The organism is Janthinobacterium sp. B9-8 (assembly GCF_000969645.2).
Classification (GTDB): Bacteria; Pseudomonadota; Gammaproteobacteria; order Burkholderiales; family Chitinibacteraceae; genus Iodobacter.
Map to the genome: position 1 here is coordinate 3,102,542 of NZ_CP014222.1, position 115,343 is coordinate 3,217,884.

General features: G+C 49.1%; 101 protein-coding genes, 2 tRNA genes, 3 rRNA genes and 2 pseudogenes (2 of these 108 running past the window's edge). 47 read left to right on the top strand and 61 right to left on the bottom strand.

Annotated elements, in window-relative coordinates; genetic code table 11:
* The 8 genes and pseudogenes from VN23_RS13915 to VN23_RS13940 form a co-directional block, all read left to right on the top strand.
* Window positions 1–2,071, top strand: the 3' portion of a protein-coding gene (locus VN23_RS13915) for a sensor histidine kinase (RefSeq protein ID WP_046352429.1). 68 nt of this gene lie to the left of the window's left edge; the window shows 2,071 of its 2,139 coding nt (coding positions 69–2,139); its start codon lies off the left edge, out of view; its stop codon occupies window positions 2,069–2,071.
* Window positions 2,013–2,864, top strand: a pseudogene (locus tag VN23_RS22475) (response regulator); the annotation flags it as partial. The gene VN23_RS13915 and the pseudogene VN23_RS22475, both read left to right, overlap by 59 nt.
* Before the next feature lie 27 nt (window positions 2,865–2,891).
* Window positions 2,892–3,107, top strand: a pseudogene (locus VN23_RS22480) (AAA family ATPase); the annotation flags it as partial.
* Window positions 3,108–3,179: 72 nt separating this feature from the next.
* Window positions 3,180–3,365, top strand: coding sequence for a helix-turn-helix domain-containing protein (locus VN23_RS22175; RefSeq protein ID WP_442905457.1), 186 nt, complete (start codon window positions 3,180–3,182; stop codon window positions 3,363–3,365).
* The gene (locus VN23_RS13925) at window positions 3,365–4,345 is read left to right on the top strand and encodes a hypothetical protein (RefSeq protein WP_046352431.1); all 981 of its coding nucleotides are present in this window, start codon (window positions 3,365–3,367) and stop codon (window positions 4,343–4,345) included. The genes VN23_RS22175 and VN23_RS13925 overlap by 1 nt, the downstream gene beginning before the upstream one ends.
* A gap of 203 nt (window positions 4,346–4,548) precedes the next feature.
* Complete coding sequence (trkA, locus tag VN23_RS13930; RefSeq protein WP_231743263.1) at window positions 4,549–5,925, top strand: Trk system potassium transporter TrkA; 1,377 nt, start codon at window positions 4,549–4,551, stop codon at window positions 5,923–5,925.
* Window positions 5,925–7,394, top strand: a complete 1,470-nt coding sequence (locus VN23_RS13935; RefSeq protein WP_046352433.1) for a TrkH family potassium uptake protein — start codon at window positions 5,925–5,927, stop codon at window positions 7,392–7,394. The genes trkA and VN23_RS13935 overlap by 1 nt, the downstream gene beginning before the upstream one ends.
* Window positions 7,395–7,520: 126 nt before the next feature.
* Window positions 7,521–8,150 (top strand): LysE family translocator, encoded by a 630-nt coding sequence (locus tag VN23_RS13940; protein WP_046352434.1) that lies wholly within the window; start codon window positions 7,521–7,523, stop codon window positions 8,148–8,150.
* Window positions 8,151–8,643: 493 nt separating this feature from the next.
* Here the strand turns inward: VN23_RS13940 and VN23_RS13945 are convergent, their stop codons facing one another.
* Complete coding sequence (locus VN23_RS13945) at window positions 8,644–9,426, bottom strand: MetQ/NlpA family ABC transporter substrate-binding protein (protein WP_046352435.1); 783 nt, start codon at window positions 9,424–9,426, stop codon at window positions 8,644–8,646.
* A gap of 243 nt (window positions 9,427–9,669) precedes the next feature.
* On the opposite strand from VN23_RS13945, the gene VN23_RS13950 reads away from it, so the two are divergent.
* Window positions 9,670–10,404, top strand: coding sequence for a YoaK family protein (locus VN23_RS13950; protein WP_046352436.1), 735 nt, complete (start codon window positions 9,670–9,672; stop codon window positions 10,402–10,404).
* On the opposite strand, the gene VN23_RS13955 is transcribed toward VN23_RS13950, so the two are convergent.
* From VN23_RS13955 to VN23_RS13995, 9 genes are all read right to left on the bottom strand, one after another.
* Window positions 10,401–11,510: a quaternary amine ABC transporter ATP-binding protein gene (locus tag VN23_RS13955; RefSeq protein ID WP_046352437.1), complete on the bottom strand. Its 1,110-nt coding sequence runs from the start codon at window positions 11,508–11,510 to the stop codon at window positions 10,401–10,403. The genes VN23_RS13950 and VN23_RS13955 overlap by 4 nt on opposite strands.
* The gene (locus VN23_RS13960; RefSeq protein ID WP_197432924.1) at window positions 11,507–12,340 is read right to left on the bottom strand and encodes an ABC transporter permease; all 834 of its coding nucleotides are present in this window, start codon (window positions 12,338–12,340) and stop codon (window positions 11,507–11,509) included. The genes VN23_RS13955 and VN23_RS13960 overlap by 4 nt, the downstream gene beginning before the upstream one ends.
* 66 nt (window positions 12,341–12,406) lie before the next feature.
* A complete protein-coding gene (locus tag VN23_RS13965) occupies window positions 12,407–13,360 on the bottom strand; it encodes a choline ABC transporter substrate-binding protein (protein ID WP_082752923.1) in 954 nt (317 codons plus the stop codon).
* Window positions 13,360–13,539 (bottom strand): hypothetical protein, encoded by a 180-nt coding sequence (locus VN23_RS13970; protein ID WP_046352439.1) that lies wholly within the window; start codon window positions 13,537–13,539, stop codon window positions 13,360–13,362. Before VN23_RS13970 ends, VN23_RS13965 begins: the two co-directional genes overlap by 1 nt.
* 122 nt (window positions 13,540–13,661) lie before the next feature.
* On the bottom strand, window positions 13,662–14,768 hold the full coding sequence (locus tag VN23_RS13975) for a VanZ family protein (protein WP_046352440.1): 1,107 nt from the start codon (window positions 14,766–14,768) through the stop codon (window positions 13,662–13,664).
* Window positions 14,769–14,811: 43 nt separating this feature from the next.
* Window positions 14,812–15,870, bottom strand: a complete 1,059-nt coding sequence (locus tag VN23_RS13980; protein WP_046352441.1) for an ABC transporter substrate-binding protein — start codon at window positions 15,868–15,870, stop codon at window positions 14,812–14,814.
* A 179-nt stretch (window positions 15,871–16,049) separates the two neighbouring features.
* The gene (locus tag VN23_RS13985) at window positions 16,050–16,823 is read right to left on the bottom strand and encodes an ABC transporter permease (RefSeq protein ID WP_046352442.1); all 774 of its coding nucleotides are present in this window, start codon (window positions 16,821–16,823) and stop codon (window positions 16,050–16,052) included.
* Window positions 16,820–17,746 (bottom strand): ABC transporter permease, encoded by a 927-nt coding sequence (locus tag VN23_RS13990; RefSeq protein WP_046352443.1) that lies wholly within the window; start codon window positions 17,744–17,746, stop codon window positions 16,820–16,822. Before VN23_RS13990 ends, VN23_RS13985 begins: the two co-directional genes overlap by 4 nt.
* Before the next feature lie 9 nt (window positions 17,747–17,755).
* Window positions 17,756–18,844 (bottom strand): ABC transporter ATP-binding protein, encoded by a 1,089-nt coding sequence (locus VN23_RS13995; RefSeq protein ID WP_046352444.1) that lies wholly within the window; start codon window positions 18,842–18,844, stop codon window positions 17,756–17,758.
* Between the two features lie 790 nt (window positions 18,845–19,634).
* On the opposite strand from VN23_RS13995, the gene VN23_RS14000 reads away from it, so the two are divergent.
* The 9 genes from VN23_RS14000 (at window position 19,635) to VN23_RS14040 (ending at window position 30,095) form a co-directional block, all read left to right on the top strand.
* Window positions 19,635–20,975 (top strand): HD-GYP domain-containing protein, encoded by a 1,341-nt coding sequence (locus tag VN23_RS14000; RefSeq protein ID WP_046352445.1) that lies wholly within the window; start codon window positions 19,635–19,637, stop codon window positions 20,973–20,975.
* Window positions 20,972–22,537 (top strand): putative bifunctional diguanylate cyclase/phosphodiesterase, encoded by a 1,566-nt coding sequence (locus VN23_RS14005; protein ID WP_052746645.1) that lies wholly within the window; start codon window positions 20,972–20,974, stop codon window positions 22,535–22,537. The genes VN23_RS14000 and VN23_RS14005 overlap by 4 nt, the downstream gene beginning before the upstream one ends.
* Before the next feature lie 48 nt (window positions 22,538–22,585).
* Entirely contained in the window at window positions 22,586–23,908 is a 1,323-nt protein-coding gene (locus tag VN23_RS14010) for a deoxyguanosinetriphosphate triphosphohydrolase (RefSeq protein WP_046352446.1), read from the top strand.
* A 71-nt stretch (window positions 23,909–23,979) separates the two neighbouring features.
* Window positions 23,980–24,276: a hypothetical protein gene (locus VN23_RS14015; protein WP_046352447.1), complete on the top strand. Its 297-nt coding sequence runs from the start codon at window positions 23,980–23,982 to the stop codon at window positions 24,274–24,276.
* Window positions 24,277–24,320: 44 nt separating this feature from the next.
* Complete coding sequence (locus tag VN23_RS14020) at window positions 24,321–24,845, top strand: GNAT family N-acetyltransferase (RefSeq protein WP_052746646.1); 525 nt, start codon at window positions 24,321–24,323, stop codon at window positions 24,843–24,845.
* 344 nt (window positions 24,846–25,189) lie between these two features.
* On the top strand, window positions 25,190–26,710 hold the full coding sequence (gene adh, locus VN23_RS14025; protein WP_046352448.1) for an aldehyde dehydrogenase: 1,521 nt from the start codon (window positions 25,190–25,192) through the stop codon (window positions 26,708–26,710).
* A gap of 81 nt (window positions 26,711–26,791) precedes the next feature.
* Complete coding sequence (locus VN23_RS14030; protein ID WP_046352449.1) at window positions 26,792–27,133, top strand: DUF779 domain-containing protein; 342 nt, start codon at window positions 26,792–26,794, stop codon at window positions 27,131–27,133.
* Between the two features lie 110 nt (window positions 27,134–27,243).
* Window positions 27,244–28,251 (top strand): DUF475 domain-containing protein, encoded by a 1,008-nt coding sequence (locus tag VN23_RS14035; protein ID WP_046352450.1) that lies wholly within the window; start codon window positions 27,244–27,246, stop codon window positions 28,249–28,251.
* 227 nt (window positions 28,252–28,478) lie between these two features.
* Window positions 28,479–30,095: a methyl-accepting chemotaxis protein gene (locus VN23_RS14040; RefSeq protein WP_046352451.1), complete on the top strand. Its 1,617-nt coding sequence runs from the start codon at window positions 28,479–28,481 to the stop codon at window positions 30,093–30,095.
* Between the two features lie 194 nt (window positions 30,096–30,289).
* Here VN23_RS14040 and VN23_RS14045 read toward each other — a convergent pair whose 3' ends face one another.
* The 17 genes from VN23_RS14045 to VN23_RS14130 all read right to left on the bottom strand — a co-directional run bounded on the left by VN23_RS14045 (window position 30,290) and on the right by VN23_RS14130 (window position 48,606).
* Window positions 30,290–31,498 (bottom strand): TerD family protein, encoded by a 1,209-nt coding sequence (locus VN23_RS14045; protein ID WP_046352452.1) that lies wholly within the window; start codon window positions 31,496–31,498, stop codon window positions 30,290–30,292.
* Between the two features lie 518 nt (window positions 31,499–32,016).
* Window positions 32,017–32,898: an HpcH/HpaI aldolase/citrate lyase family protein gene (locus tag VN23_RS14050; RefSeq protein WP_046352453.1), complete on the bottom strand. Its 882-nt coding sequence runs from the start codon at window positions 32,896–32,898 to the stop codon at window positions 32,017–32,019.
* 80 nt (window positions 32,899–32,978) lie between these two features.
* Window positions 32,979–34,079 carry a cysteine protease StiP family protein gene (locus VN23_RS14055; protein WP_046352454.1) on the bottom strand — a complete coding sequence of 367 codons (1,101 nt, stop codon included), beginning with the start codon at window positions 34,077–34,079 and terminating at the stop codon, window positions 32,979–32,981.
* Entirely contained in the window at window positions 34,076–34,828 is a 753-nt protein-coding gene (locus VN23_RS14060; protein ID WP_046352455.1) for a hypothetical protein, read from the bottom strand. The genes VN23_RS14055 and VN23_RS14060 overlap by 4 nt, the downstream gene beginning before the upstream one ends.
* Window positions 34,806–35,975, bottom strand: coding sequence for a phosphoribosyltransferase domain-containing protein (locus VN23_RS14065; protein WP_046352456.1), 1,170 nt, complete (start codon window positions 35,973–35,975; stop codon window positions 34,806–34,808). Before VN23_RS14065 ends, VN23_RS14060 begins: the two co-directional genes overlap by 23 nt.
* A complete protein-coding gene (locus tag VN23_RS14070) occupies window positions 35,975–37,045 on the bottom strand; it encodes an ATP-grasp domain-containing protein (protein ID WP_046352457.1) in 1,071 nt (356 codons plus the stop codon). Before VN23_RS14070 ends, VN23_RS14065 begins: the two co-directional genes overlap by 1 nt.
* A gap of 161 nt (window positions 37,046–37,206) precedes the next feature.
* Complete coding sequence (locus VN23_RS14075) at window positions 37,207–37,788, bottom strand: TerD family protein (protein WP_046352458.1); 582 nt, start codon at window positions 37,786–37,788, stop codon at window positions 37,207–37,209.
* Window positions 37,789–38,015: 227 nt separating this feature from the next.
* Window positions 38,016–38,726 carry a TIGR00266 family protein gene (locus VN23_RS14080; protein WP_046352459.1) on the bottom strand — a complete coding sequence of 237 codons (711 nt, stop codon included), beginning with the start codon at window positions 38,724–38,726 and terminating at the stop codon, window positions 38,016–38,018.
* Window positions 38,727–38,768: 42 nt separating this feature from the next.
* The gene (locus VN23_RS14085) at window positions 38,769–40,067 is read right to left on the bottom strand and encodes a VWA domain-containing protein (RefSeq protein WP_046352460.1); all 1,299 of its coding nucleotides are present in this window, start codon (window positions 40,065–40,067) and stop codon (window positions 38,769–38,771) included.
* A gap of 13 nt (window positions 40,068–40,080) precedes the next feature.
* Window positions 40,081–40,656 carry a TerD family protein gene (locus VN23_RS14090; protein ID WP_046352461.1) on the bottom strand — a complete coding sequence of 192 codons (576 nt, stop codon included), beginning with the start codon at window positions 40,654–40,656 and terminating at the stop codon, window positions 40,081–40,083.
* Window positions 40,657–41,050: 394 nt separating this feature from the next.
* Window positions 41,051–42,547, bottom strand: a complete 1,497-nt coding sequence (locus tag VN23_RS14100) for a helix-hairpin-helix domain-containing protein (RefSeq protein WP_046352620.1) — start codon at window positions 42,545–42,547, stop codon at window positions 41,051–41,053.
* Window positions 42,548–42,598: 51 nt separating this feature from the next.
* Window positions 42,599–43,879: a PP2C family serine/threonine-protein phosphatase gene (locus VN23_RS14105; protein ID WP_082752789.1), complete on the bottom strand. Its 1,281-nt coding sequence runs from the start codon at window positions 43,877–43,879 to the stop codon at window positions 42,599–42,601.
* Between the two features lie 255 nt (window positions 43,880–44,134).
* A complete protein-coding gene (locus VN23_RS14110) occupies window positions 44,135–45,178 on the bottom strand; it encodes a TerY-C metal binding domain-containing protein (RefSeq protein ID WP_046352463.1) in 1,044 nt (347 codons plus the stop codon).
* Window positions 45,179–45,369: 191 nt separating this feature from the next.
* A complete protein-coding gene (locus tag VN23_RS14115) occupies window positions 45,370–46,008 on the bottom strand; it encodes a vWA domain-containing protein (protein ID WP_046352464.1) in 639 nt (212 codons plus the stop codon).
* A 122-nt stretch (window positions 46,009–46,130) separates the two neighbouring features.
* Entirely contained in the window at window positions 46,131–46,772 is a 642-nt protein-coding gene (locus tag VN23_RS14120) for a TerD family protein (RefSeq protein WP_046352465.1), read from the bottom strand.
* A gap of 119 nt (window positions 46,773–46,891) precedes the next feature.
* Window positions 46,892–47,470 (bottom strand): TerD family protein, encoded by a 579-nt coding sequence (locus VN23_RS14125; protein WP_046352466.1) that lies wholly within the window; start codon window positions 47,468–47,470, stop codon window positions 46,892–46,894.
* Between the two features lie 236 nt (window positions 47,471–47,706).
* Window positions 47,707–48,606 (bottom strand): LysR family transcriptional regulator, encoded by a 900-nt coding sequence (locus VN23_RS14130; RefSeq protein WP_335339384.1) that lies wholly within the window; start codon window positions 48,604–48,606, stop codon window positions 47,707–47,709.
* A gap of 110 nt (window positions 48,607–48,716) precedes the next feature.
* Here VN23_RS14130 and VN23_RS14135 point away from each other — a divergent pair, with 110 nt between their 5' ends.
* The gene (locus tag VN23_RS14135; RefSeq protein ID WP_046352468.1) at window positions 48,717–49,316 is read left to right on the top strand and encodes an FMN-dependent NADH-azoreductase; all 600 of its coding nucleotides are present in this window, start codon (window positions 48,717–48,719) and stop codon (window positions 49,314–49,316) included.
* Between the two features lie 253 nt (window positions 49,317–49,569).
* Window positions 49,570–50,427, top strand: coding sequence for a pirin family protein (locus VN23_RS14140; RefSeq protein ID WP_046352469.1), 858 nt, complete (start codon window positions 49,570–49,572; stop codon window positions 50,425–50,427).
* Window positions 50,428–50,523: 96 nt separating this feature from the next.
* Here the strand turns inward: VN23_RS14140 and VN23_RS14145 are convergent, their stop codons facing one another.
* Window positions 50,524–50,979 (bottom strand): VOC family protein, encoded by a 456-nt coding sequence (locus VN23_RS14145; protein WP_046352470.1) that lies wholly within the window; start codon window positions 50,977–50,979, stop codon window positions 50,524–50,526.
* 85 nt (window positions 50,980–51,064) lie between these two features.
* Between VN23_RS14145 and soxR the strand changes: the two genes are divergently transcribed.
* The 5 genes from soxR (at window position 51,065) to wbaP (ending at window position 56,266) form a co-directional block, all read left to right on the top strand.
* Window positions 51,065–51,520 (top strand): redox-sensitive transcriptional activator SoxR, encoded by a 456-nt coding sequence (gene soxR / locus VN23_RS14150; RefSeq protein ID WP_046352471.1) that lies wholly within the window; start codon window positions 51,065–51,067, stop codon window positions 51,518–51,520.
* 83 nt (window positions 51,521–51,603) lie between these two features.
* Complete coding sequence (locus VN23_RS14155) at window positions 51,604–52,410, top strand: glycosyltransferase (protein ID WP_046352472.1); 807 nt, start codon at window positions 51,604–51,606, stop codon at window positions 52,408–52,410.
* Between the two features lie 205 nt (window positions 52,411–52,615).
* Window positions 52,616–53,422: a glycosyltransferase gene (locus tag VN23_RS14160; protein WP_046352473.1), complete on the top strand. Its 807-nt coding sequence runs from the start codon at window positions 52,616–52,618 to the stop codon at window positions 53,420–53,422.
* Window positions 53,419–54,522, top strand: coding sequence for a glycosyltransferase (locus VN23_RS14165; RefSeq protein WP_052746647.1), 1,104 nt, complete (start codon window positions 53,419–53,421; stop codon window positions 54,520–54,522). The genes VN23_RS14160 and VN23_RS14165 overlap by 4 nt, the downstream gene beginning before the upstream one ends.
* 289 nt (window positions 54,523–54,811) lie before the next feature.
* On the top strand, window positions 54,812–56,266 hold the full coding sequence (gene wbaP / locus VN23_RS14170; protein WP_046352474.1) for an undecaprenyl-phosphate galactose phosphotransferase WbaP: 1,455 nt from the start codon (window positions 54,812–54,814) through the stop codon (window positions 56,264–56,266).
* Between the two features lie 191 nt (window positions 56,267–56,457).
* Here wbaP and VN23_RS14175 read toward each other — a convergent pair whose 3' ends face one another.
* On the bottom strand, window positions 56,458–57,000 hold the full coding sequence (locus VN23_RS14175; protein WP_052746648.1) for an acyloxyacyl hydrolase: 543 nt from the start codon (window positions 56,998–57,000) through the stop codon (window positions 56,458–56,460).
* 111 nt (window positions 57,001–57,111) lie between these two features.
* Between VN23_RS14175 and argA the strand changes: the two genes are divergently transcribed.
* The 3 genes from argA to VN23_RS14190 all read left to right on the top strand — a co-directional run bounded on the left by argA (window position 57,112) and on the right by VN23_RS14190 (window position 62,088).
* Window positions 57,112–58,428 carry an amino-acid N-acetyltransferase gene (argA, locus tag VN23_RS14180; RefSeq protein ID WP_046352475.1) on the top strand — a complete coding sequence of 439 codons (1,317 nt, stop codon included), beginning with the start codon at window positions 57,112–57,114 and terminating at the stop codon, window positions 58,426–58,428.
* Window positions 58,429–58,731: 303 nt separating this feature from the next.
* A complete protein-coding gene (locus VN23_RS14185) occupies window positions 58,732–61,446 on the top strand; it encodes an EAL domain-containing protein (protein ID WP_052746649.1) in 2,715 nt (904 codons plus the stop codon).
* A 27-nt stretch (window positions 61,447–61,473) separates the two neighbouring features.
* Complete coding sequence (locus tag VN23_RS14190) at window positions 61,474–62,088, top strand: LysE family translocator (RefSeq protein ID WP_046352477.1); 615 nt, start codon at window positions 61,474–61,476, stop codon at window positions 62,086–62,088.
* A gap of 65 nt (window positions 62,089–62,153) precedes the next feature.
* Here the strand turns inward: VN23_RS14190 and VN23_RS14195 are convergent, their stop codons facing one another.
* The 4 genes from VN23_RS14195 to argB form a co-directional block, all read right to left on the bottom strand.
* Entirely contained in the window at window positions 62,154–64,001 is a 1,848-nt protein-coding gene (locus tag VN23_RS14195; RefSeq protein WP_046352478.1) for a M3 family metallopeptidase, read from the bottom strand.
* 125 nt (window positions 64,002–64,126) lie between these two features.
* Complete coding sequence (locus VN23_RS14200) at window positions 64,127–64,777, bottom strand: pyrimidine 5'-nucleotidase (RefSeq protein WP_046352624.1); 651 nt, start codon at window positions 64,775–64,777, stop codon at window positions 64,127–64,129.
* Between the two features lie 59 nt (window positions 64,778–64,836).
* Window positions 64,837–65,268, bottom strand: a complete 432-nt coding sequence (locus VN23_RS14205) for a CBS domain-containing protein (protein WP_046352479.1) — start codon at window positions 65,266–65,268, stop codon at window positions 64,837–64,839.
* Window positions 65,269–65,490: 222 nt separating this feature from the next.
* Window positions 65,491–66,423 carry an acetylglutamate kinase gene (gene argB, locus VN23_RS14210; protein WP_442905402.1) on the bottom strand — a complete coding sequence of 311 codons (933 nt, stop codon included), beginning with the start codon at window positions 66,421–66,423 and terminating at the stop codon, window positions 65,491–65,493.
* 57 nt (window positions 66,424–66,480) lie between these two features.
* Between argB and VN23_RS14215 the strand changes: the two genes are divergently transcribed.
* From VN23_RS14215 to VN23_RS14250, 8 genes are all read left to right on the top strand, one after another.
* Window positions 66,481–67,299 carry a TetR/AcrR family transcriptional regulator gene (locus VN23_RS14215; protein ID WP_231743265.1) on the top strand — a complete coding sequence of 273 codons (819 nt, stop codon included), beginning with the start codon at window positions 66,481–66,483 and terminating at the stop codon, window positions 67,297–67,299.
* The gene (locus tag VN23_RS14220; protein WP_046352480.1) at window positions 67,292–68,374 is read left to right on the top strand and encodes an efflux RND transporter periplasmic adaptor subunit; all 1,083 of its coding nucleotides are present in this window, start codon (window positions 67,292–67,294) and stop codon (window positions 68,372–68,374) included. The genes VN23_RS14215 and VN23_RS14220 overlap by 8 nt, the downstream gene beginning before the upstream one ends.
* A 3-nt stretch (window positions 68,375–68,377) precedes the next feature.
* Window positions 68,378–71,458, top strand: a complete 3,081-nt coding sequence (locus VN23_RS14225; RefSeq protein ID WP_062654912.1) for an efflux RND transporter permease subunit — start codon at window positions 68,378–68,380, stop codon at window positions 71,456–71,458.
* Window positions 71,459–71,643: 185 nt separating this feature from the next.
* Window positions 71,644–72,963: a TolC family outer membrane protein gene (locus VN23_RS14230; protein ID WP_046352482.1), complete on the top strand. Its 1,320-nt coding sequence runs from the start codon at window positions 71,644–71,646 to the stop codon at window positions 72,961–72,963.
* 80 nt (window positions 72,964–73,043) lie between these two features.
* The gene (locus VN23_RS14235; RefSeq protein WP_052746650.1) at window positions 73,044–73,373 is read left to right on the top strand and encodes an H-NS histone family protein; all 330 of its coding nucleotides are present in this window, start codon (window positions 73,044–73,046) and stop codon (window positions 73,371–73,373) included.
* A 253-nt stretch (window positions 73,374–73,626) separates the two neighbouring features.
* Entirely contained in the window at window positions 73,627–75,753 is a 2,127-nt protein-coding gene (locus VN23_RS14240; RefSeq protein WP_046352483.1) for a UvrD-helicase domain-containing protein, read from the top strand.
* A 119-nt stretch (window positions 75,754–75,872) separates the two neighbouring features.
* Entirely contained in the window at window positions 75,873–77,558 is a 1,686-nt protein-coding gene (locus VN23_RS14245) for a response regulator (RefSeq protein WP_052746651.1), read from the top strand.
* A gap of 139 nt (window positions 77,559–77,697) precedes the next feature.
* On the top strand, window positions 77,698–77,997 hold the full coding sequence (locus tag VN23_RS14250) for an STAS domain-containing protein (protein WP_046352484.1): 300 nt from the start codon (window positions 77,698–77,700) through the stop codon (window positions 77,995–77,997).
* A 49-nt stretch (window positions 77,998–78,046) separates the two neighbouring features.
* On the opposite strand, the gene VN23_RS14255 is transcribed toward VN23_RS14250, so the two are convergent.
* From VN23_RS14255 to VN23_RS14280, 4 genes are all read right to left on the bottom strand, one after another.
* Window positions 78,047–79,117 (bottom strand): AI-2E family transporter, encoded by a 1,071-nt coding sequence (locus VN23_RS14255; protein ID WP_052746652.1) that lies wholly within the window; start codon window positions 79,115–79,117, stop codon window positions 78,047–78,049.
* Between the two features lie 272 nt (window positions 79,118–79,389).
* The gene (locus tag VN23_RS14265) at window positions 79,390–79,692 is read right to left on the bottom strand and encodes a hypothetical protein (RefSeq protein ID WP_046352486.1); all 303 of its coding nucleotides are present in this window, start codon (window positions 79,690–79,692) and stop codon (window positions 79,390–79,392) included.
* Window positions 79,693–79,981: 289 nt separating this feature from the next.
* Window positions 79,982–81,016: an ACR3 family arsenite efflux transporter gene (gene arsB, locus VN23_RS14275; RefSeq protein ID WP_046352488.1), complete on the bottom strand. Its 1,035-nt coding sequence runs from the start codon at window positions 81,014–81,016 to the stop codon at window positions 79,982–79,984.
* A 67-nt stretch (window positions 81,017–81,083) separates the two neighbouring features.
* Window positions 81,084–81,416 carry an ArsR/SmtB family transcription factor gene (locus VN23_RS14280; RefSeq protein ID WP_046352489.1) on the bottom strand — a complete coding sequence of 111 codons (333 nt, stop codon included), beginning with the start codon at window positions 81,414–81,416 and terminating at the stop codon, window positions 81,084–81,086.
* 272 nt (window positions 81,417–81,688) lie between these two features.
* On the opposite strand from VN23_RS14280, the gene VN23_RS14285 reads away from it, so the two are divergent.
* The 4 genes from VN23_RS14285 (at window position 81,689) to VN23_RS14300 (ending at window position 85,309) form a co-directional block, all read left to right on the top strand.
* Complete coding sequence (locus VN23_RS14285) at window positions 81,689–82,189, top strand: arsenate reductase ArsC (protein ID WP_046352630.1); 501 nt, start codon at window positions 81,689–81,691, stop codon at window positions 82,187–82,189.
* Window positions 82,186–83,196: an ArsJ-associated glyceraldehyde-3-phosphate dehydrogenase gene (locus VN23_RS14290; RefSeq protein ID WP_046352490.1), complete on the top strand. Its 1,011-nt coding sequence runs from the start codon at window positions 82,186–82,188 to the stop codon at window positions 83,194–83,196. Before VN23_RS14285 ends, VN23_RS14290 begins: the two co-directional genes overlap by 4 nt.
* 90 nt (window positions 83,197–83,286) lie before the next feature.
* Window positions 83,287–84,483 (top strand): organoarsenical effux MFS transporter ArsJ, encoded by a 1,197-nt coding sequence (gene arsJ / locus VN23_RS14295; protein WP_046352491.1) that lies wholly within the window; start codon window positions 83,287–83,289, stop codon window positions 84,481–84,483.
* 91 nt (window positions 84,484–84,574) lie between these two features.
* Complete coding sequence (locus tag VN23_RS14300; protein ID WP_046352492.1) at window positions 84,575–85,309, top strand: PepSY domain-containing protein; 735 nt, start codon at window positions 84,575–84,577, stop codon at window positions 85,307–85,309.
* A gap of 211 nt (window positions 85,310–85,520) precedes the next feature.
* Here VN23_RS14300 and chrA read toward each other — a convergent pair whose 3' ends face one another.
* The 11 genes from chrA to VN23_RS14355 all read right to left on the bottom strand — a co-directional run bounded on the left by chrA (window position 85,521) and on the right by VN23_RS14355 (window position 98,807).
* On the bottom strand, window positions 85,521–86,873 hold the full coding sequence (gene chrA / locus VN23_RS14305; RefSeq protein ID WP_046352493.1) for a chromate efflux transporter: 1,353 nt from the start codon (window positions 86,871–86,873) through the stop codon (window positions 85,521–85,523).
* 38 nt (window positions 86,874–86,911) lie between these two features.
* A complete protein-coding gene (locus tag VN23_RS14310; RefSeq protein WP_052746653.1) occupies window positions 86,912–89,083 on the bottom strand; it encodes a TonB-dependent receptor plug domain-containing protein in 2,172 nt (723 codons plus the stop codon).
* Window positions 89,084–89,216: 133 nt separating this feature from the next.
* On the bottom strand, window positions 89,217–89,909 hold the full coding sequence (locus VN23_RS14315; protein WP_052746654.1) for an SIR2 family NAD-dependent protein deacylase: 693 nt from the start codon (window positions 89,907–89,909) through the stop codon (window positions 89,217–89,219).
* A 242-nt stretch (window positions 89,910–90,151) separates the two neighbouring features.
* Window positions 90,152–90,265, bottom strand: a 5S ribosomal RNA gene (gene rrf, locus VN23_RS14320).
* A 131-nt stretch (window positions 90,266–90,396) separates the two neighbouring features.
* Window positions 90,397–93,287, bottom strand: a 23S ribosomal RNA gene (locus VN23_RS14325).
* 315 nt (window positions 93,288–93,602) lie between these two features.
* A tRNA-Ala gene (locus VN23_RS14330) sits at window positions 93,603–93,678 on the bottom strand.
* Window positions 93,679–93,835: 157 nt separating this feature from the next.
* Window positions 93,836–93,912 (bottom strand) — tRNA-Ile (locus VN23_RS14335).
* A gap of 84 nt (window positions 93,913–93,996) precedes the next feature.
* Window positions 93,997–95,530, bottom strand: a 16S ribosomal RNA gene (locus tag VN23_RS14340).
* Together the 16S, 23S and 5S rRNA genes with 2 tRNA genes alongside form the textbook arrangement of a ribosomal RNA operon.
* Before the next feature lie 464 nt (window positions 95,531–95,994).
* Window positions 95,995–97,701, bottom strand: coding sequence for a proline--tRNA ligase (locus VN23_RS14345; RefSeq protein ID WP_046352191.1), 1,707 nt, complete (start codon window positions 97,699–97,701; stop codon window positions 95,995–95,997).
* Between the two features lie 112 nt (window positions 97,702–97,813).
* Window positions 97,814–98,491 carry an N-acetylmuramoyl-L-alanine amidase family protein gene (locus VN23_RS14350; protein ID WP_046352189.1) on the bottom strand — a complete coding sequence of 226 codons (678 nt, stop codon included), beginning with the start codon at window positions 98,489–98,491 and terminating at the stop codon, window positions 97,814–97,816.
* Complete coding sequence (locus tag VN23_RS14355) at window positions 98,466–98,807, bottom strand: hypothetical protein (protein ID WP_046352188.1); 342 nt, start codon at window positions 98,805–98,807, stop codon at window positions 98,466–98,468. Before VN23_RS14355 ends, VN23_RS14350 begins: the two co-directional genes overlap by 26 nt.
* Before the next feature lie 378 nt (window positions 98,808–99,185).
* Here VN23_RS14355 and VN23_RS14360 point away from each other — a divergent pair, with 378 nt between their 5' ends.
* From VN23_RS14360 to VN23_RS14370, 3 genes are all read left to right on the top strand, one after another.
* On the top strand, window positions 99,186–100,505 hold the full coding sequence (locus tag VN23_RS14360; RefSeq protein ID WP_046352187.1) for a sodium-dependent transporter: 1,320 nt from the start codon (window positions 99,186–99,188) through the stop codon (window positions 100,503–100,505).
* A 74-nt stretch (window positions 100,506–100,579) separates the two neighbouring features.
* The gene (gene tsaA, locus VN23_RS14365; protein WP_046352186.1) at window positions 100,580–101,257 is read left to right on the top strand and encodes a tRNA (N6-threonylcarbamoyladenosine(37)-N6)-methyltransferase TrmO; all 678 of its coding nucleotides are present in this window, start codon (window positions 100,580–100,582) and stop codon (window positions 101,255–101,257) included.
* Window positions 101,254–102,129, top strand: coding sequence for a patatin-like phospholipase family protein (locus tag VN23_RS14370; protein ID WP_046352185.1), 876 nt, complete (start codon window positions 101,254–101,256; stop codon window positions 102,127–102,129). The genes tsaA and VN23_RS14370 overlap by 4 nt, the downstream gene beginning before the upstream one ends.
* Before the next feature lie 282 nt (window positions 102,130–102,411).
* Here VN23_RS14370 and dinB read toward each other — a convergent pair whose 3' ends face one another.
* The 10 genes from dinB to rplM form a co-directional block, all read right to left on the bottom strand.
* The gene (dinB, locus tag VN23_RS14375; RefSeq protein WP_046352184.1) at window positions 102,412–103,473 is read right to left on the bottom strand and encodes a DNA polymerase IV; all 1,062 of its coding nucleotides are present in this window, start codon (window positions 103,471–103,473) and stop codon (window positions 102,412–102,414) included.
* 149 nt (window positions 103,474–103,622) lie between these two features.
* Complete coding sequence (locus tag VN23_RS14380) at window positions 103,623–104,702, bottom strand: hypothetical protein (RefSeq protein ID WP_046352183.1); 1,080 nt, start codon at window positions 104,700–104,702, stop codon at window positions 103,623–103,625.
* Between the two features lie 105 nt (window positions 104,703–104,807).
* On the bottom strand, window positions 104,808–105,410 hold the full coding sequence (locus VN23_RS14385; protein ID WP_046352182.1) for a malonic semialdehyde reductase: 603 nt from the start codon (window positions 105,408–105,410) through the stop codon (window positions 104,808–104,810).
* A complete protein-coding gene (gene pap / locus VN23_RS14390) occupies window positions 105,410–106,903 on the bottom strand; it encodes a polyphosphate:AMP phosphotransferase (RefSeq protein WP_046352181.1) in 1,494 nt (497 codons plus the stop codon). Before pap ends, VN23_RS14385 begins: the two co-directional genes overlap by 1 nt.
* Before the next feature lie 214 nt (window positions 106,904–107,117).
* On the bottom strand, window positions 107,118–107,468 hold the full coding sequence (gene erpA / locus VN23_RS14395; protein ID WP_046352180.1) for an iron-sulfur cluster insertion protein ErpA: 351 nt from the start codon (window positions 107,466–107,468) through the stop codon (window positions 107,118–107,120).
* Between the two features lie 152 nt (window positions 107,469–107,620).
* On the bottom strand, window positions 107,621–108,025 hold the full coding sequence (locus VN23_RS14400) for a bactofilin family protein (RefSeq protein ID WP_231743266.1): 405 nt from the start codon (window positions 108,023–108,025) through the stop codon (window positions 107,621–107,623).
* 2 nt (window positions 108,026–108,027) lie between these two features.
* Complete coding sequence (locus tag VN23_RS14405) at window positions 108,028–108,741, bottom strand: DUF6776 family protein (RefSeq protein WP_046352178.1); 714 nt, start codon at window positions 108,739–108,741, stop codon at window positions 108,028–108,030.
* Window positions 108,742–109,770, bottom strand: coding sequence for an N-acetyl-gamma-glutamyl-phosphate reductase (gene argC, locus VN23_RS14410; protein ID WP_046352177.1), 1,029 nt, complete (start codon window positions 109,768–109,770; stop codon window positions 108,742–108,744).
* Between the two features lie 184 nt (window positions 109,771–109,954).
* Window positions 109,955–110,347, bottom strand: a complete 393-nt coding sequence (gene rpsI, locus VN23_RS14415; protein ID WP_046352176.1) for a 30S ribosomal protein S9 — start codon at window positions 110,345–110,347, stop codon at window positions 109,955–109,957.
* Window positions 110,348–110,381: 34 nt separating this feature from the next.
* Window positions 110,382–110,810, bottom strand: coding sequence for a 50S ribosomal protein L13 (gene rplM, locus VN23_RS14420; RefSeq protein ID WP_046352175.1), 429 nt, complete (start codon window positions 110,808–110,810; stop codon window positions 110,382–110,384).
* 328 nt (window positions 110,811–111,138) lie between these two features.
* Here rplM and VN23_RS14425 point away from each other — a divergent pair, with 328 nt between their 5' ends.
* The gene (locus tag VN23_RS14425; RefSeq protein ID WP_046352174.1) at window positions 111,139–111,558 is read left to right on the top strand and encodes an OsmC family protein; all 420 of its coding nucleotides are present in this window, start codon (window positions 111,139–111,141) and stop codon (window positions 111,556–111,558) included.
* Window positions 111,559–111,606: 48 nt separating this feature from the next.
* Here the strand turns inward: VN23_RS14425 and VN23_RS14430 are convergent, their stop codons facing one another.
* Entirely contained in the window at window positions 111,607–112,425 is an 819-nt protein-coding gene (locus VN23_RS14430; protein WP_046352173.1) for a formate/nitrite transporter family protein, read from the bottom strand.
* Between the two features lie 120 nt (window positions 112,426–112,545).
* A complete protein-coding gene (gene coq7 / locus VN23_RS14435; RefSeq protein ID WP_046352172.1) occupies window positions 112,546–113,181 on the bottom strand; it encodes a 2-polyprenyl-3-methyl-6-methoxy-1,4-benzoquinone monooxygenase in 636 nt (211 codons plus the stop codon).
* Window positions 113,182–113,355: 174 nt separating this feature from the next.
* Here coq7 and VN23_RS14440 point away from each other — a divergent pair, with 174 nt between their 5' ends.
* From VN23_RS14440 to VN23_RS14450, 3 genes are all read left to right on the top strand, one after another.
* The gene (locus tag VN23_RS14440) at window positions 113,356–113,925 is read left to right on the top strand and encodes a peptidylprolyl isomerase (RefSeq protein ID WP_046352171.1); all 570 of its coding nucleotides are present in this window, start codon (window positions 113,356–113,358) and stop codon (window positions 113,923–113,925) included.
* 19 nt (window positions 113,926–113,944) lie between these two features.
* Window positions 113,945–114,448 (top strand): peptidylprolyl isomerase, encoded by a 504-nt coding sequence (locus tag VN23_RS14445; RefSeq protein ID WP_046352170.1) that lies wholly within the window; start codon window positions 113,945–113,947, stop codon window positions 114,446–114,448.
* Between the two features lie 66 nt (window positions 114,449–114,514).
* Window positions 114,515–115,252, top strand: a complete 738-nt coding sequence (locus tag VN23_RS14450; RefSeq protein WP_046352169.1) for a UDP-2,3-diacylglucosamine diphosphatase — start codon at window positions 114,515–114,517, stop codon at window positions 115,250–115,252.
* Here VN23_RS14450 and VN23_RS14455 read toward each other — a convergent pair.
* A protein-coding gene (locus tag VN23_RS14455; protein WP_046352168.1) for a substrate-binding periplasmic protein crosses the window boundary here: on the bottom strand, window positions 115,249–115,343 show its 3' portion. 631 nt of this gene lie beyond the right edge of the window; the window shows 95 of its 726 coding nt (coding positions 632–726); its start codon lies off the right edge, out of view; it ends in the stop codon at window positions 115,249–115,251. The genes VN23_RS14450 and VN23_RS14455 overlap by 4 nt on opposite strands.

Below are 115,343 nucleotides of genomic sequence, written 5' to 3' on the forward strand. Positions count from 1 at the left end.
CAGTGGCAACACCTCCGCCTTCGCCGAATATTACGGCTTGCTGCTTGTTCTTAATTTATTACTATTAGGCGGACTGCTGGGGTTAGTGAGCTTTCGGCTAATTAATTTAGTTAAAAAAGTACGAGCCAAGGTATTTGGCTCGCGGCTCACACTGAGAATGGTCTTGATGTTTGCCTTGGTGGCCGTTTTACCCGGCACGCTGGTTTACACCCTATCGGTGCAGTTTTTAAATCGCAGTATTGAAAACTGGTTTGATGTGCGTGTTGATCACGCTCTGGATCGCGGCCTTAATTTAGGGCATAACGCCATTGATTATCAGCTCAATGATCTAGCCAGAAAAGCCGCTATTATTGCGATGGATATCAGCGATGACAACAGCTCAGGCATGCTTTTGCGCCTAGGCAGGCTGCGTGAACAAACCGGCGTGCAAGAATTATCATTATTTAATGATGGCGGCCAGACTCTAGCCCATATTGGCAATGAAAATGCCAGCCTTTTCCCTATTCAGCCCGATCGCCTCCAGCTACGCCAAGCGCTACGCAGCCCTTTTAAAATCATAGAACCCATCAGCGATCAAGGGCTGACCATGCGTGTGCTGGTGGCTGTACGTGCCAGCAATTTTGGCGATAAAACACGGCTGCTACAGCTGGTACAACCCGTGCCCAAGCAACTGGCTGCCGATGCTGAGCTGGTCGAAAAAGTACGCAGTGATTACAAACAGCTTTCGCAATCAAGGCGAGGGCTCAAATTAATCTATAGCCTTACCCTCACGCTGGCGCTCTTGATGGCTTTACTCGGTGCGCTGGCCTTAGCCATTTATTTATCTGATCGGCTAGCTGCACCGCTCTCGGTGCTGGCAGAGGGCACCAGAGCCGTCGCAGCAGGCGATTACTCGCAAATGCAGCCCGTGATCAGCCGCGATGAGCTGGGAATATTAACGCACTCATTTAACCGCATGACACGCCAGCTTTCCGAAGCGCGCAGCACACTAGAAATGCATCAGGCCGAGCAAGCAGCGGGCCGGGCCCACTTAGGCGCTATTTTAGGCTCCTTGTCGGCTGGGGTATTATCGTTTGACAATGCTTGGCAGCTGCGCTCATCCAATCAAAGCGCACTGCGTATCTTAGGAATTGACCCCGAAAGAATAGGCCAGGAACCGCTCACAAACTGGCATTTACTCTATCCGGCACTTACACCCTTTTGTGCTCAGATCGCAGATAGATTACTATCTGAGCAAGACCATTGGCAGCATCAGTTAGAACTGGTGAATACCAAGCGTGTTTTACATGTACGTGGCACACATTTACTCGACCAACAAGACGAAAGCCACACTGGTTTTGTGGTGGTGTTTGATGATATTACTGATCTGCTTTCAGCCCAGCGTGATGCGGCATGGGGTGAGGTAGCAAGACGCTTAGCACATGAAATTAAAAACCCGCTCACGCCCATCCAGCTTGCAGCAGAGCGTATGGAGCATAAGCTGGCCGATAAGCTAGATACCGCCAGCGCGGAATTATTATCAAGAAATACCCAGACCATTGTGCGCCAGGTTGGCGCGCTTAAAGATATGGTGGATGCCTTTCGTGATTACGCAAGGCAGCCAAGTGGCAAGAAAAAGCCACTCGATTTACAGCAATTACTCACTGAAATTTTAGTGCTGTACGAAGCCTCTCCGCTGATTTTAAACAAAATGAGTGAGGAGCCTTTAATCGTGCTTGGCGATGCCACTCAGCTACGCCAAGTGATCCATAACCTCTTGCAAAATGCGCAAGACGCCATTGCAGGGCAAGAAAATTCTGAAAGTCCAAAACGAATTTGCCTTAAGATGGAAAAAAGCGAACGTTTTGCAAGCCTAACCGTTACAGATAGTGGTAGTGGATTTCCCAATGAACTTTTATCTCGCGTTTTTGAGCCCTATATCACCACCAAGATAAAGGGCACGGGCTTAGGTTTAGCGATCGTAAAAAAAATAATCGAAGAACATCAGGGCCGAATACAGGCCGGCAACAGGGATGAAGGCGGCGCTTGGGTACGTATCGAGCTGCCCCTCGCGGAGGAAGCAATTGGCTAGTCAGGATATTTTGATCGTCGACGATGAAGTCGGCATTCGTGAATTATTGTCGGAAATTCTGCAAGATGAAGGCTATGGCATTGTGCTGGCCGAAAATGCAGAGGCTGCCCGTAAAATCAGAAATCAATCTCAGCCTCGTCTGGTGCTGCTCGATATCTGGATGCCAGATACTGACGGTATTACGCTGCTTAAAGAATGGTCGCGAAATGGCCAGCTCACCATGCCTGTGGTGATGATGTCCGGACATGCAACCATTGATACCGCAGTTGAGGCCACCCGAATTGGCGCGCTTGATTTCCTTGAAAAGCCAATTGGTTTGCAAAAACTATTGGCAACGGTGAAACGCGCCCTTTCCTTGCCTAGCGAAACGGCAGTACGCGCCCCGACACTAGAGCGCTTAGGTGCAGGCCTTGCCATTCAAGAGTTGCAATCAACCCTTAGCCCGCTTCGCGGCAGGCCTGGCCCTGTCTTACTACTCGGCCAGCCGGGAGTAGGATTCGAGCACTGTGCACGCTTTTTGAATATGCCTAACGCGCCCTTTGTCTCGCCGCCATCTAATGAAGATTTAGCGCAGGCGCCGCAAGAGCTGCTCAATAAAGCTACGGGCGGCATCTTATTTTTGCGCGATTTAGCTTGGCTCGATCGCCGCGCACAGCAAGGCTTGAAAACCATTCTGCCTAAGCTGGAAAAACAACGCGTGCGTCTGGTTTGTGCCTCAAGCAAACCACTCAGTGTGTTGGCAAGCCAGCTTGAGCCTGAGCTTTTAAATTTTATTTCCCAGCTCAGCATCGCCATTCCGTCTTTGTCAGAGCACCGTGAAGATATTCCTGCATTGGCAGAAAAGCTTCTCTCTGATGCCATTGGCGTACATAAGCTAGGCCCACGCTTTTTTAGCCCGCTGGCTTTGCAGCTTTTAGCACGGCAAGTATGGGCGGGTAATCTGGACGAGCTGGCAAATGTGGTAAAAAGCGTGGCCATTACCAGCCGCGACGGGGAAATTGATAGCGCCCCCCTTGCTCGCTTACTGTCTCAGTTTGCGCCCAATGGCAACGTCAATACCGAAAGCCACAACCAGCATGCCTCGGGCTTGCCCAATATTGATCTGAGCTTGCCACTACGTGAAGCGCGTGATCAATTTGAGAAGCTGTATATCGAAAGGCAAATCGACCTATCCAACGGTAATATGAGCCGGGTAGCAGAGAAAGTTGGCCTAGAGCGAACCCATCTTTACCGTAAATTAAAGCAACTCGGTATCGCCGTGCCAAAGAAACAGCGAAGCACTGAGGAAGAGTGATGTTAGCCAGGCCCACCCCTCTTCCCGCCGATATAGACCGCTTGATTGCCAGTGCAGACGAAATTCTGCACAGGCAGGCGAATGAAGGCCTGCCGCTGGCAAGGCATGCTCTGATGCAAGCCAAAAGCATAGGCTATATCCAAGGGGAAGCACGGGCAGGTCTGCTGCTGGGCAGCGCGCAACTCATCCTTGGCCAGCAGCAAGCTGCGCTGGCCACCTTCCAGCAGGCGCTCACTATTGCGCAAGCCTCCTCCTTAGAAAAATCCAATCTATTAGAGCAAATGGCCCGCAGCCATCATGATTTGGGCGATACCCCACAAGCCGCCAAAATCTGGGGCGAATGCGCTCAGATTGCACTGGAAAACCAACACTTCACCGTGTTTATTCAAGCGCAGATCGGCTTAGGGCAAGTGCATTTTGGTTTTGAAGAGTATGAATTAGCCTTGCAATGCCATTACAAGGCCTTTGATTTTCTTTATACCAGCAAAGACCCAGTGCTTCGTTGCCAGGTGTATATCAATATCGTCATGGATTTGTATAGCTTAGCGCGCTTAAGTGAAGCAGAAACTATGCTGCAAAGAGCGCGGGATATCTCTTTAACGATTCGTCACTTAGATAATGAAAGCGAAATTTATCGTATCAGCGGCTTACTGCTACTGCAGCAAGGCAGTATAGAAAACGCACGGACAAACTTTGCAAGCGCATTAAAAATTTGCCTCCTGCAAGAAAACCCCTGGCATAAAGCAATGAGCCTGCTTGGTTTAGCCCATTGTGATCTGACCGGGCAGCTTTGGCACAATGCACGTGTCCAATTGGATGAGGCGCTCACCTTAGCCACGCAGCTGCAAAACCCACATTTGCTCTGCAAAACCCACCATGGCTTAATGCTAGCCTGTACCGGCCTCAAAGAAAACGCAGCGGCAAAAACCCACGAAATGGCCTTTACTCAATATAAAAAAATGCTTCAACGCCCAAACTAAATAAAAAATGATGAGTCAATCGGGGCTTATCATTTTTAAAGTGGGCATCAATCCACCGTGATCATCAACCAATCATTTTGCCGCACTCTTTACGCAGCACATCAAACACATCGCTAAAATAAGCAAAAGGTACACAACCCTGGGCAAAAAGGGCCTGTGTCCTACCGGCATTGATGCCTCCCCCCGAAAGATGGAAAACTACTGTGTCAAATATACTGATCCTTGGCGCTGGCCGTGTTGGCGCATCCGTTGCAGAGCAGCTGGTTCACGAGCGCTATAACGTCACCATTGTTGATGAAAATCCTGAAAGCTTAAAACCGCTCGCTGACCGGCTTGATCTTCGCACCGTGGTAGGCCATGCAGCCAGCCCTGCCGTACTGGCAGCGGCAGGTGCAGCAGATGCTGATCTTTTGCTCGCCGTTACCCCGCTTGATGAGCTGAATATGGTGGCGTGCAAGATTGCTTACGAGCTATTTAATATCCCAACCCGCTTAGCTCGGATTCGTGATCCGGATTTACTCGCCCGGCCCGAATTATTTAGTGAAAATAACTTTGCAATCGATCATGTCATTACCCCCGCGCAAATCGTCACCGATTATTTAGTAAGTCTGGTTGAAAACCCCGAAGCCCTACAGGTATTAGATTTTGCCGATGGCAAAGCCCAACTGGTGGCCACAAGGGTTGAAGCAGGCGCGCATATGGACGGGCAGGATTTAGCGACCTTAAATCGCCTCCTGCCAAAAATTGATCGACGCGTGGTTTCTATTTACCGTAAAGGCCACCGCATTCATCCCGATGGCGATACCATTTTGCAAGTCGGGGACGAAGTGTTTTTCCTTGCAGCCACCGAGCATATCCGTGATGTCATCAAGGAAATGCGCGGCACAGAAAAGCCGATCAAGCGCATTACCCTCTCTGGCGGCGGCAATGTCGGCTTTAGATTGGCGCAAGCTTTAGAAAACGACTATCAAGTCAAAATAATCGAATCGAACCGTGAACGTGCAAACTGGCTAGCCGAAGCGCTGCCCAAAACATTGGTGCTCAGGGGCGATGCCACCGATGAAGCCCTGCTGGAAAGCGAGCAAGTTGATCGCTGCGATTTATATTTTGCGCTTACCTCGGATGATGAAGACAACATCATGTCCAGCCTTTTAGCCAAACAAATGGGTGCACGTAAAACCATCGCCATTATCAATCGCTCACGCTATGTCGATTTATTGCAGGGCGGCAAAATTGATGTGGCGATCTCACCCGCGATTGCCACCATCGGCTCCTTGCTCACCCATGTCAGAAGCGGTGATGTAGTGGCGGTGCACAGCCTACGCCGGGGTGCCGCCGAAGCAATGGAAATCATTGTGCACGGCACACCGGCCACTTCCCGTGTGATTGGTAAAAAACTGGATGATATCAAGCTTCCTTCCGGCGCTGATTTAGCCGCCATTGTACGGGGAGAAAAAGTGCTGATTGCCCATGGCGACACCATCATCGAAGCCGAGGACCATGTAATTTTATTTGTAGATAACAAAACCCATATCCGCGAAATAGAAAAACTCTTCGCCGTTAAAATGGGGTTTTTCTAATGTCGCTCGCCCAACGTATTTTCCCCACCGTCAATATTCTGGCACGTGTATCAGGCATGTTTTCGCTGTGGATTTTGCTCCCCATTGCTGTGGCATGGTTTGGCAATGATGATGGCTTATTCCCCTTTATTATTTCACTAGCCAGTTTGCTGCTCTGTAGCATGGCTTTAGCCATTCTGACCCACGGCTATAAGCGGGAAATGAAAGCACGGGATGGTTTTGTTTTAGTAGTAGGCCTATGGACGGTGCTACCTGCCGTTTCTGCCCTGCCGCTGCTGCTATTCAATCCCTCACTCTCCTTCACCCACGCCTACTTTGAAACCATGTCGGCTCTCACCACCACAGGGGCCACGGTGCTCACGGGGCTCGATCAGCTGCCCCCTTCGATTAATTTATGGCGACATTTGCTTAACTGGCTGGGCGGGATGGGAATTATCGTGCTGGCCGTTGCCATCTTGCCCATGCTGGGTGTGGGCGGGCTTCAGCTCTTTAAAGCCGAAACCCCCGGCCCCATCAAAGACGCCAAGCTCACCCCACGCATTAGGGAAACAGCACGTAATCTGTGGATGGTCTACGCAGGGCTCACACTGGCTTGCATTCTGCTGCTTAAATTTGTAGGTGGCATGAGTTGGCTGGATGCGGTTTGCCATGCTTTTGCTGCGATGTGTCTGGGCGGGTTTTCTACGCATGATGCCAGTGTGGGCTATTTTAACTCCCCCATTATCGAAGCCATTTTAATTATATTTATGCTGCTCGCCGCCACCAACTTTGCTACACACTATGTAGCGCTGAGTGGCCGCAAACTATCTACCTACTTAAAAGACTCTGAATTTAAAGCCATGCTGTTGCTGATTCTGATCAGCACACTGGGCTGCGCCGCGTATTTGGTTCAGCAAAACACCTATACCGATTACCTGACCTCATTAAGGCATGTGGCATTTAATCTGGTATCGATTGCTACAGACTCTGGTTTTGCCAGCGTAGATTTTGGTATGTGGCCCATTTTTGTGCCGCTCCTGATGTTATTTTTATCCTGCATCACCGCCTGCTCTGGCTCTACAGGTGGCGGGATTAAAATGATTCGCACCCTCATTATGATGCGCGAATCCAACCGACAAATGTCCAGCTTGCTGCACCCCAGCGCCGTGCATCCGCTGCGGGTCAATGGCATGGCGATCCCTAATCAAATTATTTTTGCGGTGATGGGTTTTGTCTTTTTATACGCCATGAGTATCGTAGGGCTCACCTTTTTACTGCTGCTCACGGGGCTTGATTTTCTCTCCAGCTTTACCGCTGTCATTGCCTGCATCAACAATGCGGGCCCCGGCCTTGGCGTGGTTGGCCCAGCCTCTAATTATGGCGTGCTCAGCGATATTCAAATCTGGATTTGCAACTTCGCCATGCTGCTTGGGCGATTAGAAGTGTTTTCCCTGCTGATCTTATTTACCCGTGCCTTCTGGAAATCCTAAGCAAAGGACTGGGGATGTTAAGGTAATACGCCATTTTAAGGCGCTGATGTAAGCTGTTAAACTGCGTTTGTATTGGCTCACCCCGAGCCCATTACCGTACACAACAGCGATCTGCAGAGCCTTAAAATGGATGTCTTTATCACCGGTTTTTTACTGTCTATTTCTCTTTGCCTTGATCTTGGCATTGTCAACGTAGCACTGATCGACACCAGCTTGAAACACGGCCCACGCCCCGCGCTATGGATGGGCCTTGGCTCTTGTTTTGGCGATATGGTATGGGCGATTGTTTCCCTCTTAGGGATGAGCATTTTGCTGCAATTTACGGCAGTTAAATGGATCACTTGGCTAGGCGGTGGCTCGCTCTTACTTTTCCTCGCCGTCAAAATGGCGCGCCAAGCCTGGCAAGATGCCAAACAAATAGAAAGTACCACGCTACCGAAGGCAGGCCGACGAGGCATGTTTGGCCGCGGCATGATGCTGGCGATGGCATCGCCCTCATCCATCCTTTGGTTTGCTGCCGTAGGTGGCAGCCTGATTGCGCAAGCCACCGATGGCAGCATGCTCTCTACCGCACGGTTTCTTTGCGGCTTTTTTGCCGGCGGCATGGCTTGGACTTTACTGATGGTTTACAGCGCCACCCACGGTGCCAAGCTATTTGGTCAGCGCTTTACTCAGGGCTGCCTGCTGCTATCGGCCCTGCTTTACCTGTGGTTTGCGGGCTTGGTATTGGTTAATGGCTATCGTAATTTGCTGTAATAGGCCGACTAAAGCCGCTCTTCGGCTCATTAACCCCCCATACCGAACTCCGCCTCATCTTTATTGCAGTGCACTTTTTTGAATGATAACGATTATTGTAATTTTTACGAATTAAATTACAGACTATCCATTCAAAAATCAAAAAATTAAGTAATTTTTTACAGAATTAACCTAAATAAACTTCTCGCTGGGCATGGCCGATTTAAAAAAGAAAATTGCCGCCATCAAGCTGGCCGAAACTGGTTATTTACTGATTATTGATGCAGGTAAAACCTAGGTAAAGCACTGGTCCACCCCACCATGAGCAATAAAGATTTACTTAAAGATCCTAATACCCAAGTCTTGAAACACGGAGGACACACAGAGTTTCACGGAGAAAAGAAAATTGAGAATGAAAACCTGTGGTTAGCTGATTTATTCGCCTATTTGGAGTGAATAAATCAGCTAACCCAACCTACAAGTACATACCTATAGCGCCCCATACAGCAAGCAATTAAAACGCTGGAACCACCGCGCCTGCGTATTTGCCTTCGATAAAGGTTTTAACTTGCTGGCTAGTTAAAGCTGCGGCCAATTTTTTAATGGCTGCACTGTCTTTATTATCCGGGCGGGCGACGAGGTAATTCACATAGGGCGAGCTGCGATCTTCCAGCGCTAATGAATCTTTAACCGGATTAAGCTTTGCTTCCAATGCGTAATTAGTATTGATCAGCGCTAAATCAACCTGATCTAAAACACGGGCCAACATGGCTGCATCTAATTCACGGAATTTCAGTTTCTTTGGATTATCCACCACGTCTTTAGGTGTAGATAAAGCATTTGTTGGGTCTTTCAGTTTTAATAAACCAGATTTTTGCAGCAGTAATAAAGCACGGCCGCTATTGCTGCCTTCATTAGGGATAGCAACGGTTGCGCCGTTTGGTAAATCTTTTAATGACTTATATTTGCGCGAATAAGCGCCAAATGGCTCTACGTGTACGCCAGCAACAATCACCAGATTAGTGCCCTTGCCTTTATTAAAGTTATCCAGATATGGCTTAGTTTGGAAGTAATTGGCATCAATATTTTTTTGATCAACCTGCAAATTAGGCTGCACATAATCAGTAAATACTTTGATTTGTAAATCAACGCCTTCTTTAGCTAACTGAGGTTTTACTAATTCTAAAATTTCTGCATGAGGTACAGCAGTTGCAGCAATCGTGAGTTTTTCTGCTGCTTGTGCAAAGCCCGTTGCCAATAAAGCCGCCAGAGCGCTAAGAACCAGAGTTTTTTTCATTTTAATTCCTTAGGGAGATATGAGGCTGTGTCTTGATCTGTCTGAAGTCTAACAAGCATTATTCACACCAAGAAGAAATATTAAATAACTTACATATAACAAAACAAGCTATAAACCATACCATGAACATTATTTAAGACCACCAATACGGCGGCTCTACTGATCAGCAAAGGTAATGTTGGCAAAATGGCAAGGGCATGAAGGCGAGTATAATCAAAGCTCAGCAAGCACCCACAGACCGCTATGCCCTTACGCTACTTACGTGAACTCACCGCCCCGGAGCGCAACAAGCGCAATAATTTCCACCTTGGAATAGCCTTATGTTTTGTGGCGGGTGCGACCAATGCTGGTGGATTTTTAGCCGTGGGCCAGTACACCTCGCATATGACGGGAATTTTATCGGGGCTAGCTGATAACTGGGTGCTGGGAAACTCAACGCTGATTCTTGCCGCAATGGCGAGCATATTGATGTTTATGGCGGGGGCAATCACGTCAACCTTGCTCATTAACTGGGCGCGCCGCCGGGGCAGCCGTAGCTTATATGCCGAGCCATTAATGCTGGAAGCGCTGCTATTGCTGTGCTTTGGCCTACTCGGTGGACAGCTTGATTCTCACTCAAGCAAGCTGATATCGCTCACCATGCTGCTACTGTGTTTTATTATGGGCCTGCAAAACGCCATCATCACCAAGATTTCTAAGGCAGTAATCCGCACCACCCACCTTACCGGCTTAATCACCGATATCAGTATTGAGCTTGGGCGATTATTTTATTGGAACCGCAATCCCGATACGCCTGATCACATCAAAGTGCTTTGTGATCGTAAGCACCTCAAGGTGCAAAGCAGCCTAGTAATGGCGTTTTTTTGCGGTGCGGTGCTAGGGGCCTACGGCTTTAGCCATTTAGGATTTAGCTCAACAATTATCTTAGCGCTTATCCTGGCGCTACTTTCTATCGGACCTTTAATCGACCACTTTTAAACGGCTTGCCCCAAAATCGCTCGCGACATTTCCGCCCCCGATAAACGCCCGATCATCTTGCCATTCTGCGCCAGGATTAGCTCGCAGCCCGTTTGGGCATACACCGCAAATGCCTCACGCAGCCGGATATCTGCATCAACTACCGTAGGCTTTGCCCGTAGTAAAGCCAAAGGCTCGGATGCGTGCCAGTATTGCAAGGCAGGCCGGGCCAGCTCTTTAGCTGCCATTCCCTCCAAGCTAGGAAAATGGCCGGGACGCATCAGGCTGGCGGCAGACAGCACATTCAGCGGATTACTATGCTGTACAAACTGGCGGACATAATCATCGGCAGGCTTAAACATAATGTCTTGCGGTGTGCCATTTTGCACAATCTGCCCATCACGTAAGATGGCAATGTGCGAGCCCAGCTTTAAAGCCTCATCCATATCATGGCTCACAAAAACAATGGTTTTACGTAGCATTTTTTGCAGGCTAAGCAATTCATCTTGCAGCTGATTACGGATCAGCGGATCAAGCGCCGAAAAAGGCTCATCCATCAATAAAATGTCGCTATCTACCACCAAGGCGCGTGCCAGCCCCACCCTTTGCTGCATACCACCCGATAGCTCGGCAGGCAGAGCATGCCGCCTGCGCCCCAGCGCTACCTGCTCTAGCACCGCATCCACACGGCGTTTGTTTTCTTTGGCACTCAGTTGCAAAGCATGCAAGCCAAAGGCGACGTTTTCTTCAACATTAAGCCAGGGCATCAACGCAAAGTTTTGAAACACCATGGCAATGCCACGGGTTCTCACCTCCTGCAACTGCTTTGCCGAGCAATGCGCCATATCGACTTCAGCCCCAGCGCAGCGCACCGTAAGCTGACCACGGCTGATTGGATTTAAACCATTAATCGCGCGCAGCAAGCTCGATTTGCCCGAGCCGGATAAGCCCATCAATACACAGATCTCACCCTCTTCTACCCGTAGACAGGCATCCCGCACGGCCACCAGCTGGCCCGTTTGATCAAAAATCTCATCGCGCGAACGTGATTGATCCATCAAAGAAAATGCAGTTTCAGGCTGCTCGCCGAATACTTCATCCACATGGTCAAAACAAATGGCACTCATCGTTTCTCTCTTGATAAAGAATTGGACTGACACAGACGATCGAGCATGATCGCCAATAAAACGATCGCTAAACCCGCCTCAAAACCTAAGGCCATATCCGCGGTATTTAAAGCCCGAACAATAGGCTGGCCTAATCCTTCGGCCCCCACCAAGGCCGCAATCACCACCATAGAGAGCGACAACATAATGCACTGGGTTAAACCAGCGGCAATGCTAGGCATGGCTGCCGGTAATTCCACCCGCCATAGCCGAGCGAAAGGCGAGTAGCCAAAGGCCTTCGCGGCTTCTAAAAGAGGGAGAGGAATATCTCGCAGGCCCAGATAAGTCAGCCGCACAGGGGCAGGCAGGGCAAAGATAATGGTGGAGATCATGGCAGGCACAATGCCCAGACCAAACAACATTAAGGTAGGAATCAGATACACAAACGTCGGAATGGTCTGCATTAAATCCAGCAAGGGATGCAACACCCGATACACCCAGGGCCGGTGCGCCGCCGCGATGCCTAAAGGCACTCCGATTAACATACAGATTGCAGAGGCCAGTGCCACTTGCACCAATGTTTGCAAAGTGGCTTCGCGATAAGCCAGATTATCAATCAGAATCAGCGCCAGCGCAGAAAACAGCGCCAATCCCCAACTTCGTCGCAAACGATAAATCAGTAAGGTCGCTACAAAAAGTAAGAGCAATGGCGGGCAATCAACTAAAACACGCGTGATGAGCTGCACGACCTGCTCTAAACCATCGCTAAAAAACGCCACGCCACCTGCGGCAGGTTCGGTCAGGCGGGCCACGCCAGTCGCTACCCACTGCCCAATCGGCAATTTATCCACGATGCCCCCCATCAGCGGCCTTGCTAAGGTCTGTTGCAGCTTTAAGCCCGCTTGCAAATTCAGTCATTAGCGTGCATCCGATACCACAGCAGATTGGTTCAACCAGGCTTTCAGCACAGGCACGGCTGGCTGGCCGCCATAGCTGCTTACTCCATTTAACCAAACGCCCCAGAGTGTTGGATTCTGGCTTAACCACTGGCGGGCAGCCACTTTAGCGCTTTGCTTCTGGTCCAGAATTTGCCCCATCAGCTTGTTTTCTATTTCAGTGCTAAATGCCAGATTTTTAAGCAAACGCCCCACATTACCGCATTGCTTAGCGTAGGCCGCACGGGTGGTGGTATGCACCGTAGCGCCGCCCAGATTAGGGCCAAAATAAGCATCACCGCCTTCCAGATAACGTAGCTTTAAATTGCGGTTCATGGGGTGCGGCTCCCAGCCCAGAAAAACCACCCACTGCTGTTTTAAAGCCGCCCGTTTGACTTGGGTGAGCATGCCTGCTTCGCTGGATTCCACCAATTTGAAATCCTGCAAACCAAAAGCTTGGTCTTTAATCATGCTGGCAATCAGGCGATTGCCATCATTGCCCGCTTCAATGCCATAAATCCGTTTGCCAAAGCGATCAGCAAATTTGGCCAGATCATCAAAACGATGCACGCCCGCCTGATATACGTACTCAGGCACGGCCAAAGTGTATTTAGCACCCGTTAAATTGGTACGAACCACTTCTACACTGCCGTTTTTCAGATAGGGATCGATATCGTTTTTCATGGTGGGCATCCAATTGCCCAGAAAAACGTCGATATCCTGAGTCTGCATCGCGCGAAAGGTAACAGGCACCGAAAGCATTGTTACTTCGGGCTGATAACCCAACGCAGTGAGCAGCTCGCTGGTTAGCGCGGTGGTGGCGGTTACATCGGTCCAGCCCACATCAGAAAAACGCACGGTTTTACATGCAGCAGGCTCTACGGCGTAGCTGGCAAAACTGGCACAGAGGAAAGATGATAAAAGTAAGCGCTGCATCATAATTGGCGCAAGCCGGCCATGATACGGCCATATAATTTTTGCAATAGCGGCCTGAGCTCAGGTACAGACCCAGCCGAGCCAGCGCTAAAACGCGAAACCAGCATAAAGCGCACTGGCGCCGCTTGGGGAACGTCTTCACGACGTGTAGAGACCATCGAACCGTAGAGCAGACTCATCGCACTCATCCTTCCTAAAGGAAAATCTAGGTATGAATGCTAGAGATCTGCTTATAAAAATGCGGTAAATAAAACACGCCCGCATATAAAGACACTATAAAAACGGCGTAAATAAGGAAGCCTTACCAGGATTCCTCACGTGGGGCACGAGCGGCCAGCCAAAGCAGTAGCGCAATCGCGCCATAGGGCCATAAATCACTAATCACGGCAGACAGGCCATTAAAGTGCAGCAAATGTCCGTAATGCCAACGAAACAGCGGTAAGGTGGCCGATAGCTGCGGAGTCAGCGGCCAGAACCAACCAATTACCAAGGTAGCAATCAACGCCAGCGCCCCCACTAAAGCCCTGAAGCGGCGATTTAAACGCCAGAGCAGTGCTAAAGCCAGCGTGCCCAGTAAGCCACCCACCACAATATTGATATTAATCCAGGCAAAGAACTGCGCAGGTTTGAGCAATAAACCCGCAAAACCCAGCTTAAGCAGCAGAGCGGTGAGCAGAGTAAAACGAATCGCCTTGAGGCTTTGCCAGGTGTGACGCACCAAAACCGAAACAAATAAGGCCACCCCCAAGAAGTGCAGCATCATACCGCCGCCTTCCAGTAGTCTTAAAAAAAGCTTGGCATTTTGCATCGGCGATTCAAAAGGCTGGGGCAGACCAGGGGACTCAACCACCACGCCCAAAAAAGGCTGCGAAGGATCAAGCTGGGTCATAAACCACAGCACCAGCCAGGTGACTCCCCACTCTACCGCCGGTCCAGGCGCACACCATGCATGGCGCGCCGCCAGCCAACGATTCTGCCAATAACGATTACCCAAAATTTGCGCCAGTAAAACGCCCAAAACAGCGCCAAAGGCATTGCTTAAAATATCTAAATTAGACGCCACACGGCCGGGTAAAAACTGCTGGATAAACTCTACCGTGGCCGATAAGCCAAGCCCAATCAAGGCTGCGGAAACACTGCCGTAGCGCAGATGCCGCAAAGAAATCGCCAAGCTAAAGCCCAGAGGCAAATAGGCCAGCACATTGACGGTATTATCAAAAAAAGTGAAATAGTAAGGCAGAGGATAGGCATAAAACGCCCAAATAGGCTCCCCTGTAAAACGCCAGCCACTAAAGGGATAAAGGCTGACCACCAGAATCACCAACAGCGAGCAAAACGCAATATAGCGAGGCACTCGGGTCGGCGTGATTCGCCGGGCAAGATAGCTGATGGTGAGGGATTGTTTCATTCAAGGAAAGGAGCCCCATTACAGAGGGGCCCCTCTATACCCCTTATTTAGAGGTTTTAACTTGTGTCCACAAACGACTTAAATCGCGGCGTTGTTTGGTATCCAGCGGCTTAAGCTGCTCTAACTTTTTAAGCGCAACGGTATCAGGAAACACCGCCGTGTTTTTCTTCATTTCAGCATTCACAAATGGCGCAGCCGCGCTGTTTGGATTGCCTGTTCCCACCATATTGGTCAGCTCGCTGGAGTTTTTTCCTTCCAGCATAAAGTTAACAAACTTATGCGCGAGGTCAGGGCGAGGGGCTGATTTAAGCACCATCATATTATCCACAGATAAGGTGTTACCTTCTTTTTGCAGACCGTAGCTAACGGTAAAGGCACGCTTGGCTGTTTTAGCATCGGTGGCCGCCTGGAACATATCGCTGGAATAACCGTGCGCTACCCAGATATTACCCAGCGTTAATTCCTTGATATAGCTTTGTGAATTAAACGCAGCCCAGAATGGCTTGGCTTTAATAATGGTTTGTTGCGCTTTTTTCCATTCTTCCGGCTTGGTCGAATTTGCAGAAAAGCCGTTATACATCAAGGACGCCGCAAATAATTCATTGGCATCATCTAGTACGGTCACCTTGCCTTTGATTTTGGCAAGAATAGCCGGATCAAAAATGACTGCCCAAGAGTTTGGCTCAATTCCCAGCTCTTTTAGCTTGGTCTGATTAAAACCCAGCAAAGTGGTAGTGAATGAATAAGGCAGTGAGAATTTATTACCCTGATCGAACTGACTATTTAAAAATGCCGGATTCACATTTTTAGCATTAGGCAGCTTGGCTTTATCGAGCGGCTGCACCATGCCTTGCTTAATCAAAGGCGGCATCGCAAAGCCCGTAGGCACAACCACATCGTAACCCTTGGCTCCGGCGCTCAGCTTGGCCAGCATTTCTTCCATTGCGCCGTAATAATCTTGTACCACACGGCATTTGCAATCTGCTTCAAAGCGTTTGACCGTTTCTGGCGCAATATAATTGTTCCAGTTATAAACGTGGAGCACTTCTTCAGCATTCGCCATATTGGCGGCCAGTAAAAGCGTGAGTAATAATTTCTTCATGTCTCAAACACTCCAGAGCAGTTGAATAAAATAGCAGGCAGATTATGCCTTATTTTTTGTGATGCATTTCAGGCAGAGCCGCTGCTGTTGCATGCCATCCATAATTATTTTCTGGCAAGCAACAAGCAGCAATTCAACCTTATTACTCAGGCATAAAAACAAGGTATGCCAAAGCGTAATTACTTCGCTCTTAAAGCCCCTGGCGCTAATTTGCCCGCAATCAAAATCAGGGCCAGAGTCAGCAACATCAGTAGGGTAGAAATCGCATTCACTTCTGGAGTGACGGCAATTCTGATCATGGAGTAAATTTGCAATGGTAAGGTAGAAGCGCCCGCTCCTGCCGTAAAGAAGGTGATCACAAAATCATCAATCGACAAAGTGAACGCCATTAAAGCACCGGCAATAATCCCCGGCATAATTAAAGGCATGGTGATTAAACGAAACGCTTGCAATGGCGTTGCACCCAAATCACGCGCGGCCTCTACCAAAGATTCATCCATACCTTGTAAACGCGAGCGCACCACAATCGCTACAAAACCAATACAAAATGCGATATGCGCCAGCGCCACAGAAACCAAACCCAGCGTCATATTCAACATCACAAAGAACATCAGCAACGATACACCCATCAGGATTTCTGGAATCGCAATCGGCGTAAGCACTAAAACAGGCAAAAGGCGCAGCTTGTATTTATACATTGCCATTCCTGCCAGAGTGCCAAAAATCGTGGCAAAAACGCTGGTAATGACACCAATTAATAATGAATTTCTTGCTGCCAGCAGCATTTGTTCATCATTAAATAAAATCCGATACCACTTAAAAGTAAAACCGACCCACTCGGCATTAAGGCGCGAATCATTAAAGGAATACACCACCACAATCACGAGCGGCAAATATAGAAAAGCGTAGGTCAGCAAAGCAGCAGCCCACAACCATTTATTCTGCTTAGTCATGACTTTCCTTTGCTGCTAATCAGTGTGGCCAATGCTGCCAGAAATAAAACGCTGGCAGTCAGCATAATCGATAGTGTGGCGCCAAATGGCCAATCGCGGCTATCCAAGAATTGCTGTTTAATTAAATTGCCCACCATAATGCCATCGGTGCCGCCCACTAGATCAGGCACGGCAAACATACCTAGTGCAGGGATAAACACCAAAGCAGCCCCAGCCCAAACGCCGGGTAATGAGAGCGGCCAGGTGATGCGCCAGAAACGTTGCCAAGCTGATGCACCCAGGTCTTGTGCTGCATCCAATAGCGCCATATCGTGTTTTTCTAAATTGGCATAGAGCGGCAAAACCATAAACGGCAAATGCACATACACCAGCACCACAATCACCGCAAAATGGGTAAATAGAAACTGCTGAGGGCCGATGCCAAACCACGCTAAAAAGCTATTCACCGTCATGGCAAAATAGCCCTGAGGCCCCAGAATAATCATCCACGCATACACGCGAATCAAAAAATTACTCCAAAATGGCAAAATCACCAGCAAAACGAGCAAATCGCGGTATTTCTTCGGGCTACGCGCAATCAGCCATGCCAGAGGATAGGCCAGCGCAATGCAAATCAGCGTGGTCAGGCCCGCATACCAAAACGACTTAATAAATAATTCAACATAAACCCCGTCTTCAAAAAAACGACTGAAGTTTTCCAGCGTTAAGAAATCCTGCCAGTTTTGCCAATTGATTAAGACTTCACGCGCGCCCGTTTCTGCGTTGGTTTCCAAGAGCGGCATCAGGCCACCGTATTCGCCCGGAAAACGAAACGCTGAGAAAATCATGATCAGCGTAGGTACGGCAAAAAAGATCAATAAATACAAAAGTGGCGGGCCAGAAATCAGCCACTTCGCCAAGCTAGGCGATTTTACTTTGGACATCTCGCCCCCTTAAGACAGCAGGAAGTGACCAGCGTCATAACGCCACGCCAGCTCTACTGCATCGTTGTCATCAAAGAATTTAGCGCGCCCCGCAGCAGAATTAGGCAACATCGCCTCAACCAGCAGGCCGTTATCCAGCTTCACGATATAAATCGTGACATCCCCAAGATACAGGCAATTTTCAACCGTGCCTTTAAAGTGCACTTCATCCGCATCGCCTTCATCCAGCTGGGCAGCCAGCTTGATTTTCTCCGGGCGCAAGCTCAGCGTGCCTTTCTGGCCGACCACGGCCCCAGCCACGATCAGCGTTTCTGCAACACCTACGCCAGCAATTTCTACCTGCATACGGTCCTTTGCAATCGAAGTGATCGTGGCATCCAGCAGATTGCACTGGCCGATAAAATCGGCTACAAAGCGGCTTTTGGGATAGCTATAGATGGTTTCAGGCGCATCAAGCTGCTCTACCTGGCCCTTATTCATCACCGCAATCCGGTGCGATAAGGCCAAGGCTTCGCCCTGATCGTGCGTGACATACACAAAGGTCACGCCCACTTCTTTTTGCAGAGTGATCAGCTCCATTTGCATTTGCTCGCGCAATTTGGCATCCAGCGCCGATAAAGGCTCATCCAGCAGCAAAAGGCGCGGGCGATTGACCAAGGATCGGGCAATGGCTACACGCTGACGCTGGCCGCCGGATAACTCATGCGGAAAACGATGGGCGAATTCCTGCAAGCGCACGTCTTCCAATATTTCTGCCACACGCGCTTTAATATCCGCCGCTGAGGCCTTCGCCATTTTCAAAGGAAAGGCAATATTATCGGCCACGCTCATATGTGGAAACAGTGCATAGCTCTGAAAAACGGTATGCACTGGGCGCTTTTCTGGCGGCACGGTGGACATATCTTTGCCATCGAGCAAAATAGCGCCGGAATCGGGCTGCTCAAAACCGGCCAGCATGCGTAAAAGCGTGGTTTTGCCACAGCCCGAAGGGCCGAGCAGAGTAAAGAATTCACCGGCTTCCACCGACAAGCTCACATGATTAACGGCAGTGAAATCGCCGAAAGTTTTTACGACGTCACGGATCTCCAGCAGGGCCATAGTCTTCTCACAAAAAAACGGTCGCCATTTTAACAAAAACTTACCTTAGGGGGTGTTTTTCTAACGGCAAAGCTAACGCTTAAACTTAAAATCTATTAGCAATATTATGCAGTCTGATTTAAAAGCAAGCACTTAGCCCATAAAAACATTGCCCAATGATGCCTTGGCAATATTGGGGAAAAACATTCACCGAAATTACATAAGTAAATACGATCATTATGCCCATGTATTGCACATTATCAGCCTTATGCTTTACCCTTTAGTGATCTCAAATAAGTAAACCACATGTACTTTTAAAAGTACCATTAAGATGTCTGATGCGGTAGGCACAACAAAAAATGTAGTTAAATAAACTCACTTACAGTTTACATCGTATAAGCATGCTATCTATCCCGAAGTAAATGATGCATGTAGTAATAATAAACACTTAAATTAAAACATTATTATCCTGCTTTTAAAAAATGAATAATAAGCAAGGGATCGGGCTTAGCTAGCCGCATTAACAGCAGCAGATAAAATAAGCGTATACATATTAGATGCAGCTGATCTTGAGTAGAAAAATAGCCTAATATCGATTCATCTGCTCCATTCTGCTATAAATCACTTACAATCATCTCGGTGGCTGCATCTCAAACAAGAGTAAGTATTTGCTTACACGATGTACATCTCACGCATCGCAGACAAATGCCGAGCATCTTTAATTGGCTTATAAAGTAACCCTAGCTTGCGCATTCAAGCGAATGGATAAGTCAGACAGCCCTAAACCCTTAGTAAAATAAGACCTAAACAATTGGAAACACGACTTCCCGTCTCAGCTTTACAAGCTGGTTTATTTATCAGCGAACTAGATCGCCCGTGGCTGGACACGCCCTTTCTAATTGAAGGCTTTCTGTTAGAAACGTCCGAACAACTCGCTCTTCTTCAAGAATACTGCCAGTTTGTAACCATTGATATTGATCGTTCAACAGGAGGCGTAGCCCGGTGGGGCTTTCTGAGTGAGCAAAAGCTAAATACGCAGACATTTACCCCCCATGTTCAGTATCAGACCGTAGAAATCAAAGAACAAATCACCCTGCTTAAAGAATTACGGCAGCGGTTTGCACTTTGGTCACAAAGTAAAAACGGCAGCAAAACAGACACGCCCTATATCGAGCCGCAAATTATTATTTATGCGGATAGCACGCCGATTAAACGGGAAATCCCCCAAGCCGAGGCTGTACATCGGCTGGCCAGCGATGTCATCAAAGCCGCAATGGAGGCGATTAGCAAAGATTTACAGCCGCGTGTTGAAGCGATTAATGATGTTGTGAGCAATATGGTCGACTCCATTATCCGCAACCCCAGCGCCTTACTTTGGCTGGCCCAATTAAAAGCAGCCGATCATTACGCCTACGGTCATGCGCTTGATACCGCTATTTATATGCTGGCATTTGGCAGGCACCTTGGTTATCCGCAAGAAGATTTACATAAACTTGGCTTTGCCGGATTAATGCTTGATATTGGTAAAATGAAATTACCGGAAAATCTGTTGCAGCATAATGGCTCCTATTCGCCCGGTGAGTTTTTAATGATGAAAACCCACGTCTGGCATAGCTTGGATATTCTGAATCAAATTAAAGAAGTGCCGCTTGATGTTTACGATATGGTGGCCCGCCATCACGAGCGCATTGATGGCAGCGGCTACCCCCTGGGCTTAAAAGGCGAAAGTATCGGGCTGTTTTCATGTATGGCAGGCATTGTTGATTGCTTTACCGCCCTGACCAGCGACCGCAATCACGCCGAAACCAAAACCTCACATGTGGCCTTGCAACTTTTATATAAGTGGAGTGATAAATATTTTCACCACGCGCTGGTTGAGCAGTTTGCACAGTGCATAGGTGTTTTTCCTGTGGGTGCCTTGGTCGAGCTCAGTACCGGCGATATTGGCATTGTGGCGGGGCAAAATCGTAGCAGAAGACTAAAACCTAAAATTTTGCTGATCTTAGGCCCGGATAAGCTGCCACACGCTCGCCCCAGCCTGCTGGATTTAATGATTAATCCGGCAATGAACGCCGGACAAGAAATCACCATCCGCAAAGAATGGCCGCAAGGTAGTTTTAATATTAATCCGCAAGAGTATTTTCAAGGATGAAAAACTCGCCTGCCACCAAGCATGACCTCGCTGTATTCGCAAGCTATAAACTAAACCAGATCGATATTCTGAACCAGACGCTCGACGTATTGCTACAAAACCATTGCCATGAAAAATCGAACGACGATGCCCTCTATAGCGATTACTTTCTGGGGCTGATGCAGGGGGAATCATCCAGCCCATGGCCACAACTCACACCCCACGGCTTAAACTTATCCACCTTATTGCTTTTAAGCTGGCGAACGCTGATTTTGCAACACTTGCCCACCAAAGCTGAAGCACTGGTCAACCGATTATGCTTTGCTGAGCTGGAAAAAACCCGGCAACACATTCAAAACCTGAGGCCTCAGCAGGTCAACTCCCCTGCTCAAGGCTTAGAAAACGCTAAATCGCATACTCAAGCCGAGCGTAATATTGCCCTGCTCTATATTGAATTTGGCCATATCGAATCTTTACGCCATACCGCCACCCAGCAGCTGCATGAAATGCTGCGTCCGCAAGATAAGCTCTACCCCTTAGACAGCGGCTTGCTGCTTATTTTGCCCAATCTGGCCGGTGAAGGACATGCGCTTCTGGCTGCGAGCCGCGCACAAACGCTGCTGACAGATTCCTTTACAGAAAGTGCGATCAGCCCGCGTATCGGTATTGCCTTATGGCCGGAGCATGGCAAGCATTACAAACCATTAATGCTTGCCGCGCAAACCGCCGCCAGGCAATGCAGTAATGAAGAACCCGCCATTTATCAGGCAGAGCGTGATATTCAGGGCCGCTTACTCGCTAAACTAGAAAAACCACTACGTGAAGCGCTAGCCCAGAATCGCTTCTACCTCGCTTTTCAGCCTCAAGTTCAGCCCACTTCAGCGCAGCCCATTTATAAGGGAGCAGAAGCTTTGCTGCGCTGGCACGATACAGAGCTTGGCGATATTCGCCCCGATGAAGCCGTACGGGTTGCAGAGCAGCTAGGCCTGATGCCACAGCTTACCCGCTGGGTGATCCATGCGGCGCTGCGGGAGTTTTCCCAGCTAAGCAAGGCAGGGCTGACTGGCAGCCTGAGTATTAACCTCACGCCCTCCAATATCCTGGATTCTCGTTTGGCTCAGGAAGTAGAAAACGCGCTAATTCTTTGGAATATCCCCGGTGAACGGGTTATTTTTGAGATTACCGAGTCAGCAGCCATCGACGAGCTTGAAGCCACCATTAGCAGCTTATATGCACTGAAAGCTTTGGGCTGTAAACTGGCTATGGATGACTTTGGCACGGGTTACGCATCACTCTCCTATTTAAAGCGCCTGCCCATTGATGAGCTAAAAATTGACCAAAGTTTTATCCGCACCATTACTCAATCCGATACCGATGCGCATATTGTTGAAAGCGTCATCAAACTGGCTCAAACACTTAGCCTTAGCGTGTTGGCAGAAGGCGTTGAAGACCATGCAACACTTGAAGCACTTATGGCTTACGGCTGCAATTTAATCCAGGGCTATTATTTCAGCCACCCGCTTGCACCCAACGATTTGCTGCAATTTTATCGGGCATTACAGCCTTTTAAAGCGCAACAATAAGCGTTTGCAACCGCCCCATTTAAAGCAGTATTTCTACGAGATCAATGGATGATGAACTGGCAACAGCTGCTCAGCGCTGAGCGACTCGGCGCGGTACGTAATGATTTATTCCCTCACGAATCAGGGCGCAGCGATTTTCATAAAGACCACGACCGGATTGTTTTTTCCTCGCCATTTCGCCGCCTAGGCCGCAAAACCCAAGTTCACCCGCTCACCGAAAACGATCATGTGCATACTCGGCTCACCCACTCAATTGAGGTCAGCTGTGTAGGGCGCAGCTTGGGAATTTTAGTTGGGCAAAGATTGCAATACACCCTGCCCCAGCACATTACCCCTTATGATCTTGGTGCCATCGTGCAAGCCGCCTGCCTTGCCCACGATATTGGCAACCCGCCATTTGGCCATGCTGGTGAATACGCAATTCGTGATTGGTTTTGCCGCGATCAGCACGCCTATCTGCTACAAAACCTTAGCGCCAATGAGCGTCTGGATTTAATGACCTTCGAGGGCAATGCTCAAGGCTTCAGAGTGGTTACCCAGCTAGAAAACCACCGTTTTGAAGGGGGAATGCGCCTGACCTATGCCACGCTGGGCACGACCCTTAAATACCCATGGACTTCCAGCGATGCCACGCCCGGCGGCAAATTCAGCTGCTACCAGTCAGAACAAAATATCTTAGAAGAAATCGCCACCGAGCTGGGGCTGCCTCAGCTGGGCAACAACCGCTGGGCCCGCCATCCCTTATCCTACCTAATGGAAGCCGCCGACGATATTTGCTACGCCATTTTAGATTTGGAAGACGGCATAGAAATCGGCATGCTGGCTTACGAGCAGGTAGAGCCGCTTTTGATTAAAATTTGCGGTGGCAAGCAAGATCTGCTCGAGCTGGAAATTGCTGCCGCCCCTTCTGCCAGACGCAAAATATCGCTGCTACGGGGTAAAGCCATAGAGCGCTGCGTGCTGGACGCCAGCGAAACCTTTATGCAGCATTACACCGCTATTATGGAAGGCAAATTTCAGGGTGATCTACTTAATGCCACGCCCAGCGGCATGCGGGATGGTATTAACGCCGCCAAACAACTCGCCCGTGATCGTATTTTTAATGAAAGACGCAAAATAGAAATCGAAGTAGGCTCGTTTACCTGTCTGGACATCCTGCTCAACGCCTTTTGCAATGCGGCCTACCAGCAAAAAGTATCACCGCAGATGAGCTTCAGAATGAAGCGGATTCTCGATTTAATGGAATACAATGCCCCAAAAAAAGAATGGCCTCTTTATGAGAGCTATAGCCGCGTGCTCGACTTTATCGGTGGCATGACCGATAACTACGCTACCTATTTAGCACAACAAGTCGGGGGAATGGGGCGATGAAAACACCACACACCCGATTGATCAGCCACAAAACGCCAGCTACTCAGCCCGGCAATTAGAGAAATAAAACCATGAAAACCTTCATCTTTGTAATGGCCTTAACCATCAGCCTGAGCGGCTGCGCCGTTGTTGCCGTGGGTGCTGCCGCAGTCAGCGTAACCAGCACCGCAGTAGGCGTGGCCTGGGATGTGGGTAAAGCAGGTGTATCTGGAGTGACCGCCGTAGGTGGCGCTGCAGTCGATGCTTTAAGCAGCTCGCCCACGCCACCACCGCCGGCCGTAGCGCCCGCGCCCACAAGCTATATCACGCCTGCCCCTGGCGCTCCTGTGCCAAGTGATGCAGAAGTACGGGTATTTAAATCCGAATAAGTAGCGGTCCCAATTATTCATCACACAAACAACACAACCGCATAATGAGCAGCGCAATCAATCCAAAACCATTACAAATCCGTATTGCCCAAGCGAGCGATCACCTGCCACTACAGCGGATGCTTGAACTTTACCAATATGATTTATCCGATATCTGGGATCAGGATCTAAACACAGAGGGTGAATACGGCTATGCACTCGATCGATACTGGAAGCAGCCCGGATGCACCGCCTTTGTGGCCTTGGTAAACGACCATTATGCGGGCTTTGCCCTTGTAGATAATAAGGTGAAAGTAGGCAACCACGGCTACTGGATGGATCAGTTTTTTATCCTGAAAAAATACCGCCGCACAGGCCAAGGAAAATCACTGGCGATACAGGTATTCAATACTTTAAAGGGGCGCTGGGAAGTAGGCCAAATGCCGGATAACCATAAGGCACAATTGTTTTGGCGGCGGCTTATTGCCGAGTTTGCCACTGGCTTTGACGAGCACACTTTAACGGGCGGTAAATGGGAAGGCATTGTGCAGTGTTTTAATAGTGATACCGTATTAACAAGAGCCCGCTAAAAGCAATCGGGTTTCACTAAGCAGCGCCGCCATCTGACACATAGGCATATGCAGCCAAGCACTTGGTTTTCAGGCCATAACCGGCATGGCCTCTCTGTATTTGTCTTCATACATACAGCCAACACTTATTCCCCCAAATAAGCGCCTGCAGCCCTGCTCTAGCACTATAACTCACAATAAAATTACTCAATTTACTTTAAAAAAAATAATTTATGCCTTTTTTGCATATTTATTTAAAATATTACATACACCAACACATGCTTTCACTATTATTTCATATTGTTTTCAATCTATTTCAAACCACTTGCAGAGCACACCATCTACTACAGCATCAGGAGATAAGCATGAGTGCATTGATTCCAGGCCAGTATGGTTTTCCACTGCAATTAAAAATGCGCTACGCCAACTATATCAATGGCGAATGGCATGCTCCGCTGGCTGGGCAATACTTTGAAAATATCAGCCCAGTCACTGGCAAGGTGATTTGCGAAATCCCGCGCTCTGATGCCGCCGATATCGAAATGGCGCTCGACGCCGCCCATGCCGCCAAAAACGCATGGGGCAAAACATCGACCACCGAACGCGCCAATATTCTGAATAAAATTGCCGATCGTATCGAAGCCAACCTAGACATGCTGGCCACGGTAGAAACTTGGGATAACGGCAAGCCAATTCGTGAAACCCGCGCTGCTGATTTACCCTTAGCCATCGATCACTTCCGCTACTTTGCCGGGGCGATTCGGGCGCAGGAAGGCAGCATCGGCCAGATCGATAACGATACTGTGGCCTATCATTTTCATGAGCCGCTAGGCGTGGTTGGGCAGATTATCCCTTGGAATTTTCCGCTGCTGATGGCCACATGGAAGCTGGCTCCGGCGCTGGCTGCGGGTAATTGCGTGGTACTCAAGCCTGCCGAGCAAACGCCACTGAGCATTTTAGTGCTGATGGAAGTGATCGGCGATTTGCTGCCCAAAGGCGTGCTCAATATCGTGAACGGCTTTGGCCTTGAAGCAGGCAAGCCACTGGCATCCAATAAACGTATCGCCAAAATCGCCTTTACTGGTGAGACCACCACTGGCCGTCTGATTATGCAATACGCGGCGCAAAACCTGATTCCGGTGACGCTGGAGCTGGGTGGCAAATCGCCGAATATCTTTATGCCCGATGTGATGAAGCACGACGATGCATTCTTTAATAAGGCCATCGAAGGCTTTGTGATGTTTGCGCTCAACCAAGGCGAAGTCTGCACCTGCCCTAGCCGTGCATTGATTCATGAATCCATTTATGACGCCTTTATGGACCGTGCCCTCAGCCGCGTTGCAGCCATTAAACAAGGCAATCCGCTGGATGCCACCACCATGCTTGGCGCGCAATCCTCTATGGAGCAAATGGAAAAAATCAGCGCTTACTTAGATATCGGCAAGCAAGAAGGCGCAAAAGTATTGGCAGGCGGCGCTCGCGCAACGCTCGCGGGTGAATTGGCAGGTGGCTATTACATCCAGCCGACGGTATTCCAAGGCCATAATAAGATGCGGATTTTCCAGGAAGAAATCTTCGGCCCCGTGGTTTCTGTGACCACCTTTAAAGACGAAAACGAAGCTTTAGAAATCGCTAACGATTCGCTCTATGGCCTAGGTGCTGGCCTGTGGACCCGCGACACCCACGCAGCTTATCGCATGGGCCGCGAAATTCAAGCGGGCCGGGTCTGGACCAACTGCTACCACGCCTACCCCGCCCACGCCGCTTTTGGCGGCTACAAACAATCTGGGATTGGCCGTGAAAACCACAAAATGATGCTCGGTCACTACCAGCAAACCAAAAACCTGCTGGTGAGCTACAGCCCCGATGCGCTAGGGTTTTTCTAAAGCAGTGCGTGGGTAAGAACTACGCCAACAGAACCAAGCCCTTCCTTATCTGAGGGTGGGCTTGGGGAGAGGGCAGCATCCATGAATAATCGAGTCACCGCCACCGCAGCTGCGCTTGCCTTAATTAAAACGTTGGAAACCAAATATGGCCCACTAATGTTTCATCAATCAGGCGGCTGTTGCGATGGCAGCTCGCCCATGTGCTTTCAGGCAGGTGAACTCCTCATTGGGAATAATGACGTACTACTGGGTGAAATAGGCGGCATGCCGTTTTATATGGGCGCGGCCCAATTTGCTTATTGGCAACATACTCAGCTCATTATTGATGTAGTAGCAGGCCGCGGCGGAATGTTTTCTTTAGAAGGCCCAGAAGGATTACGTTTTTTAACACGCTCTAAACTTTGCCCAATTGAATCAAAATAAAACTTACTTACAAAATAATCTTTATTTTGAAAGATTATAAATACCCCAAAGCATAAAGCAATTGCTAGAATCGCGTGATCAATCATCAATATTACTCACCGAGATTATCAATGCTCACCAATCTGCGCTTTTTTAGAAGCTCTTTCATCGTCACTATCCTTGGTTTGGCCGCCGCCTACTGGTTAGGCGGCCCTAAAGCCATGTTTATTGCCGCCATTTTGTCTGTATTAGAAGTGTCACTTTCTTTTGATAATGCAGTGGTCAATGCAACCGTACTTAAAGACATGGATGCTGTTTGGCGCAAACGTTTTATGACTTGGGGTATGCTCATTGCCGTATTTGGTATGCGGGTTATTTTCCCGGTACTGATTGTGGCCGTGATTGCACACCTTACTCCTTGGGCTGCTTTAATGATGGCTGTTAGCCAGCCAGAACAATACGCCGCAGCATTAACCTCATCCCATATTGTGGTTGCAGGCTTTGGTGGCGCATTTTTGATGATGGTATTTTTGAAGTTCTTTTTTGACCAGGATAAAGAGGTTCACTGGCTGCATATTGTTGAATCGCCTTTGGCTAAAATGGGAAAAATGGGTGGAATTGAAATTGGCCTTTGCTTAGTGATTGTTTATTTAATTTCTACTCAACTGGGCGATCATGGCCAACTTAGTTTTATTCTGTCATCCATTGCCGGAATTGTGACTTACATTATTGTTGATGGTTTTGGTGCTTTATTAGGTGGCGAAGAAAACCACGGCCAGGCAACTGTAGTCAGAACAGGCTTCTCTGCATTTATGTATTTAGAAGTACTGGATGCCAGCTTTAGCTTTGATGGTGTAATTGGTGCATTTGCGCTATCCAATAATATTTTCATTATTGCAATTGGCTTGGGTATTGGCGCGATGTTTGTTCGCTCGCTCACCATTATGTTTGTTGAGAAAGAAACGCTTGATCAATTCAGATACCTGGAACATGGCGCATTTTATGCAATTGGTGCGCTTGCCTTTATTATGTTTATCGGCACATTCCATGAGATTCCTGAAGTCATCACCGGCTTAATTGGTGCAGGCTTAATTGGTATTTCTTTACTGGCATCGCTGCATTACAAAAAAAATAACTAATTAAAGTTTCACCCCAAAAAAAGGCGATATTTCTATCGCCTTTTTTTATTTCTTAAATACTGAATCTGCAGCCTGCATCTAAAAATTTCTTACTAAAAACAAATAAAAACTTTCAAAAAACCAAAATAAAACCACTTCCGCTCATCAGCTTACTCGTGCTAGTTGTTTTAAAAAAAGATAAAAAGTCGTACATTTTAATGACCACCCTGACTCATTCAGAGAAAATCATGAAAGTTAAGAATAAGCTAATGCTACTATCAGGTAGCCTTATTGGTATTACTTTAATGCTTACCATGCTTAGCCTTTCTTGCTTGGAAAATGGTTCACAAAACTTCCAGACAACTATCGCAGATCGGGTGATGCCGCTTGTGCAGCTCAAAAGCGTATCCGATATGTATGCGATCAATATTGTCGATACCGTTCACAAGGTTACCAATGGCAGTATTTCTCCCATTGAAGGCTTAAAAAACGTCAGGACTGCTAGAAAAACCATCAAGCAAGAGTGGCAAACCTATAAGGCCACACAGCTCACGACTGAAGAAGATAAGCTGGTGCAAATCGCCGATAAAAGCATGATCCCCGCCACCGCCAGCTTCGATCTACTCGAAAAATCATTAGAAAGCAGCAACTTTGCAGCCATCAATGAATATGCAGCCACCACCTTGTATCAGCGTGTCGATCCGATTACCGACGCGGTAGACAAGCTGATCAAACTGCAGCTTAGCGTGGCCAAAGAAAATCTAGATTTATTCAGACATAGCCATAATCAGGCCATCTGGGGCGGCGCTTTATTTGTCGTCATTGCCACCCTATCGGGCGTTATTCTTACCTTCTGGATTATGCGCTCACTACTCAACGATCTGGGCGGCGAGCCCAGCGATATGCGCTCTGCAGCCACACGTATCTCTGAAGGCGATTTGGCCTCGCCCGTGCATGTGCCCAGTAATATGCGGGATAGCTTGGCAGGCGCAATGGAATCAATGCGTACCCAGCTTGCCGCCTTGGTAGAAAACATTCAAAACTCATCCACCCAGCTCGCCACCGATGCCGCGCAAACGCGCAGCAGCAGCCAGGAAGTCCACGAATCAGCCGGAGAGCAAAGCGATGCCGCCGCCAGAATGGCTGCAGCGGTAGAAGAATTATCCACCGGTATGGCTCATCTTAAAGACTATTCAAGCTACGCCTTTGAAGTGGCCACAACGTCTGGCCATCATGCGGAGCAAGGTGCTCAAGCCTTAGAAGAGCTAACCAAAGAAATGCAAATCGTCTCTGATAGCGCCCATATCGTTACCGATACGGTCAATAATCTGGAAGAACACAGCGCCAGCATTGGCCGAGTTGCCCGTGTGATTCAGGATATTGCCGAGCAAACCAATCTGCTGGCTCTAAATGCAGCCATTGAAGCCGCCCGTGCAGGCGAGCAAGGCCGCGGCTTTGCCGTAGTGGCCGATGAAGTCCGCAAATTGGCCGAGCGCACGACCCAAGCCACCCGGGAAATCCAGGAAACGCTGGGCACAATCACCAGCACCACCCACGATGCAGCCACCAATATGCGCAACAGCCTAAGCCAGACCGAGCTGGCTTTAGAACATGCAAATCGTAGTAGCGAAATGCTGGGGCTTATTAAGAAAAGCGCGGGAGAAACCAAAGATGCCATGGCCAAAATCACTGATGCCTTAGCCGAGCAAAACACCGCAGGCCAGGAAATTGCCGTGAATGTACAATTGATTGCCGTGATGACCGAGCGCTCTTTCTCTGCCTCAAAAGAAATCAATATCGCGGTAGACCACAATGCTGAGCTGGCACAAACACTCAGGCAGGCAGCGGTGCGATTTAGTTGTTGAGGGCATTTATAAATAACAACAGCCGCGAATGATTCGCGGCTGTTGTTATTTGAAGGGGTGTTGGCTCATCACACAGAGGGCGGGTGAAACCCGCGAGTAATGCTGAAAATACGCGGGTTACACCCGCCCTAAGATAATTCAATGATTGTGCGGCAGCATCAGATCGCTCAATCAAAAAGTGATCCCAAAATACCCTAATCCTTAGACCCCCTCTGAAACCGTAAACCAAATCCAAATTTATCATTCAGCTGCTCATGCGCACTTTTGCCATTGGTTTGGGCAAAGTATTCCACCAGCTTGGTCACTTGCAGATTGCCGCCGATATTTTCAATCATAGCAATCGCACACATAGAGGCATCGCTGCCATTATCCAGACGCACTTCTACTGGTGCTCTACCTGGCACTTCGATGGTCACTACGCCGTCAGTTGCTGCCCAGTTAGCAGCACCTTCATAAATAAAAGTAAAAATCACAAGCCGTTTAATATGCTGGAACTGATCGCCATTGATAAAGATATTTTCCCCGCCCGCATTACTGCCTGAGCGATCATCGCCTTCTAGATGAATAAAAGGCGGCTGGGTAAAACTGCCCCAGCTATTACCCAGCGCTTGCACACCACCGGGCGTGCCATCGGCCATTTGAAACATGCAGGCTAAATCAAGATCAATCTGATTGCTCGCTGCTGGTTTATTAATCAGCTTATTAAAAAAACCGCTTTTCGCAGGTTCAGCCAGCTGTGCCGATTGGTTCCAATTTAAATTCACGCGAATACGGCCAAAGCCACCGCTGGCGTTTTTCTCTAAGGAAACCTTATCACCGCGTTTTTCCAGCGTAATCTTTGATAATGAAATAGGTTTTGCTGCGGGTGCGGGTGCGGGTGTGGGTGTGGGTGCGGCAGATGCTTCGGCCTCAGTCCCACCAAAATGCTTAAGCAAGGCCGATAAACCACCATTAAAACCCTGCCCTACTGCGCCAAAGCGCCATAAACCATCCCGCCGATATAGCTCACCGACAATCACCGCTTTTTCATCCTGAAAATCAGCGCCCGAGAATGCAAATACCGCATCGCCCAAGCGCATCGAGCTGGCTCCTAATTGGCGCATCACACCATCACCACTCACCGAAACCGCAAAAACCAGCTTATGAATGGTGTCCGGTAAACGGGCCAGATCGGTCATAAAACTTGCACTGCCCGCGCCCAACTCCAGCACCACGGCGTTATTTGGGCACGATTTCTGGTTAAAAAACACCATATAGCGATCATCAGACAGCTGCTCATTAGCGTCCAGGCCAAAGCAAGCAATATCCACTTCCATAGCCGCCATATTCAGCACCACAGGAAACGCCCCTGAGCAGCCCAGATCAGCCAGCTTAGCCTTCTGTCCACGTGCAAAATTTGTCATGATTCTCGATCTTTCATTAATTTAATAAGTGATGTGAAGTAGTGAAACCCAAATCTTGAAACACGGAGAACACAGAGTTTCACGGAGAAAACTATGAAATAAATAAAGCCCTATTCTTTAAGTTATCAACATTCTCAAACCTGATAATCTGGGTTTTCATCACGGCTCGTAGCATGGGGCTTAAATCCCCCCTGAAGCCGCGACACGAGGAATAAGCGGAGCGGGGTTTCGGAAAAGGGGTAGCGAGCTTGCTCCCGAGCAGCCTCTACGCCGAGCCGATTATCCGCAGTGAGGGGCCTTCGTGCTTTTGAGGTTGCGGCTTTGCTCCCTTTCTTGGCCGTTCAAGAAAGGGAGTCCCGCGCGAGGGACTCCCGCACCAAAATCAACGTGCCGAAGGTACTAATAAAAGCCTTTTTGACTTTGTTCAGCACCTAAGGGCTAAAACTCGCGTATTTCTACATTAAAAAAGCAAATACGCGGGTTTCACCCGCCCTACAAATGCCCAAGGCACAGCCCCCCTACACCATCGAATGAATCCCAAACACCCTTGCCTGCTCCAATACGCCATGCGCCCATGCGCGGTGAGTGGCGACTTCGCACATGGAGTCGTGCATCCTAAAAACCGCTGGGCTGGCTTCGTCGATAATTTTTAACGCTACATCCACATCCCGATGCTGCACCCGATAGTGCTGCTCAATCAGTGCCACTTGGCTAGGATGAATCGCCGTTTTTCCGACCATACCGTGCGCCAAGTCTTCTTCCACTTCCTGAGCCAAGAGCGTTGGATTATCCAAATGCTCGAACACCGGAGCGGTCAGCACAAAGCCATAAGGACGGAAAATCGTCACCAGCTTTGAAATCACCGCGCCCAAGGGGGTTCTATAAATACTGACATGCCGTGGACGGCGAATACCCAGCAGGGCTAAGAGATCATTGCCGCCAATACGCAGCGCCAAAATATGATCCCGCACACCGGGCCGCTCCAGGCAAAGCCGCAGCTGCTTCATTTCTGCATCATCAAATACTTCCACCGTTTCCAGCGTAGGCATCAGCATAAAATGCGTTTTGCGCACCTGCCTAAAATAAGCATCAAAATTATGATGAGTGATTTTGGGCAATACAAAACCAGTCAGCTTTTCTACACCCGGCATAGCCAGCACGCGTTTCATCACCTCGGGGTTTCTCACCCGTACAAAACGCTCGGTTGTTGGCCGCTCAACCATCTGCTGCAAGACCAGCGACAAGCTAAATAAGGCATAACTTAGCTCGCTTTCAGCCACCGCATCTTCGGTACAAAAAATCACCGAGCGCAAATCGCCCAGCAACTCACCATCAGCAATCTGCTGCAAATCTTTATGTGTGGCAGGCACATAAAGTGAAGCTCCCAGGACCTTAGCCATCTATTGCACTCCTCATCAGAGAGATTGCCTGCAAATTTTTATGTATTACGGGTGCGTACAAAGAAGTTCCCAATATTTTTTTAGCCATCTAAAACACTCCCAATCAATGATACTGCTTGATAAGGCAGGCCCGCATCCACAATGAGCGGCACGTTTTTTTCTATTGCCAGCAACTTTAAATGCGCCACATCGGCTACCGCCGGATCTCGCAAAATCAAGAGCCTTGGCACTCTGCGCAGCAACACGCGGGTGGCTTCGCCTATGCCGGGCTTAATCAGATTAAGGTCTTCAACACTGTACCGCTCTTGCGTTGCTTGCAAAAAATCAGTGGAAACCCGGGCCATTTTTACCCGATCAATCGGTAAAGCAGTAGGCACTCCCTGCTGAGCCGCTAAGCGAGTCGCATCGGCCACTAAGCCATCAGAAAATAATTGCGACTGGTCTTGTGACTCAAATTCATCGTAATAAACGCAGCCATGAAAATCGTCCGGTCCGATTGAATCATTGAGCACCGAGCGGCTAACGAGGCCAGAAACGGTGGCGTTCAAGATGCTGGATGGAATCAGATAGTCCTCTGCCGAGGCCGCACACGCCGCCGTGCCCGCCAGATCAGACAACACATAGAGTCCAGTATCGATAGCGACCCGATGCTGCAAATTAAACGCATTCACTGCCTGCTCCAGCACACGTGAAATCACGCCTTTCCCAGTCCATCCATCAATAAACACAATAGATTCCGGGCGATGCCCCTGCTGCAAAATATGCTGCAAGGCTACCGCATCAATGCCTCGATCACGAATGATCGACACCGAGTAATGCGCCACTTCCCGCCCTAATACGCACTGCAAAAGATGCTTCAAAATCACGCCAACGGGCGTTCCCGCACGCACTAAGGAAACAAGCGTAATCGGCCCGCTGCGTCTTGCCGCAATCAGCGCCGCCAGCCTTAAGCAATCTCCTGCCATTTGCTGACGATTGGCCGCGAGTGCATCTTTAAAAACTTGCAAATAGCGCGGAGAAGGCAAGGATTCGGGCGACAGCATTTCGCTGTAATGACGCGCGCCCGATTGAATCAGAAACTCTTTATTTGCTACATCAATAAACGGCTGTTGCGATAAGCGTTTAAGCAAAAAGCGCACATCATCCGGACGATAACTACCGCAAAAACCACGATTATTCATAAAGCGGCAACAGTCAGCTTGGCTAGCTGTGTGCCATTCGGGATCAGGGCGTAATCACAGCTCGCCATAAAGCGCGCATCGGATTGGCTATCGCCCATGCCGATAGTCATGATTTCACCGTGCTCTTTTTGCAGCAGTGAGCGCACGTAGTCCACAGCGCGGGCTTTATTTAGTGTTTTTGGTAGCACGGCCAAATTATTGCCATTGCGGTGAATAAAGAAATCTTTGCCCTCGCCCGCCACCCAAGGCGCAACGGCTTCACGCTCGATTTGCTCCAGATTAGCATCGATCTTATCGGGGTCTTTAATCAGCGCATAAAACGGTGTATTGCAATCCTCAACCAAACGGGCACGGCCCTTTAAACCGACTTTTTCGCAGTAGTCATCAATCACCGCCATCACAGCGTGCAGGCCTGGCAGTGCCTGCTCCATATCCACACGCATCGCTTCAAGCCAGAATTCATCCACATTGCCGCAGGGCTTGAGCACCACACCACCGTAATCGATGATGGAATAACTATTAAATGGTAAATCAACCCGACGCAAGGCATCCAGATTGCGCGCCGTGCTTGGAATCAGCGTCATGGATGCGCTCATCATTTCAAAAAATGCACGCTGACGAGGCGTGGTAAATGAAATAGCCGCGCCGTCTTTCAGATAGCCGACCGGACGTAAATCATCTACCCCAGCGCACTTGCCCAGCGTTTGGAATAAGGTGTCGTCCAGATCAACGAACAGATATTTCTTCAATATGATTCTCAGATAAAAAATGGAATAAACGGCCGCCTACCGCCCGTGCAGTACTATACAGCGCTTCATTAGGCGGGGTTTCATGACAAACTAATACATGATCGTACTGGCCGATTGTGACGTTATAAATATAGTTTTCTACACCTTCGCCATAGTTATCCGCAAAGCTTAGCGCATGGCTCACAGCCCCCCATTTCAGGATCGGGGAACGTGTGGTCGATTGCACCAACACATCTACTCCCAAGGCTTCTAGTGCGCTACCCAGCAAAAAAGCCGGATGCATAAACTCGCCCGTGCCTAAAACCAATACCTGATCCCTAGGCTTAATTCCAGCGGCTAATTTTTGCGCCAGAGCATGGGGAGCCGCGAGCGCACGATTCAACCCCAAGCGGCCAAAATCGCCATTTGCACCACGATCAGCGTGCGCCTCAAACACCTGCGCCGCGCTACGGGACGGCTGCAAGGCCCCCGCTGTAAATACATATTCGCCACTTAAACTTGCAGCAATAGTCACCGGAAGACCAAAGCGTTGCGATAGGGCCTCGTTTGCCGCCTTACCCATAAAATTGGTAATGGTAGCAAGGTGAACGTGCTCGATATGGGGATTAAGCGCCCGGCAGGCATTACTTAAATTTAAAAAGGTATTGCCGGTACTGGCTTCATCGTCCACCAGCACGAGGGATTTAGCGCTTAGCAGCAGATCCCGCAGCTCGGCATCTTGCGGCATATGCAAAAACTGCCGTGGTGCGTGGCTGTGTGCTTCGGCAAATTCGATAATATCTACACCGCCAACGTGATAGCGCGAGGTATGCAGAAACAGCGCTTCTGTAGCTGGGTGAGCGCTTTTATAAGCCTCAAAAACCCCTTGTCCCAAGCCAATCGCCGTCTCGGCCATGGCGATAAACACCACAGGGCCGGGTAAACCAGCGGGTACTTGCCCAGCTAAATCCATATGGATTTTACGCATCAGCGAGGGGCGCACCGGCCAGTGCTTACCCAGCACCTTGCTTAAAAACAGAAACCCCCGCTTGGCGTTGGCGCGCGCGGCAAAGCCCATCAGCTCGTCCACGCTAAATGCGCCAGCATCAACGGTGAGCTCCATCAGCCCGGTGGGCAATTCAACTTTAATGGTATGCGGGCTAGTCATTACAGCGCCGCACATGATGCTTCAGGTATCACGACCTGCACTTCGGTATCCGCCAGTACGGCAGCACGGCCTAACTCTGCAACCCGGATGCCATGCCGCACTTCTGGGATATGTAAGTGCTCAAAACCGCGATCAAAGCCAGCCAAAGCGAGGTAAGGTAAATTAGCTCCGGCAAGGCAGGCCATGGCGATACCGCCTGACATGCGAGGATTAATTTCTAATAGACCAAGGCCACCCGCTCTTTCTTTGAATTGCACATTGAAATTGCCATTCAAACCAAAGGTTTTAGCCAGCTGACGCACGCTATCTAAAATATCGCTGCGCATCTCGATCATCTGGCCACGGCCAGCTTGCTTCATTTTTTTACGCGGCACGGCACATACCAGGCGGCCATTGTCGCCAACGCAATCCACGCTGTATTCATGGCCATCAAGATACTCCATGACAATCATGGTTTTAAAAGTGCCCATTGCGGCAAAACCACGACGCAAATCATCAAGACCAATATGGTATTGCACGCCCTCTACCAAGAGCTGCGCGCTGGATCGCTCTTCTTCAATCACCGCAAAACCCAAGCCAAACACCGATTTGGAAGGCTTAATACAGAGCTTGGCGTGATCTTGCTTAAGCGCTTGATAAGCCTCTTCAAACTGCTCTGCCGTTTCCACAATCCGAAATGCGGCCGGTGGTGTGAGCGGCAAATCGACAGCTTGATAAAACGCCGCCTTATCGTGCAGCAGCTCCAGCATTTCAGCTGAGGCCACGGATAAAACACGCGTGCCCTGCTGCTCAAAGCGCTCACGCTCCGCGCTGATTAATACCGCTTCCTTACCGGGGATAAAAATCGTAATGGCGTGATCAAGACAAAATTGTAAGCACCAAGCCAGATATACTTCGCCCTGCAAACCAGAGGGCTCAACCACATATTCGTGAGCTTCTTGAAAAGCCGCTGAATATGGATTGGTATGACTCGACACAATATGATATTCACCAAGAACATCAGCCTCACGAATGAGGCTGATGGCGGCGGCAACAGATGAAAATGTTTTATTAAACCAGACGTGCTGCATGGGAACCTTAAGGCGCGATTAATCGCAAGGCCAGGCAAGCTCGATGTCATTTCATGGGGAGGGTGAAAACCCGCCACAAACAGCATTGCAAACGGCGGGTTTTCACCCGCCATACAAAATCACAATCAACGCTTACCAGCCGTGCTTTTTCTTAGAAAAAATTATAAATGTGGTGTGATTTGTGGCATCAGCTCATCAAAGGTGCGGCCATTGCCAATTTCACCGATGGCGTGCATTTTCCACTCATTATTATGGCGATACAGCTTGGCCATAATCTGCGCATTATGCGAGCCCAGTGCGGATAAATTAAAGCGAGCCACTTCTTTATTGTCATTCGCGTTCAGGATACGGCAAGTGGCATTGGCAATTTGCGAGAAATTCTGGCCAGTAAAGCTATTCACTGTAAATACCAAGCTTTTAACATTGACAGGTACGCGTGTCAGATCAACCACAATTTGCTCATCATCGCCATCGCCTTCACCCGTGCGATTATCGCCGGTATGCATCACCGAGCCATCTTTAGATTTCAGCTGGCGAAACCACACTGCATCAATCGGATGATTTTGCTCGTCAAACAAAATGCAAGATGCATCCAGATCGATATCCGGCGCGCTGCCGCCAAAGCCTAGGAAACCTTTGGACTTCACCGCATCCCAGGCAAGGCCCATGATGATTTTGCTTAATGTAACGCCAGCCTCTTTATCGAGGGAAATCTTCTGGCCTTTCTCTAGGTTAATCGCCATGCTGTACTCCTTGATGAATTAAGTATTATAGGGCGGGTGAAACCCAATCCTATCAACCGAAGGATAATCCGTAGCTTGGGTTAGCAATCTGCGTATGAGGTTTACCTCACGCAGTGATATCTCGCGTAACCCAACATTCTTTTGCACCTTAATGTTGGGTTACGCTAGTTTGCATAGCCAAAATCGGCCACACCAACTAGCTAACCCAACCTACACCAACAACATATTTAGCCAGCGGTTTTTTTCTTCAGCCACTCGGCAAAAGAATCTCGATTTCTAGAGCAAATAAATACCTTACCTGTGCCGCTAAAGCGCAGCACAATGCCTTCGCCACTGGTCACGCTATTGACCAGATTACCCAGCATACCGCCGAGGCCACCGCCGGTGTTGCCTGTGGTTACCGAGATTTCGTATTGCAAATTATTGTCCCAGCACACCACATGCGAGTTATCGATAATCACATCTTTGCCGGGCGCGACATCCAGCTCAAACATCGAACCAAAGCCCGATACCACCACCTGCCCTGTACCCGAGGTTTCCATCACAAAAAAGCCACCAGACTGGGCAAATAGCGCGTTGCCAATACTTTGCGTACGCACTTTCATTTCTGTGCCCGATGTTGCCGCTACAAAAGCGCCATCGTTTAATAAATATTGTTTTGCGCCCACATCAATGACTCGCAAAGCACCCGGCAGAGTCGGCGACAGCAGGCAATCGCCTTCACCCCTTACCGCCTCAATTTGCTGCTGAAAGAAAGACTCGCCATTGGCAAAACTGCGCATCAGCGCCCTGCCTATCCCGCCATTCATACTGCCTTTTAAATCCAGATTGGCTTCCATCATCACCATTGCATCGGATTCACAATAGATCTTGTCTCCCTTTTGTAAGGAAACATGTAAAAACGGATCAACATCACCGGTAGCAGTAAATACAATCATTGGTCAGCAACACCTTTATACATTTTTGTTTCACACAAATTATTAAATAAGCCCATGCTGAGCAGCCAGCTTTAGCCAGCCAGGGTATTCAGTCATGAGCAGGTCATACAACGCTGCATCAGAATACTCATCAGGAGAGCTCAGCGAGAAATAATCGGCATTATCAATCAAGCGCCCTGGTAAATCATCAAGGCTTTCTAGAAAGGGGAAATCAGAATCGGCAAACGCCAATAAGCGTTTACTCTTCGATTTTCTGCCCTTACCAATCCCCATAAACTGCCAGAAAATGGGCTCTTTACTCGACCAGCGCAATTGCTTTTCGGTCAGTGCTTGATCTGAGGTAGATCCATCAGTTACAAACATGACATAGACCGGCTGGCTTGCTTTACTCTGCCCGTGGCATTCGCCACCTGCGTTTTCTGGAAAGTAACATTTGCGAATCGCCTCCATCGCACGCCCGTAGCGCGTGTCGCCTTCTAAGGGGTGACGCTGGATAATCTGCTGGATATAGCCCTGAAAGTTAGCTAACTCCATAGGCGATGGCTGATGGACCTTTTCGCCAAACAAGAACACATCAATGGCACCGTCATCGTCAAACTGACAAGCCAATGCAAGAATGCGCTCCGCAAAAGATTGTACTAGCCCCTTTTTATACAGGGCACTCATTGAGCCGGAAATATCAAGGCATAAACAGACTCTGGCGCGATGGCGCTCTAAGCCCGCTTTTTGCAGCGAAACACCCGCAGCCTTATGTAAATTGACCAGCTGCGGCGCTTCGCTCGCTATTTTTTTCTCTAAAGAGACCTTAGCTGGCAGCGGATTATCTTCAACGCTGCCACCAAAATGCCTCACTAAAGCATCCAGCCCGCCATCAAAGCCTTGGCCCACGGCCATAAAACGCCAATCGCCATCTTTACGATAAAACTCGCCCAGCATTAAAGCGCGCTCGGCAGAAAAATCAGATCCTAAAAAAGAAAAGCGGGCATGTTCACGCTCTCCCTCAATAATTCTTAAATAACCAGAGCGCAAAGCCGACATCGCCCCATCTTCGCTCGCACTAACCGCCACCACTACCCGCTCAATGCTGAGTGGTAATTGATCGAGCTGGAAAGCAAAACCTACTGCATCCGCTGGCGTTTTACACAGCACAACGCCACCGCAAGGGCTGCGTGGCTGATTAAAAAACGTCATATATCGATCGTCAGATAATTTGCCAGCCGAATCCAGCCCAAAGCAGGCGAAATCGACTGGCAAACCTTCGGCAACAAGACCCACTTGAAAGGCACCCGTCGAAACCAAATCCCGAATTTTCAGGCGCTGGCCCTTTGCAAGTAAGGTCATCAAACTGCCCTTTTTAAGCGCTAATACCGAAAGAGCGTGCCAGTGGGCCTAAGCCACCTGCAAAACCCTGGCCTACCGCTTTGAATTTCCACTCTGCGCCAGCACGGTAGATTTCACCGAAGATCATGGCTGTTTCTGTTGAGCTGTCTTCTGATAAATCATAACGTGCGATTTCTTTATCACCATTGGCATCAAGACAGCGGATATACGCTTTGCCTACCATACCAAAGTTTTGCTTACGTGCTTCGGCATCATGAATCGTCACGCCAACGGTGATTTTTTCAATTTCTGCAGGCACCAAAGCCAGATCAATCACGATTTTTTCATCATCGCCATCACCTTGGCCGCTGGTGTTGTCACCCGCGTGGGTCACTGAGCCATCGGTCGATTTCAAGTTATTGTAAAAAATGAAATCAGAATCAGCACGAACCTTGCCGTCTGCTTTGAGCATAAAAGCACTGCCGTCCAGATCAAAAGCGGAGCCATCGGTAACGCGTGGATCCCAGCCCAAACCAAGCACTAGCTTTTGAAGGGAAGGTGCTTCTTTACTTAGATTGACGTTACCGCCTTTTTGTAGACTAATAGCCATGAACGATATTCCTTTAAAAAATCAACGATACGCCTTACTAAAAACGGCGACTATCTTACAAAGAACACACATCAAACCCAATAATACCAAAAATCATCTATTTAGCATCTTTCACTCGGGCCAAAAACAGCAAAGTTTTTCCCTCAAGCGGCCAGACCTTATAGATCTGTTCGCCCTCTGCCATTTTCAAGCGAAGCAAGATAAGTAATTATAATTACTAATAATTTCTTGCTTTGAGTATCAGCAATTAGATTAGTGTAGCCGAAGCAACAGCCAGCCCATAAATGTCATACGCTTACAAAAGACAGGACAAAGACATAAAAGTTTCATCCCCGCTTATTTATAATCGCGGTCGCTTATCATTTACAGGCAGCAAATGCTAAATCCGACAGGCTTAGCCCGCCTCGCCCACCATCTGCACCACCACCAGCCTGCCTCCCTCTCCCTTATCTAGCAAAATTTGCTGGCCGTCTTTCAGCTCAAGCTTGCCACCGATTGCAACTGTTCTTTTAGTTGCCACATCCATTAAATCGGGCAGGCCAACATTAAAAATCCACCACACATTGCGATAAAAAATAAAATAAGCCACGCGCGGCTTATGTTCATCCGCCAGCTTTTCATTTGGGGCTAGCAAATAGTTGGCATGCCAGGCATAAAGCGATTGTCCTTCCCAAACCATCAGCCGGTAATTATCGGGCCGGAACTGCCCTGTCTGCCGGGATGAATATAGATTAAGCACCGGCAGCTGGCCGTGATAAACCGAGCCACAAAACGGGCAGGCGGGCTGGGTGGAGTTATCAAACACAAACCATTTCTGCTCGCAGCGGCAAGGGAGCGCCAGATCAATGGTTTTAAGCAGTGCCGTTTCCCAATCATTGGCCGATGGGCGCTTAAGGGGATGATGCAGGCCGTCAACAAAAGCTTGCGTAAACAGGGGAGCCAGATAAGGGCCAGTCAGGGTGTAAGGTAGCTGACGCGTGTCGGCCCACGGCAGCTCAGTCGGCTTGGCGTCATTCAGATTGATGCGATTGCTTGAATCGCTAGGGTGTTCAATAAACAGTGCGCGCTCGCCCATAGCAAGCGCTTCGTCCTTCTGTTCATCATCCATATCATGTACTTTGCCGCCGCGCAGAGGGTGGCGATACAGCAAATACATATAGATCAGCACGGCAAGCGCATGCTGGTCTGTTTCGCGGCGCGGCAAATTGCGCTGTGGATCTCCCTTAGCCAGATGGCTGGTGCTCACCACTTCGGGCGCAATAAAATCAGGCGTACCCACCACATCCGGCGGATAACGGCCCGGCACCACTAGGCCATCCACATCAATCACGCAGGCAAAGCCCCCCGACGGATCGACCAGCACGTTTTTATACGACAAATCAGAATGCGCCAGCCCAGCCATATGCATACGGCGCACCGCGCGGGCAATCAGCACACAGATCTTTAAATGGCTCAGCCAATCGCCCAGCTCGCGCTGATCGACAAAACGCTGACGTAAATTGGCCGCAGCAAACCACTTGCCTTCTTTTTCTTTGCCCTTGATCTCGAGCATGTCATGATTTTTTGAGCCGAATTCAAAGAAAAAATGCTTAGAGTAAGTAGGTGCAATCAGCCCAAGCTTGCCTTCGTGCTCTAGCAGCGCCGTTGGCCAGCAAAACAGATTTTTCCAGTACTCGCCGCCCGCCTGATTAAAAATCCCCTCGCGGTATTTGCCAATAATCATCTGCAGCCGTTCAAGCGCCTGGGCATCCTGCTTATTCTTATAAAACGCCACCACATAAGATTTATCCGGCGAAAAATAAACCTCTTTCATCGCCCCGGAAGCAATCATCTCATCCACAAACTCAACCAGCTGCCCATCCAATGTGCGGCACTGAATCACCTTCGCCATACCCTGCTCCTGATTGCCTGCTGCAAACAAAAAAACCAAACCTTGATGCCTTTAAACCCAAAGCAGCGCAATGCTGCGGTCATCATGATGACCGGGTATGAAAAACCCCATCCAGTCCAGCAAGCTTTGCTCCGGGTGATCCGCCACAAGGCAAGGGGCGATTTCATCCCAGAGGGCATCCCATTTATCGCCGCTGGCTAAGCCTTTATCTGTTTCAAATTTTGGATCTGAAATACCGTCGCTCATCAAAACAACGGCCGAAATATCGCTATAACGACCAATTTTTACCCGCTGCGCAAAACGCTCTGAAGCTAATGCTGCGCGGTCTAAAAAGCGCGTTTGCCCTGCAAATTCACCACTATCCGGCAGGCCCATCAGCCTCACTTTACCGCGCGGCCCGTAAGCGGCAATCGCCCCGTCGCCCATCCAGAATGTGGCTAAAAAGAGTTGCCCACCTTCCCGTTTCACCGCTGCAGCTAAAAGGGTGGTCGCGTAATCCTTGGCGTCGCTTTGCTGTAATGCCGCAGCTTGCTCTATAGCACCCACAGCCAAAACAGCTGCATCGTGAAATAAGGAATGAAACCGCCCACCGATTTGCCCACTAATGGATTCGGGATCCGCATCCCAAGCTTGCAGGGCATGATTGATGCTGGCCCCAAGGTCCCCTTTTAAAGCGGCCAGCACATGCTCACCCGCAGTCTCTACCGCCAGCTTTGAGCCGCAGCGGGAATACTTGGCACTGCCAGCGCCATCGGCCACCAGCAGCACACTCCAGCCCGATGCGGCATCGTGCTGCACAAAAAAATCATCATCTCTGAATAGGCCTGCATGCTCATGCGAGCGACCACGACGGCTAGCGGCAGCGATGTTTAAATCGCCCGCATTGAATGCCAGTGCCGCGCTATGTAGCTTGGGGTACAAAGCGTCGCTGGCTGGCTCATTGATCTGCCACAGGCTACGCGGATCAGGATTCACTAGCAGCACGCATTGCCCGCCATGCCACTGCACGCCATCGGCCGACCACTGAAAGGTGATGAGATGATCGCCAGCCACTGCAGGCTGCCCCTGTAATTCTCCTTCCTCGCTCAAAGTGAGCGTCAGAGCAGCAGGTAAGACTATCTCTTTAAACTGCAAGGCCCGACTATTGCCCGCCACTTCACGCAAGCTAGCGCGATAATCCTGCCCTGCCTTGGCATTAGGCGCTTGGAAAATCACTTTGGGGCTAAGCGGCTGGCTAGCCACCGTGCCAGCAGGCGGTATTGCACCAGGTTTATTGGATAAATGGATAGGCGAGGATTCAGGCGAGGAATTTGAATCGGAAGGAAGGTGCATAGCAGTCTCGTGTGTCCCCCGTTCAAATCAATGACGAGGAAAAATAAAGTGATCAGAGAGAACCGTATAAAGAATTGGGCACGAAGCTAAAGACAGCTGTTCGCCTCGCAATAAAACCCAAATCTTGAACAACGGAAAAAAAAGAGAACACAGAGTGCCACGGAGAAAAACATAGCAAGGTTTTCTCCGTGAAACTCCGCGTTCTCAGTGCCCTCCGTGTTTTAAGATGTGGGTTTTGTGATGGGTACTCAACAATCACCCCCTCCCGCGCCCTACATCAAAGCCATCCTCATCCCCAGAACAACTAAACGAGACTAATTTTTTGCACCATGGGCAAAAGCCTTCTTCTGGGCCGTTGATGCACATGAGTTTTCCACAGCCGCAGGCAGCAAAGGCGGTGAAGTTGCCGCAGTGCGGGCAGCCCGGTGTGCCGATTAAATCTGCGCTATTTACTTTTAGATCCATGGCACGCGGATCAGACCAAATAAAATAATCTTCTTCCAGTGGATAGCATCCGGCAATCTCAAAGCGCGACACTTGCAGCTTAAAATCTTGGGTCGCTACGTTTTGAATGACTCGGTCGTACTTCATCAAATAGGGTTTGCGGGTTTTCTGGCAACGGCCTACCAGGGTAATGCAGGCTTCATCGGCTTGTTTGGAAGGTGGATTTTTGAAAATACGCATCAGGCTGGCATCGATATTGGCCAGAGATTGCGCTTCACTTTCACCCACGCTTTTGCTTTGAGCCACCACCGAAGCGGTCACCCAGTTAATAAACTTTTTGAAGTCGCCTTCCTGCGTGTCTTCAAACATCATGGCGTTGTCGGTCAACCTGCTTAGGGTTTCAAAATCGACCGACTGGCCCAAACCCACCGCAATCAGCGTGGCTTTTTTGGCGTACTTGGCATTCCAGCGATCAATGGCCGTATTGGGATTATCAGTTGGGCGGCCATCGGTAAAGAGATAGACAATCGGCTTCCAATCCCCTTTGCGATCAGGCGTGGTTTTCACCACGGCAGTATCTAGCTCGGCCATCAGCGTTTCTAATGCCACGCCCAAGCTGGTTCCCCCGCCAAGCGGCAATTTGGGCGGGTAAAAAGAAACCAGCTCAACCAAGGGAGCAATGGTTTTAGCCACACCCGCAAAGGCAATCACCGAGATATAGACAGTTTCTAGGGCATGAGGATCGGTTCTGAGCGCACGAACAATGGCTTGCAAGCCATCTTCCATTTTTTGCAGGCTGTCGCCCACCATCGATTCGGAACAATCCAAAACAAAAAATACCGGCAATCTGCGCATGGTTTTGCTCTTTTAATAACAGGCCTTACTTCGAATATGTCTTAGGGTGGGTTTCACCCAATCCTATCAACTTAAGAAAAAACGCGATGTTTTTTTGTAGGAGCGGCTTGTAGCCGCGAAAGCGCTGTGTATAAAAACATTCGCGGCTAAAACCGCTGCTACGTTACAAATCCGACAGGGGTTTCACCGCCCTACAGGACCAAATGAATTTCCGGTGGTGGCGGTGGCAAGGCCACATCATTGGCAACGCCCGCGCTGCTGCTGCCTATGGCTACGCTGGCAGAAACCCATTTAAAGAAGCCGGAAAACGCCGAGGCATCCAGGGTATCCAGCGTCACCACACGATCGGTTAGCTCCAGCAAATATTCTTGCTTGGCTTTGGGGCCTGCGGCACACGCAATAATGGCTCCAAACTGACACTGCTTAATCGCTGGAATCGCTTGTCTGTAGGCATGCAAATCAGACGGGCTGCCATCGGTCATTAAAAACATCAGCGGACGCCAATCGCCTTTTTCATCTTCACTGCTCTTTTGCACATCACGCTCTAGGCACTCAAGCAGCAGCTCCAAAGCCGCCCCCATAAAAGTGGCTCCAGCATTAGGGGAGCTCACTTCCTGCAGCTGCACATCGGCCAGCGGCGTTAAGGGCAGGTATTCGCGCGCTTCTAAATCAAAAGTAATAATCGATAGCGCCACGCTTTCTAAAGCGTAAGGGTCTTGCCTAAGCGCACTCAGCATGGCTTGCAAACCCACATTCACCGAATGAATGGGCTCACCACGCATAGAGCCGGAGGTATCAAGAAGAATGTAAACGGGAAGGCGTCTGCTCATGATTTTCTCTTAATGGGAAGTGCTGTGACTCGTCATCCCCGACTGTTGTTATCGGGGAGCCAATACAAATACTGGATTCCAAGCAACGCGGGAATGACGAAACCGAATAAATCAGCACATCCTCAGCTGTATTGTTTTAACCACTCAACAAATGAATCTGATTGCGATGGCGCGCCAATTGCATTGAATTTCCAGCCGCCATCCTCACGAATCAATTCTGCAAACAACATGGAACGGCAGTTTTCATATTGAGCACCGCCGGATAAATCAAAGCGCACCATTTCTTGCCCTTTGCCATCTTCGGCACGGATAAAGGCATTTTGCACTTTGCCAAAGCTTTGACCATTTGCGGCTGCATTATAAATTTGCACCACAAACACCACTTTTGCATATTGTTCCGGCAAATCATTCAGCCGAACGATCACCTGCTCATCATCACCGTCCCCGGCGCCGGTGCGATTGTCCCCCGTCATCCAGATCTGGCCTGAGTGATGGCGCATCGAATTAAAAAAGATAATATCGCCGCCCACCAAGGTAGAACGCCCGCCTTCGGTACCGCCAAAATTCTGCACCTTGCCATCAGCACCACAAAGAAACGCGATCACATCTAAATCGTACTCTTCTTCTTTTTTACCAAATAAGCCGCCCAAAAACCCTTTCTTTTCTTCCCGAATATCCCACCCCAGACCAATGGTCACAGTAGAGAGATCATTCTCATTTTTTTTGAGGCTGATACCTTGGCCTTTTTTGAGGGTCAGAGCCATATGAATTCCTTACAAAGTGCCATTAACAGACGATAGGAGAGATACGGAAGAAATGGGCGCCTGGCTTAAATGATTTGCTGACTTAATAAGCAAACCCAAGTAAGCCAAGCGCATCGCAATTAGCTTGCTGAAATACCAAACTGCGCACACAGAGGGCCAAGGCCACCCGCAAAGCCTTGACCTACCGCTTTGAATTTCCACTCAGCATTGTGGCGGTACACTTCACCAAAAATCATGGCGGTTTCGGTGCTGTAATCTTCTGATAAATCAAAACGCACGATTTCTACATTGTTATCGAGATTGACCACGCGCATAAACGCGTCTTTCACCTGACCAAAGTTTTGCTTACGTGCTTCAGCATCATGAATGGTGACGCACACGGCAACCCGCATAATCTCTGCGGGCACATTTTCTAAATTGATTTTTAAGGCCTCATCATCACCGTCGCCAGCGCCTGTGCGATTGTCGCCGGTATGCTCAACAGAGCCGCAGCTCGATTTCAATTGATTGTAAAAAATGAAATCGGCATCGCCGCGCACTTTGCCATTGTCGGTCAGCAAAAATGCCGTCGCGTCCAAATCAAAAGCTGCACCATCGGTAGAACGAGCGTCCCAGCCCAAACCCAACAAAATCGATTTCAGGCCCGGCTCTGTTTTAGAGAGAGAAACATTGCCGCCTTTGTTTAATGAAATAGCCATTTTTAATCCTTTCTGGTTTAAATAAGTAACAACTTGCTCGCTAAAATCACGGAGCAGCGCCCTTCAATCGCTTAGTCCCCACAATAAGAAGAGAGGCCGGTTCAAAGAGTTCCACCCAAAAAACCTATTCATTCAATACTGCCAATTGCTTGTTAAACCGTCAATATTTTTACAAAAGTTGAAACAATACCAAGAGATTATTAATAATAAAAATTACTTCAAAAGAAATGCACGCACTAGCCAGATTGTAAAACTTGCTCTAAATGATCTAAAAACACCCTTGTTTTAGCAGGCATCAACCGCCGCTCAGGAAAAACTGCCCAGGCAGGCACGGCAGGCAAACACCATTCCGGCAAGATACGTACGAGCTTACCCTGCTGTAAATAAGGCTTGGCAAATGATTCGGTGACCGCCAGCACGCCCAAACCCTGACACGCCAAGCGCACCAAGAGCTGAGGCGAATTAATACTGAATTTAGCCACCGGCTGAAAATGATGCAGGGCCTTACCTCGCTGCAAAGCCCAAGGCATTGCGCCACCCTGACGGCTTAACACGCCCAGCGTATCGTGCGCAGCCAACTGATCGGGATGCTCGGGCAAACCGCGCTGGGCAATATATTGTGGCGCGGCATAAAGGCCTGTACTAAACAGCGCTAATCGCCGTGCAGATAAATGCGCATCGCTGGGCAGCTCGCCAATTCTGATCGCCAGATCAAAGTTTTCACCCAAGATATCCACCCTGCGTGGGGAGATATCAATCTCCAGCCGAATCAAGGGGTAGCGCTGGCTAAAATCGCTTAAGAAATCGTCCATCGCCCAGCCCGCCATATCCCCCGGCAAAGATATCCGCAGCAAGCCGCTTGGCTCAGCTTGCCGGTGCTCAACCAAGGCCACCGCCGCATCCACTTCGCAGGCAATTTGGCTCGCATGATCGAGTACATGCTGCCCAAACTCGGTCAGCAGCAGTTTGCGCGTGCTGCGGATCAAAAGTCGCTCGCCCAGTGCCGTTTCCATATTGGCAATCCGCCGCGATACGGTGGATTTAGGCAGGCTCATGCGCTCGGCCGCACGGCTAAAACTGCCGCACTCAACCACACGGGCAAACAGCACTAAATCATTCGCTTCGATTTTCATCATCTCCGCCATTGTTCCACTGATGGAACAATACTATCCATTTTATGGTCTTCTGCCCATTTATCGAGAGAGGTACATTAGCGTCATTCCAACGCAACACAGAGATCCAAGTCATGAACATCTTACAAATCAACTCCAGCGCACGCAGCAACGGTGCTTTTTCTACCCAACTGGCTAATGTACTGGCTGAAAAACTACTTGCTGGCAATGCAGGCTCGAAACTGGTTTTGCGTGATTTAGCCATCAACCCGCATCCGGTGCTGGATGAAGCCACTTTAGGCGCTTTGATGACCGCCGCCGAAGCACGCAGCGCAGAGCAAGCCGCCAGCGTGGCCAAGAGCGATGCCTTAATCGCTGAAGTGCAAGCAGCCGACAGCATCATCATCGCCGCCCCCATGTATAACTTTGGTATTACCGCCCAGCTTAAAAACTGGATCGACGCCATTGCCCGCGCTGGCGTGACCTTTAAATACGGCGCGAATGGCCCGGAAGGCTTGCTGACAGGTAAGCAAGTTTATGTAGTGCTCACCCGTGGCGGCGTGCATCGCGGCACAGCAGGCGACACCATCGCCGACTATATGCGCACCGTTTTAGGCTTTTTAGGTATGCGAAAAGTAGAGTTTATCTACGCCGAGGGCCTGAATATGGGCGATGAAATGCAAAGCAAAGGCATCAGCCAAGCCCACAACGAAATCGAACTGGCCGTGGCTTAAGGCAAAGCCACTCACAAAAACCCAAATCTTGAACCACGGCGGACACAGAGAACACGGAGTTAAAAACAAAAAAATAGAGAAAAAACAGATAAAAATGCCGAAGTAGATCATTCAAATATATTGGCTATTTTAGTCTCCTTGGTTTTCTCCGTGAAACTCTGTGCCCTCCGTGTTCTCTGTGGTTCAAGATTTGGGTTTAGATTTGGGTTTGGATTGCAATTTTGTTTGCTCAGTTAATCAATGGAGATACACCATGAACACCGAACTTGTAACTCGTCCACGCGCTTTAGAAAGGAAAGTACAGGGCCGCCCAGTGATGGAAGGTGCGGGAGTCAAAATTAACCGTGCGCTGACCCAATCCTTGCAGCAAAGACTCGACCCGTTTTTAATGCTCGACGCCTTTAAAAGCGATGATCCGCAAGATTATTTGGCAGGCTTTCCAGAGCATCCTCACCGGGGCTTTGAAACCGTCACCTATATGATTGCAGGAAAAATGCGCCATAAAGACAGCGCGGGCCACGAAGGCCTGCTGGAAAATGGCGGGGTGCAATGGATGAGCGCCGCCAGCGGCGTGGTGCATTCCGAAATGCCAGAGCAGGAAAACGGCAGAATGGAAGGCTTTCAGCTGTGGCTAAACCTGCCCGCAAACGAGAAAATGAGCGCACCCTGGTATCAGGACTTTAAAACCGTACCCAGCGTGGTAACAGACGCCGGTGTAGCGGTACATGTGATCGCAGGCCAAAGCCATGGCACCAAAGGCCTCGTCGAAAAAGCCACCACCCAAGCGTTGTATTTAGATTTGCATCTGCCCGCAGGCAGCGAATTTACCCAGGCCATCCCTGCTGGGCACAATGCCTTTATCTATGTTTATCGTGGCGATGTAGAGATTGAAGGCAGCGCGGTCGCCAGCGAGCAACTGGCCATTTTTGCCAACGATGCAAGTAGCGACGGCATCCGCATCCAAAGCCCGGCCGCCAGCCGCGTGCTGCTGTTCGCAGGCAAGCCACTCAAAGAGCCCATCGTGCAATACGGCCCCTTTGTGATGAACTCGCAGGAAGAAATTTCGCAGGCGGTGGCGGATTTTAGGGCGGGGAGATTGGGGGCTTTGTAAGGGACAGTTTCGTAGGGTGTACAACGACGAAGTCGTTGCGCACCAAATGCCGGTGCGCAAGAAAAACGACTTGCACACCCTACGAAAATCAGCAACTTAGCTCACCTTCATTGCATCAGCGCCAAGGCTTGAATAGCTATTACGCTGCACTGGTAGTTGGGAAGTGTATTCAACAAACTCAAACTGAACATCCTCTCCAAGCATAAAATACGCGCTGTCCCGATGCGGCCCGCTTCCGCCTTCATGATCCAACATAAAACCCGCGTTTTCCAAATTTTGCATGGTCTCTTTTAAAGACGGCACAACAAAACCAAGGTGTTTCACGCCGACCAGATGGGTTTTCCAACCCGGCGCCTCCCCTATTCCACCACTTTGCAGGGCGATATAGGCAAAATCATCGCCGATATGCAGCCAGTCAATTTCCGCTCCAAACCAATCCATTTTGCCTCTGCCGCGGATTTTCCAACTGGGGATAGCGATTTGTATAAAACGCACGGCCCGGTCCAGATCGCTCACCGTGATATTTGCGTGCTCCAGATATGCTTGTTCCATGATTGCCACTCCTTTAGATTTAAATACCATGCCACTATGCAAGTTAAAGTAAACTTTAAGTCAAGAGCATTCAGGAGCATTTTTCATGACCACTCTGATTTCTATTGGCGCTCTGGCCAAACGCTCTGGCGTCAAAGCCAGCGCGCTGCGTTTTTATGAAAGCAAGGGTTTAATCAGTAGCGTTCGCAGCAGCGGGCAAACCCGGCAGTTTCCAAGAGAAGTGCTACGCAGAGTGGCGTTTATCCGCGTTGCGCAAAATGTTGGCCTGAGCCTTGAAGAGATCACCTCCGCACTCGCCTCGCTGCCCCAGCAAAGAACGCCTTCGCTCGAGGACTGGGCGCAACTATCGCAATCTTGGCGACCCATGCTGCAAGCAAAAATAGATGCACTATGCGCACTTCAAACGCAATTGGATTCGTGCATCGGCTGTGGCTGTTTATCGCTACAAAAATGCAACCTATATAACAGCGACGACCAAGCCCGCCATCTAGGTGCTGGACCACGGTTTTTACTAGGGGATCGCTCTAAGCAGGCGAATTAATCCGCCCAATTTACATTTCCCCTCAGCACGCCAAGCTACAAAACCCGTTAAAATAGCGCCTTCTCTTTGCACAAAGCGCTTCGATGAACCGCACGGCCTTACTTATTCCGCACTTTAATAATCCACAGGGCCTTGCCGCATCTTTGGCGTCTGTGGGTGTGCACGAGCAGATTGATGCTTTTATTGTGGATGATGGCAGTAGCAGGCAGCGCATCGATGAGGCGGTATGTGCAAAGGCTTGGCAGGCGGTGGGTGAGCTGCACTTTATTTATTTACCGCAAAATCAGGGCATCGAGCACGCACTCAATACGGGGCTACAGACGATTATTGATGCGGGCTATGAATATATTGCCCGGTTGGATTGCGATGACCTATGCGCGCCGGATCGCTTTGCTAAGCAGGTGGCTTTTTTAGATAGCCACCCGGATGTGTATCTATTAGGTAGCGCAGTGACGTTTTTTGATGCCAGTGGCGATCGTTTTACAATTAATCAGCCGCAGACGCACGATGAGATTCTGCGGCAAATGCACTACGACAATGCCTTTACCCATCCTACCGTGATGTTTAGAGCCGCCGGTGTCAAAGCGCTGGGGCTTTATCCGACTGACTGTAAAGCAGCAGAAGACTTCGCGTATTTCTGGCGCTTTGTAGCGCGTTATCAAACGGCCAATCTGGCCGAGGTACTAACCCGCAGTGAGTATAACGACGCGGGTATTTCCATGAGCCGCCGCCGCCAGCAACAAGCGATGCGGATCAAGCTACTATGGCGCTACTTTGATTACTCGCCACGATCCTTCATAAAAATCAGCAAAGCCAGCCTATCCTTTGCCCTGCCGGTCAGCTTCACCCGTAAAATCAAACGCCTGCTGGGGATGGGGAAGTGGGATTGATTGATGTAAAACAGCCAGAAAAAACCCAAATCTTAAACCACGGAGGAAAGGGAGAACACGGAGGGGCACGGAGAAAAACACAAGGGAAAACAAGATTTTCTCCGTGAAAGTCCGTGTTCTCTGTGCTCTCCGTGTTTCAAGATTTGGGTTTTGTCCCCACACACACTTAAACGCGAAGCTGCACTCGCAAAAAACAGAAGCACACATGACACGCCTTATTTTATTGATACCGCACTTTAACAACCCAGCCGGGCTGATTAAGTCTTTAGCCTCCATCGGCCCCAGCGAGCAATGTGATGTGCTGGTGGTGGATGATGGCAGCACGCGTGCGCCGATCGAGCATACGGCAGCCAGAAATGCATTCAAGGCAGAGGGCGAGCTGCGGTTTTTAAATTTACCGGCCAATCGTGGCATTGAACATGCGCTTAATTCTGGCCTGACGTGGATTACTTCTCGCGGCTACGAGCTGATTGCCCGCTTGGATTGCGGTGATGAAAACCTGCCCGATCGCTTTACCAAACAAATCACTTTTTTAAAGAGCCACCCCGATGTGATGCTAGTTGGCGGCGCGGCAAGCTTTGTCGATCAGGCTGGCACCGAGCAATTTGTGCTGCGCCACCCCAGTGAGCACGCGGCCATTGTTCAAACCATGCGTAATAACTCAGCCTTTATTCATCCGGCGGTGATGTTCAGAACAGCGGCTTTAGCGAGCACCGGCCCTTATCCTTTGGATATGCCTGCCGCAGAAGACTATGCGCTGTTTAGTGAATTCACCCGCCAATTTAAAGTAGCCAACCTGCCCGACGTACTGATCCGCTACGAGCTGGACCCGAGCGGCATTTCACTGAGTAAACGCCGCCAGCAGCTTACATCCCGCCTGGCGGTGCAAAAAAAATACAGCGATGGCAGCGTTGCCGCCCTGATCGGCATGGCCAGAACACAACTCTTACTCTTGCTGCCCTATTCTCTGGTGTTTAAGCTCAAATCCAAATTAAGAGCAAAAAAAACATGAGCCTGATCCCCGTAAAACACGCTGCTAAAATTGTGCATATTGTCGAGGCATTTGGCGCTGGCACGCTGTCTATGGTGTCGGCAATGGCCAATGCTCAGGCCAAAGACGGCCATAGCGTCACCATTATTCATTCGGTACGTGAAGAAACGCCGGACAACTGGCGCGCGCTATTTGTCGATGCCATCCGCTTTATTCAGCTGCCTATGGTGCGGGCCATTAACCCTGCTGCCGACTGGCGTGCGGGTCGGGCGCTTTATCACTGGCTGCGCGAGTTAAAGCCCGATGTAGTGCATATGCATTCATCCAAAGCCGGTGCGCTAGGGCGAATTGTCAGTTTATTTATTCGCGGCAAGACTGCGCCACGGTGGTTTTTCTCGCCGCATGGCCTGTCATTTTTGCAGCGAGCTGAAGGGCGTTTAAAAAATACCATTTTCCTTACGTTCGAAAAAATCCTCTCAGAAATACCCACCACCTTTATCGCTTGCTCGCCTTCTGAAGGCTCAGAAATCCGCCGCCACCTCAGCAGCAATGTGGTAGTGGTGAATAACGCGGTCGATCTGGCTGCCATCCACCCCGCCAAAGGCAATCAAGATATGGTGCGCATCGGCACCGTGGGTCGGGTTACCTTGGCCCGCAACCCCGAGCTATTTGCCAGCATCGCCAGCCAAATGGCCCAGCCCGGCATCGAGTTTGTGTGGATAGGCGGCGGCGATGTGGCATCAGAAAAAAACCTAAAAAATGCCAATGTAAAACTCAGCGGCTGGGTAGATCGCAGCCAGGCTTTAGAGCAGCTGGCAAGCTTGGATATTTATATCCAAACCTCGCGCTGGGAAGGCCTGCCTGTTGCTGTTATCGAAGCCATGGCCGCTGGACTGCCGGTATTGGCGACCAATGTGGTGGGCAATAAAGATTTGGTGATTGACGGCGAAAATGGCTATCTGTGCGAAAACAGCGGCGACTTTGTAAAACATCTGAACGCGCTGATCGAAGACCTCAGCACCCGCCAGAAGCTTGGCGCACAGGCAAGGCTGTTTGCTGAAACGCATTACTCGCTGGATAAGATGATGGCGAGTCTTTATAAGGCTTATGGCCTATCGTAAGACGGGTGAAACCCGCTGTTTTTATCGATGTTTAATACTATTTCTAGCGAGTCTTACCCCGATCCTATCGACTTACGCAACATCAGGAGAAATGATGCTTTCGTAGATTGGGTTAGCTGGCTTATTCGCCGATTTTAGGCGGACAAACCAGCATAACCCAAGATTTAGGCAGAAAAGGATGTTGGGTTACGCGATAAAACTGCTAACCCAACCCACAAATCCCCCTTAAGTTGATAGGGTTGAGTTTCACCCGCCTTACAGATCTTTTGCTTGAAAATCAGGAAGTAAAATGAATAAGCATTTACAAGCCGAAAGGGCCAAGCCTTTGTTGGCACTGGCCGATTTTGCTGCGCTTACCGCGTCTTTTTGCGTGGCACTGGCCATGCTGAGTTTTTTCCGGCATCAAAAAATTGGTGGCGACTTTGCCGCCTGGTGGTGGTGGGAAGGCTCGCAGCAAAGTACCGCCTTTCTCTTTTTGGCCGTGCTCACCGTAGGCAACTTCTGGTGGCGTGGCCATTACAGCCTGCGCCTGCCGTTTTGGGATGAGCTGCTGGAAATCCTGCGCGCCCTGCTCTTAGCAGCGCTATTAAACGGCATGTTGGTGCTGCTGGGTAAATTCACAGTATCGAGGTTTTTATGGCCAATGTCCTGGAGCTTAGCGCTGCTGCTCTTGCCATTTTTGCGCTCGCAAATGAAAAACTGGCTGTTATCTAAAAAACTTTGGCAGCTGCCAACAGTGATTATCGGGGCCAGCAGCAATGCCATTGATGCCTGCCGTGCCATGCATAGCGAGCGCCAACTGGGATTTGAAGTGCAGGCTTTTTTATCAATCAATAAAAATGATCCTGCCGAGCTAGCGATTGACGGGCAAACCCGGCCGGTGATTCAGCTCGATGAAACGGGGCTAATTTCATGGCTGGATAATAATAATCGCCCCCATGTAGTGGTGGCGGTGGATGAAGACGAGCTACGCCGTCTTGGCCCACAAATCGAGCTGCTCTCACTTAAATATAAAGACATGCACATCATTCCGCCAATTGCTGGTTTGCCCTTATTTGGCGTGGTGCCACACCACTTTTTTAGCCATGAAGTGCTGCTGCTGCGCGTGCGTAATAATCTATCTGTTAAATCGCTAACCACTTTAAAACGCGCTTTCGATTTATTCGGTGCCAGTGTGGGCCTGCTCTTACTCTCGCCACTCCTCGCCTATGTAGCGATTCAGATTAAACGTCAGGGCGGCCCCGGCAGCATCTTTTTTGGCCATGTACGTGTCGGGATTAACGGCAAGCCGTTTAAGTGCTGGAAATTTCGCACCATGGTTTCCAATAGCCAGGAAGTGCTGGAAAAACTACTCGCCAGCAGCAGCGAGGCCCGTGCCGAGTGGGATAAAGACTTTAAACTTAAAAATGATCCGCGCATCACGCCGATTGGCGAGTTTTTAAGAAAAACCAGCCTCGATGAAATCCCGCAACTTTGGAATGTGATCAAAGGCGAAATGAGTCTGGTCGGCCCTCGCCCAATTATCACGGCCGAGCTGGAACGCTATGGCGATCATGTTGATTTCTATCTGGAAGCACGCCCCGGCCTGACAGGGCTGTGGCAAGTATCGGGCCGCAACGACACCACCTACGCCGAACGCGTGGCACTAGATGCCTGGTATGTAAAAAACTGGAATCTTTGGTACGACGTGGCGATTGTCTGCAAAACCATCAAAACCGTGGCAACTGGACGCGGGGCTTATTAAAAAATGTAGGGCGTACTCGGCGCGAAGCGCAGTAGGCGTTTTGTTGATAGCTGGCGTACTGCGTTCTTCGCTGAGCGACTAAAAGCTATCGCACGCAGAGCTGAGCGACAAAAAACCGTCGCACGCGGAGCTTCGGGTACGCCCTATCAAGCCATCACGTTCCATGCATTGAGTACACCCGACTGTACTTTCTACATTTTAAAGCCGTACCTCAGCACAAAAAAATCAGCGCCGTAATTCGGTGTTTTTATATCGCTATTAGAGTGGTGCTGATACAACAATGTTAAATCTTGTGATCTACGCTCACCAAAGCGCACCCCTGCGCCCAATTGCTCGCCAAACTGAAAAGCCGTACTAAAAGGGCCGCGTTTAGCGTAATCAGTGCGGGAAAACAAATGCCCGCCCAAGCCAGCCTCCACAAACCACTGTAAGCCCTCTTCTTCCGGTGTCCATTCATAACGCAGCTCAGGTGTAATAAATAATTCACCCGTATTGCGGCTGTCACCACGCCAGAGCCCAGCTCCTACCGCCAAACCCGTACTCAATTTTCCTGTTTTACTTTCATACCACGACCAAGGTAAATCAGTGCGCCACGCCACCCGGAACAAGTGATGCTGCTCAACATGCTTGGGCTGTATGCCTTGTCCTGCGCTCACTTGCCACTCAAAAGCCTTTGCATCAGCCGCCGCAAGCAAGATACAGATCAGACAAAACCGGATTCCTAATGTAAGCATAACGAGGCTCCTTCTCGGTGGCGTCTTTACAATATAGACACTGCAATCCTTTTATATTTTTCTAGCTGACGTTATCCTTTGTGCAAAGCTCATAATTTTTTTAGGAATACCATGCAAGCCGATGAGTTCGTCCAGTCATTTCGCCTGGCCGCCCCCTATATCCATGCCTTCCGTGGCCGCACATTTGTGATTGCTTTGGGGGGAGAAGTCGTTCGAGACGGCAAATTTGCCACCATTACCCATGACATCAATTTACTCACCAGCCTAGGTGTACGCTTGGTTGTGGTGCATGGCGCACGCCCGCAAATTGAAGCACGTATCTCTGAGCGAGGCTTAGAAACACGCTATCACCACGGCTTACGAGTCACCGACGCACAAACGTTGGAATGCGTCATTCAAGCAGTAGGTCAAGTAAGAGTGGAAATTGAATCATGGCTCTCTATGGGTCTGGCAAACTCGCCCATGGCCAATGCAGACATCCGGGTTTCTGCCGGCAACTTTATTACCGCGCAGCCTATGGGTATTCGCGATGGCTTAGATCTGATGTACACCGGTGAAGTACGCAAGGTAGACACCACCGCCATCCGCTATCGCCTGGACGATGGCGAGCTGGTTCTGCTATCTACGCTGGGCTACTCACCGACAGGTGAAGTCTTTAATGTGCCGCTAGAAGACGTGGCCACCAGTGCGGCTATTGCTTTGCGAGCCGATAAGCTGATTTTTTTATTAGGCCAGCAAGGTGTAGAAGACTTAGCGGGCGAGCTGCTAACCGAGCTAACGGCCCTGCAAGCCGATCAATTTTTGAGTACACATCCGCACCCACACGAAGATATCCGCCTTTATCTGCCTTGTGCCATTAAATCGGTGCGTAGCGGTGTGGCGCGAGCGCATTTGGTCAGCCATCATGTAGATGGAGCCCTGCTCAAAGAGCTATTTACCCATGATGGGATAGGCACCATGATCTCGAGGGATTCGCTCGAAACCATGCGTGAAGCCACAATTGATGATGTGGGCGGCGTATTGGCGCTGATTGAGCCACTGGAAGACGATGGTGTGCTGGTAAAGCGTGGCCGGGAGTTGCTGGAGCGGGAAATCCACCGCTACTCTGTGCTTGAGCACGACAGCAAAATCGTGGGCTGTGTGGCCATGTACCCTTTCCCCAAAAGCCATATGGCAGAAATGGCCTGTCTGGTGATTCATCCCGACTATCGTGATGCCAACCGAGGCGAGCAATTACTTAAACATATTGAACAGCACGCCAAAAGCCTTGGGGTGCGCGAGCTATTTGTGCTGACCACACGTACCGCTCATTGGTTTGTAGAAAGAGGCTTTGCACTGGCTACGGTCGATGCATTACCAATTGAAAGAAAGCAGCTCTACAATTACCAAAGACGCTCTAAAGTATTTATTAAGCAACTACGCAACTAAACGCTATTTTGTAAATAAATATACGGCATTTCAATTACTGATTATTATTGACGTTGTACCCGTCGCCAAATCCTTTTGGCGACATTTAATTTATTAACGATGCTTTAGCATAAAACAGCGATCAAGTGGCTTCAGGCGTTCAGGCCACCTGACCTAAATTAAGCAATCATTTCTCGACAGGTTTGCATGGCATCGCTTCCGTTTTTTAATTCGCTTCGAACACGTTTAATCGTGGCCAGCACCTTGGTGCAATGTACAATCTTAGCCATTTTATTGCTAAATACATCGAGAATATGGACGGAAATGGCCACCCATGCCACAGAAGTGCGTGTTCAGGAATTATCTAGGCTGCTCAATGCTGCATTTGCCACACCTCTTTCAACCGGCAATCTGGCGCAGGCAGCTGATTTATTAGAAGGAATTCGCACCGCCGAAGGCATTGATTACATTATTTTACTGAATAATAAAAAACAAATTATCGCCGCAAGAGGCTGGGATATTGCGCACCCTCTTCCACCTGTAGATAAGCTATCACTGGAACACGCCCTTCCTACCCTCATTCATGCCGCCACACCGATTGAATTTGCTGGTGAGCCCTTTGGCGAATTACGCTTTGGGATCTCCACAGAAATTATGCGCGGCGGTGTAAATCAATTACTACTGCAAAACGCCATCACCATGGTGGTCGGCATTTTATTATCTGCCCTGATGATGGGGCTGTTAGGCGTTTGGCTCACCCGGCATATTCACCGTTTAATTAAAGCCGCAGAAAACGCCGCGCAAGGTGATTACGACACGCTTGCAGCTCCTATCTCCCATGGTCAGGATGAGATCAGCCAGCTCACCCGCCGCTTTAATGAAATGGCCAGCCTCATTAAAGAGCGTGTCGATTCTCTGGTCATGAACGAAGAAAAATTTCATACCATTGCCAACTACACGCATAGCACCGAGCTATGGCTATCCCCGGAAGAAGGTCAACTGGTCTGGATTAATGACTCAGTGACGCGGCTTTCCGGTTATTCAGTCAATGAATGCATGCTGCTTGGCGATTTTCCCTTATCGCTCACCATGCCTGAAGAGCGCGCCCGCGTAACAGAAACGCTCAAACAAGCACTAGAGCATCGCACCGTGATTCAAGATTTTGAATTTCGCGCGGTTCGCCGCGATGGTCAGCCTTTCTGGGCCTCGGTTTCATGGCAGCCCATTTACGACTCTTTCAATAACTACCTGGGTTTACGCGCCAGTATCCGAGATAACAGCGAGTTAAAAGAAGATCGGCTTTCACTGCGCAAAGCGGTGATCGAGCTACGGCAAATCCAATCCTTGGGCCAAAGCTATTTATCACGCGCCGAATCTGAACGCGCCCGCCTCACGGCCCTGCTCTCAGCCATGCGCTTTGGCGTGCTGTTTGTGGATAACGAAAACCGCGTGGTCTTTCACAACCCCGCATTCTGTGATTTATGGGGCTTGGGGCCAGGCAATCAACTACCGGGCAAGCCAATAGGCCAGATTCTACAAATCGCCGAAAATCGTCCTGCACTGGGCGATATCATTGCCAACTACCTTGAAGAGCTGGCGCTATCAGACGATAAAGTCGATTTTGGCGAGCTATCCATGAACGATGGCCGTGTCATTACCCAGCATGGCTTCAGGGTATTGGATAGTCAGGGCACAGCCAATGGGCGGATGTGGATTTACGAAGATGTGACGCAGCAGCGTGAAATCTCCGAACATATGATCAAGCTGGCAGAGCGCGATGCCCTCACCGGCCTCTATAACCGCCATCGCTTTCAGCAGGAGCTAGATCGCATGGTGTCTGAAGCCGATCGCAAACAAAGCGCCATGGCGTTGGTTTTCTTTGATCTGGACGAGTTTAAACATGTAAACGACACCTTTGGCCATGGCGTAGGCGATGATTTACTCAAAAGCATAGCCAAAACCATAGGCACCCAAGTGCGCCGCCATGAAGTATTTTCACGCCTTGGCGGTGATGAATTTGCGATTTTAGTGCCCGATTGCAATGAGTTTGAAGTGAGCAAACTGGCCGAGCGCATTGTCAGCTCGATCTCGCAAATTCCATTTACAGTAGAAGGCCATGTATTGCGCCCTTCTTCATCGGTTGGCGTAGCCTTGTTTCCAAATCACGCCAGCAACTCGCTGGAGCTGGTTGCCCACGCCGATTCAGCTATGTATCAAGCTAAATCGGCAGGTAAATCCACTTGGCGTATGTATCGTCAGGATGCCGATCCATCCCGATCAGCCATTACCCGCCTTTCCTGGAAAGACCGGATTACCGAGGCGCTGGAAAACAACGGCTTAGAGCTACATTTCCAAGGTATTTACTACCCGAAAACCCGTAAACTAGCGCACTTAGAAGCACTGGTGCGAATGAAAGATTTGCAAAAACCTGATGAAATCATTATGCCGGGGCTATTTATTCCCCATGCTGAAAAGACCGGCAAAATTATTGATATTGATCGCTGGGTGATTCGCAGCACGATTGAATTACTGGGCAAAAAAGCCAATATTCCATCTATTGCCATCAATATCTCCGGCCGATCTTTTGACGAGCCAGAAATGCCGGAATATATCAGCCAGCAGCTCAAACTACATAAAGTAAATCCGGCCAGATTATTGGTTGAGTTAACCGAAACGGCGGCTGTTTCTGATATTCGCGATGCAGAGCGCTTTATTGATGCACTGCGTGCCACAGGCTGCACCGTGTGCCTCGATGACTTTGGTACAGGCTTTGCCTCTTTTGCCTATTTAAAACAACTAAAAGCTGACGTACTTAAAATTGACGGCTTCTTTATCAAAGACTTAATCAGCGATCACGACAGCCAAGTCTTTGTACGCGGCATGGTCAGCATGGCCCATGAAATGGGTAAAACAACGATTGCCGAGTTTGTAGAAAATGAAGCCATTTTTAATATGTTGATCGAGCTGGGAATTGATCAGGTACAGGGCTATTACCTTGATAAACCCATGAGAGATCATCCGGGCTTGAATATTATTTAATTCATCTCCGGCGCAAGGAATAAACCCATGAGCATGACCATCTGGTTAACCTTTATTGCCACCACCTTTTTTATTTCTGCTACTCCCGGCCCCAATATGCTGCTGATGCTATCGCACGGCACGCGCTATGGCTGGCAGGCGACGCTCGCCACCATGAGCGGCGCACTGGCTGGCTTGGGCTTATTGTTTGCGCTATCGGCCTTTGGCATGGCAACCATCCTCGCCACATCCGCCACGCTATTTTTGATTTTTAAATTAGTCGGTGCGCTGTATTTAATTTATTTAGGCTGGCAATGCTTTAAAGCGGGGAGTCATTTAGAAATGCCCAATGCCACCGCTGATTCGGCAGCAAGGCGTTTTCGCCTAGGGCTCACTGTGGCGCTATCAAACCCCAAAGCAATTTTATTTGCGGGCGCTTTCTTGCCGCAATTTATCAACACAACGCAGCCGCAAGCAGGGCAATGGGCGATTTTGCTAGGTAGTTTTTTTATAATCGAAGCAGGCTGGCAAGTTGCCTACGCGGCAGGTGGCGCGAAGCTAGGCAACTGGCTACAAGGCCCGAACCGCATCAAACGCTTTAACCAAGGCTGCGGCGCGGCCTTCTTTACGGTAGGTGGATTATTGGCAACGGCGCAGCGTTGATCAGGGGTCAGGGCTCAGGGCTCAGAACGGTGCGCAAGAAAACCACCTTGCGCACCCTATAAAAACTAAACCCCGTAACGCTCGCTCACTACCCGCTCAAAGTCGGCAAACATTTGCGCATCTGATTGCGTGTTATCTGCCAACAGCTCAGCACCGTGCACGATACGAATATGCGCATCCAGATTTTTTAATGGTGATTCTAGATAGGCTCGGCTTGCAGCCGCGCTGATTTGCATTTGTGCATTGGCCCATGCAGCTTCCACGGTTTGATTGCAGGAATCAGCTAAATACTTAGCGTTAAATGCTTCGCCAGTCAGGCTGATCAACGTGGCATTGTGGTTAATGCTATTGCCTGGCACCCAGTAATGCTTAGCCAGTAATGGGCCAATCTCCGGGTTATCGGTTAAATAGCCATATTCACGCTCAAAAAATGCACGGGTCTGATAAACCGCCATATTGGCCAGCAAGTAGCCGTGATAAGCCGCTGCCGATTCCTGGTTTAAGAGATGTGGAATCGCCAAGAGTGGCCGCCCTGCCTGCTCAAAGCCCAGAATTTTCATTTCAAATTCACGGGCCAGCGCCAGCGCATTCTCAGCAGTCAGATCGCTATCGCTTAGCAGATACAAGGCCCGCTCAAAATAGGGCACTACCAAAATATTGCGCTCATTCAGCGCAGCAAATGGCTGAGTTTTTTCGATACGCGCTTTAATTAAAGCATCCGGCACGGCCTCACCCGCCGCATTTTTAGCGTAACGCTTTAGCCAATCTGCGTCTTCCAACAAGCTATCGCAAAACATCGATTGCGTTTCGGCATAGGCCATCGAAGTCGGTGAAAATTCTTGCGAGAAACAAGGCGAATTCTGCGCCACATTGGCAAAGTGCGCCGCGTGGCCACCTTCGTGAAACAGCGTTTTGATCGCGCGTGCGCCGCTGCCCACCTGATCGGGCTTGGCATCTGAAGTAAAGTTAATCTGCCCGGCTACCCAGCTGCCGTCTGCGGCAAAAAAGGAAGGAATCGGGCCGTGACAAAAGCCATTCTGATACTTGCCCTTACGCTCCAGTAAATCCAGCTGCATGGTCGCGCCGCGATAGGCGATGCCCAGCTTGCGAAAGCTTTCTACCCAGCGCTCAAGCCCTTTCGCAAAAGGAAGGTATGGATCCATCTGGCGGGCTACATCACCGCTCACTGTATAGCGAAAATTCCATGGCAGTAGCGCGCCTTTACCATGCTGCTGTGCTAGCTCCTGTAAGCCACGTTGATTGGCTTCACGAGTGCGCAGCTCAAAATCATCCAAAATAGCGAATAATTCTTCGACCGACATTTGCTCATTTTTACGCACTTTATACGCAAAATAATCAGGAAAACCCTGAGCGCGAGCAAAGGCATTACGCTGCTTCACAATATCTAAAAAGCCGTTTTCCAGCACCCAATGCTCAAGGGCAGCCATCGCATCAAACGAGCTTTTACGCGCCGCCTCAGAGGGGTTGGTCGCCATATTGGTCGACAACATGCCTTGGGTGGCTTCTTCGCGCTCGCCTTTTTCATTGATATGCGTTTGCACATAATCGCGCTTTTTAGCAAATAAGGCAGCTTCCTGAGCAATTAACTGGCTCATTAAAGTGCGCGCTTCATCGCTATCAATAATATTGCTTTCAAACAGCGCCAGCCAACCTTGCAAGCCATGCTTAAGCTCGGCAGCTTCCTCTGTATTTAAACGCGCCAGCGCATCGCGCACCTCTGCCAGCTTTACTGGATCAGAAATAAAGTTCTTATACGCTTCTTCTGCCTTGGCAAAGCCATCATGATCGTCAGAAACGGCCATATAGGTATCCCAAAACAAATTTTCTTTGGTTTTATGAACGGCAAGATAATCGCGGTTAAGTGCTTCAAATAGCTGACGTGCTGCTTCCAAGGTGCTCTCCAATGTTTTATATAAGTTGGCCAATGCCTTATGCCAATTAAATTACACGAGGCAGAATAAGTGTGCAAATTTACTATTCTTAGCAGCATTTAATTTCAGTACTTCGCAACACCTTATCATTTTCCCGCATAGAGCCATCGCCCACGCTTGGCAATATCGCCCAGTTTAGTGATGCTTAAATCAACCACCCCGGCCCCGTAGCTGCGTGGATTCATCCAGACCGTTTTCATTCCCAGCTGCTTAGCCGTTTTTAAATTAGCCAAGGTGTCTTCCACTAAAATGCAGCGGCGCGGATCAAGCTTAAACCGCGCCAAGAGCTTGCGATAAGCCGCAATCTGTGGCTTGGGAATCAGATCAACATCTTCTACGCTCACCACGCCACTGAAGCAATCGTCAATTCCCAGCGCCAGCAACATGGCAATCGCGTAATGGCGCGGGCCATTGGTGAAAAGTAATTTATCGCCCGGTAAGCTACGAATCGCCATAGCCAAGCCTGGCATGGGGTGAACAGCCATCAACAACTCGTTCAAAGGATGCGTCATCCGCAAGAAATGCTGAGGGTTAATGTGCGGATGGTGGCGGCGCAATCCAAGCAGCGTTGCGCCATAACGCAACCAGTAATCGGTACGCAGAGCCGTGGCGGCCTGTTCGCTGAGCTGTAAATGCTGGGAAAGATAAGCCGTCATTGCCCGGTTAATCACCGGAAAAGCATGTAAGTCTGCATTATGCAAGGTGTTATCGAGATCAAAAATCCAGACTGGTTTCATTGTTTCAACGTAAAAAAAGACCAGCCATGCTGGTCTCATTGGGTGGCTAAGCGTGCCGCTCAGGAATGGATATAGTGTTCTAGCTGGGCAATCGTGAATTTTTGTTCTTCGATAATTTCCCGCACCAAATCGCCAATCGATAACACACCTAATACTTTATCACCGTCTAAAACCGGCAAATGGCGAATGCGTTTTTCGCTCATGATAGCCATACATTCATCAATGGTAGCCGATGGCGGCACACAGAGTAATTTACGCGTCATGATTTCTGATACCGGCGTTCCTGCCGAAGTCTTACCCATCAAAATCACTTTTCTGGCGTAATCACGCTCTGAAAAAATCCCAACCAAGTGGTTTTCTTCCATCACCAGCAATGCACCAATATTTTTTTCTGCAAGCACCTGTAAAGCCTGATAAACCGAAGCTTGCGGAGTAACTGACAAAATATTATCTATAGCTTTTTCTGCGAGCAGCTGGCGTGCTGTTTTCATACGGGCATCTCCCTGATGGCTTGAGCTTTAACTTTAGTAGGCCAAGCGTAACATGCAAGGAAGACGTAGATTACTTTTCGCAAAAAAACAAGAATCAACACGTTTTTGATTGATAGAGTGCAAAACCTTAAACCACACACACAGAAAAACCCATCAGCGCGGGCTTCTCTGTGAAACTCTGTTTTTTAATGTGGTTCAGGATTTAGCTCTGTGTAATATTACTTACTTAGCACGAATCATCGTGCCCACGCCCTGCTCGGTCAGTACTTCCAGCAGCAGCGCGTGTTTTACACGGCCATCAATAATATGCACAGCGTTCACACCGCTCTTGGCGGCATCCAGCGCTGATGAAATTTTAGGCAACATGCCACCCGAAATCGTGCCATCGGCAAATAGCTCGTCGATACGTTTGGCAGAGAGCTTCGTAAGCAAATTACCTTCCTTATCGAGTACGCCTGGCGTATTGGTCATCATGATCAGTTTTTCAGCATGCAGCACTTCGGCCAGCTTGCCAGCCACTAAATCGGCATTGATATTGTAACTTTCGCCGTTTCTATCCACGCCAATCGGGGCGATTACAGGGATAAAATCACCCGCATCGAGGTGAGCCACGATGGTTGGATCGATGGATTCAATTTCACCCACCTGACCAATATCCAGTAGCTCATCCGAGCTATCTTTCAGATACATTTTACGGGCCTTAATAAAGTGCCCGTCTTGGCCGGTTAAGCCCACCGCTTTACCGCCATGCTTATTGATCAGGGAAACGATTTCCTTGTTCACATGACCACCCAAAACCATTTCTACCACATCCATGGTTTCGGCATCAGTCACACGCATGCCTTGGATAAACTCGCCTTTTTTGCCGATACGATCGAGCAATTCATTAATTTGCGGGCCACCACCGTGCACAACAACGGGGTTCATCCCAACTAATTTAAGCAGCACCACATCACTGGCAAACCCTTCTTTTAGCTCAGGTTCGGTCATTGCATTACCACCGTATTTGATGACGATGGTCTTATCAAAAAAACGCTGAATGTAAGGCAAGGCTTCCGAGAGAATTTCGGCTTTTTCTTGCGGAGTAATTGTGGTCATGGCGTGTCCAAAAGCTAGCAGCCTGTCGGGCTTAGGCGGCTCATAGAAAAATTGCATGGTTGAGGCCAGATTTTGCCGTATTTTCAGCGCCAATACGGCGCTATCTAATCACACATGGCTGAAATATGGGCCAATCAAGTTATTTTGCAGCCGACTGATGCAAAGACCGGCAGGCTGCTAAGGCTCGAGCAGAATTCTAACAGTCTCGAGCCTGACCGCGCTTTATTTTTGACAAAAATGGACAGCCGCAGAATAATAAATGAATATTTATTTATTAATTGTAGGTTCATCATGTTGTGCAAACGCTGGACCCGAAGAAAAGAAGCACGGCCACAGGAAATTTTAGAGGCTGCGCTGGGCTTATTTGTAAGTAAAGGCTTTGCCGCCACCAAGATGGCCGACATCGCCAAAGCTGCCGGAGTAACAAGCGGCACGCCATATATTTACTTTGCTGGTAAAGAAGAGATATTCGAAGCGGTGATGCGTGAGATATTATTACCGCAGCTTACTATTGGCCATGAGTTACTTGCAAGTTTTCAAGGCAGCTCGGCTGATTTACTACGGGTCATGCTTCAAACATGGTGGCAGGCGATGGGGGAAAGTCAGCTGTCTGCTTTTCCCAAACTGATGATTGCCGAGGGTAGTAACTTTCCCCAGATTGCAAAAATTTATCAGGAAGAGTTTGTTGTACCTGGCAATAAAATTCTTAGGCATATTTTAGAAAGGGGGGTCGCTAGCGGCGAATTCAGAGTGGCCGATATCGATTACGCCATTGAGGTGATTTCTGCCCCGATTATTGTCGCCATGCTGATGAAGCACTCACTGATCAACTGCCTGCCTGAAGCTTTAGATCCTGAAAGATTTCTGAACACCACCCTTGATCTCCTCCTTAACGGCCTGATGGCCTCACCCAAGGACAAAGCACATGAATAAAGCGATTCCCCTGCTATTAATCAGCGCAGCATTACTAAGCGCTTGCAAGGAAGAAGCCAAGCCTCAAGAAGAAGTTCGTCCGGTGCGCACCATCACTCTTGCTACTAACGCAGCCAATAGCCATGCCGAATTCTCCGGCGAGCTGCACGCCCGTCAGGAAAGTGCCTTGGGGTTTAGGATTCCAGGCAAGCTCATTAGCCGCTTGGTGGATATTGGTGCAGAAGTTAAAACCGGCACGCCGCTAGCCAAAATTGATGCGCAAGATATGGTGCTCAATGCCGCAGCCGCCAAAGCTCAAACCGAATCAGCACTCAGCCAGCTTAATCAGCTCAAGCTGGATCTCACCCGCGCCCAAGAGCTGCTTGCTAAAAAGTTTGTTAGCCAAGCCGATGTAGATCGCCGCCAGACCGCCGTCATTGCTGCGCAAAAACAATTGGTTCAAGCACAGTCCCAGCAGCAGCTTGCGCAAAATCAGGCGGGCTATACCACCCTCTTAGCGACCAGCGATGGCGTGATTACCGCTACGCTGGCCGAGCCGGGCCAGGTGCTGGCCGCCGGGCAGCCCGTTGTGCAATTAGCCAAAGCCGGTGAAGTAGAAGTCTTTGTAGATTTGCCAGAAGCCCGCAGTGGCGATTTAAAACCCGGCCAAAAAACAGAAATCAGCCTCTGGGCACTGCCAGGCAAAACATTTAGCGGCAAGGTGCGCGAAGTTTCTCCCGCTGCCGATCCGGTCAGCCGTACTTACCGCGCCAAGGTGACTTTAGAAAAGCCCTCTGATGAGATTCGTCTGGGCATGAGCGCCACAGTAAAAAGCAGCCAGACCAGCAATACCGAAAGCAGCACCACTCTGCCGCTTACCGCTATTTACGGCAAAGCAAAAGAGCAGCGCGTTTGGCTGGTTGAAGGCAATCGCGTGAAAAGTAAGGTGATTAATGCGCAAATTGATGCTCAGGCTAAAAACGGCGAGCAAGTGCAGGTCAAAGGTTTGAAAGCAGGCGATGTAGTCGTCACGGCAGGTGTGCATCTGTTGCGCGAAGGGCAAGCAGTCAAATTACTCGCTGCGCAAGGGGAATAAACCATGCAAAAACCCGATCTCAGCCAGCAGCGCTTCAATTTATCCGCTTGGGCACTTAAGCATCAGTCACTGGTGCTGTATCTGATGGTGGTGCTTACCCTTGGCGGTATTCTGGCCTACGGCAAACTGGGTATGAAAGAAGACCCGGAATTCACTTTTAAAGCAATGGTAGTCAGAAGCTTCTGGCCCGGGGCCAGCGCGCCAGAAATGGAGCAGCAGGTTACAGATAAGCTGGAAGAAGCCTTACAGGGCATTGCTTACATCAACTACACCAAAAGTTATTCCCGCAGTGGTGAATCGCTGATCACGATCATGCTGCACGAAGATCAAAAAAACCATGTGACCGATGCTTGGTATCAAGTCAGAAAACGCATTAACGACGCCAAGGGAAAACCCCCCCCCGGTGTGGCAGGGCCATTTTTTAATGATGAGTTTGGTGATACCTACGGCAATCTCTATGCCTTTACCGGAGATGGCTTTACTTATCCCGAGCTTAAAAAATATATCGAGCTGGCTCGTACTGAATTGCTACGCATTCCTGATGTGAATAAAGCGCTGTTAATTGGTCAGCAAGATGAAAAAATCTATGTGGAATACTCCAATGCAAAGCTAGCCAGCCTTGGTATTTCACCATTTCAAATTAATAAAGTGATTGCGGCTACCAATACCGTCACTCCCGCAGGTGCGATTGATGGCAAGGACGAGCACGTTTATTTACGCGTGACTGGCGGCTTTAATGCCGTAGACCACCTGCGCAGCCTGCCAATTACAGTGGCAGGAAAAACCTTTTTGCTGGGCGATATCGCACAGGTATTTCGCGCCACTATCGATCCACCGCAAACCAAAATGCGCTATCAGGGACAAGATGCGGTTGGCCTGGGTATTTCGATGCGTAAAGGTGGCGATGTCGTAAAGATGGGCCAGCAAATTGACGCATCCTTAGCCCAAATCAGAAGCAATCTGCCAGTAGGCATCGAAATTCATACCATTTCAGACCAGCCTGCCGTGGTTAAAAACGCCATCCACATTTTTATGAAGTCCTTACTGGAAGCCGTGGTGATTGTCTTGGCGGTGAGCTTTTTAAGCCTAGGCTGGCGTACCGGGATTGTGGTGGCTTTATCGATTCCGCTGGTGCTGCTGCTCACCTTTCTGGGCATGAATATTTTTAATCTGGAGCTGCAAAGGATTTCGCTGGGCGCGCTCGTTATTGCGCTTGGGCTTTTGGTAGATGACGCCATTATTGCCGTAGAAATGATGGCGCTTAAATTAGAGCAGGGCTGGAGCCGCTTTGAAGCCGCCACCTTTGCCTATACCTCTACCGCTTTTCCTATGCTGACCGGCACACTGATTACCGCTGCGGGCTTTTTACCTGTGGGGCTGGCTAAATCGGACGCGGGTGAATACACCTTCTCTATTTTTGCGGTGATTGGTATTGCCCTTGTGCTGTCGTGGATTGTGGCCGTGGTGTTTACGCCCTTTATGGGCTATCACCTGCTGCCAGAAACCCCGCGCCATGAAGAGCACGATATCTATCAGGGCGGTTTTTATGCGCGTTTTCGAAAGCTGGTAACGTGGTGCGTCACTTGGCGTAAAACGGTGATTGCAGCCACCCTGGGCACGTTTCTGGTCGCCGTGGCAACCTTTGCTCTATTTATCCCTCAACAATTCTTCCCAGCCTCGGCAAGGCCCGAGCTGATGGTCGATATGTGGCTGCCCTATACCGCCTCGTATGAAGCCACCGAGCGCGAAGTTAAACGCATGGAGGCCATCGCGATCAAAGATCCCGATGTTGCGCATGTCACCAGCTATATCGGCGTAGGCTCACCGCGTTACTACCTGCCGCTCGATGAGCAAATGCCAAATTTAAACTTTGGCCAGCTCACCGTTATGACCAAAGACGAGAAGGTACGGGAGCACGTCTATAAGCGCCTGAGCCAAAAATTTGCCGACGACTTCCCTCTAGTGCGTGGCCGCGTCACACGCCTAGAAAACGGCCCACCTGTAGGCTATCCGGTGCAATTTCGTATTAGTGGCATTGATCCGGTAGTGCTCAATCGCATCGCCACTGAGCTGGCCGATGTGATGCGCAAAAATCCGCATACCCGGCAAGTCCATACCGATTGGGGAGAAAAAGTAAAAGTAGTCCGTTTACTCACCAAACAAGATCGCTTACGCCAACTGGGGCTGACTTCGCAAGAGCTGGCAACGTACCTGCAAATGGCCGTCTCCGGCATTACCGCCACGCAATACCGTGAAGCCGATCAGAGCATCGATGTAGTCACCCGCCTCACCAGCAGCGAGCGTACCCGCCTCGACTTCTTAAAAGACCTGCGTGTGCCTTTGCCATCAGGGCAATTTGTACCGCTTTCACAACTGGCTACTTTGCAACTGGAGAACGAAGAGAGCCTGATCTGGCGACGTAATCGGGTCGCCACGCTCACGGTGCGTGCCGACGTGGCAGGAAGCGCCCAAGCCCCCGATGTGAGCAATGCGCTCATGCCTAAGGTGCGGGAAATCGAAGCCAAGCTGCCTCAGGGTTATCATATTGAAACTGGCGGCACACTCGAGTCATCGGCAAAGGGGCAAAAATCAATCAATAAAGTCATGCCACTGATGCTACTGGTCGTGATGACACTGCTGATGCTGCAACTGCAAAGTATCCAGCGCATGATTATGGTGCTGCTCACCGCACCACTGGGCCTGATCGGCGTGGCGATTTCCTTACTCCTGTTTCAAGCTCCCTTCGGATTTGTGGCGATGTTGGGCGTGATCGCGCTTTCAGGCATGATTATGCGCAATTCAGTGATTCTGATGGATCAGATTGAGCAAGACCGCGCAGCAGGCGACGATGCTTGGACGGCGGTCATTGAATCGGCAGTCAGACGCTTTCGGCCGATTATGCTGACCGCAGCAGCTGCGATTCTGGCCATGATTCCACTAACGCGCGACACTTTCTGGGGGCCGATGGCGATTGCCATTATGGGCGGCTTGTTTGTGGCCACCGTGTTAACGCTCTTGTTCTTACCGGCTTTATATGCAGCATGGTTTAGGCTCAGCCCGCCAACAAACAAAGAAGCGACATAAATCATACGAAATTACGACAATTTTTAACAAAAGAAGGGGGATATTACTTTTGCCAAGGCAAGCCCCCTTTTTAAGCACGAACACTAGCGAATATTTTCCTTCAAGTAATAGTTGTACTTGAAAAGACTTTCTCGCATGGACAAGATATTTAACATCTCATTCAACAGACACCTGAGAAGCTAATAATGAAGAAAACCTTAATTGCACTGAGCATGGCCATTCTTTCCCAACCGCTTTTTGCTGCTGATTTACTTGAATCCTGGCATGCCGCGCAAAAATATGACGCCAATTTTGCCGCTGCACGTGCAGGGCTTGATGCGGGCAGAGAGAAAGCCGAACAAGGTAAAGCCTTATTACTACCGCGTATTACTTTATCTGGCGATGCCAATCGGGAACAAACAAAATACAGCCCTGAAAACCAGGACAGCACGACCAAAAATGGCAACAACTATGGCTATAAACTAAGCCTTATCCAGCCTATTTACCGTGCAGAAGCATTTGCAGGTGCTGATCAGTTAAAAAAGCAAACCGAACAAGCTGAAGTAATTTTTCGGGTAGCCGAGCAGGATTTAATTTTGCGCGTAGCTAAAGCTTATTTTGAAGTTCTGGGTAGCGAAGAGAAAGTAAAACAAACCAAAGCGCAAAAAGAAGCCGTAGCCCAGCAGCTTGCCCAAGCAAAAAAATCCTTTGAAGTTGGCGTGTCCACCATTACCGACACCGATGAAGCACAGGCCCGTTTTGATGCAATCAACTCAGCCGAAATTGCTGCACATAATGATATGGCCATTAAACGCAATGCTTATGAGCAACTGACTCAGCTTAATCCAAGTAATCTCAAGCCTATTAGTAATCGCCAGCAACCCACTCCTCCGCAACCCAATGATATGAGCACTTGGCTGCAGCGTAGCGAAAATGGCAGCTTAGTGATTGCAGGTCAGCAATTAGGCTTAGATATTGCCGTGCGCGAAATTGATAAATACCGCTTAGAAAGCTCCCCGACTCTCGATTTAACTGCTGGTTATGGTGATACTTGGAATTCAGGCGGCATATCCAAATCGGGTGGATTAGATCGTGCAGGCTCTGGCCAAATTGGTTTGCAATTATCAATTCCTTTGTATACCGGCGGAGATCGTTCATCCAAATTACGTGAAGCACTTGCAAAAAAAGAACAACAGCGTCAAACAGTAGAAGCAAGCCGCCGTGATACAGCGCAATTCACTAAACAAGCTTTTTTAGGCGTGAGTTCAGGTGCAGCGCAAATTGTCGCTTTACAGCAAGCGCTTAAATCGAGTGAATCATCATTAGCATCAACTAAATTAGGCCGTGAAGTAGGTGTACGTACCACGATTGATGTACTTAATGCCGAACAAACTTATTTCTCTACTCGTTATGACCTTACCGTAGCGCGTTACACCTATTTGTATGCCCGCCTACAATTGGCAGCAACCAGCGGAGAATTGTCTGAAAAAGATCTAAATTCAGTAAATCTTTGGCTAGGTAATTAAGAAAGCTTGAATTGTGGAGAATAGATATCCATAATCCGTTCGGTGGAGTACCCCAATTCAAAGACCCAAGGAGAATTACCATGATTGATCTTTCCCCACTGAGCTATAGCGACTTAGTTGAACTCAAGAAAAACCTGGAAGTTGAAATTGTTCGCCGTAAAGAATCAGAAAAGCAAAACCTGATTGCTGAACTGCAAAACCTAGTTGCTTCTAAAGGCTTCTCGTTGTCTGATGTTTTAGGCACAAGCAGCGACAAAAAAGCAGCTAAAAAAGCAGCTTCTACAGCTAAAGCACAATTCCGCAATCCAGCTGATGCAGAACAAACATGGACTGGCCGCGGCCGTAAGCCACAATGGGCAATTGAATTCCTGGCAACAGGTCGCTCATTAGAAGAATTACGCATCGCCTAATCAATATGCTTTTATGAAATGACGAATAACTCCGTAGTGCCTTGTTCTATAAGCGATCTTTAAGCAAATAGCGGATTAGAAAAAACCTGACGCTGTTGCCAAAAGTGCTTTTAAAAAGAAAAAGAAACCACTCAGTATCCGTGTAATTTTATAAAGTATTGACGCTTTGCATGCATCACCAAACAAGGCAGCTTAGGCTGCCTTGTTTGTATTCAGCTGTACAATCCCTCCTCTTTACCTGTGAATCATTGCCATGCCGCATCCCCTCACCGAAAAACTTAATCCAGAACAAGCCGCCGCCGTAGAATTACCGCCGGAACACGCGCTCATCCTGGCCGGTGCAGGCAGCGGCAAAACAAGCGTGCTCACCACACGTATTGCCTGGCTTTTATCCACCGGGCAATGCAGCCCGGCCGGTTTATTGTCAGTTACTTTTACCAATAAAGCCGCCAAAGAAATGCTGGTACGTATTACCTCCATGATGCCGCTTAATCCGCGTGGATTATGGGTTGGCACATTTCATGGCTTATGTAATCGAATGCTGCGTTTACATTGGCGGGATGCCGGCTTACCCGAAGCTTTTGCAATTTTAGATTCTGCCGAGCAGCTTTCAGCAATTAAGCGAATATTGAAAGCATTAAATATTGATGATGAAAAATATCCGGCAAAAGTAGTTCAGCAATATATTAATGGTCATAAAGAAAATGGCCGGCGCGCAAGTGATGTAGACGCTTGGGATGATTATTCGCGCATGCTGCGATTAATTTATGAAGAATATGAGAAACAATGCCAACGGGAAGGTGTAGCTGATTTCTCTGAATTATTACTACGCTGTTACGAATTACTTTCTAAAAACGAATCTTTACGTGAGCATTATCAAAGTCGTTTCCGCCACATTTTAGTCGATGAATTTCAAGACACCAATAAACTGCAATATGCTTGGTTAAAGCTTTTAGCCGGCCAGAATAATGCGTTATTTGCTGTTGGCGATGATGACCAATCCATTTATGCATTCCGTGGCGCAAATGTCGGCAATATGCATGATTTTCAAAGCGATTTCGCCGTTAAACATGTGATTCGCTTAGAGCAGAATTACCGCTCGCAAGGCAATATCTTAGAAGCAGCCAATGCCGTTATTAGTAATAACCGCAGCCGCTTAGGCAAAGAATTATGGACCAGCGAACCTGCTGGCGAGCCAATTCGGGTTTTTGAAGCCGCAACAGATTTTGAAGAAGCCGCATTTATTGTAGAAGAAGCGCAAACACTGATCAGAGAAGGCAATCACGCCAATGACATTGCGATTCTTTATCGTGCCAACGCTCAATCACGCGTAATTGAGCACGCCTTATTTACTGCGGGCGTACCTTATCGGGTTTATGGGGGGTTACGCTTTTTTGAACGCCAAGAAATTAAGCATTCTTTAGCTTATTTGCGCTTAATTGCTAATCCAAGCGACGATAATGCCTTGCTACGCGTCATCAATTTTCCGACTCGTGGCATCGGTGCGCGCACCATCGAAAGCATTCAAGAAAACGCCCGCAATGCAGGCACCAGCCTCTGGCAAGCAGCCTGCTCTGGCGGCGCTGGCCGCGGGGCCGCGGCAGTTAAGAAATTCGCCGAAACCATCGAAAGTATGCGATCCCAAGCCACCGGCCTTGCCATGCCCGAGCTGGTGGATATGATGCTCGATCTATCTGGCTTACGCGCGCATTACCAAGCAGATAAAGAAGGCGAGGAGCGGCTTGCCAACTTGGGTGAGTTGATTAATGCCGCCACCAATTTTGTGCAAGAAGACGAAAACAACCTCATCGCCTTCTTGTCGCATGCCAGCTTAGAAGCGGGAGATCATCAAGCAGGCGCGCACGAAGAAGCGCTCCAGCTGATGACGGTACACGCCTCCAAAGGGCTGGAATTTCATGCGGTATTTTTATGCGGCCTTGAAGAAGGCTTATTCCCGCACGACAACAGCATGAATGATGCCAGCGCGGTGGAAGAAGAACGCCGCCTGATGTATGTGGCGATTACACGCGCCCGCCGCCGCCTTTACATCACCCTTGCGCAAAGCCGTATGCTGCATGGGCAAACGCGCTATGCCGTCGCCAGCCGCTTTATGCAAGAGATTCCGCAGCAACTATTAAAATTCTTAAATCGCGGTTATGCCCCGCAAGGTTATTCCGGCCCTGCCACGCTCACCAGCAAAATTAAAGCTCCTACGCCAGAGCATGGCTTGGCCATCGGCATGAATGTAGCGCATCCAAAATTTGGTAAAGGCGTGGTTACCGATCATGAAGGCGGCTCAAGCGGCAATGTGCAGGTGAATTTTGCGGAGGCAGGCTCTAAATGGCTGGCGGTGGCTTATGCCAAACTAACCGTACTCTAAGAATGGCCGCCTTATATGGGCAAAGTGCTTACTTTGATTTACTCTTGAACTATAAGCCCTCCCCGCCATAAATCAGCGGGGGTTTATACGTTTTACAACGGACAACTAAGCCTCAAACTATGGCTGAAAAAATAAGCGCCTTCTCGGTTATCTCCTCTGCCACAGCCAAGCGTAAAGCGGCCAGTGGAGTACCCGACGTGGCCACTTTGCGCGTACTGCTTATCGACCCCATGGCAGAAATACGTCGCACCATTGGCATGACATTAGGTCAATACGGCACCAGCCATATCGATCATGCCAGTAGTAGCACTGAAGCCCTAGCCTGCATGAAAAAGCTTAAATACGAGCTTATCCTTTGCGAATATGATTTAGGCAAAGGTCAGGATGGCTTGTTTTTATTTGATGAAGCACGCAGACTCGATTTACTCAAAGCGTCTTGCATCTTTATTATCACAACAGCCGAACGCGGCGCGCAAAAAGTGCTGGGGGCGGCCGAGCAATCACCCGACGCCATTTTGCTCAAACCATTCACCGGCGAAATGCTTTACAGCAGGGTGCTCAGCGCTTTGCAAAAGAAAGTGCGCTTTAAATTAGTCGATGACGCCATCATGGCGCATGATTTCTTAAATGCTATCCAGCTTTGCAGCAAAGCCGCCAACACCAGCGCCGAATACACCTTGGATTTTTTACGCCTCAAAATTCATCTTTTATTGCGTATTGGAGATTGGATCAGTGTTCGGGATGAATGCAGACAGCTACTAGTAGAACAAGAGCTGCCTTGGGCCAAAATGGCGCTTGGCAAAGCCCTGTATCAACTCAAAAACTATGCAGAAGCCTTAGCCCTGTTTAAAGCGATAATCAGCAGCCATGCGCACGCACTGGAAGCCTATGACTGGCTGGCCCGCACACAACAGGCCATGGGTGAAGATCAAGCAGCGCAGGACACGCTTAAACGCGCACTAAATAAGTCGCCCTATATCGCCACCAGACAACGCCAGCTTGGTGAGCTTGCTTTAAGAAGCGGAGATTTAGCCACAGCAGAAAGCGCGATGCTGGAAACCGTTAGAATCTCCCGCCATTCGTTTTTGCGTAATCCTGCCGATTACGGGCAACTGGCTGATATACAAATTAGCCGGGGTGATGTGGCTGCGGCAAAACTGACCGTTGAAGAAGTGCGTAAAGACTTTAAAGACCCTCAGGTCAGTGTGCTCGCCGATGCCCTTGATGCTGACATCTACATGCAAACGGGTGAAACTGAAAAAGCCCAGAATCTGCTCAGAACAGCGCTTGCTCAATTAGTGCAGCTCACACTGCCACCTTCAGTTACCGTAGGCATGGCGCTAGCCAAAGCCTGCTTTAATCAGCAACAAGGTGCTCTGGCGGAAATCGTGGTGCGTAATCTGCTTAAAAACAGCCATGATGATTTAACATTAGCCGCAAAAATCACCTCACTTTACCGACAGCAGGGCCAGCAAGATCAAGCCGAGCAACTCATCAAAGAAAATAGCGCCAGTATTGTTGCCCTAAATAATGAAGCAGTAAAACTAGCGCGCAGTGGTGACCTAGCTGGGGCCGCCGAATTATTTATCCGGGCAGCCACAGATATGCCGGGCAATATACAAGTGCTGCTCAATACCGTGAACGCTCTGCTTGCCTATACCAATCAGCATGGCTGGCATCAGGAATGGATGCAGCTGAGCAACGATTACCTGCTACGCATTCATGAATTAGATCCCATCAATGGTCGAGGTTTGCAATTACAAGAGTTTTTTCGTAAAACAAAACAACGCTACGGCATCAGCTAATCAACGGTAGGGTATCAATACCAGCAAAAACCAAAATGCATCTCTACAATGAGGGTGAAGTAAAAGCTCTGGCTGCTGTCGGGCGAAAGAAAGTCTCCCAGAGTGCTAGACTAAGTCAAGATCAACGAGGGACCAAACCATGCAAACCAGCACCAAAATTGACGATCATAAAGGCCGCATTATGCTGAACGGCAATTTTACGTTTGAATCGCACCGCGAATTTAAACAAGCCACTACTGCAGCATTAGAAACCCCAGGGCTTACTGAGCTTGAAATGGATTTTAGCGCGGTCGACTATATGGACTCCGCCGCCTTAGGTATGTTGCTCTTACTCAACGAGCGAGCAAATGGCCGCAAGGTCACTCTGGTCAACTGTAGAGGCACAGTAAAAGCGGTTTTAGAAATTGCCAATTTTGGCAAAATTTTCGAAATCAAATAATTAAAAAAGGCACCGAAATCTAAACGGTGCCTTTTTTTACTCAAAAAATTTAAACCTTATCTGCATCAACCTCGGTACCACCCCGAACCCAGCTGCCCAGCAGTGCATAGCACACCGCCAGTAAAGTCGGCCCCAGAAAGACCCCCAGCAAACCAAAAGCCAAAGCACCACCTAGCACACCAAACAAAATCAAAATAAATGGCAAATCGCTTTCTTGACCAATAAAGAGCGGCTTCACCACATTATCTGCAGTGCCCACTACAAAAATCATCCAGATCGCCATAAAAATGGCCCAACCAGTATGGCCTTGATAATAAAGCCAAGCCGCTGCAGGTAAACCAATCAGCCCCGGGCCACCCGGTAAAATAGAAAGAAAGCAGCTCGCAAAACCCAAAGTCAGAGAATTAGGCACGCCCGCAATAAAGAAACTAAACCAAGCTAAAACGCCTTGCACCAAAGCCGTGCCCAAGAAGCCATACACTACACCTCTCACTGTGCCTGCTGCCACATTGAGGAGTGATCCACCCTTCTCGCCTGCAATACGCCACATCATGCCTTTTAGCCATGCAGCCGCATTTTCACCATGCAGATAAAAGAAAAAGGCCACAATCAAGCTCAAAACCAATAATAAAAATCCCCCCCCCACAATCCCACCAAAATGTAATAGCCCCGAAGCCACTGGGCCACTCAAACCCCGAATACGCTCCAATAAGGCAGGATCACCTTGGCCTAATTGAATCCAAAAACCATTCACCCACTCACCCAGATAGGGAAATGTGCTAATCCAAGCAGGCAAACTTGGCCAGCCCACTTGAAATTGCTGGCTAATGGTTTTAATTAAGGTAGCCGCTTGGCTCGCAAATTCAAAGCCAGCCATCAACAAAGGAAGCACTAAGAAAGTCAGTAAGGCCCCCATTAATAGCAAAGCAGCGCTAAAACGGCTTCCTCTGCAAAGCTTGACTAACCATTGATAAGGTTTCCAGGTGGTATAAACCAAAATGGCCCCCCAAATAACCGAAGCTAGAAACGGTGCCATAATCATTAAACCCAACCAGATTAGCGCCCCCATCGCCAGGATTGCTGCCAGAGGTTCGATCAAATCAGAACTACGTATACGCATATCAGTTCGCCTTTAGCCTCCAGAATGGGCGTTGCTAGCATACCCCTAAAAATGGCAATTGACCGCTACATATTGCCTAAGAACATTCCTATTTTTTTACTTTTGAATGTTAAATTATTCAAAGTAGCTTTAAAAAAAACCCACAGACGCAAAACACCCTCTCGCAGCTCATCTACGATTCATTCTAATCAATGGCATTACAAACATCTAAAAATAAGCGACCAAGCTACACTTGAAGAAATAGCCAAATCAGATTATAAAAACAGTCTAATTTAGTCATGGTATAGGTAAGAAAAGCGCTTAGATTGAGCAATTAAGCCAGCCACAATCACCGCAGCCTGATGACGACCTGCAATTGTATTAATTTTTTCATCGCACTCTTCTAGAGCCACATGAATTTCGCAAGCCAAGTGAAACAATAAAGTTTTTTCTTTCAAAGGTGCCATAGGCAGGTAATAGTTAATTTCATCAACAACGTGATCCGCTAATTCATTCGAATACTGTGCCTGAGATGTCAAAATACGTTCATATAAACGCACGCCGATCACACCAAGCGCAAGCAGCTGGGTGGGCATGATTTAACTCCTATTCAAATAAGTATTAATCCACTCTAGACTTAACTAAACCCAGCAATTGCCCCTCCCGTCGGATGGTGGCTTAAGCCGGCCAAGCCAAAACAGCTGCTTAGCCTCGTTCTAAATAAAAAACCATTAATTCTGAAAAATAAGCATTTTTTTAAGGATAAATTATGATTTTTTAGCTCAATCATGCAAAAAGTATAAAAACATGTGTAATCTCCCTCACACCGCGCAGCCCATAAAAACACAGCATTAAGGCCAAGCCCTAACGCACAAAGCTCAAAGCTCAAAGCTCAATCACCGCCTTTTTCTCATACCAAGGCTTGCTGCGATTTACTACTTTCACCACCAGCAACATCACAGGCACTTCAATCAATACACCCACCACCGTGGCCAGCGCCGCGCCAGAATGAAAACCAAATAGACTAATCGCAGCAGCCACAGCAAGCTCAAAGAAATTTGATGCGCCAATGAGCGCTGATGGCCCGGCAATATTGTGTTTTTCGCCCACCACACGGTTCAGCCAATAAGCCAAGCCAGAGTTAAATAGCACTTGAATCAAGATCGGCACGGCCAGCAGGGCAATAATCAAGGGTTGGCGCAAAATTGCCTCACCCTGAAATGCAAACAAGAGCAGCAGGGTCGCCAATAAGGCGCTAATAGACCAAGGGCCGATGCTAGCCATGCAGCGATCAAACACCGCCTGCCCTTGCCCTAGCAATAATTTACGCAAAAGCTGGGCAAGGGTCACGGGCATCACAATATAGAGCAGCACCGAGGTAATGAGTGTGGCCCACGGTACGGTGATGGCCGAAATACCGAGCAAAAATGCCACGAGCGGAGCAAAAGCCAGCACCATAATGCTATCGTTTAAAGCCACTTGGCTAAGGGTAAACAAGGGGTCACCTTGGGTGAGTTTACTCCAGACAAACACCATGGCCGTACACGGTGCGGCCGCCAATAAAATCAGGCCCGCAATATAGCTATCAAGTTGCTCGGCAGGCAAAAGTGGCGCAAATAAATGACGAATAAACAGCCAGGCCAGAAAAGCCATTGAAAAAGGTTTCACCAACCAGTTTACAAAGAGCGTTACGCCGATGCCACGCAGATGATTTTTAACCTCATTCAAGGCCGAGAAATCAACCTTAATCAGCATGGGAATAATCATAATCCAGATCAATAAGCCCACCGGCAGATTCACCTTGGCGATTTCCATGCTGCCAATGGCTTGAAATAGCGCGGGCCAAAGCTGCCCAAGGCCAATCCCCACTACGATGCAAATAAACACCCACAGCGTAAGATAGCGCTCAAACACGCTCATCGAAGCGGCTGATTTTATAGTCGATGAAGTAGACAAGATTTTACTCTTTATAGATAGAAGCACTTTATTAAGACTTGCAGCCACCGGCAACGCGCAGCTCGACACATTGCTCTGGCTGGCCACCGCAACACTCATCCGTTAGATAGGCAATTAAATCCACCATCAGGCTCATATTGGCCCGATAGCGCAAATAACGCCCTTCCTGCTCCACCGTCAGTAAGCCTGATTGCGTCAGCGCTTTTAAGTGAAAGGACATATTGGATGCAGGTAAAGAAAGTGCGCTGGCAATCTCGCCCGCCACCATACCGCCCGGCCCCTGCTTAACCAAGAGTCGATAAGCATCCAGCCGCACAGCTGACGACAAGGATTCAAAAATAGAGGTTGCAATTAATTTTTCCATATTTCAACTATACAATAACATTTGAAATAATATATAGTTATTCTTACCAAACCGGCATGCCATAGGGTCTGTTGACGTTTCATTCACAATTGCGCTGAGCGAGGAAAAACCCTCGCACGCAGAGGGTTGACTGCATTTTTGGGGCTGCACTACGTTAAAAATCGCTAATGGTACTCGTGCCATGTCGCAATTTTTCTTTGTTCAGCCCCAAAACTGTAGCTAACGCAGCCGTGAATGAAACACCAACAGACCCTAGTAATACGGAGAAAAGCGTGAGCAAAATTTATAACGTTCTATTTATTTGCACCGGCAACTCAGCTCGAAGCCAAATGGCAGAAGCACTATTAAATAATCATGTAGGCCAGACGCGCTTTAAAGCTTATAGCGCAGGCAGTCGGCCAAGTGGGCAGCTCAACCCACTGGCACTCGCCACACTGGAGCATGCAGGCGTTCCAACGGCTCATCTACGCAGTAAAAGCTGGGCAGAATTTGCCGTGGCGGATGCACCCCAAATGGATTTTATCTTTACGCTCTGTGATTCAGCCGCCGGTGAAGCCTGCCCGCTATGGCAAAGCCAGCCAACACTGGCCCATTGGGGTATTGCTTCACCGGCTGAAGGAGCGGACGAAGCCGCTCAAAGCAAAGCCTTTTTTAACACCATGCTGATGTTAAAACGCCGAATCGATGTTTTTACCTCCTTACCTATCGATAAATTAGACAATCTGGCCCTAAAGCTGCGCCTTGATGAAATAGGCCAAAAGGAAGAAAAATGACTATCAAAGTAGGAATTAACGGCTTTGGCCGTATGGGCCGCTTAACGCTGCGCTCCGCCTGGGGCTGGCCCGATATTGAGTTTGTGCAGATCAACGATCCGGCAGGCGACGCGGCCACCTTGGCGCATTTACTTAACTTTGATTCGGTACACGGGCGCTTTGCGCATAATGCTGAAGCAACTGCAAATGAAATCATCATTGGCGAACAGCGGATTAAAGTCAGCCACAATAAAGCAATTAGCGACACCGATTGGTCGGGCTGCGATGTGGTCATCGAAGCTTCGGGCAAAATGCGTAAAGTAGAGTTGCTGCAGGCCTATCTGGATCAAGGTGTAAAACGCGTAGTCGTCACCGCGCCAGTCAAAGAAGCCGGAGTCTTAAATGTGGTGGTTGGGGTGAATGATCATCTTTATGATCCAGCCCAGCACCACATTGTGACGGCCGCCAGCTGCACCACCAATTGCTTGGCTCCGGTCGTAAAAGTGATTCACGAGCAGATCGGCATCCGTCACGGCAGCATGACCACCATTCATGATCTGACCAATACTCAAACGATTATCGATGCGCCGCACAAAGACCTGCGCCGCGCCCGTTCTTGCGGCGCCAGCCTGATCCCCACCTCCACCGGATCAGCCACCGCCATTACTGAGATTTTCCCTGAGCTTAAGGGCCGCTTAAACGGCCATGCCGTGCGCGTGCCATTAACCAATGCATCGCTCACCGATTGTGTATTTGAGCTGGAACGCGCCACCACCGTAGAGGAAGTCAACGGCCTGCTAAAAGCCGCATCCGAAACCTACCTGAAAGATATTCTGGGCTATGAAGAGCGCCCACTGGTATCCATCGACTACCGAGGCGACGCGCGCTCATCCATCATCGACGCGCTCTCTACCATGGTGATCAACGGCACGCAGCTCAAGCTCTATGCCTGGTACGACAATGAATGGGGCTATGTGAATCGCACTGCAGAGTTGGTGAGGCTGGTGGGGCGAGATTTATCAGCATAGAAATACCCGCGCGAGCCTATTGCGCGCGTCGATCTAATTCACTGCACGCCTGGGCACAAAGGCGTGCCCACCCTACTCTTTTGGATAACCATGTTCTCTCCGCAAATCCGCCAATATTTGATCATCACCGGTAATTACTGGGCCTTCACCCTCACCGATGGTGCGCTGCGGATGCTGGTGGTTTTGCATTTTCATCAGCTTGGATTTTCACCACTCAGCCTCGCCATGCTGTTTTTGTTTTACGAGATTTTTGGCGTGATCACCAATCTGATCGGGGGCTGGCTGGGTGCTAGGATTGGCTTAAATAAAACCATGAATATCGGCCTTGGCCTGCAAGTGTTTGCCCTGCTGGCACTCACCGTCCCCACGACCATGCTCACCGTGCCTTGGGTGATGGCGGCGCAAGCAATATCTGGAATCGCCAAAGATTTAAATAAAATGAGCGCTAAAAGCAGCATTAAAACACTGGTGCCTGCAGGTGCAGAAGGCAAGCTTTATCAATGGGTAGCACTGTTAACTGGCTCTAAAAACGCACTCAAAGGCGTGGGATTTTTTCTAGGAGGGGTTTTGCTCACCCTGCTTGGCTTTGGCGGCGCTGTGCTACTGATGGCGAGTTTATTACTCTTAGTATGGCTGGCCAGCGTGATCACGCTTAAAGAAGACTTAGGTAAGGCCAAGAATAAGCCCAAGTTCAGTGAGGTTTTTTCTAAAAGTAGGTCGGTGAATGTTTTATCCGCAGCGCGGCTTTTTTTATTTGGCGCACGTGATGTATGGTTTGTGGTGGCTTTACCGGTGTTTTTATCGCAAACACTAGGCTGGAATCACCTTGATGTCGGTTCATTCTTTGCAGCATGGGTGATTGCCTATGGCGTGGTGCAATCCTTGGCCCCCTATTTGACTGGTAAAACATCCGGCCAAGTGCCCGATGGCAAAAGCGCTTTTATCTGGGCTTTACCGCTAGCCCTTGTGCCAGCAGGCATCGCAATCGCCATCAGCTACGGGCAAAATTTGCAGCTTATTATTGTTGGCGGTTTACTCTTATTTGGCGTTTTATTTGCCATTAATTCATCGCTGCATAGCTATTTAATTGTCAGCTATGCCAAAGACGACGGCGCATCGCTCGATGTCGGCTTTTACTACATGAGTAATGCCATGGGGCGCTTACTGGGCACGGTATTATCTGGCTGGGTGTTTCAAAACGCAGGATTAGCCGCTTGCCTGTGGATTTCAGCGGTGCTTATTGCCTTAGCTGCGGTGATTTCTACGGCTTTACCGCGGCATAATTAAAATATAAGTACAACTTCAAACTCAGACTAGAGCACAACTTTAACTGTTCTAAAAAAATAAGAACTAAAAAACTCCCGCACAGAGATACATAATGACACTCACCGCACAATTTTTTCGCTGGCATCGCTGGATAGGCTATCTAGTGGCATTTCAGGTTTTGGCATGGATGCTGGGCGGGCTGCTGTTTGCCTGGCTGCCTTTTCAGGAGTGGATTAAATGCGGCGAAGTGATGGAAAAACCACGCCAGCCACTACCTACCAATTGGGCAGCCCAGATCGGCCCCATGCCCACTGATAAAGGCGCTTTGCTCGGCGTGCAAAGCATCGCCACGGCCACCGGCCCAGCACTTAAACTACGTTTTGAAAAAGAAGAGCTGGTCTTGAGCGCGGCAGGCGGTGCAGTCACGGCAGCCAGTGCCAGCAATATCAGCCAGTTTGCCCGCAGTATCTATAAAGGCGAAGGTAAGCTGCTCGACGTGGTTAAGATCAAAGAAGCCCCGCGCCGCCTTGGCATGGTGCACGAGTTTTCTGCCCGCCAAAATGTATGGGTGGCACAATTTGATGATGCGCTGCAAAGCCGTTTTTACTTTGACGGCCAGAGCGGCGAGCTATTAGCTGCCCGCAACGAAGCGTGGGTGATTTACGACTTTTTCTGGCGTTTACATGTAATGGATTACAGCGAGGGCGAGGATTTTAACAACAGCCTCTTACGCGGCACCTCCATCGTCGCCATGGGGCTAACCATTACCGGCTTTGCACTGAGCTTTTTTGCGATCAGGCGGAGCTGGCGGAGGAGGAAAACATCCAAGACTACCGCTCGGGTGTAAGTCGCTCATTTGCGCAACTTTTTAAAAAAATGAATCCATACCATCAATAGATAGAGCGCTAATTCTTAAACCACAGAGAGCACAGAGGACACAGAGTTTCACAGAGAAAATCCACAATTAGATGGTTTTCTCTGAGTACCTCTGTGCCCTCGTTTTACTCTGTGGTTCAAGGTTTAACTTGCATGCCTAAGTGATTACTATATTTTCTACTTTATAGAACTGACCCCATCTTCAAAACCAGCCCCAGCAAAGCGCACACCAAAATCACATGAATCACCGATATTTTATATCGGAACAAAGCCACTGCCGCAGCCAAAGCAATCAGCGCTGATATCCAATCAAACGCGCCAGCAAAGCCTTTAGGCCACAGCACGTGATAGCCGAAAAACAGCGCCAGATTTAAAATCACCCCAACTACGGCAGCAGTAATGGCGGTGAGCGGCGCGGTGAATTTCAGATCGTTATGTGTCGATTCCACCATAGGCCCACCGGCCAGAATAAAAATAAACGAAGGCAAAAAGGTAAACCATGTGACCAAGGTGGCCGCAGCCGCTCCCGCCCAAAACAAGCTATCCGGCCCGAATAATCCCTTGCTGTAGCCACCAATAAATCCCACAAAGGCCACCACCATAATCAAGGGGCCAGGGGTCGTTTCACCCAGCGCTAATCCATCTATCATTTGCACCGGCAGCAACCAGCCATAATGATCCACCGCCCCCTGATACACATAGGGCAGCACCGTATACGCTCCACCAAAGGTCAACAAGGCTGCCTTGCTAAAGAACCAAGCCATTTGTGTAAAGGTATGCTCCCAGCCGTAGCTTGCGAGTAACAGCCCCATAGGAATCAGCCAAAGCAGCAGGCCTGCGATGGCGATTTTAATTAAGCCAGCCCAACGAAAACGCGCATGTTCTGGCGTTGGCGTGTCGTCATCAATCAGCGCAGGGCCAAAAGAGAGATCAGCCTTACCGTGGCCACCGCCCAGACTAAACTGCTCAGGGGCCATACGCCCACCGATATAGCCAACTAAAGCGGCCACCGCCACAATCACGGGAAAAGGCAGTTTTAAAGCAAATATGGCAATAAAAGATGCGGTGGCAATCGCCCACAGCGTATTGTTTTTAAGCGCCCGAGAGCCAATGCGATGAGCAGCTTGCAGCACAATCGCCGTAACCGCAGGCTTAATCCCGTAAAACAATCCCGCCACCAAGGGCAGATTGCCAAAGGCGATATAGACCCATGAAAGCGCAATCAGAATAAATAAGGATGGCAAAACGAATAGCAGGCCCGCAGCTATGCCACCACGGGTTTTGTGCATCAGCCAGCCGATATATGTCGCCAGCTGCTGCGCCTCGGGGCCGGGCAAGACCATGCAGTAATTCAGCGCATGCAGAAATCGCCGCTCAGAAATCCAGCGCCGCCGCTCTACCAGCTCTTGGTGCATGATAGAAATTTGCCCAGCAGGCCCGCCAAAGCTAATCAAACCTAATTTCAGCCAGAATAAAAAAGCCTGCCAAAAGCTCACTGCTTGCAGTGCTGACTGGGGCGTTTCAAGCTGGGACATAAGATCCTTTGGGGGCTGGGGATTAGATGGCGGCATTCTTATAAACGCATTTCTAAAACCGCCCGCGCCGTCATCTCGCTTTGGCTGGTGGTCGTTTGCTGGCGAGTTCCGTTTTGATCCGCATAAAGAGATTCGGCGATATGATCTTCAGCCAATATATTGGCAAATGAAATACGCAATTGCATCGCAGGGCTGATTTTCCATAAGCCATATACATCGAGCGTTCGTTTAGCTGGGTTGATTGCAGTTTGGGTATTTGAAAGCCGGGTTGTCGCCGCACTCTGAAAATTATAATTGCCGCCTAAAGTCAGCACGTCACCCGGCAATTTATAATCCACACCAAAATTAGCACTGATAGGCGTTTGTTGATCCAAGCGATTATCTGGTCCTGCTATTGATTCGACTTCCGACCAATTGGCTGCCACATTAGCGCGAATATCTAAAGCAGGTGCATCAGGCCAATATTGTTTTACATTAAATTTGGCTTCTAATTCTAAGCTGCGCAACAGAGCGCGGCCCTGATTAAAGGGTTGAGAAACCCACTGTCCATTTATTTTCATCAGAGATGGCAAAATCACATCATCAATTTGCCGCGCATAAATACTGGCACTCAGCACGCCGCCTTTTTCCAGATAATGCTCAATTGCCAAATCAGCGCCCCAAGCTAATTCTGGGCGTAAATCCGGATTACCCTTAGTGTCTGGCGTGGTAGAGCTATTGTCATTAGCCACATTACGCCGTGGAATTAAATCGCGGGTATTGGGCGCTTTATAGGTGCGACTCAGCGCAAATCTCAGCTGATCTTTCTCAGCGAATTTCCATAGCGTTTGCAAAATAGGGCTAAGCACCGTAGAGCGATTAGCCACATCATCCAAACTATTGCCCTCGCTTTGCGTAGCAATCCCTTCCCAGCGCAAGCCCATATAGAGCGACCATTGCGGCAAGATCTCCCATTCATCCTGAGCAAATACAGCAAGGCGTTCTACCTTGGCGGTATATGAATCATCCCGATAAACACTGGGTTTACCATAGGTTATTTCCTGCCTGAGCCTATCCTCGGCGCGCCAATTATATTCCCCCTCCCAGCCGGTAACAAAAGAATGGCCCTCAATATAGCCATTTAAATATTTGCCACTCAGGCTAAGGCCGTAATCACTAGCAAGCGAGTTGATATTTCGGCTAAGCGCAGGCAAATCTTTTGCATCAAAACCTTCTAGCTGGCTATCTGATTCTCGCCGGTTATAAGTGGCACCCAGCTTGAGATCAAGCTTGGCTCCGCTCGCAAGCTGATGCAAGACACTCAGTTTGCTTCTAAATTGGCTGCTGTCAGAAACGCTGCGGATAAAATCCCGAACCAAAGGGGGCTGCTCACCCAAACCAGTTAGCCTGAACTCTTCCCCGCCCCCTTCCGAGTGCTGCAAGCGTAATAAACTCTCAAGATTAATACTGTCGCCATGGCCCAAATCCCACATCAGCCTTGGCGCAAGATTAAGCCTGTCGCTTTGCCCAAAGTCTCTTTTACTGGTCACTCGTGCCAGCCGCAGCTGGCCTGCCGCATTAAGCTCTTCTTGATCGACTTGGGATAAATCTATGTTTTTGCTGCGGCCAATTCCGCCAGATATCGTATAAGAAAAATCACCATCACGATCTGAAAAAAGACCATCGATGCCAAGGCCTGGCTCGCCACCATCACTGGAAGCGGCCAGCTTGATATCGCGGCGGGACATATCCACTTTTCTTTTTAAGATGATATTAATCGAGCCGGCAATCGCCTGCGTGCTGGCATCCGCAGTGGCAGCACGGGCCACTTCGATGCGCTCAATTAATTCAGGGGAAATAGAATCTAAAGAAAACCCGGGCGGGGCACGTTCACCATTGAGCATCACCTGCGTGTAGCCACTGCCAAGGCCGCGCATCCGCACCTCGCCGCCCTTGCCCTGCACGCCACGCACACTAATTCCTGGCACGCGCTTTAAAACATCTACCAGGCTGCTATCGCCATAACGCACGATATCCGCCTCTAAAATAACGGTTTTCGTCGCCGTTGAGCTGCGTCTGTCATCCGCATTCTTATGCCCAAGCACTTCAATGCGCTGCACTTTATTAATTGAAGCAGGGGGATCAGGGGAATCGCCCAAGCGCTCTTCAGCTTTGGCACTCAATGCAATAAAACAAAGAATCAGAAAATGAATTGGGGCGCGAAGAGTCATGACTAAACAAGAAAAATACAATAACCGTACTATGCCATGACAATCCAAGCGACATTCTATTTATATCGCATATAAATAGATTAAATAATGCAATACAGCAGATCAATTGCACTCAAAGATATATGACTTATGACTAATTTATTTCAGAAATCCACTTTAATAAACCCACTTCAGCCGTTTCTTCCATACAAATCACCCCAGAAGCTCTTGCAGCTGCGGGGATATTCTTATCAATAAAAATAATTTGCGGATATTTCCCCGCAGAGCGAATCATCGCAATCGGATTCACCACATTCAGACTAGTGCCCACAATAACAAAAGTATCCGTGCTTTTTAAATCTTCAATCAGCCAATGTAATACCTCATACTCCGGTGCCATTTCTCCAAAAAATACAATGCCGGGCTTTACCATTACGCTGCCGCAAGCCGCGCATTCACTCGGCTCAAATACATGATCGGCAATATCCCAATAGTGATAACACTGAGCGCACGACATCTGATCCACTCTGCCATGCAAATGTAATACATCAGCAGTGCCCGCCGCTTCATGCAATAAATCAATATTGGTGGTAATCACTTTAACGGGCTGTTGTTGCTGTAATTTTGCAATCGCTAAATAGCCAGCATGAGGTTTTGCCACGGCATATTGCAATTTACGCTCGTTATAAAACTGGAAAGTTAAATCACGGATATTCTGCTCTTTAATAAACCGGGGGAAATTACATACCTGATTAATATCATAATTCTCCCAAAGCCCACCTGTATCCCTAAAAGTAGGCAAACCCGAATCCGCCGCCATTCCCGCACCGGTAAAAATATAAATCATCGCATTCGCTCCTGTTTGGCCTTAAATATCATGATATTAATCATACGCTCATGCGAGTATTGCGATGGGCTTAGGTAGATTTAGGGTAGATTTGAGGTAGGTCGGGTTAGCAGCCTTACCGCGTAACCCGACAGCAAACCACAGAGGCTTGATTTTGTAATTGCACTACAGCGGCTTTCCTTGCGCGCAAAGCAAAACCCCCGCCTCTTTCGAGTACGGGGGTTCTGTTTACTGCATAAGGTGTCTGGCAATGACCTACTTTCACACAGGTAATCTGCACTATCATCGGCGCTAAGGTGTTTCACTGTCCTGTTCGGGATGGGAAGGAGTGGGACCACCTCGCTATGGTCGCCAGACTTTAACGGGTTAACACGTTGTGCTTATTGCTCCACAACGCATTCAGTTCAATAGAAGAAGTAATTCAATACTCAAACTTAACTCTTAATCTGGGTAGATTATACCGTCGCGCACACGCGTCTCAGGTTATAGGATCAAGCCTTACGGGCAATTAGTATCGGTTAGCTTAACACATTACTGCGCTTCCACACCCGACCTATCAACGTCCTGGTCTCGAACGACCCTTTAAAAGGCTTAAAGCCTTGGGGAAATCTCATCTTGAGGCGAGTTTCGCGCTTAGATGCTTTCAGCGCTTATCTCTTCCAGATTTAGCTACCCGGCGATGCCACTGGCGTGACAACCGGTACACCAGAGATCTGTCCACTCCGGTCCTCTCGTACTAGGAGCAGCCCCCCTCAAATTTCCAACGCCCACTGCAGATAGGGACCAAACTGTCTCACGACGTTTTGAACCCAGCTCACGTACCACTTTAAATGGCGAACAGCCATACCCTTGGGACCGGCTACAGCCCCAGGATGTGATGAGCCGACATCGAGGTGCCAAACTCCGCCGTCGATGTGAACTCTTGGGCGGAATCAGCCTGTTATCCCCGGAGTACCTTTTATCCGTTGAGCGATGGCCCTTCCATTCAGAACCACCGGATCACTATGTCCTGCTTTCGCACCTGCTCGACTTGTCTGTCTCGCAGTTAAGCCGCCTTATGCCATTACACTATCAGTACGATGTCCGACCGTACCTAGGCGACCTTCGAGCTCCTCCGTTACAATTTGGGAGGAGACCGCCCCAGTCAAACTGCCTACCATGCACGGTCCCCGATCCGGATAACGGACCAAGGTTAGAACCTCAAAGGGGTCAGGGTGGTATTTCAAGGACGACTCCACACAGACTAGCGTCCATGCTTCAATGTCTCCCACCTATCCTACACAAACCACTTCAAAGTCCAATGCAAAGCTACAGTAAAGGTTCACGGGGTCTTTCCGTCTAGCAGCGGGGAGATTGCATCTTCACAAACATTTCAACTTCGCTGAGTCTCAGGAGGAGACAGTAGGGCCATCGTTACGCCATTCGTGCGGGTCGGAACTTACCCGACAAGGAATTTCGCTACCTTAGGACCGTTATAGTTACGGCCGCCGTTTACTGGGACTTCAGTCAAGAGCTTGCACCCCATCATTTAATCTTCCAGCACCGGGCAGGCGTCACACCCTATACGTCGTCTTTCGACTTTGCAGAGTGCTGTGTTTTTGATAAACAGTCGCAGCCCCCATTTCTCTGCGACCCATTTCTGCTCCAGCCGCAAGGGCCTTCACATACTCTGGGCTCACCTTCTCCCGAAGTTACGGTGATAATTTGCCGAGTTCCTTCTCCTGAGTTCTCTCAAGCACCTTAGAATTCTCTTCCTACCCACCTGTGTCGGTTTGCGGTACGGTCAATATAAAGCTGAAGCTTAGAGGCTTTTCTTGGAAGCATAGGATCAATCACTTCAGTCCGAAGACTTCGTCGTCACGTCTCAGCGTTAAAGCAGCCCGGATTTGCCTAAGCCACACGCCTACTCGCTTAAACCACCTATTCCAACAGATGGCTGACCTACCTTTCTCCGTCCCCCCATCGCACTTTACATCGGTACGGGAATATTAACCCGTTGTCCATCGACTACGCATTTCTGCCTCGCCTTAGGGGCCGACTCACCCTGCGCCGATGAACGTTGCGCAGGAAACCTTGGGTTTTCGGTGTGCGGGCTTTTCACCCGCATTATCGCTACTCATGTCAGCATTCGCACTTCCGATACCTCCAGCATCCTTCTCAAGACACCTTCGCAGGCCTACGGAACGCTCCTCTACCATATGCACATCGTGCATATTCGCGTCTTCGGTTATCAGTTTGAGCCCCGTTACATCTTCCGCGCAGGACGACTCGACCAGTGAGCTATTACGCTTTCTTTAAATGATGGCTGCTTCTAAGCCAACATCCTGGCTGTCTATGCCTTCCCACCTCGTTTTCCACTTAACTGATTATTTGGGACCTTAGACGGCGATCTGGGTTGTTTCCCTCTTGACCATGGACGTTAGCACCCACAGTCTGTCTCCCATGCTCGCACTTGACGGTATTCAGAGTTTGCCATGGTTTGGTAAGTCGCGATGACCCCCTAGCCATAACAGTGCTTTACCCCCGTCAGTGATACATGAGGCACTACCTAAATAGTTTTCGAGGAGAACCAGCTATTTCCAAGTTTGTTTAGCCTTTCACCCCTATCCACAGCTCATCCCCTAATTTTGCAACATTAGTGGGTTCGGACCTCCAGTGCGTGTTACCGCACCTTCATCCTGGCCATGGATAGATCACTTGGTTTCGGGTCTACGCCCAGCAACTATGCGCCCTATTCGGACTCGGTTTCCCTACGCCTCCCCTACTCGGTTAAGCTTGCTACTGAACGTAAGTCGCTGACCCATTATACAAAAGGTACGCAGTCACCCCATTTTTCAAGGGCTCCCACTGTTTGTATGCATCCGGTTTCAGGTTCTATTTCACTCCCCTCCCGGGGTTCTTTTCGCCTTTCCCTCACGGTACTGGTTCACTATCGGTCGATGATGAGTATTTAGCCTTGGAGGATGGTCCCCCCATCTTCAAACAGGATTTCTCGTGTCCCGCCCTACTTGTCGCATGCTTAGTACCAACCAATCTTTTTCGTGTACGGGGCTATCACCCACTGTCGCCAGACTTTCCAGACTGTTCCACTAAAGTTTGATTTATCACATGCAGGCTCTTCCCATTTCGCTCGCCACTACTTTGGGAATCTCGGTTGATTTCTTTTCCTTCGGCTACTTAGATGTTTCAGTTCGCCGAGTTCGCTCTACACTGCCTATGTATTCAGCAGTGAGTGACCCAAAAGGGCCGGGTTTCCCCATTCGGATATCTACGGATCAATGCTTATTTGCCAGCTCCCCGTAGCTTTTCGCAGGCTAACGCGTCCTTCTTCGCCTATCATCGCCAAGGCATCCACCAGATGCACTTAGTCGCTTGATCCTATAACCTCAAACACGTGTTGCACTCTATTCGTCAATGAAGACGAGCAAAGCGATTCACATCCTTAAAGTATCTGATTTCGCTTTGTTTGCGACATCGATCATTCAGTTCTGACTTCGAATAATCGATTTTGATACAATCTACCCTTATTTATTTCTAAATTTGAGTATTACTTCTTCTATTTTTTTAAAGATCAAAGATACGTCTTGCTGATTTTAGAAATCAGAAATAAAGCATCGTCCCAAGCCTAAACTGAACCTGAGACAGTATTTTATTTCTTGTTTCTATTAAGTTTATTCCACCACTCCAAGAGAATGGTGGAGGCTAACGGACTCGAACCGTTCACCCCCTGCTTGCAAAGCAGGTGCTCTACCAGATGAGCTAAGCCCCCAAATTACTTCGCGATGCTTCGTCATTCAATCTCTCGTTTACTTTAGTAAACGTCGAGATTTCATTTCTCGCCTCGCTTGCAATTACTTTTCTGCAATTCAAAACCAAACTGGTCGCTCTTTGACAGAGCTTTCCAACCATGCACTCCAAGGAATGAATGGTGGGTCAGACAGGAATCGAACCTGTGACCCCCGCCTTATCAAGACGATGCTCTAACCGACTGAGCTACTGACCCAATGTGATTTTCACGAAAACTTCTCGTATCTTCTTTTCTACAGTCGATGAGTGTGAGTACTCAATCCAAAAGACTTTTCTCTTGAAAGGAGGTGATCCAGCCGCAGGTTCCCCTACGGCTACCTTGTTACGACTTCACCCCAGTCATGAATCCCACCGTGGTAAGCGGCCTCCTTACGGTTAGCCTACCTACTTCTGGTGAAACCCATTCCCATGGTGTGACGGGCGGTGTGTACAAGGCCCGGGAACGTATTCACCGCGACATGCTGATCCGCGATTACTAGCGATTCCGACTTCATGGAGTCGAGTTGCAGACTCCAATCCGGACTACGATCGGTTTTATGAGATTAGCTCCACCTCGCGGCTTGGCAACCCTCTGTACCGACCATTGTATGACGTGTGAAGCCCTAGCCATAAGGGCCATGAGGACTTGACGTCATCCCCACCTTCCTCCGGTTTGTCACCGGCAGTCTCCTTAAAGTGCCCAACTAAATGGTAGCAACTAAGGACAAGGGTTGCGCTCGTTGCGGGACTTAACCCAACATCTCACGACACGAGCTGACGACAGCCATGCAGCACCTGTGTTCAAGTTCCTTGCGGCACTCCTCTATCTCTAAAGGATTCTTGACATGTCAAGGCTAGGTAAGGTTTTTCGCGTTGCATCGAATTAATCCACATCATCCACCGCTTGTGCGGGCCCCCGTCAATTCCTTTGAGTTTTAGCCTTGCGGCCGTACTCCCCAGGCGGTCTACTTCACGCGTTAGCTGCGTTACTAAGGAACGAATTCCCCAACAACTAGTAGACATCGTTTAGGGCGTGGACTACCAGGGTATCTAATCCTGTTTGCTCCCCACGCTTTCGTGCATGAGTGTCAGTATTAGCCCAGGGGGTTGCCTTCGCCATCGGTGTTCCTCCGCATCTCTACGCATTTCACTGCTACACGCGGAATTCCACCCCCCTCTGCCATACTCTAGTTGAACAGTTTGCAATGCAATTCCCAGGTTGAGCCCGGGGCTTTCACATCACACTTAATCAACCACCTGCGCACCCTTTACGCCCAGTAATTCCGATTAACGCTTGGACCCTACGTATTACCGCGGCTGCTGGCACGTAGTTAGCCGGTCCTTATTCTTCCGGTACTGTCATCCCCAATGGATATTAGCCACTAGGATTTCCTCCCGAACAAAAGCGCTTTACAACCCGAAGGCCTTCTTCACGCACGCGGCATTGCTGGATCAGGCTTGCGCCCATTGTCCAAGATTCCCCACTGCTGCCTCCCGTAGGAGTCTGGACCGTGTCTCAGTTCCAGTGTGGCGGATCGTCCTCTAAGACCCGCTACAGATCGTTGCCTTGGTGAGCCTTTACCTCACCAACTAGCTAATCTGATATCGGCCGCTCTAATAACGAGAGGTCTTGCGATCCCCCTCTTTCCCCCTCAGGGCGTATGCGGTATTAGCTATCCTTTCGGATAGTTATCCCCCATTACTAGGTACGTTCCGATATATTACTCACCCGTTCGCCACTCGTCAGCGGTGCAAGCACCCTGTTACCGTTCGACTTGCATGTGTAAAGCATGCCGCCAGCGTTCAATCTGAGCCAGGATCAAACTCTTTAGTTTAATCACTATGCTAGTACTTACTGGCTTACTTTATTCAGAGCAACCATCGCTGGTTACTCCTTACTAATGCAAGCACTTGTTTCGCTTCCAAATCAAGCACTCACACTCATCGACTGTATTTTTTTAAAGATCGTTTCGCTGCGGCTCGAACACCGTGTTGCTGTGTGTGCTGCAGCGAGAGGCCGAACTATACCGGCGACACCTTATTCGGTCAACCACTACAGCGCAATAAAAGCGTAGTAATGATTTAAGTATTTGATTTAATAGATTACTAATTTGTTGGACTTCTTACTCACATCAGCCCCCCTCTCCCACAGATGGCGCTTAAACGAACAAAAATGGCAGCACCACGCATGAAAAAACCAAGAAATATACAAACTATGCGGCTGCCACGCCCCTCTCCATGCGATAGATATAAAAAAAGCGCTGTATATATACAGCGCTTTTTTTTATTAACTGCTTAATTACTTTTCGCTTAGAACACGAACCGCATCGGCTAGAGCTATTTTCTCCATCTCGCCACCGGCACGGGCGATGTATTCAACCATGCCTTCAGCCAAGCCTTTCTCACCAATGGTGATGCGATGTGGAATGCCGATTAATTCCATATCGGCAAACATCGAGCCCGGGCGCTCATTTCTGTCATCGAGCAAGACATCAAGGCCTGCTGCAACAAACTCGGCATACAGCGCATCGGCCGCAACTTTAATCGTTTCTGAGCGGTGATAGCCCATAGGCACAATCGCTACCGTAAACGGAGCGATAGCTGCAGGATATTTAATACCGCGCTCATCGTGGTTTTGCTCGATCGCTGCGGCAACAATGCGTGACACACCGATACCATAGCAGCCCATTTCCATGGTTTTAAGCGCGCCATCTACATCAGTAAACTGACACTTCATCTTTTCTGCGTAAGTGGTGCGCAGCTGGAAAATGTGACCGACTTCAATACCACGGCAAATTTCTAATGTGCCTTTGCCATCCGGGCTAGCATCGCCATTTACGACATTACGAATATCAGCAACGATGCTAGGTTCTGGTAAATCACGGCCAAAGTTAACACCTGCCAAGTGAAATTTCGGCTTATTTGCACCACAAACGAAATCACTCATTGCGGCAACGGTGCGATCTGCGATCACACGTACGCCGGCTGGAATGCCGACCGGCCCAAGAAAACCCAGAGGGCAATTGAAAGCTGTACGGATTTCTTCATCACTGGCAAAGCGGAAATCAGCCATACCTTCGACCTTGCCCAACTTAACTTCATTCAGATTGTGATCGCCACGCAGCAGAGCAATGACCAGTTCATTAGCAGAGGTCATCAAGGCGAGTAATTTAACGGTGCGCTCGATGCTAATATCTAATAGTGCAGCAACGGCTTCGCAAGAAGTTTGCTTAGGGGTATCAACATCACGCATCACTTCGCTAGGCGCACGGCGTGGCTCGGCAGGCGAAAATGCTTCGGCCAGCTCAGTATTTGCTGCGTAGTCTGAATCAGGGCAATAGGCCAATAAATCCTCACCCGCATCTGCCAATACATGAAACTCATGGCTGCCCGAGCCACCAATTGCGCCGGTATCGGCCGCCACGGCGCGAAATTTCAAGCCTAGGCGAGTAAATACATTAGAGTAGCTTTGGTACATCACGCCGTAAGTGGCTTGCAGCGATTCAAAGTTGGCATGGAAAGAATAAGCGTCTTTCATCATAAATTCACGCGCGCGCATCACGCCAAAACGTGGCCGAATTTCATCGCGGAATTTAGTTTGCACCTGATAAAAGCTCACAGGCAATTGCTTGTAGCTGCGTAATTCCGAGCGGGCGATATCGGTAATCACTTCTTCGTGCGTTGGGCCAAAGCAAAACTGGCGCTCGTGACGATCGGTAATTTTCAGCATTTGTGGGCCAAACACATCCCAGCGGCCGGTTTCTTGCCACAATTCCGCAGGCTGCACGGCAGGCATTAACATTTCTTGCGCGCCCGCTTTATTCATTTCATCGCGGATCACGGCTTCAACTTTACGCAGTACGCGTAAGCCCAGCGGCATCCATGTATAAAGACCCGAACCAAGGCGCTTGATTAAACCTGCGCGCAGCATCAGCTTGTGCGAGATCAGTTCGGCCTCGGAAGGCGCTTCTTTTAAAGTCGAGAAATAAAATTGTGACGTGCGCATGGCGGCAACCGGGTTCATTTAAAAACAAAAAAGGGATTCTAGACGATAGACCCGTAGCTGCGCCAACCTTGCATAAAAATTTCGTAAATAAGCGAGCGGGCCTGCGCCTTACTTAAAGGCAGGCAAGGCCTTTTAAAATAGCTTCGGCCATATAGGTTTGGGTCGCCGGTTCTTGCAAAGTAAGCGCTTCGGCACGATTCACAATCACGCCCGCTTCAAACAAAACAGCGGGAACTTTGCCAAGACGCACCACGACAAAATCTGCATCATAAATACCCAATTTAGGATCCAGCTGTACGCGTTCTTCGCCCGCAATACCGGGTGCATGGTGATCAGTAGGCTTGAAGCCCTGAGCCCCCAAAGACTGAGAAATCGCCTGAGCACACTTCAAAGAACGGCTAAACTGCGGGGCTTGCGAGTGGACAAATAATGAATAGCCACTAAATTGATCCGCATAGCGCTGGCTCTTGCCTGCCACATCCCATACTTGTAAATACTGCGGCTGAACCGAATCATGATGGATAGAAATTAGTAAATCAGCCGAGGCTGCGGCCTGTACCCGAGCGCGTAGCTCACGCATCCGCCCATCCGCATTAATAAGAACCACCTTATGCCCTGCCGCCTGCAAGGTGCTTTCTACTTGGCGGGCGAGCGCTAAGTTATAACTAAACTCGCTCACCCCATAAGCACTCGTCGCACCAGGCGCAGCCAGATAATGGCCAACATCAACGGCAATGGTGGCTGCCTGTGCCGATACGGCACAACTACACAGTAGGAGGAATCGCCACATTGGCTTTCTCAGTACGTTTAATTGCAATTTTAGGGCGCAATATATTCATCATTACCACATCGCGTAGCCACATCAGAAGCAACAACCAAACGACCAGTACGCCAGCGTAAGGAATGCTGTTGTTCTGGAAATTAGGCCAAACAGAAGCCAAAACAGGATTGATTACAAATTGCACGCTGGCAATGACCGCGACGAGCAAGACTAAAGTCGACATGGCGCGTTCTTTTAAAAATGTGCCGCGCAGCAAAACACGTTGCTCCCAGCGGCTTAGGCCATCAAGCTCAGGGACATTATCGGGGCGAAAATAAAATGACATGGCTACCTCACAAAAGAGCGGCTAGTGTCGCGTCTTGTTTCTAGCTTGGCAAGTCAAAAACTCTTTTTTCACATCTTTTCATTCACTGACCCTAGCGCTGTAAATACCAAGCTAACCAGCATGCAACAAGAATTAAAATTAAGTAAAAACAATAAAATCAAGTAACTATTCAATGAAGATAAAAAATAACAAGTCAGGTTAAATGGAAGCTTACCCACTTTAAATCATCAAGAGCCATAAGCCTTGATCGATTTATAAAGATAGCCTTTCAGCAAACCCGCTTATTGATGCCATCTTTTCGAAATCTGTCTTTCAAAAAAATGACGGGGTAGTTCTATGTCCTTTTTTTTCAGCAGCAATTATTTCGGAAAATGATCTATGTCTCGTGCAAATTGGGGCTCTCGCCTCGGCTTTATTCTGGCCGCTTCTGGCTCCGCAGTAGGCTTAGGTGCCATCTGGAAATTCCCTTATGTAGCAGGTAAAAATGGTGGCGGTGTTTTCCTACTCGCCTACCTTGCTTGTGTTTTTACCGTTGGTATTGCACTTCTTCTGGCAGAAATGGTAATTGGCCGTGCAGCCAATCGCTCTGCAACCACAGCGTTTCGTGATTTAAAAGGCGGTCTCTGGCCTTGGGCTGGGCGCTTATCTGTACTGTGTATTTTTATTGTGATGGCTTACTACAGCGTCGTAGGCGGATGGGTGATTGCTTACATTGGCAAATCCATTACTGGCGAAGCGCTAGGGCAAGACACCAAGGCACTCGGCGCAGCCTTTACGCACTTTATTGCTGATCCTGCCAGCTCCTTGTTTTATACCGCACTCTTTTTAGGCGTAACCGTCGCCGTCGTATTAGGCGGTGTACAAAAAGGCATTGAGCGCATGAGTAAAGTGCTCATGCCTGCTCTCTTTATTTTAATGCTGGTCTTGATTGCCCGCTCCCTTACCCTGCCCGGCGCATGGGAAGGTGTTCGCTATTTTATTACCCCAGATTTTAGCAAACTGACTTCTGCCATGGTGGTTGATGCCCTTGGGCTGGCTTTCTTCTCGCTCTCTCTGGGTATGGGGATTATCATTTCCTACGGCTCTTATGTAGATAAAGAAACCAATCTAGCCGGTGCAACGCTCTGGATTTCTATCTTGGCCACCTTAGCAAGTGTCTTGGCTGGCTTTATGGTTCTACCGGCCGTATTTGCTTTTGGCGTTGACCCTGCGGCTGGCCCCGGCCTGACCTTTATCACTATGCCAGCGATCTTTGCGCAAATGCCATTTGGTCAGGCATGGGCGATTGCCTTCTTCTTGCTGCTGCTATTTGCAGCGCTCACCTCATCGGTATCGATTGTTGAACCTATCGTTAGCTACTTTATTGATGAGTTTGGCTGGGAACGTCGCCGTGCGGCTTACATCACTACCGTTGCCGTCTTTATCGCCAGTATCCCAGCGGCACTCTCATTTGGCACCATGGCAGAGAGCAAGTTATTTGGCAAAACAGCGTTTGATCTGATGGACTACGCAACATCCAACATCATGATGCCAGCAGGCGGCATTTTAGTTGCCATCTTCGCGGGCTGGACGATTTGGCCACGTATCCATAGCGAGCTGCTCAGCAATGGTGGCGGACGCTGGATCCCGGCTTTCCGTGGTATTTGTGCCATCGTTGCGCCAATTATGATTGGCGTGATCTGGGTACATAATCTGTAAAGTAAAAGGCACTTTCGCATATAATCCAGCGGGGCTTCGGCTCCGCTTTTTTTTGACTCTTTGTGGACGCCCGTGTGAGCAGTTTTACCTTTCAGCCCATCGGCTACTTGGCCACTCCCTTTGCAGATAAATTTGGTATTCCACGCCAGCCCAGCTTGGCCCCCAACGCCTTAGGCGTGCTTAAGCTACTTGCGCCTTATAACCGCAGCGAAGCTGTGCGCGGATTGGAAGACTTTTCACATGTCTGGCTTACCTTTGTGTTTCACCAAAGCGCCACAGACTGGAAGCCCACGGTACGCCCGCCTCGGCTAGGGGGTAATACGCGCATCGGCGTTTTTGCCAGCCGCTCACCGTTTCGGCCTAATCCAATTGGCTTGTCTTTAGTCGAACTCATTAAAGTCGACACCCAATCTGGCGTCACCCTGACATTTAAAGGCATTGACTTAGTGGATGGCACGCCCATTTTAGATATCAAGCCTTATATTCCTTACGCAGAAAACATTCCCGATGCACGGGGTGGTTTTGCTGATAGCCCACCACCAGAACTCGCCGTTGTCTTTAGCCCTGAAGCGGCAATCCGCATAAAGCCAGAGCTGCGTGCACTTATTGAAGACGTATTAAAACAAGATCCACGCCCTGCCTATGCAAACGATGCAGACCGTATCTATGGCGTAAGACTTTATCAATTCGACATAAAATGGCGCTGCGATGGGCAAACGGCCTACGTCATCGCCTTGGAGAAAATCGTATGAAAAAACTGTTTGCAGGCTTAATCACCCTGAGCTTTTTAGCCGCATGTACCAGCAATCCACCTGCTGCGCCTAAACCACTCCCAAAACTTAAAATTGGTCTAGCCCTCGGTGGCGGAGCCGCCAAAGGCTTTGCCCATATTGGCGTGATTAAAATGCTGGAAGCCAACGGCATTGTGCCGGATGTGGTTTCAGGTACCAGTGCAGGCAGCGTAGTGGGCGCACTGTACGCCTCGGGCATGGATGGTTTTACCCTGCAAGAGCGAGCATTTGGCCTAGATGAATCGCAAATCCGCGATTTAAGCCTGCTATCCGGTGGCTTAGTGAAAGGACAAAAACTACAAGATTACGTCAACAAACTGGTTGATAACCGCCTTTTAGATAAGCTCAACAAGCCTTTTGCGGCAGTAGCTACCGAGCTGGATACCGGCACGCGTATTTCTTTTGCCCGTGGCAACACCGGCCAAGCCGTGCGAGCCTCATCCAGTATTCCTGGTGTATTTGAACCGGTAATGATTGCTGGTCGTCGCTATGTGGACGGTGGCGTCATCAGCCCCGTGCCGGTTGATGCCGCTAAAGAACTGGGCGCTGATTTTATTATCGCTGTTGATATTTCGTCTAAAGCCAATGGCAGCAATACGCCGAGTAATATGCTTGGAATAGTGAATCAAGCCGTCATGATCATGGGCCAAAAGCTGGGCGAACAAGAAATGATCCGTGCAGATTTTATTATTCGCCCCAAAGTGGGCAAGATTGGTGCCGCTGATTTCGACCAGAAAAACGTCGCCATCTTAGAAGGTGAAAAAGCCACCGTCGTCGCCATCGCAGAAATCAAACGCCGTATGCTGGAAAAACAAAAGGCACTGGCTAAATAGGCAACTTAAATCTGTTCGCTTACGCTTATTTGCTTGCCATATCAGCGAGTCAACAAGCGAAGCTGGCATTGTTTCTTCTAAATGATAAAGATAGCTTAAAGATAAGCCACCAAAATATTAAACCACAAAGAGCGCAGAGTTTCGCAGAGGAAACGATAGATTTTATGGTTTTCTCTGTGGGCTCATTTTACTCTGTGGTTCAAGGTTTAGCTCTCTAGCAAGGCGAGTTGAAGCATCTTGCTAATTTGCTTATTTTTTAAGCAGGAATACGATGATCCCCCATCACGCAGGCCATAAGCAAAGCTGCTCTGGCTGCACTCTGGCCTCTTCAAATCTTGCCCCCACACCCAAGAGCCTCACGGGCTTTTTGCCTCGCTCAAAACCTTCCGCCAACAAAAGGCTAAAGGTTTCTATAGATGGATGCGGGCAAATGCACTCCACCGTGGTTTGGCTAAAATCACTGAATTTTATTTTTACGAAAGCTTTATGCTGGCGCTCGCCGATGGCGCGCTGCATACGCTGCTGCCAATCGCCCACTAAAGCAGGCAAGGCCGCATAACAAGAGGCTAAATCAGGCAGATCATGATCAAAGGTATTTTCGACCGATAATGATTTTCGCCGCTCATCGGTAGCAACAGGCCGTAAATCTATCCCTCGGCACTGCTCAAACAACTGGCTGCCAAATTTACCGAACTCTCGCAGCAATCGCTCCAAGGGCCAGCCCTGTAAATCGGCACAACAATGCGCGCCCTGCCTTGCCAAACGTGCAGCGGTGACCTTGCCTACACCCCAGAGCTTTTTAAGCGGCAAGCTAGGCATAAAAGCATCGACATCCTGCGGACGGATCACAAACTGCCCGTTAGGCTTATGCCAATCGCTGGCGATTTTGGCTAGTAGTTTATTTGGAGCAATGCCTGCACTTGCCGTAATGCCGACTTCTGCGGCAATACGTTCTCTAATTTCCAGCGCCATGCGTGAGGCACTGCCCTGACAATGTGGCAGACCAGTTACATCCAAGTAAGCTTCATCCAAGGACAAGGGTTCAATATTGTCTGTGTAATCGGCAAAAATAGCGCGCATTGCCTGTGATGCAGCACGATAACGAGGGAAATCTGGGGGAAGTAAAACGAGCTGAGGGCACAGTTGCTGTGCTCGATAAGTCGACATCGCCGAGTGCACACCAAACTTGCGAGCCGGATAATTACAAGTGGCAATCACACCGCGCCGATCAGCCTCACCACCAATCGCCAGAGGTACATCACAGAGCGCAGGCTGATCACGCATTTCTACTGCGGCGTAAAAGCAATCGCAATCAATATGAATGATCTTGCGCTGAGCGTACACGATGTAATCCAAGAAGAATCAGTGTCGTTATTGTACGATCGTTCTATAACAATGTCAGCTTTAACATCCGGGCGGCTGATGTAAGGTGCATAAACCACCATGCGTCTAAATGCGCGAGCACCCCTTTCAAACCAAAAAACCCTGCACCATCAAGCCTCATGCTGGTGTAAAGCAAGTAAATCAAAGAGCTGAGGCTCAAAATACTCGCCCTTCTCGTCCCAATGCCGTAACTGAAAAGCCAGTTTTTCTAAGGAAATCAGCCCTACTCCAAATCGATCACGTGTTCTTTTAAGCATCTGTGCCTGGCCTAATAAAAAAGCACGCCGGTCTTCTACTTCTTTTCTTTCCCGCCGATGCGCGCCCAGTGATAAATGCAGCCAGATCACCATCGGTGCGGCAAGCCACCACCACTCCATAAACAGGCTGACCAACGCCAGCAGTGATAAAGACACATACCAACACTGATCGGCAAACTCAAACTGGGGCATCCAGTTAGACAGCGATGGCCAGCGACGTTTTAGCAAAGAAGCGGTTAGCTGATCATCCAGCGCATCATGCTTTTTACGCGCCAGCCCCGTATCCAGAGCAAGGGTGACATACCACTGAGTAATCAAGGGGCAGTGCAGCCAAGGAGAAGCTAAATAACGCTGCAAATGCTCACTTAGCTGAACTTTAAATGCTTCACTCAGCAAAGGCGGCACGCTGTCATTTTGTGTTTCACTGTGCGCATGCTGAACCAAGAGCGGATAACCCGCCACATCAGTTAGCTCACGGCGACGATTAGACAATAAATCCGGGGCAAGCTCTAACTCTGGATGATCCAAGCGCACATAATTAAAGAGTAGCCCTTCCAGCATGGAGAAATCCGGCGTTTTGCCCTGCTCGTTTTTTAGCTGATCGCGTAAACGAAGAATTTCGGCAGAAATTTGGGAGCCAATAGGTGCTGCCTCTGGCACCCAGGTAAAACGCAGTAAGTTTTCTGCTTTATAAAAAGCTTCTTCATACTGCCGCGCATAGCCTTCGTAATACATGCCCATCGCTTCGGCATCGCGTGTTTTATCGCCAGTGAGTAGAGGCAAGGTAGGCGGAGCACGTTTTAAATCCAAGCAAATTCGATTTGCAATGGTTGCCAGCTCGGGCGCAATACCTGCCCGAGCAAACAGGGGATCAAGATCGCGCTTTTTTTGCCGAGCTTGCTCCAACGCTTTCCAAACACTCCATTCCGCCATTATTTCCCCAAAAACCTATTACAAAACATTGTGTTAAGAAACACGAAAAAGCTAAACAAATAAACCGTTGTCATTTTTTCGTGTTTCTATAAACAAGAAAATCGATTATTCAATACGGCAAGCTTGTGAAAAATCTAAACGTGGGTTTCTTGGGTAAAGCTGAGCGGTATCGCCATAGCCTAAATTAATCAGAAAATTAGAACGCCACTGGCTGCCCGCAAAGAAAGCCTCATCCACTTTAGACAGATCAAAACCAGACATAGGCCCGCAGTCTAAGCCTAATGCGCGAGCAGCCAGCATTAAATATGCACCTTGCAGGCTACCGTTTCTTTGTGCCGTACTTGTGATTGCGGCTTCATTACCCGCAAACCAGCTTTTTGCATCGGCTTGTGGAAATAATGCGGGCAGTTGTTCATAAAACTCTAGATCATAAGCAACAATAACCGTCACTGGCGCACTCATGGTTTTTTCAATATTGCCTTCACTTAAACTAGGCAATAATTTAGCCTTTGCCTCTGCTGATTTAACAAAGATAAATCGTGCTGGCGCAGCATTAGCCGAAGTCGGCGCCCATTTTAATAAATCATAAAGCTGATGCAATAACTCATCACTCACAGCGCGCTCTTGCCAAGCATTATGCGTACGGGCTTCGGTAAATAATTGTGCGCATGCTTTTGCATCTAAAGGTGTATTTAAACTGAGGCTCATTATTTTTTATCCTTACGTTGTAGACGAGACTCTAAAGCCTCACAGAGTTTTTCTAGAATACTGATTCGGGCCTGATATTTATTATTTGCACCTATCATATGCCAAGGTGCATGCAGGGTATTGGTGCGATCAATCATATCGCTGGCTGCCACGATATATTCATCCCATTTATCCCGATTACGCCAATCTTCATCGGTGATTTTAAAGCGTTTAAATTCAATTTTTTCACGCTCTTCAAATCGCCTTAATTGCTCTTCCTTGCTAATTGCCAACCAGAATTTCAGCACAATGCTATTAGCGGCATCTAATTCTGCTTCAAAATCATTAATTTCGTTATAAGCACGCATCCAGTCGGCACGAGGCGCATAGCCTTCCACCCGCTCAACCAGTACACGGCCATACCATGAGCGATCAAAAATAGTCATCCGCCCATGCTGAGGTACATGCCGCCAGAAACGCCAGAGATAAGGCTGGGCGCGTTCTTCCTCTGTCGGGGCTGCAATAGGAACCACCCGATACTGACGCGCATCAAGCGCAGCCGTAATTCGCCGGATGCTACCGCCCTTGCCTGCGGCGTCCATGCCTTCAAAAACTAAAGAAACCGAGGTGTTTTTAAATTTGGGATGACGCGTCAGCAGATTCAAACGGCCTTGCAATTCTTCAAGCTTAACTGCGTAATCTGCTTTACTTAAATCCCCGTCTAATTCTAATTTATCCAAGAGACGCAAGCCATCGATCGATGGCAGCAAAGGCGCGGCTTCAACACGATTTTGCTTGGGTGTTGCCCGGGCAAGATGATGCTTGATGGCTTCTTCAATCTGCTTGCCCACGGTGAGCGAGCGGTAATTAGCATCACTGCCTTCAATGACTCGCCACGGTGCATCGGCCAGATTAGAACGCATCACCATCGCAAGCTGCGCTTGCATAATCTGATCGTAATGCTTTAAAAATTGCTTATCTTGCTCGGTGACCCGCCAGGCAGTGCGCTCATCCGCTTCCAGTTTTTTAATCCGTTTTTTAAGCTCATCTTTCGGCAAATGCAGCCAGAACTTCAGCAGCAGCACGCCTTCATCGGCCAGCATTTTTTCAAAGCGGGCAATGCGCTCCACCTCATGCTCAAAGCGATCTGCATAGCCACCTTGCAAGTAATCCCACATCGGCCCCGCATACCAACCACCAAACATCAGAGCAATTTTGCCTTTGGGTGGCAAGGCTCGCCAATAGCGCCACATGGCAGGTCTGGCCAGCTCTTCATCACTTTTAAGTCCGAAAGCATGGCTCTCAATTAAGCGAGGATCCAGCCATTCGAGCAATAAATTAGCCGTTTCTGCCTTACCTGCCGTGGGCACACCGCCCAGTAAAATCACAACAGGAAAATGAGCCTGCTCTTTTAATTGGTATTGCACCGCAAGCAGCGCTTCACGCAATAAAGGCTCCTGCTCTTTATAAGTACTCTTATCAATTTTATGGCCCAACTGCGCTGATTCAAACATGCCCGCCCTCCTATTGAGTAAGCTCATTATCAGTCAGGAGTATGGAACTACACCAGCGAAAACGTTGGGCTTCGCAAGCTCAAGCACCAACCTACACATTACTTTTCTTTGAATTCAGAAAAGTTATTACGGGCCAAGCTCTTAGCTAAAGATCAGCAAGGGACAGGCGAAAAAAAAGGAAGCAAGCTTCCTTTTGTAGATTCAACGATCAAACTTAAACCGAGAATGAAGAACCACAACCACAAGTGGTCGATGCATTTGGGTTTTTGATGGTGAATTGCGAGCCTTCGAGGCTTTCAACGTAATCGATCTCGGCGCCAACCAGATATTGGTAGCTCATTGGATCGACCAAGAGCGTTACACCGTTCTTTTCAACGGGCGTATCGTCTTCATTGGTAATTTCGTCGAAAGTAAAGCCGTACTGGAAGCCAGAACAGCCACCGCCGGTTACAAACACACGTAATTTCAGATCCGGATTGCCTTCTTCGATAATCAGATCACGGACTTTTTCCGCAGCAGAATCAGTGAAAACAAAGGGGATTGGCATGTCGGTCACAGTGTTCATGGGACACTCCAAAAATAGTTGACTAAAAGGATAAGGTATTATCTACCGTGCAGACTACAGCGGTCAATCTTAGCTGCTTGTCGGACTTAAACGTCCATCACGAGGGGGAGTCCGGTACATGAACCAATCCGGCATGCGCGGACAGTCTTAACTCAGACAGGCTGCGAGACAACGGAGGCCGGATCGACTTCTTCCCGCTTGCCATTGCTTAAATGCAGCAGCTTGCCTTGTATCATCGCCCCAGCGTGCATTTCTAATGTTTTATAACTCAAGTCACCGGTAATGCGCGCCTTGGTTTGCAATTCAACATATTGAGCCACTTCAATCGGCCCAACAATCTCACCGTTATGAATCAGATGGGAGCATTGTACGCTACCTTCAATACGTGCTTTTTCACTGACGACCAAAGTACCACTTTTAGGATCGCTGGCAGAAACCCGGCCAATCACCGTGCCATCAATTCTTAAGCCACCAGCAAAGCTAATATCGCCCCTCACTGTCGTGCCCTGACCAATCAGGCTATCTATTTTGGTCGAACCTTTTTTGCTTTTAAACACGCTCATCCTCCTTTTTTCTGGCAGCTGGCAACCGCTTGTTTGTTATTTTCCATAAAAATACGTGCTTCAAATAATTGTGGCTGCACGCTGGCTGGTAAAGTCAGCTCACCCTCCTGGCGCAGATAGTGACTAAACTTCACGAGCAAGGGCTCAATCTGCAAATTCTGACGTTTACCCTGCTCCTGATATTGCACACTGGCTTGTAAGCGCCCGACAAACTCAGTACTGCGATCCGTCCCTTGCACCAGCAGCAATCGGTAACGCCACCGCCCACCGCCAGTAGATTGCAACTCACAAGCGCTAAAACTTACAGCTCGGCTGCGATCATTACTTTGCAGCAGCAATTCAAAAAAAGACAGTGTTTCTTGCTTCGCCGCCAGCTCACTTTGTGCAGCACCCAAGGCTTGCACCAAGCCATCACGCTCGCCTTGACCGATTTTAATTTGCTGCTCAAGTATCTGCAGCTTGGCTTGCCCCGACCCTAGTTGCTCACTTTGGCTAGCTAAGCGCTGCATTTTTTCTGCCGTACTGACTGCATTGCGATCAAAAGCATACTGATAGCCTAAATAAGCACCAATCGCCAGCAAGCCAGCCGCCATACAAAGCAGCAATACAATCCGCAGCAACCTGCTTCGCCAGCCAATTACAGGCTGCAGCGAGAGAGGCGCGGCAGTAAGCCGCGCTCTTTGCAAACGATAAAAGCGTTTGAGTGGCACTTAAGGCAGTAAAGGCACGATGTCGAGGCCTGTGCCTTCAGGCAGATCGAAGAGGATATTCATATTTTGCACGGCTTGCCCTGCCGCACCTTTGACCAGATTATCAATGGCCGACAAGATCACAACCGTGTCGCCGCCTTGCGGCCGGTGCACCGCAATCCGGCACACATTAGCACCACGCACAGAGCGAGTTTCAGGATGCGAGCCAGCAGGCAGCACATCAACAAATTGCTCGCCGTGATAGCGCTGCTCAAACAAAGCTTGCAAATCCACATCTTGAGTGATTTTTGCGTAAAGCGTGGCATGAATGCCGCGAATCAGTGGCGTAAGATGCGGCACGAAAGTTAAACCCACATCGGTCCCGGCAACACGCGCCAAGCCTTGACGAATTTCTGGTAAATGGCGATGCCCTGCCACGCCATACGCCTTAAAATTATCCCCAGCTTCGGCAAATAAAGCGCCCACTTCGGCCTTGCGGCCAGCACCCGATACGCCAGACTTACAATCGGCGATCAGGCTAGTCGTATCAATAACGCCCGCCTCAATCAGCGGTAAAAAGCCTAGTTGCACCGCTGTTGGGTAGCAACCGGGATTAGCAATAAGACGCGCGCCTTTAATTGCAGCACGATTAATTTCTGGTAAGCCATATACGGCTTCTTCTACCAGCTCTGGAGAGGCATGCTGCATGCCATACCATTTAGACCATTCAGCGAGATCTTTAATACGGTAATCCGCAGCCAGATCAATCACTTTAACGCCTGCATCGAGCAGCTCGCGAGCTTGCTGCATCGCAATGCCATTCGGGGTTGCAAAAAACACCACATCACATTCAGTAAGACGGGCTTCTTCAGGGGTAGAGAAAGCCAAATCTACCCAGCCACGCAAGCTGGGATACATTTCGGCAACTTTCATGCCTGCTTCTTTTCGCGAAGTCACGGCTTGCAGTTTTACACCAGAATGACGCGCCAACAAACGCAATAGCTCTACGCCGGTATAGCCCGTACCGCCAACAATCCCCACCTTGATCATGCTGTGTCGTCTCTTTTAGTTAGGTATGCCGAATCTTAAAACAAAAAGGGCACTACTCGCCCAAACATTTCACGAAAATATAAGGAAACCCAGTTGTTCGATCAAACTTCGTAAGCTATTCACCAAGTCCAGATAACACAAAAGCCACCCGAGGGTGGCTTTTGTAGAAAGCAGTACCAGCGAATTAACGCTTGGAGAACTGTTTGCGACGACGAGCGCCGTGTAGACCCACTTTCTTACGTTCAACTTCACGAGCATCGCGAGTAACAAGACCTGCTGCTTTGAGGCTGCCTTTAAGAGCTGCATCAAATTCAATCAGGGCACGAGTTACACCGTGACGGATCGCACCGGCTTGGCCGGTTTCACCACCACCAACGACATTAACCATAATGTCGAAGGATTCGAGGTTTGCGGTCAGTTCTAGAGGCTGGCGAACGACCATGCGACTAGTTTCGCGAGGAAAGTAAGAATCAACCGGCTTGCCGTTGACTATGATATTGCCGCTACCCTTGGCAACGAACACACGAGCAACTGCGCTCTTGCGACGGCCGGTACCGTAATAGTATTTACCTACCATGATACAAATTCCTTAGTAGAAAACGCGTTAACGCTTAGATAGAAAAAGCTTTAGGTTGTTGCGCGGTGTGCGGATGTTCGCTACCTGCATAAACCTTCATCTTTTTGATCATAGCGTAGCCGAGAGGACCCTTTGGAAGCATGCCCTTAACAGCCATTTCTAGCACGCGACCCGGGAATTTTTCTTGCATCTCGGAAAAGGTGCGCTGGTAAATACCACCTGGGTGACCAGTGTGGCGGTAGTAAATTTTATCTGTTGCTTTGTTGCCGGTTACGCGGATCTTGTCTGCGTTCACCACCACGATGTGGTCACCACAGTCTACGTGAGGGGTGTACTCGGCTTTGTGCTTGCCACGCAGACGTTTAGCGACTTCAGCCGCGAGACGACCGAGAACCATATCGGTAGCATCAACAACGAACCACTCGCGCTTAACTTCGTGCGGTTTGGCAGAAAAGGTTTTCATGACTGCTCTTCCACGTTACGATTTTGAGAAAGTCGCGGATTATATCTGTACCCGCAATTACTTGTCAAATCTAGTGACTACCCATTTCGAAAATAGGCCTAGTCTAAAAAAAACGCAACCCATCTGGATTGCGTGAAATCCCACCAAAAAGGAGGATGGAGGAGACAACAACAAAGTAAAAAACACTCTGATGTTAGGGCCATTATCGCGTGAGACATAAACCATGACAAGACATTTTTTGCAACGCAAAATACGGGCCTCAAGAATAAGCATGCTGCATAGGCCGTAAATCATGCGTTAAAATGCCCAACACACAGGGAGAACATCGATGAAAGTACGCGTTAAATGGGTAGAAGAAGTGAGCTTTTTAGCTCAATCTGAATCAGGCCATGCAGTGCTCATGGACGGCCCGCCCGAAGGCGGTGGCCGCAATTTAGGCCCCAGGCCTATGGAAATGGTGCTGATGGGCACGGCGGGCTGCTCCGCCTACGATGTCATCCATATTCTAAAGAAAGGCCGTGCTGACGTAAGAGATTGCGTGGTTGATGTAGATGCAGAACGCGCTGATACCGAGCCTAAAGTTTTTACCAAGATTCACCTGCATTACACCGTAACCGGTACAGATTTAAAGCCTGAACAAGTAGAAAGAGCCATCCAATTATCTGCAGAAAAATACTGTTCTGCATCAATCATGCTGGCAAAAAGCGCCATGATTACGCATGATTTTGTGGTGATTGAAGCCCAATAAAAAAACGCGCCCACGGCGCGTTTTTTTGTAACAAATAATTTGAAAAGCTTAGATTTTTTTTGCAGCAGGCAAGGATTTTTGTGGTTGGGTATAAAGCCAAACATAAGGCAGCCCCACAAAAATTGCGCCCCCAACTAAATTACCCAAAGTAACCGGCACTAAGTTAGCAACAAAGAAGTGGCTCCATGTCACATCAAAACCAGCCAGCATAGCAGCAGGGATAAAAAACATATTGGCAATGCTGTGCTCCATACCCAACGCCACAAAGCCCATCACAGGCAGCCAGATCCCCACCATTCTGCCCAAGGTATCTTTAGCAGAATAACCTTGCCATGTCGCGATACAGACCAAAATATTAGCCAGCACCCCACGCATAAAACTTACCATAAAGGGGTTCTCTAACTTGTGTTGCGCCATGCTCAACAGGTATTGAGTCCAAGGTTGATCCGGGGTGAATAAATCGGTTGCACTGGTATAAGCCCAAGCGGCAAAACACGCGCCAATAAAATTACCTAAATATGAAACGCTCCAGACTCTCACCATCGTGCGTGGACTGACGTTTTTGCGCCATAAAGCCACCACTTGAGTCGCACAATTGGAGGTAAATAAATCTGCCCCGGTCAAAACAACCGCAATAAAACCCAAGGGAAAAACCATCCCGAAGAGCAATTTCACTATGCCGGGGTTACTTGCCTGCAAGCCCGGTGAGCCTCCAGCAACCACTAGCGCCAATAAGCCACCGAGCCCAATATATACCCCACCCATAATCGCCATAACCAGCAGACGGCCAAAGGGAAGTGCGGCTTTTTCTGACGCGGCGTGATCAACATAATCAACCACCTGCGCAGGTGAATTCATTTCAGACATATAAGGCCCCAGAGAACGTAAATCGTTAATCAGCGTTATATCTGTAAGCCTTAGTGCAAATCTGTAAACTATTTACCCGTCATACGCCCTGTTTTAACTTGCTCTGATTTAGCGCAAGTTTTAGAGACGATAAGAAAGTGAAGTCATCACAATTGAGCTGAGTTTCATCGCTTTTGCCACAGGAAATGGCAGAGAAGCCGCACCCAGCTCCTCGGCCTTTTCTGCATGCTGAGTTTCATCAATATGCATTTGAGCCACAATCGCTCGGCTCTTGGCATCTTGCTCTGGCAGCTGGCTAAGATGAGATTGCAAATGAGCCGCAACCTGACGCTCAGTTTCCGCCAAAAAGCCCAAATTCCATTTGTCCCCAATCACGCCTGCCGTTACTCCGATTGCTAAAGAGCCCGCATACCACAGCGGATTAAGCAGACTTTTATGGCTGCCTAAATCGGCAATACGCGCTTCGGTCCAGGCTAAATGCTCGACTTCCTCGTGCGCCGCCTCACGCAAAGCATCACGAGTCGCAGGATCACGCGCCGTTAAGGCCTGCCCCTGATAAAGCGCTTGTGCGCACACTTCACCGCAATGATTTACCCGCATCAAGCCTGCTGCATGCTGCTTTTCTGCTGCACTCATTTCGATCTCTGCAATGGCCTCATCAGGGTGAGGACGTACGCTCTGTGCGGAAGCCGCGAGAGTGCGTAATACGGTATCAAACTCAGAAATAAACTGATCTAAAGAAGGGAGTTTCAGCATGAGGGTATCGATCCATAGAATGCCACGATTTTACCCCATAAATAGGCATAAACCACGACAATTACCGAGCAAACCAAAGGGTAATACTGGATTTGAGCGAGGTAACGAGCGCTAACGACGCGTGCTATAATTGCGCGAAATTTCGCCTTTTAATCACTCCCTTGGAAAAACACGATGAAACGTCTTGTTGTTGCAGCAAGCCTTGTTCTAGCCAGCGTAAGCGCTTTTGCCGCCAATCCGCAGGTTGAATTGATCACATCTAAAGGCAAAGTGGTGATCGAGCTTTATCCAGAAAAAGCCCCACTGACTGTGGCAAATTTCTTGCAATATGTTAAAGACAAGCAATACGACGGTACTATTTTTCACCGCGTGATTCGTGATTTTATGATTCAAGGTGGTGGCATGGACGAGAAAATGGCCGAAAAACCAACTCGCCCGCCGGTTAAAAATGAAGCAAAAATCGCCTTTGAAAAAGGCTTGAAAAACGATCGTGGTACCATCGCCATGGCAAGAACAGCCGATCCTGATTCGGCCACTGCACAGTTTTTTATTAATTCAAAAAATAACGACTTTCTAAACTACCCAAGCCGTGATGGCTTTGGTTACACCGTATTTGGCAAAGTGATTTCTGGCCTGCCAGTAGTCGATCAAATCAGTGTTAGCCCTACTGCAGCTGGCGACGTACCAGTAAATACCATTACCATTCAATCAGCCCGCGAGCTTGGCAAAAAGTCAGGCAAATAACACTTTAAAAGGAAGCATCATGAGCAAAGTAAAACTCACTACTACTTTTGGCGATATCATCGTTGAACTGAACGCCGAAAAAGCACCACTTACCGTGGCTAATTTCTTACAATACGTGGAAGAAGGTCATTACGACGGCACAATTTTTCACCGCATTATTAATGGCTTTATGGTGCAAGGCGGTGGTTTTGCGCCTGGTATGGACGAAAAGAAAGAAGGCCGTGCTCCAATTAAAAACGAAGCCGCTAATGGTCTAAAAAACGACGCTTACACTTTAGCAATGGCACGTACTCCAGACCCACATTCAGCGTCTTCGCAATTCTTTATTAACGTTGCCAATAATGACTTCCTGAACTACCAAAGCGCAACGGCACAGGGCTTTGGCTACTGCGTATTTGCCAAGGTCATCGAAGGGAAAGAAGTAGTTGATCAGCTGAAAAATGTTAAAACAGGTAGCAAAGGCTTTCATCAGGATGTGCCTAAAGAAGATGTAATGATCATTAAGGCTGAAGTTTTAGCTTAATGATTTTGGGCGCTGGCATGGCCAGCGCCGCCCCGCCCCTTTGGGCTAACTTGCCCAGCCTGATTTATGCCATCGCCCACTTTATTTATCTCTGACCTCCACCTATCCCCGGAAGACCCGGCCACGACAGCGGCTTTTCACGCCTTTTTACAAGGCCCAGCACGCAGCGCCAGCGCCTTGTATCTCTTGGGCGATTTATTCGAATTCTGGATTGGTGATGATAGTCTGGATGAGGCGTTTAATGCCGAAATTGTGGCAGCGATTGCCCAATTAGCGGATCAAGGCGTCAAAGTTTTCTTTTTAGCAGGCAACCGTGATTTCTTACCGGGTACTCGCTTTGCAGCTGCAGCCAAGCTCAGCATTCTGCCCGACCCTAGCCTGATTCATATTAACGGGCAAACCCTGCTGATTGCCCACGGCGATGCACTTTGCACCGATGATCTTGCTTATCAGCGCTTTCGCCGCATTGTCAGACATCCCTTGGTCCAAGCCCTGTTTCTAGCCCTGCCGCGACACTGGCGGCAAGGTCAGGTCGAAAAGCTACGCCAGCGCTCTAAAGCATCTAATCAAATGAAGCGTAGCGAGATTATGGATGTCAACGCGCTAGCCGTAGAACAACTGATGGCACAGCACCACGTCCAAACTCTGATTCATGGCCATACTCATCGCCCAGCCATACATACGCTCTCGCAAGGGCAGCGTTGGGTATTACCCGATTGGTACCAAGGAAAAGGTGGCTATCTAAAAGCAGATGCAGAAGGATTTAGAATGCTTACGCTCGATAAAGAAGCATTCCCAGTTTAGGGCGCCTCATAGCGATATTTTTTTTCAAGGGCCTCAATACTGCCATCCTTGCGCATTTTTTCTAACACTTTTCGCCAGCGCAGCACATCTT

Coding starts and splice junctions, on each gene's coding strand:
- argB (WP_442905402.1), bottom strand. CDS start 66,423: ATGCAATTTTTCTATGAGCCGCCTAAGCCCGACAGGCTGCTAGCTTTT.
- VN23_RS14130 (WP_335339384.1), bottom strand. CDS start 48,606: ATGATGAAAATCGAAGCGAATGATTTAGTGCTGTTTGCCCGTGTGGTT.
- VN23_RS14110 (WP_046352463.1), bottom strand. CDS start 45,178: ATGCGCAGATTGCCGGTATTTTTTGTTTTGGATTGTTCCGAATCGATG.
- VN23_RS14125 (WP_046352466.1), bottom strand. CDS start 47,470: ATGGCTATTTCATTAAACAAAGGCGGCAATGTTTCTCTCTCTAAAACA.
- VN23_RS14020 (WP_052746646.1), top strand. CDS start 24,321: ATGAGCAGCGCAATCAATCCAAAACCATTACAAATCCGTATTGCCCAA.
- VN23_RS13945 (WP_046352435.1), bottom strand. CDS start 9,426: ATGAAAAAAACTCTGGTTCTTAGCGCTCTGGCGGCTTTATTGGCAACG.
- VN23_RS14035 (WP_046352450.1), top strand. CDS start 27,244: ATGCTCACCAATCTGCGCTTTTTTAGAAGCTCTTTCATCGTCACTATC.
- chrA (WP_046352493.1), bottom strand. CDS start 86,873: ATGTCCCAGCTTGAAACGCCCCAGTCAGCACTGCAAGCAGTGAGCTTT.
- VN23_RS14175 (WP_052746648.1), bottom strand. CDS start 57,000: ATGCTTACATTAGGAATCCGGTTTTGTCTGATCTGTATCTTGCTTGCG.
- arsB (WP_046352488.1), bottom strand. CDS start 81,016: ATGAGCGTGTTTGAGCGCTATCTTACGCTGTGGGTGTTTATTTGCATC.
- VN23_RS14140 (WP_046352469.1), top strand. CDS start 49,570: ATGAACACCGAACTTGTAACTCGTCCACGCGCTTTAGAAAGGAAAGTA.
- VN23_RS14030 (WP_046352449.1), top strand. CDS start 26,792: ATGAATAATCGAGTCACCGCCACCGCAGCTGCGCTTGCCTTAATTAAA.
- rpsI (WP_046352176.1), bottom strand. CDS start 110,347: ATGGTAGGTAAATACTATTACGGTACCGGCCGTCGCAAGAGCGCAGTT.
- VN23_RS14315 (WP_052746654.1), bottom strand. CDS start 89,909: ATGATTTATATTTTTACCGGTGCGGGAATGGCGGCGGATTCGGGTTTG.
- VN23_RS14145 (WP_046352470.1), bottom strand. CDS start 50,979: ATGGAACAAGCATATCTGGAGCACGCAAATATCACGGTGAGCGATCTG.
- VN23_RS14350 (WP_046352189.1), bottom strand. CDS start 98,491: ATGTGGCGATTCCTCCTACTGTGTAGTTGTGCCGTATCGGCACAGGCA.
- soxR (WP_046352471.1), top strand. CDS start 51,065: ATGACCACTCTGATTTCTATTGGCGCTCTGGCCAAACGCTCTGGCGTC.
- VN23_RS13995 (WP_046352444.1), bottom strand. CDS start 18,844: ATGGCCCTGCTGGAGATCCGTGACGTCGTAAAAACTTTCGGCGATTTC.
- VN23_RS14215 (WP_231743265.1), top strand. CDS start 66,481: ATGGCTGAAATATGGGCCAATCAAGTTATTTTGCAGCCGACTGATGCA.
- pap (WP_046352181.1), bottom strand. CDS start 106,903: ATGTTTGAATCAGCGCAGTTGGGCCATAAAATTGATAAGAGTACTTAT.
- VN23_RS14235 (WP_052746650.1), top strand. CDS start 73,044: ATGATTGATCTTTCCCCACTGAGCTATAGCGACTTAGTTGAACTCAAG.
- VN23_RS14425 (WP_046352174.1), top strand. CDS start 111,139: ATGAAAGTACGCGTTAAATGGGTAGAAGAAGTGAGCTTTTTAGCTCAA.
- erpA (WP_046352180.1), bottom strand. CDS start 107,468: ATGAACACTGTGACCGACATGCCAATCCCCTTTGTTTTCACTGATTCT.
- VN23_RS14085 (WP_046352460.1), bottom strand. CDS start 40,067: ATGACCTTACTTGCAAAGGGCCAGCGCCTGAAAATTCGGGATTTGGTT.
- VN23_RS14185 (WP_052746649.1), top strand. CDS start 58,732: ATGGCCACCCATGCCACAGAAGTGCGTGTTCAGGAATTATCTAGGCTG.
- VN23_RS14190 (WP_046352477.1), top strand. CDS start 61,474: ATGAGCATGACCATCTGGTTAACCTTTATTGCCACCACCTTTTTTATT.
- VN23_RS14135 (WP_046352468.1), top strand. CDS start 48,717: ATGAACATCTTACAAATCAACTCCAGCGCACGCAGCAACGGTGCTTTT.
- VN23_RS14345 (WP_046352191.1), bottom strand. CDS start 97,701: ATGCGCACGTCACAATTTTATTTCTCGACTTTAAAAGAAGCGCCTTCC.
- VN23_RS13970 (WP_046352439.1), bottom strand. CDS start 13,539: ATGAGTCTGCTCTACGGTTCGATGGTCTCTACACGTCGTGAAGACGTT.
- VN23_RS13935 (WP_046352433.1), top strand. CDS start 5,925: ATGTCGCTCGCCCAACGTATTTTCCCCACCGTCAATATTCTGGCACGT.
- VN23_RS14225 (WP_062654912.1), top strand. CDS start 68,378: ATGCAAAAACCCGATCTCAGCCAGCAGCGCTTCAATTTATCCGCTTGG.
- VN23_RS14100 (WP_046352620.1), bottom strand. CDS start 42,547: ATGGCGAAGGTGATTCAGTGCCGCACATTGGATGGGCAGCTGGTTGAG.
- VN23_RS14385 (WP_046352182.1), bottom strand. CDS start 105,410: ATGAGCCTCAGTTTAAATACACCTTTAGATGCAAAAGCATGCGCACAA.
- VN23_RS14080 (WP_046352459.1), bottom strand. CDS start 38,726: ATGATTGTATTTACTGCTACCGGTGATGTTGATCCGTTTTTACATGTT.
- VN23_RS14005 (WP_052746645.1), top strand. CDS start 20,972: ATGAAAAACTCGCCTGCCACCAAGCATGACCTCGCTGTATTCGCAAGC.
- VN23_RS14445 (WP_046352170.1), top strand. CDS start 113,945: ATGAGCAAAGTAAAACTCACTACTACTTTTGGCGATATCATCGTTGAA.
- VN23_RS14065 (WP_046352456.1), bottom strand. CDS start 35,975: ATGACTAGCCCGCATACCATTAAAGTTGAATTGCCCACCGGGCTGATG.
- VN23_RS14220 (WP_046352480.1), top strand. CDS start 67,292: ATGAATAAAGCGATTCCCCTGCTATTAATCAGCGCAGCATTACTAAGC.
- VN23_RS13925 (WP_046352431.1), top strand. CDS start 3,365: ATGTTAGCCAGGCCCACCCCTCTTCCCGCCGATATAGACCGCTTGATT.
- VN23_RS14250 (WP_046352484.1), top strand. CDS start 77,698: ATGCAAACCAGCACCAAAATTGACGATCATAAAGGCCGCATTATGCTG.
- VN23_RS14120 (WP_046352465.1), bottom strand. CDS start 46,772: ATGGCTCTGACCCTCAAAAAAGGCCAAGGTATCAGCCTCAAAAAAAAT.
- VN23_RS14230 (WP_046352482.1), top strand. CDS start 71,644: ATGAAGAAAACCTTAATTGCACTGAGCATGGCCATTCTTTCCCAACCG.
- VN23_RS13965 (WP_082752923.1), bottom strand. CDS start 13,360: ATGCAGCGCTTACTTTTATCATCTTTCCTCTGTGCCAGTTTTGCCAGC.
- VN23_RS14200 (WP_046352624.1), bottom strand. CDS start 64,777: ATGAAACCAGTCTGGATTTTTGATCTCGATAACACCTTGCATAATGCA.
- VN23_RS13990 (WP_046352443.1), bottom strand. CDS start 17,746: ATGTCCAAAGTAAAATCGCCTAGCTTGGCGAAGTGGCTGATTTCTGGC.
- VN23_RS14115 (WP_046352464.1), bottom strand. CDS start 46,008: ATGAGCAGACGCCTTCCCGTTTACATTCTTCTTGATACCTCCGGCTCT.
- VN23_RS14050 (WP_046352453.1), bottom strand. CDS start 32,898: ATGGCTAAGGTCCTGGGAGCTTCACTTTATGTGCCTGCCACACATAAA.
- VN23_RS14380 (WP_046352183.1), bottom strand. CDS start 104,702: ATGGCGGAATGGAGTGTTTGGAAAGCGTTGGAGCAAGCTCGGCAAAAA.
- VN23_RS13980 (WP_046352441.1), bottom strand. CDS start 15,870: ATGAAGAAATTATTACTCACGCTTTTACTGGCCGCCAATATGGCGAAT.
- VN23_RS14430 (WP_046352173.1), bottom strand. CDS start 112,425: ATGTCTGAAATGAATTCACCTGCGCAGGTGGTTGATTATGTTGATCAC.
- VN23_RS14265 (WP_046352486.1), bottom strand. CDS start 79,692: ATGCCCACCCAGCTGCTTGCGCTTGGTGTGATCGGCGTGCGTTTATAT.
- VN23_RS14070 (WP_046352457.1), bottom strand. CDS start 37,045: ATGCAGCACGTCTGGTTTAATAAAACATTTTCATCTGTTGCCGCCGCC.
- VN23_RS13940 (WP_046352434.1), top strand. CDS start 7,521: ATGGATGTCTTTATCACCGGTTTTTTACTGTCTATTTCTCTTTGCCTT.
- VN23_RS14090 (WP_046352461.1), bottom strand. CDS start 40,656: ATGGCTATTAGTCTACAAAAAGGCGGTAACGTCAATCTAAGTAAAGAA.
- argA (WP_046352475.1), top strand. CDS start 57,112: ATGCAAGCCGATGAGTTCGTCCAGTCATTTCGCCTGGCCGCCCCCTAT.
- VN23_RS13955 (WP_046352437.1), bottom strand. CDS start 11,510: ATGAGTGCCATTTGTTTTGACCATGTGGATGAAGTATTCGGCGAGCAG.
- VN23_RS14055 (WP_046352454.1), bottom strand. CDS start 34,079: ATGAATAATCGTGGTTTTTGCGGTAGTTATCGTCCGGATGATGTGCGC.
- argC (WP_046352177.1), bottom strand. CDS start 109,770: ATGATCAAGGTGGGGATTGTTGGCGGTACGGGCTATACCGGCGTAGAG.
- VN23_RS14105 (WP_082752789.1), bottom strand. CDS start 43,879: ATGCACCTTCCTTCCGATTCAAATTCCTCGCCTGAATCCTCGCCTATC.
- VN23_RS14010 (WP_046352446.1), top strand. CDS start 22,586: ATGATGAACTGGCAACAGCTGCTCAGCGCTGAGCGACTCGGCGCGGTA.
- VN23_RS13950 (WP_046352436.1), top strand. CDS start 9,670: ATGCCCTTACGCTACTTACGTGAACTCACCGCCCCGGAGCGCAACAAG.
- VN23_RS14440 (WP_046352171.1), top strand. CDS start 113,356: ATGAAACGTCTTGTTGTTGCAGCAAGCCTTGTTCTAGCCAGCGTAAGC.
- VN23_RS14240 (WP_046352483.1), top strand. CDS start 73,627: ATGCCGCATCCCCTCACCGAAAAACTTAATCCAGAACAAGCCGCCGCC.
- VN23_RS14015 (WP_046352447.1), top strand. CDS start 23,980: ATGAAAACCTTCATCTTTGTAATGGCCTTAACCATCAGCCTGAGCGGC.
- VN23_RS14360 (WP_046352187.1), top strand. CDS start 99,186: ATGTCTCGTGCAAATTGGGGCTCTCGCCTCGGCTTTATTCTGGCCGCT.
- VN23_RS14310 (WP_052746653.1), bottom strand. CDS start 89,083: ATGACTCTTCGCGCCCCAATTCATTTTCTGATTCTTTGTTTTATTGCA.
- VN23_RS14370 (WP_046352185.1), top strand. CDS start 101,254: ATGAAAAAACTGTTTGCAGGCTTAATCACCCTGAGCTTTTTAGCCGCA.
- VN23_RS13975 (WP_046352440.1), bottom strand. CDS start 14,768: ATGAAACAATCCCTCACCATCAGCTATCTTGCCCGGCGAATCACGCCG.
- VN23_RS14075 (WP_046352458.1), bottom strand. CDS start 37,788: ATGGCGATTAACCTAGAGAAAGGCCAGAAGATTTCCCTCGATAAAGAG.
- VN23_RS14300 (WP_046352492.1), top strand. CDS start 84,575: ATGACACTCACCGCACAATTTTTTCGCTGGCATCGCTGGATAGGCTAT.
- VN23_RS14290 (WP_046352490.1), top strand. CDS start 82,186: ATGACTATCAAAGTAGGAATTAACGGCTTTGGCCGTATGGGCCGCTTA.
- VN23_RS13985 (WP_046352442.1), bottom strand. CDS start 16,823: ATGACTAAGCAGAATAAATGGTTGTGGGCTGCTGCTTTGCTGACCTAC.
- arsJ (WP_046352491.1), top strand. CDS start 83,287: ATGTTCTCTCCGCAAATCCGCCAATATTTGATCATCACCGGTAATTAC.
- wbaP (WP_046352474.1), top strand. CDS start 54,812: ATGAATAAGCATTTACAAGCCGAAAGGGCCAAGCCTTTGTTGGCACTG.
- VN23_RS14245 (WP_052746651.1), top strand. CDS start 75,873: ATGGCTGAAAAAATAAGCGCCTTCTCGGTTATCTCCTCTGCCACAGCC.
- adh (WP_046352448.1), top strand. CDS start 25,190: ATGAGTGCATTGATTCCAGGCCAGTATGGTTTTCCACTGCAATTAAAA.
- VN23_RS14040 (WP_046352451.1), top strand. CDS start 28,479: ATGAAAGTTAAGAATAAGCTAATGCTACTATCAGGTAGCCTTATTGGT.
- VN23_RS14450 (WP_046352169.1), top strand. CDS start 114,515: ATGCCATCGCCCACTTTATTTATCTCTGACCTCCACCTATCCCCGGAA.
- VN23_RS14355 (WP_046352188.1), bottom strand. CDS start 98,807: ATGTCATTTTATTTTCGCCCCGATAATGTCCCTGAGCTTGATGGCCTA.
- VN23_RS14165 (WP_052746647.1), top strand. CDS start 53,419: ATGAGCCTGATCCCCGTAAAACACGCTGCTAAAATTGTGCATATTGTC.
- VN23_RS14280 (WP_046352489.1), bottom strand. CDS start 81,416: ATGGAAAAATTAATTGCAACCTCTATTTTTGAATCCTTGTCGTCAGCT.
- rplM (WP_046352175.1), bottom strand. CDS start 110,810: ATGAAAACCTTTTCTGCCAAACCGCACGAAGTTAAGCGCGAGTGGTTC.
- VN23_RS14205 (WP_046352479.1), bottom strand. CDS start 65,268: ATGAAAACAGCACGCCAGCTGCTCGCAGAAAAAGCTATAGATAATATT.
- VN23_RS14045 (WP_046352452.1), bottom strand. CDS start 31,498: ATGACAAATTTTGCACGTGGACAGAAGGCTAAGCTGGCTGATCTGGGC.
- VN23_RS14155 (WP_046352472.1), top strand. CDS start 51,604: ATGAACCGCACGGCCTTACTTATTCCGCACTTTAATAATCCACAGGGC.
- VN23_RS14255 (WP_052746652.1), bottom strand. CDS start 79,117: ATGCGTATACGTAGTTCTGATTTGATCGAACCTCTGGCAGCAATCCTG.
- VN23_RS14160 (WP_046352473.1), top strand. CDS start 52,616: ATGACACGCCTTATTTTATTGATACCGCACTTTAACAACCCAGCCGGG.
- coq7 (WP_046352172.1), bottom strand. CDS start 113,181: ATGCTGAAACTCCCTTCTTTAGATCAGTTTATTTCTGAGTTTGATACC.